Annotated in this window: 95 protein-coding genes, 2 tRNA genes and 1 pseudogene (1 of these 98 only partly in view); 52 read left to right on the top strand and 46 right to left on the bottom strand. The window is 60.8% G+C overall.

All coding sequences use genetic code 11. The annotated features are described in order from the left end of the window. The first annotated feature begins 225 nt into the window (after positions 1 to 225). The 5 genes from ACQ4WM_RS12135 to ACQ4WM_RS12115 all read left to right on the top strand — a co-directional run bounded on the left by ACQ4WM_RS12135 (position 226) and on the right by ACQ4WM_RS12115 (position 4,056). Positions 226 to 1,977, top strand: a complete 1,752-nt coding sequence (locus ACQ4WM_RS12135) for a methyl-accepting chemotaxis protein (RefSeq protein ID WP_436547039.1) — start codon at positions 226 to 228, stop codon at positions 1,975 to 1,977. 119 nt (positions 1,978 to 2,096) lie between these two features. Further along, the gene (locus tag ACQ4WM_RS12130; protein ID WP_436546920.1) at positions 2,097 to 2,432 is read left to right on the top strand and encodes an energy transducer TonB; all 336 of its coding nucleotides are present in this window, start codon (positions 2,097 to 2,099) and stop codon (positions 2,430 to 2,432) included. Positions 2,433 to 2,474: 42 nt separating this feature from the next. Further along, positions 2,475 to 2,810, top strand: coding sequence for an energy transducer TonB (locus ACQ4WM_RS12125; RefSeq protein WP_436547038.1), 336 nt, complete (start codon positions 2,475 to 2,477; stop codon positions 2,808 to 2,810). A 177-nt stretch (positions 2,811 to 2,987) separates the two neighbouring features. After that, entirely contained in the window at positions 2,988 to 3,548 is a 561-nt protein-coding gene (locus ACQ4WM_RS12120) for a hypothetical protein (RefSeq protein WP_436546919.1), read from the top strand. Positions 3,549 to 3,660: 112 nt separating this feature from the next. Then, a complete protein-coding gene (locus ACQ4WM_RS12115) occupies positions 3,661 to 4,056 on the top strand; it encodes a hypothetical protein (protein WP_436546918.1) in 396 nt (131 codons plus the stop codon). A 292-nt stretch (positions 4,057 to 4,348) separates the two neighbouring features. On the opposite strand, the gene ACQ4WM_RS12110 is transcribed toward ACQ4WM_RS12115, so the two are convergent. The 3 genes from ACQ4WM_RS12110 to ACQ4WM_RS12100 all read right to left on the bottom strand — a co-directional run bounded on the left by ACQ4WM_RS12110 (position 4,349) and on the right by ACQ4WM_RS12100 (position 5,391). Continuing rightward, positions 4,349 to 4,798, bottom strand: a complete 450-nt coding sequence (locus ACQ4WM_RS12110; RefSeq protein WP_436546917.1) for a hypothetical protein — start codon at positions 4,796 to 4,798, stop codon at positions 4,349 to 4,351. 168 nt (positions 4,799 to 4,966) lie between these two features. Further along, positions 4,967 to 5,260: a hypothetical protein gene (locus tag ACQ4WM_RS12105; RefSeq protein WP_436546916.1), complete on the bottom strand. Its 294-nt coding sequence runs from the start codon at positions 5,258 to 5,260 to the stop codon at positions 4,967 to 4,969. Further along, on the bottom strand, positions 5,257 to 5,391 hold the full coding sequence (locus tag ACQ4WM_RS12100) for a hypothetical protein (protein ID WP_436546915.1): 135 nt from the start codon (positions 5,389 to 5,391) through the stop codon (positions 5,257 to 5,259). The genes ACQ4WM_RS12105 and ACQ4WM_RS12100 overlap by 4 nt, the downstream gene beginning before the upstream one ends. A 164-nt stretch (positions 5,392 to 5,555) precedes the next feature. On the opposite strand from ACQ4WM_RS12100, the gene ACQ4WM_RS12095 reads away from it, so the two are divergent. The 4 genes from ACQ4WM_RS12095 (at position 5,556) to ACQ4WM_RS12080 (ending at position 8,823) form a co-directional block, all read left to right on the top strand. After that, positions 5,556 to 5,990, top strand: a complete 435-nt coding sequence (locus tag ACQ4WM_RS12095; protein ID WP_436546914.1) for a response regulator — start codon at positions 5,556 to 5,558, stop codon at positions 5,988 to 5,990. Positions 5,991 to 6,113: 123 nt separating this feature from the next. After that, positions 6,114 to 6,704 carry a GNAT family N-acetyltransferase gene (locus ACQ4WM_RS12090; protein ID WP_436546913.1) on the top strand — a complete coding sequence of 197 codons (591 nt, stop codon included), beginning with the start codon at positions 6,114 to 6,116 and terminating at the stop codon, positions 6,702 to 6,704. A 365-nt stretch (positions 6,705 to 7,069) separates the two neighbouring features. After that, positions 7,070 to 7,495, top strand: a complete 426-nt coding sequence (locus tag ACQ4WM_RS12085) for a helix-turn-helix transcriptional regulator (RefSeq protein WP_436546912.1) — start codon at positions 7,070 to 7,072, stop codon at positions 7,493 to 7,495. Beyond that, positions 7,492 to 8,823, top strand: coding sequence for a HipA domain-containing protein (locus tag ACQ4WM_RS12080; protein ID WP_436546911.1), 1,332 nt, complete (start codon positions 7,492 to 7,494; stop codon positions 8,821 to 8,823). The genes ACQ4WM_RS12085 and ACQ4WM_RS12080 overlap by 4 nt, the downstream gene beginning before the upstream one ends. A gap of 247 nt (positions 8,824 to 9,070) precedes the next feature. On the opposite strand, the gene ACQ4WM_RS12075 is transcribed toward ACQ4WM_RS12080, so the two are convergent. From ACQ4WM_RS12075 to ACQ4WM_RS12060, 4 genes are all read right to left on the bottom strand, one after another. After that, a tRNA-His gene (locus ACQ4WM_RS12075) sits at positions 9,071 to 9,146 on the bottom strand. A gap of 135 nt (positions 9,147 to 9,281) precedes the next feature. Further along, positions 9,282 to 10,082: a glutamate racemase gene (gene murI, locus ACQ4WM_RS12070; protein ID WP_436546910.1), complete on the bottom strand. Its 801-nt coding sequence runs from the start codon at positions 10,080 to 10,082 to the stop codon at positions 9,282 to 9,284. Between the two features lie 164 nt (positions 10,083 to 10,246). Then, positions 10,247 to 11,788 (bottom strand): fumarate hydratase, encoded by a 1,542-nt coding sequence (locus tag ACQ4WM_RS12065; RefSeq protein WP_436546909.1) that lies wholly within the window; start codon positions 11,786 to 11,788, stop codon positions 10,247 to 10,249. Positions 11,789 to 11,816: 28 nt separating this feature from the next. Next, positions 11,817 to 12,413, bottom strand: coding sequence for a TIGR00645 family protein (locus ACQ4WM_RS12060; protein WP_436546908.1), 597 nt, complete (start codon positions 12,411 to 12,413; stop codon positions 11,817 to 11,819). A gap of 212 nt (positions 12,414 to 12,625) precedes the next feature. Here ACQ4WM_RS12060 and acs point away from each other — a divergent pair, with 212 nt between their 5' ends. After that, entirely contained in the window at positions 12,626 to 14,614 is a 1,989-nt protein-coding gene (gene acs, locus ACQ4WM_RS12055; protein ID WP_436546907.1) for an acetate--CoA ligase, read from the top strand. Between the two features lie 128 nt (positions 14,615 to 14,742). Beyond that, positions 14,743 to 14,833 (top strand) — tRNA-Ser (locus ACQ4WM_RS12050). 280 nt (positions 14,834 to 15,113) lie between these two features. Here ACQ4WM_RS12050 and ACQ4WM_RS12045 read toward each other — a convergent pair. The 5 genes from ACQ4WM_RS12045 to ACQ4WM_RS12025 form a co-directional block, all read right to left on the bottom strand. Beyond that, positions 15,114 to 17,108 carry an AAA family ATPase gene (locus tag ACQ4WM_RS12045; protein ID WP_436546906.1) on the bottom strand — a complete coding sequence of 665 codons (1,995 nt, stop codon included), beginning with the start codon at positions 17,106 to 17,108 and terminating at the stop codon, positions 15,114 to 15,116. A gap of 154 nt (positions 17,109 to 17,262) precedes the next feature. After that, on the bottom strand, positions 17,263 to 17,565 hold the full coding sequence (locus ACQ4WM_RS12040) for a transposase (protein WP_436546905.1): 303 nt from the start codon (positions 17,563 to 17,565) through the stop codon (positions 17,263 to 17,265). Between the two features lie 603 nt (positions 17,566 to 18,168). Further along, positions 18,169 to 19,749 carry an isocitrate lyase gene (locus tag ACQ4WM_RS12035; protein WP_436546904.1) on the bottom strand — a complete coding sequence of 527 codons (1,581 nt, stop codon included), beginning with the start codon at positions 19,747 to 19,749 and terminating at the stop codon, positions 18,169 to 18,171. Between the two features lie 312 nt (positions 19,750 to 20,061). Continuing rightward, on the bottom strand, positions 20,062 to 21,552 hold the full coding sequence (locus tag ACQ4WM_RS12030; protein ID WP_436546903.1) for a sensor domain-containing diguanylate cyclase: 1,491 nt from the start codon (positions 21,550 to 21,552) through the stop codon (positions 20,062 to 20,064). A gap of 118 nt (positions 21,553 to 21,670) precedes the next feature. After that, positions 21,671 to 22,960 (bottom strand): MFS transporter, encoded by a 1,290-nt coding sequence (locus ACQ4WM_RS12025; RefSeq protein ID WP_436546902.1) that lies wholly within the window; start codon positions 22,958 to 22,960, stop codon positions 21,671 to 21,673. Between the two features lie 189 nt (positions 22,961 to 23,149). Between ACQ4WM_RS12025 and ACQ4WM_RS12020 the strand changes: the two genes are divergently transcribed. Further along, complete coding sequence (locus ACQ4WM_RS12020) at positions 23,150 to 23,587, top strand: hypothetical protein (RefSeq protein WP_436546901.1); 438 nt, start codon at positions 23,150 to 23,152, stop codon at positions 23,585 to 23,587. Continuing rightward, positions 23,584 to 23,931, top strand: a complete 348-nt coding sequence (locus tag ACQ4WM_RS12015) for a hypothetical protein (RefSeq protein ID WP_436546900.1) — start codon at positions 23,584 to 23,586, stop codon at positions 23,929 to 23,931. The genes ACQ4WM_RS12020 and ACQ4WM_RS12015 overlap by 4 nt, the downstream gene beginning before the upstream one ends. Before the next feature lie 2 nt (positions 23,932 to 23,933). Here ACQ4WM_RS12015 and ACQ4WM_RS12010 read toward each other — a convergent pair whose 3' ends face one another. Next, positions 23,934 to 24,923, bottom strand: a complete 990-nt coding sequence (locus ACQ4WM_RS12010) for a nucleoside hydrolase (protein ID WP_436546899.1) — start codon at positions 24,921 to 24,923, stop codon at positions 23,934 to 23,936. Positions 24,924 to 25,064: 141 nt separating this feature from the next. Here ACQ4WM_RS12010 and ACQ4WM_RS12005 point away from each other — a divergent pair, with 141 nt between their 5' ends. From ACQ4WM_RS12005 to ACQ4WM_RS11980, 6 genes are read left to right on the top strand one after another with little or no spacing between them, the layout of a single operon-like run. Beyond that, the gene (locus ACQ4WM_RS12005) at positions 25,065 to 27,878 is read left to right on the top strand and encodes a type VI secretion system Vgr family protein (RefSeq protein ID WP_436546898.1); all 2,814 of its coding nucleotides are present in this window, start codon (positions 25,065 to 25,067) and stop codon (positions 27,876 to 27,878) included. A gap of 4 nt (positions 27,879 to 27,882) precedes the next feature. Then, positions 27,883 to 30,144 (top strand): T6SS effector phospholipase Tle3 domain-containing protein, encoded by a 2,262-nt coding sequence (locus ACQ4WM_RS12000; protein WP_436546897.1) that lies wholly within the window; start codon positions 27,883 to 27,885, stop codon positions 30,142 to 30,144. Between the two features lie 43 nt (positions 30,145 to 30,187). Next, positions 30,188 to 31,804: a type VI lipase adapter Tla3 domain-containing protein gene (locus tag ACQ4WM_RS11995; protein ID WP_436546896.1), complete on the top strand. Its 1,617-nt coding sequence runs from the start codon at positions 30,188 to 30,190 to the stop codon at positions 31,802 to 31,804. Positions 31,805 to 31,814: 10 nt separating this feature from the next. After that, on the top strand, positions 31,815 to 32,081 hold the full coding sequence (locus ACQ4WM_RS11990) for a PAAR domain-containing protein (RefSeq protein WP_436546895.1): 267 nt from the start codon (positions 31,815 to 31,817) through the stop codon (positions 32,079 to 32,081). Positions 32,082 to 32,131: 50 nt separating this feature from the next. Next, the gene (locus tag ACQ4WM_RS11985) at positions 32,132 to 32,809 is read left to right on the top strand and encodes a hypothetical protein (RefSeq protein ID WP_436546894.1); all 678 of its coding nucleotides are present in this window, start codon (positions 32,132 to 32,134) and stop codon (positions 32,807 to 32,809) included. A gap of 37 nt (positions 32,810 to 32,846) precedes the next feature. After that, the gene (locus ACQ4WM_RS11980) at positions 32,847 to 33,284 is read left to right on the top strand and encodes a DUF695 domain-containing protein (protein WP_436546893.1); all 438 of its coding nucleotides are present in this window, start codon (positions 32,847 to 32,849) and stop codon (positions 33,282 to 33,284) included. Between the two features lie 118 nt (positions 33,285 to 33,402). On the opposite strand, the gene bla is transcribed toward ACQ4WM_RS11980, so the two are convergent. Next, positions 33,403 to 34,305: a class A beta-lactamase gene (gene bla / locus ACQ4WM_RS11975; RefSeq protein WP_436546892.1), complete on the bottom strand. Its 903-nt coding sequence runs from the start codon at positions 34,303 to 34,305 to the stop codon at positions 33,403 to 33,405. Beyond that, positions 34,298 to 37,312 carry a PAS domain S-box protein gene (locus tag ACQ4WM_RS11970; RefSeq protein ID WP_436546891.1) on the bottom strand — a complete coding sequence of 1,005 codons (3,015 nt, stop codon included), beginning with the start codon at positions 37,310 to 37,312 and terminating at the stop codon, positions 34,298 to 34,300. The genes bla and ACQ4WM_RS11970 overlap by 8 nt, the downstream gene beginning before the upstream one ends. A 506-nt stretch (positions 37,313 to 37,818) precedes the next feature. On the opposite strand from ACQ4WM_RS11970, the gene ACQ4WM_RS11965 reads away from it, so the two are divergent. Next, entirely contained in the window at positions 37,819 to 40,044 is a 2,226-nt protein-coding gene (locus tag ACQ4WM_RS11965) for a TonB-dependent receptor (RefSeq protein ID WP_436546890.1), read from the top strand. Between the two features lie 77 nt (positions 40,045 to 40,121). On the opposite strand, the gene gluQRS is transcribed toward ACQ4WM_RS11965, so the two are convergent. From gluQRS to ACQ4WM_RS11915, 10 genes are all read right to left on the bottom strand, one after another. After that, positions 40,122 to 41,033: a tRNA glutamyl-Q(34) synthetase GluQRS gene (gene gluQRS, locus ACQ4WM_RS11960; RefSeq protein WP_436546889.1), complete on the bottom strand. Its 912-nt coding sequence runs from the start codon at positions 41,031 to 41,033 to the stop codon at positions 40,122 to 40,124. 477 nt (positions 41,034 to 41,510) lie between these two features. Further along, positions 41,511 to 41,996 carry a hypothetical protein gene (locus ACQ4WM_RS11955; RefSeq protein WP_436546888.1) on the bottom strand — a complete coding sequence of 162 codons (486 nt, stop codon included), beginning with the start codon at positions 41,994 to 41,996 and terminating at the stop codon, positions 41,511 to 41,513. Positions 41,997 to 42,049: 53 nt separating this feature from the next. Then, on the bottom strand, positions 42,050 to 42,463 hold the full coding sequence (locus tag ACQ4WM_RS11950; RefSeq protein ID WP_436546887.1) for a VOC family protein: 414 nt from the start codon (positions 42,461 to 42,463) through the stop codon (positions 42,050 to 42,052). A gap of 46 nt (positions 42,464 to 42,509) precedes the next feature. Then, on the bottom strand, positions 42,510 to 42,929 hold the full coding sequence (locus ACQ4WM_RS11945; protein ID WP_436546886.1) for a hypothetical protein: 420 nt from the start codon (positions 42,927 to 42,929) through the stop codon (positions 42,510 to 42,512). A 3-nt stretch (positions 42,930 to 42,932) separates the two neighbouring features. Next, on the bottom strand, positions 42,933 to 47,924 hold the full coding sequence (locus ACQ4WM_RS11940) for an RHS repeat-associated core domain-containing protein (RefSeq protein ID WP_436546885.1): 4,992 nt from the start codon (positions 47,922 to 47,924) through the stop codon (positions 42,933 to 42,935). Further along, complete coding sequence (locus ACQ4WM_RS11935) at positions 47,921 to 49,198, bottom strand: DUF2169 family type VI secretion system accessory protein (protein ID WP_436546884.1); 1,278 nt, start codon at positions 49,196 to 49,198, stop codon at positions 47,921 to 47,923. Before ACQ4WM_RS11935 ends, ACQ4WM_RS11940 begins: the two co-directional genes overlap by 4 nt. Before the next feature lie 2 nt (positions 49,199 to 49,200). Then, the gene (locus ACQ4WM_RS11930) at positions 49,201 to 51,354 is read right to left on the bottom strand and encodes a type VI secretion system Vgr family protein (protein ID WP_436546883.1); all 2,154 of its coding nucleotides are present in this window, start codon (positions 51,352 to 51,354) and stop codon (positions 49,201 to 49,203) included. Beyond that, complete coding sequence (gene tssG / locus ACQ4WM_RS11925) at positions 51,351 to 52,412, bottom strand: type VI secretion system baseplate subunit TssG (RefSeq protein ID WP_436546882.1); 1,062 nt, start codon at positions 52,410 to 52,412, stop codon at positions 51,351 to 51,353. Before tssG ends, ACQ4WM_RS11930 begins: the two co-directional genes overlap by 4 nt. Further along, positions 52,376 to 54,205, bottom strand: coding sequence for a type VI secretion system baseplate subunit TssF (gene tssF / locus ACQ4WM_RS11920; RefSeq protein WP_436546881.1), 1,830 nt, complete (start codon positions 54,203 to 54,205; stop codon positions 52,376 to 52,378). The genes tssG and tssF overlap by 37 nt, the downstream gene beginning before the upstream one ends. Before the next feature lie 78 nt (positions 54,206 to 54,283). Further along, positions 54,284 to 55,096, bottom strand: a complete 813-nt coding sequence (locus tag ACQ4WM_RS11915; RefSeq protein ID WP_436547037.1) for an outer envelope protein — start codon at positions 55,094 to 55,096, stop codon at positions 54,284 to 54,286. Between the two features lie 474 nt (positions 55,097 to 55,570). Between ACQ4WM_RS11915 and ACQ4WM_RS11910 the strand changes: the two genes are divergently transcribed. From ACQ4WM_RS11910 to ACQ4WM_RS11885, 6 genes are all read left to right on the top strand, one after another. Further along, on the top strand, positions 55,571 to 57,091 hold the full coding sequence (locus ACQ4WM_RS11910) for an ABC transporter ATP-binding protein (RefSeq protein WP_436546880.1): 1,521 nt from the start codon (positions 55,571 to 55,573) through the stop codon (positions 57,089 to 57,091). Further along, the gene (locus ACQ4WM_RS11905; RefSeq protein WP_436546879.1) at positions 57,084 to 58,160 is read left to right on the top strand and encodes an ABC transporter permease; all 1,077 of its coding nucleotides are present in this window, start codon (positions 57,084 to 57,086) and stop codon (positions 58,158 to 58,160) included. Before ACQ4WM_RS11910 ends, ACQ4WM_RS11905 begins: the two co-directional genes overlap by 8 nt. Then, positions 58,160 to 59,089 (top strand): ABC transporter permease, encoded by a 930-nt coding sequence (locus ACQ4WM_RS11900; protein WP_436546878.1) that lies wholly within the window; start codon positions 58,160 to 58,162, stop codon positions 59,087 to 59,089. Before ACQ4WM_RS11905 ends, ACQ4WM_RS11900 begins: the two co-directional genes overlap by 1 nt. Before the next feature lie 30 nt (positions 59,090 to 59,119). Continuing rightward, positions 59,120 to 60,205, top strand: a complete 1,086-nt coding sequence (locus tag ACQ4WM_RS11895; RefSeq protein WP_436547036.1) for a BMP family ABC transporter substrate-binding protein — start codon at positions 59,120 to 59,122, stop codon at positions 60,203 to 60,205. A 70-nt stretch (positions 60,206 to 60,275) separates the two neighbouring features. Further along, positions 60,276 to 61,112, top strand: a complete 837-nt coding sequence (locus tag ACQ4WM_RS11890) for an HDOD domain-containing protein (RefSeq protein ID WP_436546877.1) — start codon at positions 60,276 to 60,278, stop codon at positions 61,110 to 61,112. 80 nt (positions 61,113 to 61,192) lie between these two features. After that, positions 61,193 to 62,839, top strand: coding sequence for a M28 family peptidase (locus ACQ4WM_RS11885; RefSeq protein ID WP_436546876.1), 1,647 nt, complete (start codon positions 61,193 to 61,195; stop codon positions 62,837 to 62,839). Positions 62,840 to 62,955: 116 nt separating this feature from the next. Here the strand turns inward: ACQ4WM_RS11885 and ACQ4WM_RS11880 are convergent, their stop codons facing one another. Continuing rightward, positions 62,956 to 63,954: an LLM class flavin-dependent oxidoreductase gene (locus tag ACQ4WM_RS11880; protein ID WP_436546875.1), complete on the bottom strand. Its 999-nt coding sequence runs from the start codon at positions 63,952 to 63,954 to the stop codon at positions 62,956 to 62,958. 249 nt (positions 63,955 to 64,203) lie between these two features. Between ACQ4WM_RS11880 and ACQ4WM_RS11875 the strand changes: the two genes are divergently transcribed. Both ACQ4WM_RS11875 and ACQ4WM_RS11870 read left to right on the top strand, forming a co-directional pair. Then, positions 64,204 to 66,024 (top strand): glycoside hydrolase family 2 protein, encoded by a 1,821-nt coding sequence (locus tag ACQ4WM_RS11875; protein ID WP_436546874.1) that lies wholly within the window; start codon positions 64,204 to 64,206, stop codon positions 66,022 to 66,024. A 79-nt stretch (positions 66,025 to 66,103) separates the two neighbouring features. Further along, positions 66,104 to 69,931 carry an NAD(P)-binding protein gene (locus ACQ4WM_RS11870; RefSeq protein ID WP_436546873.1) on the top strand — a complete coding sequence of 1,276 codons (3,828 nt, stop codon included), beginning with the start codon at positions 66,104 to 66,106 and terminating at the stop codon, positions 69,929 to 69,931. Positions 69,932 to 69,974: 43 nt separating this feature from the next. Here ACQ4WM_RS11870 and ACQ4WM_RS11865 read toward each other — a convergent pair whose 3' ends face one another. The 5 genes from ACQ4WM_RS11865 to ACQ4WM_RS11845 all read right to left on the bottom strand — a co-directional run bounded on the left by ACQ4WM_RS11865 (position 69,975) and on the right by ACQ4WM_RS11845 (position 73,593). Then, on the bottom strand, positions 69,975 to 70,466 hold the full coding sequence (locus ACQ4WM_RS11865; protein ID WP_436546872.1) for a VanZ family protein: 492 nt from the start codon (positions 70,464 to 70,466) through the stop codon (positions 69,975 to 69,977). Positions 70,467 to 70,859: 393 nt separating this feature from the next. Next, complete coding sequence (locus ACQ4WM_RS11860) at positions 70,860 to 71,624, bottom strand: SDR family NAD(P)-dependent oxidoreductase (protein ID WP_436546871.1); 765 nt, start codon at positions 71,622 to 71,624, stop codon at positions 70,860 to 70,862. A 9-nt stretch (positions 71,625 to 71,633) separates the two neighbouring features. Then, positions 71,634 to 72,155, bottom strand: coding sequence for a TPM domain-containing protein (locus ACQ4WM_RS11855; RefSeq protein WP_436546870.1), 522 nt, complete (start codon positions 72,153 to 72,155; stop codon positions 71,634 to 71,636). Continuing rightward, positions 72,155 to 72,976 carry a TPM domain-containing protein gene (locus ACQ4WM_RS11850; RefSeq protein WP_436546869.1) on the bottom strand — a complete coding sequence of 274 codons (822 nt, stop codon included), beginning with the start codon at positions 72,974 to 72,976 and terminating at the stop codon, positions 72,155 to 72,157. The genes ACQ4WM_RS11855 and ACQ4WM_RS11850 overlap by 1 nt, the downstream gene beginning before the upstream one ends. Before the next feature lie 2 nt (positions 72,977 to 72,978). Next, entirely contained in the window at positions 72,979 to 73,593 is a 615-nt protein-coding gene (locus ACQ4WM_RS11845; protein ID WP_436546868.1) for a LemA family protein, read from the bottom strand. Positions 73,594 to 73,783: 190 nt separating this feature from the next. On the opposite strand from ACQ4WM_RS11845, the gene ACQ4WM_RS11840 reads away from it, so the two are divergent. From ACQ4WM_RS11840 to pyrF, 3 genes are all read left to right on the top strand, one after another. After that, positions 73,784 to 75,610 carry a glycoside hydrolase family 28 protein gene (locus ACQ4WM_RS11840; protein WP_436546867.1) on the top strand — a complete coding sequence of 609 codons (1,827 nt, stop codon included), beginning with the start codon at positions 73,784 to 73,786 and terminating at the stop codon, positions 75,608 to 75,610. 74 nt (positions 75,611 to 75,684) lie between these two features. Then, positions 75,685 to 77,295, top strand: a complete 1,611-nt coding sequence (locus ACQ4WM_RS11835) for a pectinesterase family protein (RefSeq protein WP_436546866.1) — start codon at positions 75,685 to 75,687, stop codon at positions 77,293 to 77,295. A 100-nt stretch (positions 77,296 to 77,395) separates the two neighbouring features. After that, positions 77,396 to 78,220, top strand: coding sequence for an orotidine-5'-phosphate decarboxylase (gene pyrF / locus ACQ4WM_RS11830; protein WP_436546865.1), 825 nt, complete (start codon positions 77,396 to 77,398; stop codon positions 78,218 to 78,220). A gap of 94 nt (positions 78,221 to 78,314) precedes the next feature. Here the strand turns inward: pyrF and sbcB are convergent, their stop codons facing one another. Further along, complete coding sequence (gene sbcB / locus ACQ4WM_RS11825; protein WP_436546864.1) at positions 78,315 to 79,760, bottom strand: exodeoxyribonuclease I; 1,446 nt, start codon at positions 79,758 to 79,760, stop codon at positions 78,315 to 78,317. A 140-nt stretch (positions 79,761 to 79,900) separates the two neighbouring features. Between sbcB and ACQ4WM_RS11820 the strand changes: the two genes are divergently transcribed. Then, on the top strand, positions 79,901 to 80,500 hold the full coding sequence (locus ACQ4WM_RS11820) for a DUF5610 domain-containing protein (RefSeq protein WP_436546863.1): 600 nt from the start codon (positions 79,901 to 79,903) through the stop codon (positions 80,498 to 80,500). Here ACQ4WM_RS11820 and ACQ4WM_RS11815 read toward each other — a convergent pair. The 5 genes from ACQ4WM_RS11815 to ACQ4WM_RS11795 form a co-directional block, all read right to left on the bottom strand. Continuing rightward, complete coding sequence (locus ACQ4WM_RS11815) at positions 80,497 to 81,462, bottom strand: GGDEF domain-containing protein (RefSeq protein ID WP_436546862.1); 966 nt, start codon at positions 81,460 to 81,462, stop codon at positions 80,497 to 80,499. The genes ACQ4WM_RS11820 and ACQ4WM_RS11815 overlap by 4 nt on opposite strands. A gap of 187 nt (positions 81,463 to 81,649) precedes the next feature. Then, positions 81,650 to 82,027: an HPF/RaiA family ribosome-associated protein gene (locus ACQ4WM_RS11810; RefSeq protein ID WP_436546861.1), complete on the bottom strand. Its 378-nt coding sequence runs from the start codon at positions 82,025 to 82,027 to the stop codon at positions 81,650 to 81,652. A gap of 209 nt (positions 82,028 to 82,236) precedes the next feature. After that, positions 82,237 to 82,902, bottom strand: coding sequence for a DUF1345 domain-containing protein (locus ACQ4WM_RS11805; protein ID WP_436546860.1), 666 nt, complete (start codon positions 82,900 to 82,902; stop codon positions 82,237 to 82,239). A gap of 40 nt (positions 82,903 to 82,942) precedes the next feature. Further along, positions 82,943 to 84,214 (bottom strand): MFS transporter, encoded by a 1,272-nt coding sequence (locus ACQ4WM_RS11800; protein ID WP_436546859.1) that lies wholly within the window; start codon positions 84,212 to 84,214, stop codon positions 82,943 to 82,945. Positions 84,215 to 84,297: 83 nt separating this feature from the next. Continuing rightward, on the bottom strand, positions 84,298 to 85,323 hold the full coding sequence (locus tag ACQ4WM_RS11795; protein WP_436546858.1) for a CDP-6-deoxy-delta-3,4-glucoseen reductase: 1,026 nt from the start codon (positions 85,321 to 85,323) through the stop codon (positions 84,298 to 84,300). 12 nt (positions 85,324 to 85,335) lie between these two features. On the opposite strand from ACQ4WM_RS11795, the gene ACQ4WM_RS11790 reads away from it, so the two are divergent. The 3 genes from ACQ4WM_RS11790 to ACQ4WM_RS11780 all read left to right on the top strand — a co-directional run bounded on the left by ACQ4WM_RS11790 (position 85,336) and on the right by ACQ4WM_RS11780 (position 87,237). After that, positions 85,336 to 86,256 (top strand): sugar nucleotide-binding protein, encoded by a 921-nt coding sequence (locus ACQ4WM_RS11790; protein ID WP_436546857.1) that lies wholly within the window; start codon positions 85,336 to 85,338, stop codon positions 86,254 to 86,256. An 87-nt stretch (positions 86,257 to 86,343) separates the two neighbouring features. After that, positions 86,344 to 86,604 (top strand): hypothetical protein, encoded by a 261-nt coding sequence (locus ACQ4WM_RS11785; RefSeq protein ID WP_436546856.1) that lies wholly within the window; start codon positions 86,344 to 86,346, stop codon positions 86,602 to 86,604. Positions 86,605 to 86,997: 393 nt separating this feature from the next. Further along, on the top strand, positions 86,998 to 87,237 hold the full coding sequence (locus ACQ4WM_RS11780; RefSeq protein WP_029496207.1) for a hypothetical protein: 240 nt from the start codon (positions 86,998 to 87,000) through the stop codon (positions 87,235 to 87,237). A gap of 89 nt (positions 87,238 to 87,326) precedes the next feature. On the opposite strand, the gene ACQ4WM_RS11775 is transcribed toward ACQ4WM_RS11780, so the two are convergent. From ACQ4WM_RS11775 to ACQ4WM_RS11765, 3 genes are all read right to left on the bottom strand, one after another. After that, positions 87,327 to 88,004 (bottom strand): glycine-rich domain-containing protein, encoded by a 678-nt coding sequence (locus ACQ4WM_RS11775; protein ID WP_436546855.1) that lies wholly within the window; start codon positions 88,002 to 88,004, stop codon positions 87,327 to 87,329. A 189-nt stretch (positions 88,005 to 88,193) separates the two neighbouring features. Beyond that, positions 88,194 to 90,023: a CHASE domain-containing protein gene (locus ACQ4WM_RS11770; RefSeq protein WP_436546854.1), complete on the bottom strand. Its 1,830-nt coding sequence runs from the start codon at positions 90,021 to 90,023 to the stop codon at positions 88,194 to 88,196. 207 nt (positions 90,024 to 90,230) lie between these two features. Continuing rightward, positions 90,231 to 91,997 carry a glutamine--tRNA ligase/YqeY domain fusion protein gene (locus ACQ4WM_RS11765; protein ID WP_436546853.1) on the bottom strand — a complete coding sequence of 589 codons (1,767 nt, stop codon included), beginning with the start codon at positions 91,995 to 91,997 and terminating at the stop codon, positions 90,231 to 90,233. A gap of 161 nt (positions 91,998 to 92,158) precedes the next feature. On the opposite strand from ACQ4WM_RS11765, the gene ACQ4WM_RS11760 reads away from it, so the two are divergent. The 4 genes from ACQ4WM_RS11760 (at position 92,159) to ACQ4WM_RS11745 (ending at position 94,752) form a co-directional block, all read left to right on the top strand. After that, positions 92,159 to 92,452, top strand: coding sequence for a DnaJ domain-containing protein (locus ACQ4WM_RS11760; protein WP_436546852.1), 294 nt, complete (start codon positions 92,159 to 92,161; stop codon positions 92,450 to 92,452). A gap of 96 nt (positions 92,453 to 92,548) precedes the next feature. Continuing rightward, positions 92,549 to 93,061 carry a hypothetical protein gene (locus ACQ4WM_RS11755; protein WP_436546851.1) on the top strand — a complete coding sequence of 171 codons (513 nt, stop codon included), beginning with the start codon at positions 92,549 to 92,551 and terminating at the stop codon, positions 93,059 to 93,061. Further along, complete coding sequence (locus ACQ4WM_RS11750; RefSeq protein ID WP_436546850.1) at positions 93,051 to 93,851, top strand: hypothetical protein; 801 nt, start codon at positions 93,051 to 93,053, stop codon at positions 93,849 to 93,851. Before ACQ4WM_RS11755 ends, ACQ4WM_RS11750 begins: the two co-directional genes overlap by 11 nt. Positions 93,852 to 93,879: 28 nt before the next feature. Continuing rightward, positions 93,880 to 94,752: a DUF6178 family protein gene (locus ACQ4WM_RS11745; RefSeq protein ID WP_436546849.1), complete on the top strand. Its 873-nt coding sequence runs from the start codon at positions 93,880 to 93,882 to the stop codon at positions 94,750 to 94,752. A gap of 110 nt (positions 94,753 to 94,862) precedes the next feature. On the opposite strand, the gene ACQ4WM_RS11740 is transcribed toward ACQ4WM_RS11745, so the two are convergent. Continuing rightward, the gene (locus ACQ4WM_RS11740; RefSeq protein WP_436546848.1) at positions 94,863 to 95,162 is read right to left on the bottom strand and encodes a YciI family protein; all 300 of its coding nucleotides are present in this window, start codon (positions 95,160 to 95,162) and stop codon (positions 94,863 to 94,865) included. Between the two features lie 42 nt (positions 95,163 to 95,204). Between ACQ4WM_RS11740 and ACQ4WM_RS11735 the strand changes: the two genes are divergently transcribed. The 4 genes from ACQ4WM_RS11735 to ACQ4WM_RS11720 are packed head-to-tail and all read left to right on the top strand — an operon-like array spanning position 95,205 to position 99,898. Further along, entirely contained in the window at positions 95,205 to 96,803 is a 1,599-nt protein-coding gene (locus ACQ4WM_RS11735) for an ABC transporter substrate-binding protein (RefSeq protein ID WP_436546847.1), read from the top strand. Continuing rightward, the gene (locus tag ACQ4WM_RS11730; protein WP_436546846.1) at positions 96,800 to 97,732 is read left to right on the top strand and encodes an ABC transporter permease; all 933 of its coding nucleotides are present in this window, start codon (positions 96,800 to 96,802) and stop codon (positions 97,730 to 97,732) included. The genes ACQ4WM_RS11735 and ACQ4WM_RS11730 overlap by 4 nt, the downstream gene beginning before the upstream one ends. After that, positions 97,729 to 98,496 carry an ABC transporter permease gene (locus ACQ4WM_RS11725; RefSeq protein WP_436546845.1) on the top strand — a complete coding sequence of 256 codons (768 nt, stop codon included), beginning with the start codon at positions 97,729 to 97,731 and terminating at the stop codon, positions 98,494 to 98,496. Before ACQ4WM_RS11730 ends, ACQ4WM_RS11725 begins: the two co-directional genes overlap by 4 nt. After that, positions 98,489 to 99,898, top strand: coding sequence for an ABC transporter ATP-binding protein (locus ACQ4WM_RS11720; RefSeq protein WP_436546844.1), 1,410 nt, complete (start codon positions 98,489 to 98,491; stop codon positions 99,896 to 99,898). Before ACQ4WM_RS11725 ends, ACQ4WM_RS11720 begins: the two co-directional genes overlap by 8 nt. Positions 99,899 to 100,010: 112 nt before the next feature. Here ACQ4WM_RS11720 and ACQ4WM_RS11715 read toward each other — a convergent pair whose 3' ends face one another. Beyond that, positions 100,011 to 100,337 (bottom strand): AtuA-related protein, encoded by a 327-nt coding sequence (locus ACQ4WM_RS11715; RefSeq protein ID WP_436546843.1) that lies wholly within the window; start codon positions 100,335 to 100,337, stop codon positions 100,011 to 100,013. Positions 100,338 to 100,449: 112 nt separating this feature from the next. Between ACQ4WM_RS11715 and ACQ4WM_RS11710 the strand changes: the two are divergent. Further along, positions 100,450 to 100,629, top strand: a pseudogene (locus tag ACQ4WM_RS11710) (LysR family transcriptional regulator); the annotation flags it as partial. A 14-nt stretch (positions 100,630 to 100,643) separates the two neighbouring features. Here ACQ4WM_RS11710 and ACQ4WM_RS11705 read toward each other — a convergent pair. Further along, entirely contained in the window at positions 100,644 to 101,558 is a 915-nt protein-coding gene (locus ACQ4WM_RS11705) for a LysR substrate-binding domain-containing protein (RefSeq protein ID WP_436546842.1), read from the bottom strand. A gap of 107 nt (positions 101,559 to 101,665) precedes the next feature. On the opposite strand from ACQ4WM_RS11705, the gene ACQ4WM_RS11700 reads away from it, so the two are divergent. Beyond that, positions 101,666 to 102,928, top strand: coding sequence for an MFS transporter (locus tag ACQ4WM_RS11700; RefSeq protein WP_436546841.1), 1,263 nt, complete (start codon positions 101,666 to 101,668; stop codon positions 102,926 to 102,928). Positions 102,929 to 102,939: 11 nt separating this feature from the next. Here the strand turns inward: ACQ4WM_RS11700 and ACQ4WM_RS11695 are convergent, their stop codons facing one another. Both ACQ4WM_RS11695 and ACQ4WM_RS11690 read right to left on the bottom strand, forming a co-directional pair. Then, complete coding sequence (locus ACQ4WM_RS11695; protein ID WP_436546840.1) at positions 102,940 to 103,776, bottom strand: LytR/AlgR family response regulator transcription factor; 837 nt, start codon at positions 103,774 to 103,776, stop codon at positions 102,940 to 102,942. Beyond that, complete coding sequence (locus ACQ4WM_RS11690) at positions 103,773 to 104,876, bottom strand: sensor histidine kinase (protein WP_436546839.1); 1,104 nt, start codon at positions 104,874 to 104,876, stop codon at positions 103,773 to 103,775. Before ACQ4WM_RS11690 ends, ACQ4WM_RS11695 begins: the two co-directional genes overlap by 4 nt. Before the next feature lie 169 nt (positions 104,877 to 105,045). Here ACQ4WM_RS11690 and ugpQ point away from each other — a divergent pair, with 169 nt between their 5' ends. Next, a complete protein-coding gene (gene ugpQ, locus ACQ4WM_RS11685; RefSeq protein WP_436546838.1) occupies positions 105,046 to 105,813 on the top strand; it encodes a glycerophosphodiester phosphodiesterase in 768 nt (255 codons plus the stop codon). A gap of 38 nt (positions 105,814 to 105,851) precedes the next feature. Here ugpQ and ACQ4WM_RS11680 read toward each other — a convergent pair whose 3' ends face one another. Next, complete coding sequence (locus ACQ4WM_RS11680) at positions 105,852 to 107,930, bottom strand: TonB-dependent receptor domain-containing protein (RefSeq protein ID WP_436546837.1); 2,079 nt, start codon at positions 107,928 to 107,930, stop codon at positions 105,852 to 105,854. A 135-nt stretch (positions 107,931 to 108,065) separates the two neighbouring features. On the opposite strand from ACQ4WM_RS11680, the gene ACQ4WM_RS11675 reads away from it, so the two are divergent. The 6 genes from ACQ4WM_RS11675 to ACQ4WM_RS11650 all read left to right on the top strand — a co-directional run. Further along, a complete protein-coding gene (locus ACQ4WM_RS11675; protein WP_436546836.1) occupies positions 108,066 to 108,449 on the top strand; it encodes a Fur family transcriptional regulator in 384 nt (127 codons plus the stop codon). 84 nt (positions 108,450 to 108,533) lie between these two features. Beyond that, on the top strand, positions 108,534 to 111,146 hold the full coding sequence (alaS, locus tag ACQ4WM_RS11670) for an alanine--tRNA ligase (protein ID WP_436546835.1): 2,613 nt from the start codon (positions 108,534 to 108,536) through the stop codon (positions 111,144 to 111,146). A 204-nt stretch (positions 111,147 to 111,350) separates the two neighbouring features. After that, the gene (locus ACQ4WM_RS11665; protein WP_225317265.1) at positions 111,351 to 111,608 is read left to right on the top strand and encodes a sulfurtransferase TusA family protein; all 258 of its coding nucleotides are present in this window, start codon (positions 111,351 to 111,353) and stop codon (positions 111,606 to 111,608) included. 241 nt (positions 111,609 to 111,849) lie between these two features. Next, a complete protein-coding gene (locus tag ACQ4WM_RS11660; RefSeq protein ID WP_436546834.1) occupies positions 111,850 to 112,599 on the top strand; it encodes an electron transfer flavoprotein subunit beta/FixA family protein in 750 nt (249 codons plus the stop codon). A 39-nt stretch (positions 112,600 to 112,638) separates the two neighbouring features. Beyond that, positions 112,639 to 113,571: an electron transfer flavoprotein subunit alpha/FixB family protein gene (locus ACQ4WM_RS11655; RefSeq protein WP_436546833.1), complete on the top strand. Its 933-nt coding sequence runs from the start codon at positions 112,639 to 112,641 to the stop codon at positions 113,569 to 113,571. Positions 113,572 to 113,662: 91 nt separating this feature from the next. Next, positions 113,663 to 115,343 carry the 5' portion of an acyl-CoA dehydrogenase gene (locus ACQ4WM_RS11650; protein WP_436546832.1) on the top strand. 110 nt of this gene lie beyond the right edge of the window, so 1,681 of the gene's 1,791 nt are visible here — the first part of the coding sequence; it begins with the start codon at positions 113,663 to 113,665; its stop codon lies off the right edge, out of view.

Raw genomic sequence — 115,343 nt, 5'->3', positions numbered from 1 at the left:
CGTAAGTAAAATGCAATATGAGAGGCAAATTTGCATGCGCAGTCACTGTGTTCAAACAGCGCTGCCAGGGGCAGGAACCACACCGTGTTGCGCGCAACCGGTAACGCTGAGGCGCTGACCAGGCCCTTGGCGAATATTGGCGTTGCGCAGCGTTCGTCTTGTCGTGCCGGGCAAAATTCTTATCAATAGTTTCATTTACGAAGAGCCGAAATGAATTTAGCAAAAATGAAGGTTGGTACACGCCTGGGCCTGGGGTTCGCCCTGGTACTGGTTCTGCTGGTGGCTGTCACGATACTGGGCATTGCGCGCATGGCGCAGATCCAGGAACGTCTCGATCACGTCATCAATGTCAATAATGTGGTCACCCGTCTGGTGATCGATATGCGTGGCAATGTCAGCGACCGCATCACCTCGCTGCGCATCCTGACCCTGATGACGGATTCGGGCGACATGGAACCGGAAATGGCGCGCATCAAGGCGCAGACCGCGACCTACCAGGAAACGCAGAAAAAGCTGGAAGCCAAGTTCGCCGTTGAATCGACGGCCGAAGAAAAAACCTTGCTCGCTTCCATCAAGGAATATGAAGCGGCCGCCATGCCGGCGATTGGCAAGGCGTCGGCGCTGTGGATGGCCAACGATGCCGAAGCTGCAACGCGCGTGATGATCAAGGAAATCCGTCCGGTCCAGAAAAAATGGATCGATGCGCTGGAGCAGCTGGCCACCCTGGAAGACAAGCTCAACGAAGACATGCAAGCGGACGCCCGCAAGGCGTTCGACAGCGCACGCCTGTTCATGATCGTGCTCGGTGCGCTGGCCGTGGCCATCGGCATCGCGGCGGCACTGGTGATTACCCGTGGCCTGCTCAAGCAGCTTGGTGGCGAACCCGACTACACTGCCTCGATCGCCGGCAGCATCGCCAAGGGCGACCTGTCGATCGGCATCGACACGCAAGGCTCGGACAATACCAGCCTGCTGGCGGAAATGAAGGAAATGCGCAACAGCCTGGTTGGCATCGTTGGCCAGGTACGCGTTGGTACCGAAGCGATCGGTACTGCCTCGCGTGAAATTGCGGACGGCAATCTGGATCTGTCGTCGCGCACGGAAATGCAGGCCAGCGCACTGGAAAAAACTGCCTCGGCCATGGAAGAACTGACCTCGACCGTGAAGCAGAACGCCGACAATGCCCGCGAAGCCAACAAGCTGGCTGCAACGGCATCGGATGTGGCGATCAAGGGTGGCTCGGTGGTATCGCAAGTGGTTGACACCATGAGCTCGATCAACGAGTCGGCCAAGAAAATTGTCGACATCATCGGCGTGATTGATGGCATCGCCTTCCAGACCAATATCCTGGCCTTGAATGCGGCCGTGGAAGCGGCGCGTGCCGGCGAACAGGGCCGCGGCTTTGCCGTGGTGGCTTCGGAAGTGCGCAACCTGGCCCAGCGTTCCGCTGGCGCCGCCAAGGAAATCAAGATACTGATCGACGATTCGGCCGAGAAGACCGAGCGCGGTACGCGCCTGGTCGGCCAGGCCGGCGTGACGATGGGCGAAGTGGTCGACAGCGTACGCCGCGTAACCGACATCATGAGCGAGATCGCCAGCGCCAGTGCCGAGCAGAGCGCCGGCATCGAACAGGTCAACCTGTCGATCATCGAAATGGACGGCATGACGCAGCAAAATGCGGCGCTGGTCGAGCAATCGGCTGCTGCTGCGCAAAGCCTGCAGGATCAGGCGGCAGAGCTGTCGCATGTGGTCAGCATTTTCAAGCTGGTCGAGGGTGAAGAGCGCGTCACGGCCCCGGTGCCGGCGCCAGCGAAAGTGACCGCTTCCGCACCGGTGGTGGCACGCAAGCCGGCTGCGCCTTTGCGTCCGGTCAAGTCGCTGACACGCAAGACCGAAATGACGGCTCCTGCGGCACCCAAGGCCAGCAAGCGTGCCGCTGCCGCCAGCACCAGCAATGATGAGTGGGAAGAGTTTTAAATTGTAGCAAGCAGCATCCAGTAGCAGCAGTGCCATGGTGGCAGTAGAGTCCTGGGCTGCGCGGCCAATCGCGCAGCCAGTTTTACGAATTTGTCTAACGTTGTTGAAAAAGTTTAATTATGAACAAGCGTAGTGTTATCGCAGCTGTACTTCTCTCCGGCGTGAGCGCCACCGTCCTGGCCAGCGAAGTGCCAGCGACCTTCGATGCAAAAACCTGCAAGGCGGAATATCCGAAAGCCTCGCTCGTCAATGAAGAGCAGGGCGACGTGACGATGTCCTTCCTGGTCTCGGCCGACGGCAAGGTAGTCGACTCGAAAGTCGACAAAAGCAGTGGCTTCAAGAATCTGGACAAAGCCGCCGTCAAGGCCATTACTGCCTGCAAGTTCAAGCCAGGCACCAAGGATGGCAGCGTGGCCCAGACCTGGACCAAGGTCGATTATTCCTGGAAGCTGTAATCACTCTGTTTGATTTTATTGGGGAAGCAAATGTCTAAAAGTATGCGTCATATCGGTGTTGCAGCAGCATTGCTGTTTTCTGTCTTGTCCGCCAGCTTTGCGGCAGAGGTGCCCGCATCCTTCGATGCCAAGAGCTGCAAGGTCGATTATCCGAAAGCATCGCTGCTGAACGAGGAGCAGGGCACAGTATCGATGTCTTTCCTGGTCAACGCCGACGGTAGTGTTGCTGACTCAAAAGTCGAGAAAAGCAGCGGCTTCAAGAACCTGGACAAGGCGGCCATCAAGGGATTGTCCGCGTGCAAGTTCAAGCCTGGCACCAAGGATGGCGCTGCAGCGCAGACCTGGACCAAGGTCGATTACGCCTGGAAGCTGGACTGATCGCCGCCGGCCCGCTTGCCGCTGGCCGCATCGATGTTTGCTGCCCCTGACGGGCGGTGCCGGAATTGCGGTACCGCCCGTTGTCATGTGCGCCACGCCACGGCGCACCGTATCTGTTACGCTCGGCACTACACTGCCGTGTTTCTTTCATGCCCAGAGGCCATCATGCATTCCATCTTGAAACTATCCCTTGTCGCCGCCACTGTTGTTTCCCTGTCGGCCTGCGCCGGTTTCAGCACCCCGCCCGGACTGGAATCTGGCCAGACGGTGGCGCTGGTCAATAGCCTGAGCTGGGTCAATCCCATGAGCGGCAAACGCGATGGCGTGCGTACCAGCTGGCCCATCAAGCATGGCAAGGTGGCCGCCGAGTATTTTCCGCTGGCGCAGCTCAAGCGCTGCGATGCGCAGGACAAGCAGTGCGCCTGGGGCGTCATGCTGGCCCAGCGCAGCGCACCGTCGTTCGCGTATGCCGACGGTGGCGTCAACATGACCTTTGCGCTGGCGATCGACGTGGCGCGGCGCCAGGAAGCTCGCCAGAGTGAAGTACAGACGGCGATGGCGATCCCGAAAGACGTCGCGGCGCTGGCCGGCAAGCAGCAAGTACAACACACGATCGGTTTGAAGTATGGCAAGGTGGAGCAGATCGAACTCGATTTTGGCGTGCGCTACCAGGTGTGTGCGCAGCGCCACGATGCGTCCGGCAAGGCAATCGACAAGTGCGACATTCCGTTCATCTGAGGCCGCTGGCACGCGCTCATGTTGCACTCTGCATCGGCGTGTAACATTCGGTAAATCCGCAGCAGGGGGGCGCTTTATTTCTTACACTACCAGCTTGGAAAAGGAGTGTGCGATGAAAACCTTGTTGGCAGTAATCTCAATGGCCGCCCTCGGTGGTTGCGCGGTGGCGCCCCCTGGCCCGGCCTACTATGGCACGCGTGCGCCGCAGGCGGCCTACAATCCCTATGAGTGGCATACGGTCTCGTCCGAGCCGGTGCAGTCGTCGCGTGTGGTCAGTGAACCGCGAGTGGAATATACGAGTGAGCCGGTGTACGTACAGCAGCAGCCTGTGTATGTGCAGCAACCTGTCTATGTGCCGGCGCCAGTGTATGCGCCGCAGCCTTACTATTACAATCCGCCGGTATCGATCGGGCTCGACTTCATGTTCGGTTTTGGCCGTTCAGGCTACCGTGGTCCGCGTGGCGGATGGGGTGGCTATGGCCGCTATCACGGCGGCCGCCGCTGGTAAGGCCGGGAAGGGCGCCAGGCCTCTTAATGGAAGTAGACAGAGGCTTGGTGCAACACGTCCGCCGAGCACAGGATGTACATCGCCGCGCCAGCCAGACTGATTTGGAAGGCACCAAAGCTGAAGGGGATAAGGCGGGACATGATGGACTCCTGAGGGTGGCGGTTGAGCGCTTCAGCGCTGACGGTATGACTCCATCATAGTTTTATTTAATTCCTACAGGCATCAGATGAATGTCCGTCACCATGTAGGACAAATGCTCGCAAACCCAGCTATAGCTTGCTGAAAGCCCATTTCAGCGATTTTTCCAGCGCACCACCGGCTCTTCCGGCGCCGTATCCGACAGGTCCGATACGGCCAGCCACTGCGTCAGCCGTTCCGGGTGCTTCAGGTTGATACCCATGCCATCAATAACGCCGACCTGCTCCAGGAAACGCGCATCGAACTTTCCTTTTGACACAGTCGGTGCACCCATCACCATGCGGTCATACGCTTTGCGCGCCTTGTTTTCCCATTTGTGCAGGTTGCTTTCATCGAAACGGTTCGATTCGAAATAAACGGTCAGCGTGCCATCGTGATTGCCGAAGCCGACGATGCCGGCCCCCTTGCGAAAAGTGGTGCTGTTGTTGATGTCAAACTCTTCCGTCGGCACGAAGACGCCGGCGCGGCCATCGATATCAGGCCTGCCCACGGGGGTGTCCTTGCCGTAGGAACTCGTTTCAGTAATCGGTTTTTCTTCAGCCATGGTCGTTGCTGATGGCGATCGCCATCGTGATATAAAAAATTGGGTGATCAGGGTGCTGTGGCGGCACTAGCCTGACAATGCACACTTGGCATTGTTTGACATAAGTAAAGTATTGTAGCCTTAATCTAATTCTATGGGGAAACAAGGACAGGCTTTGATGTGACCCTATCATGAAAAAAGCCACCGGGCATTGCTGCCGGGTGGCTCGTTGAACGGACTGATCGATTCAACACGCGGTACGGTCGCCGCACCAAAAGCGCTGACGGTCTGGCTGAAGCTTTGCCAGGTTGGCGTGATGATTTGCGAAATCGAGGTCAGGCGGTAGGTGTTCAATTCCAGGTATTGCACGCCCGTCGCAGCGGTTGGCATGAAACCGCTCTCGACGCCCTGCGTCGCGCCCTTTTGCATTTCAAACGCAGAGTTGCCGCTGGCCGGCGATGTCCAGCCGGTCACTGCACTCACGGCTGCTCATGGCGAGGTGATGGCCAGGTGATGGCATTGCCTTCGAAACTGCCATTGACCACCAGTTCGGGTGTCGCCGCACTGGCGGCGCCGGCCGGCAGCAGGCTGGCCAGGACGGTGATGTTGAACATGGTGGCAGGCAGTTTGGAAACATTCGTCAGACCGTCGCATCGATAGCAGGGTTGCCGTGCTGGCGATCAAGCAACTTTCCCTGGCCCAGGCTGCCTTGCGTGCGGTCGCCAAACCGCGCTTCTTGTATACTGCCGTTTTTGCAGAAGCCAGAAAATACACCGACATGAGCCAAACAATTGAAAACCAGTCCCCGGAACGCCGCCAGCATGGCGACATGACGGCACCGCCGCGCAAGCTCAATTTGCTGGTAGTGGACGACAACCAGGAAGTCGGCGAATCGCTGGCCATGCTGCTCGAAACGTTTGGCCATAACGTGGTGGTGGTGCGCAACTGGCAAATGGCGGTCGAGCAAGTCAAGCAGTGCGTGCCCGACGCCGTCTACCTTGACATCGAAATGCCCGGCATCAGCGGCATCGAAATTGGCCGTCGCCTGCGCAACAATCCCGACACCGCCAACGCCGTGCTGGTCGCCGTCACCGGCCACAGCCTGCCGATGTATATGGACGATGCGCTGACGGTCGGCTTTCGCCATTTCCTGGTCAAGCCGGTACGCATGGAAGACCTGGCAACGACGGTGCAGTCGGTGCTGGCGGGCTGATGGTCTTCCTGCATGGATTCAGGTAACTTTGGCGAGCACCTGCCCGTTGTACAGAGTCACTTGTTGATGAGCGAGCGGCCGCAAACAATATCAGAACAAACCTGTTAACAGAACCGATATCGCATGGATGCCCCAGATTTGCCTGTCGCCCGCTTCGATCTGGGCGATTACATTTTGCGCAGAATCGAGGCCCGGGATATTGGCCAGATATTCGCCGGCCTGTCGCACCCGGACGTCATTGCTCATTATGGTGTGTCATACGACAGCCTGGATGCGACGACGGAGCAAATGCTCTGGTACGAGCAGCTTCTGGCAGAAGGCACGGGCATCTGGTGGGGCATTGCAAGGCGCGAGGACGATGCGCTGATCGGTGCATGCGGCCTGAACGATTGGCTGCCAGCCCATCGCCGCATAGACCTGGGCTACTGGCTGCTGCCCCAGTACTGGGGGCGAGGAATCATGCGAACGGCACTACCGCCGATACTGCAGCATGCATTCATGCGCATGAACATCCATCGCGTGCATGCCGACGTGGAGCCCGACAATCTGGCCAGTGCCAATTTGCTGCGCACACTGGGATTCGTCCACGAAGGAACACTGCGCGACGTCGAGTGCAAGAATGGCGGCCATGTCAGCCTCCACCAGTTCAGCCTGCTTGCAACGGACCCGGCTGCCATGAACCTCGGAAAAAATATGGCGGCGAAGTACCGATAGTGTCCGGGTTCGCGTGACCAGCAAAATCATAAGCGTCAACGTTGCCCTGACCGAACTTGGCCGTGATGGCGGTAGGCAGGTCAGCCTTTTACGCGGCAGCGTGCTGGCGAGTCGGTAGCATGCAAAGCAAGCATTCATCTGGAAGGCAGAATTCGGCGCCAGCCATCAAGCGCATCAATTCAGCGTCGGGCAATTTGCTGCCCACCGCCTACGAACGGGAAATGGCAGCACTTGAACCTATCGCTGTGTCCGAAATTACCTGATCACCACAATGACTACGAGTGTAGTCAAATCTCATTACAGATGAGTTTTTCAAACGAAATAACTACGATCGTAGTTATTTTGTTGTGCGCGACCTGTTTTTCATGGATTATGCTCACGAGCGTGCTCATTTTCTTGCCCCTTTCTGGTGTATCGTCATAATCGCTACGAGCGTAGTCAAAAACCCATTTGAAAGGCTTATTGTGAAGCATCCCATTCACTCAACCGAAGACCTCGGGCTGGCTATTCGTGCGGTGCGCAAAAGCTCTCAGGTTCGGCAAGATGACCTGGCCGGAGCGGTTGGTGTCAGCCGCCGCTTCACTGCTGAGGTGGAACGGGGGAAGCCCACCGTACAGTTTGGCCGGGTTCTTCGCTTGCTTGAGGAACTGGGCATTACCGTGAGCGTCGACATTCCGGACGACGCATCGCGCGTGCTGGCTATTCTCAAATCTCGACAGCCCAGCACTCGCCTCAAGAAAAATGCGGGCGAGCCGGCCGGCGCCGAAGAGTCGAAGAAGAGTGATGCATGAGTAGCCTCAACGTCTATATCGACACCGTATTGGTAGGTGTTCTGCGTGAACAGGAAGACCTCTGGCAATTCGAATATGACGCAAAGTGGATAACGGCGACGCAGGGGTATGACCTGGCTCCTGGCCTGTCACGCGCCCAAGGCAAACACATCGACGGCAGTACGACGCGCCCCGTGCAGTGGTATTTCGATAATTTGCTTCCGGAAGAAATGCTGCGGCAGGCAATCGAGAAAGAAGCAGGGGTCAAAGGGGCAGATGCATTTGCACTCCTCGAGTACCTCGGTGCGGAGTCCGCAGGCTCCCTGACGTTACTCCCACCGGACACACTCCCGGGCGGCAAGCCCAGCATTCGCGAACTGTCGGACCAAACGCTTAGCCAGCGCATCGCTGACCTGCCAATTAGGACGTTGGCCGCGAGGGCACCCAAACGGATGTCTCTTGCCGGTGCGCAGCACAAGCTGCTCGTGGTATATCAGGATGGCAGGCTGTACGAACCTGAAGGCGCCACGGCTTCGACGCATATCCTGAAGCCAAACCATCCAGACAAGCGTGCATATCCTGCGTCAGTCTCTAACGAGTATCTGGCCATGCGTTTGGCACGCGCAGCGGGACTACCAACGCCCAATGTCCATATGCGCTACGTGCCCCAGCCGGTTTATATCGTTAACCGGTTTGACCGGGTGGTTGCGCAGTTAGGGAGTGAGGCGAACGGGCTTCCTCAAATTGACGTCAAACGCTTGCACATCATCGACGCCTGCCAGTTGTTGAACCGTTCTCGGGTGTTCAAGTACAACGGCGCTTCACTGGAGGCACTAAACGAAATCATCAACAAGACAACCAACAAACTGCAAACCAGGACCCGGTTGTTTCGCTGGCTTGTTTTTAACGTCCTGGTGGCAAACGACGACTGCCATCTCAAAAACCTGTCTTTTTTCGTGGCAGCGGACGGCGTCAGGCTGACTGAGCACTACGACCTTTTGAGCACGGGAGCTTATTACACGAAGGCTATCGCACAAGATAATGCGAGCTGGCCGAACGTGCGCATGGCCATTGCGCTACCAGGTGCAGACTCGTTTGGGAGCGTGACCAAAGAGAGCATCCTGGCCGCCGGCGAAGAGTTGGGTGTGCCGCGTCCGGCCGCACAACGAATTCTGGCTGAGGTGGTTAGCCGGGTACCGTCCGCATTGAAGAAAGAGCGTGACGCGCTGGAAAAGCGCCACGCTGCACTCGCTGCCGAGGCCAAGTTGTTTGCGGGAATGGAAGTGCGTCTCCTGAGTGTGCTGGAAAATATCATTGTCAAGGACATGCTAGCCAATCTTGCGCGCTAATCCTGCTATATCGGAGAGCAGGAGTTCAAGAGCGATAACATGGGATTCGATGGCGGCGGTTATGAGGAAAACTGTTGTGGCAGGTATCTCAGAAGCGCGCCAGCTGAAGCGGGGCTCAGAAGAAAAGAAGCTTTTGGGGCTTTAGATGGTGCAGGGTGGGCGTTGGAAAATCAGAAATACCGTTGGGAAATACAAAAAAGGGTCACAAGCCGAAGCATGTAACCCTTTGATTTTCCTGCATATTCTGTGGGGTGGCTGATGGGGCTCGAACCCACGACAACAGGAATCACAATCCTGGACTCTACCAACTGAGCTACAGCCACCACTGTCTTACTGCTAGTTCAGCGAGTGTTTTGCTGAACAGGTGCCGAATTATACAAAGAACTCGGCGAAGTGGCAAATCTAAATGCAGTCTTTTTTAATTTTTCGAAAGATTGCCTGAGAACGCCTGGTTTCGTCTAGACGGCGATGTGTTGCACAGGCGGATGCAGGTCCAGCAAACCGGCAAACGCTGTCGTCAATGCCTCGACCCCGGCGGTGGTGTAGCCGTGCAGTTGCGGCGCCTGGTTCAGGTCGCGGCGCAGGCTGGCTGCGTCGAGCAGGCGGGTCAGCTGGCGCGCCACGGCGTCACCGGTATCGATCAGGGCTACCTGCTGCTGGGTATGCGCGCGCACCGTGCGGGTGATGGCGTCTTGCACGAAGGGGTAGTGGGTGCAGCCGAGCACCAGGGTGTCGACCCCTTGCGCCAGCAGCGGGGCGATATAGCGTTCCAGCATGGTACTGGTGGCGTCGCCCGGCTCATTGCCCATCGCACATTGCTCGATGCGTTCGACCAGGCCTATGCAGGGCTGCAAAATGAAGGTCGCGCCGGTGGCGGTGCTGACCTGTTCGCGCAGGGCCAGCAGTTTTTCGCCGCGCAAGGTGCGCTCGGTGGCCAGCACGCCGATCTTGCCGTTGTGGCTGGCGGCGGCCGCCGGTTTCAGGCCAGGCTCGACGCCGACGATCGGCAGCTCGGGGTAGCGCGCGCGCAGCGCCTTGATGGCGGCGATGGTGGCCGTGTTGCAGGCCACCACCAGCGCCTTGATGCCTTGCTGCACCAGCCAGGCGGCCACGGCCAGCGAGCGGTCGATCACCTGCTGCTCGGTCTTGTCGCCATACGGCGCGTAGCCGGAATCGGCCACGTAGATCAGGTCTTCGTGCGGCAGTTGCGCGCGGATATGGCGCAGCACCGACAGGCCGCCGACGCCGGAGTCGAACACGCCGATTGGGGATATTCCACTGGCTATATTTAATGCCGGGGTCAGACCCGACGGGTCTGACCCCAGATTTGCGCTATTACTTAAGGTAAAAGTCATATAAAAGCCGATGGAAATGAAAACGCCGCGCTGGCAATATGCCGCGCGGCGTTCATGGTAGTGCCTGTTTAAGCAACCGTCACAGGAATCTTGCTGACGCTATTCATCTGCTCGATCTTGGCCTGCCATTCCTTCGGCCCGGTGTTGTGCACCGAGGTGCCTTTCGAGTCCACTGCTACCGTCACCGGCATGTCGACCACGTCGAACTCGTAGATCGCTTCCATGCCCATGTCGGCAAAGCCCAGCACTTTCGCGCCCTTGATGGCTTTCGACACCAGGTAGGCCGAACCGCCGACGGCCATCAGGTAGGCCGACTGGTGTTTCTGGATAGCTTCGATGGCGGCCGGGCCGCGCTCGGCCTTGCCGATCATGGCGATCAGGCCGGTTTTTTCCAGCATCATGTCGGTGAATTTGTCCATGCGGGTGGCGGTCGTCGGGCCAGCCGGGCCAACCACTTCGTCGCGCACCGGATCGACCGGGCCGACGTAGTAGATAACGCGGTTCTTGAAGTCCACCGGCAACTCTTCGCCCTTGGCCAGCATGTCCTGGATGCGCTTGTGCGCGGCGTCGCGGCCGGTCAGCATCTTGCCGTTCAGCAGCAAGGTCTGGCCTGGTGTCCACGAAGCGACTTCTTCCTTGCTCAAAGTGTTCAGGTCGACGCGTTTCGATTTTTCCGTGTCCGGCGCCCACGATACGTCAGGCCAGGTCGACATTGGCGGCGGCGTCATGTAGGCCGGGCCGGAGCCGTCCAGCACGAAGTGGCCGTGGCGGGTGGCGGCGCAGTTCGGGATCATGGCGACTGGCTTCGAGGCGGCGTGCGTCGGGTGCATCATGATCTTCACGTCCAGCACGGTGGTCAATCCACCCAGGCCTTGCGCGCCGATGCCCAGCGAGTTGATCTTGTCGCACAGTTCGATGCGCAGTTCTTCCAGCTTGTTTTGCGGGCCGCGCTGTTTCAGTTCGAACATGTCGATGTCTTCCATCAACACTTCCTTGGCCATCAGCATGGCTTTTTCCGCCGTGCCGCCAATGCCGATGCCCAGCATGCCCGGCGGGCACCAGCCGGCGCCCATGGTCGGCACCGTCTTCATGACCCAGTCCACCAGCGAGTCGGACGGGTTCATCATGATCATCTTCGACTTGTTTTCCGAGCCGCCACCCTTGGCCGCCACTTTCACGTCGACGGTATTGCCTTCGACCAGCTCCATGTGCACCACGGCTGGCGTGTTGTCCTTGGTGTTCTTGCGGTCAAAATGCGGGTCGGCCACGATCGAGGCGCGCAGCTTGTTGTCGTCGAAGTTGTACGCGCGGCGCACGCCTTCGTTGACGGCGTCGGTGACGGTGCCGCTGAAACCTTCAAAGCGCACGCCCATGCCGATTTTCAGGAAGACGTTGACGATACCCGTGTCCTGGCAGATCGGACGCTTGCCTTCCGCGCACATGCGCGAATTGGTCAGGATTTGCGCGATCGCATCTTTTGCGGCCGGGCTTTGCTCGGCCTCGTAGGCGCGCGCCAGGTGCTCGATGTAATCGGCAGGGTGGTAGTAGCTAATGTACTGCAACGCTGCGGCGACGGATTCGATCAGGTCTTCTTGCTTTATGACAGTCATGGTGTTCTCGCGGTTGGAAGAGGAAAGCTTAGTGGGTTTTTGAATCGTTGTGGGTCATCGTCGTCAGGCGGTCGGTGTAGGCGATGGCCATGGCCGAGAGCAGGAACGCGATGTGGATCGTCGTTTGCGCCATCAGTACTTTTTCCGAATAGGCGTCGGCGTTGATGAAAGTCTTCAGCAGATGGATCGACGAGATGCCGATAATGGCCATGGCGAGCTTGGTCTTGAGCACCGACGCGTTCACGTGCGAGAGCCACTCCGGCTGGTCTGGATGCGTTTCCAGGTTCATGCGCGAGACGAAGGTTTCATAGCCGCCGATGATGACCATCACCAACAGGTTCGAGATCATGACCACGTCGATCAGGCCGAGCACAACCAGCATGATGGTGGTTTCATTGAGTTTTTCCGGCACCGCCGCACCCTTGACCGCGACCGCGGTGAAGATGTGCTGCAGCGCCGCCTCGTTGCCCAGGGCGGCGCCGATCAGATCTTTCAGTTCCACCCAGAAGTGGAACACATAGACGCACTGCGCCAGGATCAAGCCCAGATACAGTGGCAACTGTAGCCAGCGCGACATAAAGATAAACGCTGGCAAGGGACGCAGCTTCGGTTTAGGATCGGACATTCGGGCGGTACTCCTGAAATTGAGGCAGACTGGATAAAGGTTGCCGACATTTTACACGTGCCGCTGAGCTACCGCACCGGCATGTTGCGGCGCACCGTTGTAGAATTAGCTGTGGAAAGATTGACCAAATGGCACCATGCCAGCAGTCTGTAAGGGCTAAGTAAGCGACAAAGTTTATGTTGGAGCGAAACACTACAACAATGGAGACACATATGAGCAGCACTACCACGCAACAAGGTCCAGAGGAATCGCGCATCTTCACTCCATCAGCGGCGTTCACCTCGCAGGCTACGGTGGCCGGCATGGATGCCTACAACGCGCTGTGCGCCGAAGCCGAGGCCGACTACGAAGGGTTCTGGTCGCGCCTGGCGAAAGAACACCTGGTCTGGAAAAAGCCGTTTACCCGCACCCTGAACGAAGACGACGCACCGTTCTACAAATGGTTCGAAGACGGCCTGCTGAACGTTTCGTACAACTGCCTGGATCGCAATATCGAAAACGGCCTGGGCGACAAGACCGCCATCATTTTTGAAGCGGACGACGGCACGGTGACCAAGGCCACCTACACGCAACTGCACGAAAAAGTCTGCAAGTTCGCCAACGGCCTGAAAGCCAAGGGCATCGCCAAGGGCGACCGCGTGATCATCTATATGTCGATGTCGGTCGAAGGCGTGGCCGCCATGCAGGCGTGCGCGCGCATCGGCGCCACCCATTCGGTGGTGTTCGGCGGTTTCTCGGCGAAATCCTTGCAGGAACGCATCATCGACGCCGGCGCCGTGGCCGTGATCACGGGCGACGAACAACTGCGCGGCGGCAAGAAACTGCCATTGAAATCCATCGTCGACGAAGCGCTGGCGCTGGGTGGCTGCGAGTCGGTGAAAAACGTGATCGTCTACCAGCGCACCGGCAGCGACCTGAACATGGTCGAGGGCCGCGACACCTGGCTGCACGAGCTGGTCGAAGGCCAGAGCGCCGAGTGTGAGCCGGAATGGGTCGATGCCGAGCATCCCCTGTTTATCTTGTACACCTCCGGTTCCACCGGCACCCCGAAAGGCGTGCAGCATTCGAGCGGCGGCTACCTGCTGTGGGCCGCGCTGACCATGAAGTGGAGCTTTGACATCAAGCCCGACGACGTGTTCTGGTGCACCGCCGACATCGGCTGGGTGACGGGCCACAGCTATATCGCCTATGGTCCGATGGCCGTCGGCGCCACGCAAGTGGTGTTCGAAGGCATCCCGACCTACCCGAACGCAGGCCGCTTCTGGGAAACCATCAAGAAACACAACGTCAGCATTTTCTACACGGCGCCCACCGCCATCCGTTCGCTGATCAAGGCGGCCGACGTGGACCCGAAAGTCCATCCGCAGCACTACGACCTGTCCAGCCTGCGCCTGCTGGGCACGGTCGGCGAGCCGATCAACCCGGAAGCGTGGATGTGGTACTACAAAAACATCGGCGGCGAAAAATGCCCGATCGTCGACACCTTCTGGCAAACCGAAACCGGCGGCCACATGATCACCCCGTTGCCGGGTGCCACGCCGATGGTGCCGGGTTCGTGCACCTTGCCATTGCCAGGCATTATGGCGGCGATTGTCGACGAAGCAGGCCAGGACGTGCCGAACGGGCAGGGCGGCATTCTGGTCGTGAAACGCCCATGGCCTTCGATGATACGCACCATCTGGAACAACCCCGATCGCTTCAAGTCCAGCTACTTCCCGGAAGAACTGGGCGGCAAGATGTACCTGGCCGGCGACGGCGCCATCCGCAACAAGGACACCGGCTACTTCACCATCACCGGCCGCATCGACGACGTGCTGAATGTTTCCGGCCACCGCATGGGCACGATGGAAATCGAATCGGCCCTGGTCGCCAACCCGCTGGTGGCCGAAGCGGCGGTAGTGGGCCGCCCCGACGACACCACCGGCGAATCGATCTGCGCCTTCGTGGTGCTGAAACAGGCGCGCCCGACCGGCGAGGAAGCGAAAAAGCTGGCGCTGGAGCTGCGCAACTGGGTCGGCAAGGAAATCGGCCCGATTGCCAAACCGAAAGAGATCCGCTTCGGCGACAACCTGCCCAAAACCCGCTCCGGCAAAATCATGCGCCGCCTGCTGCGCGTGCTGGCCAAGGGCGAAACGATTACGCAAGACGTGTCGACGCTGGAAAACCCGGCCATCCTGGATCAGCTGAAAGAGACGTCGTAAGACGGGCGAACCACTTTTACTGCCAGGGGTAAATATCTTTGGCAGTTTGGTGATTCCTTGCTATAATCTGCGGCTTCGCGACAAGCGGAGCCAGTAGCAATGCAAGTAATACGCCAGCATTGCATGCAGGAGAGATGGCTGAGCGGCTGAAGGCGCACGCCTGGAAAGCGTGTATAGGGTAATACTCTATCGGGGGTTCGAATCCCCCTCTCTCCGCCAAAGACGAAAAAAAAGAAAGCTACCCTCGGGTAGCTTTTTTTTCGTCTGCCGGCGGAGAGAAGTACGCCCCCTGCGGGGCGTACGCGGGGGATTCGAAGGGTCGGGCCTACCGGCCCGGCCCTCTCCGAATCTACCAACTGCTGCCGCTGCGCGGCAGCCTCGCGCACCTGCGGCGCGCGTTCGTGGTTCTAATTAGGTTTTCGGCTGAGCATGCTTTTAGGGCGGCCAATGCATAAGTCCGAGTCTGAATGGCGGACCTTACCCGGCATCCCTTGCTGCACTATTTACCTTTTCGTGGCTTCCGAGGTCTGAAGTAATCTGCAACCTCTGTCACCCATAGAGGTATGCCGACAGAATTTCTAGCAACATATTGTCGGGCAAATTTGACTTTGTTGTCATCCTTATCGAAATACTCTTCCATCATCTTTTTGGTAGCTAACGGTCCCAAATCTAGATGTCCGAAAACGGATGCAGAATTGCTATTTATATTGGCCGAAGCTACAATTTCCTTGATCACGGAGTTTTGTCCTAAATTATCTAATTGTGAAACTGTATCTACAAAATGAGTTGCGTTTAAAGCCTGTTCTATTTCTGTTGCAGGTGAGCTTCTCTGATCATCTACATTCACTAATACACAATCATCGACTAGGGGTTCGTAAATAATCCTGCTAAATTGAATAGATGCACTTTTAGCCTTCAAAACAACGGCTTCAAGCCGGGCATCAGTATCAATAAGGCATAGAACTTTTCCTGTGGTTCGATAAGCAGGATCATTTAGCGGTTGCCAAAGATAATCATAGGTCCGTCTCACCTCTTTGTAGCCACCCAAAGGAATAATTCTCAAGTTTTCCTTTTCTATAAATTCTGCCAAATAATATTCCAGATATATTTTGTCTGATAGGCCTTCACACAAAATCCAATTGTATGGGCTAGGTCTGATTGCTGAGGAAACAATTGACTGAATCATGTCATTGTAACTTTTTAGCTCAACATCGATGGCAATAGGCGTTGTTGAATTTCTTAACGTATGCTTTATTTGCTCTCGAAAGTTATACAAATCGAAAGAGTAGAATGTGTTTCTTTCATTTTCGTGACTAATGGCGTGAGCTACACCATTTTGAACGATTGGTAAAAAACCATACCAATGTGTTGTGACTAAAACTTGCGTAGGCGGAGAAGTGATATCTGGAATTTCAGCCAGCTTGGCGAATTGATCATGGCATGCAGACGTATGCAAGGAAGCGTCAGGTTCATCAATAGCTAATATGACTGTATGGCTTCTGGTCGCACTCCTTGCAAGCAACGAGTATGAAAGGTCAATCAACGCCCGTCTCTTCTCACCGGCGCTCATTTCTCGAACTGGGAGAGAGTGGCCTTTTTGCTTTCCATGTAATATTTTTATGGAAAAATAGGCCTCAAAAACTTTTTCCACTAAGTCATTCATTGTTAATTTATTTTTATATGAGCCTTTATATTCATAATTTTTTAAGCTACTTCCGATCTCGTTGACAAACTGCTGTAGCGAGGTATTAATGGATGATACTGTTGATGAGCCAATAGCTTTTTGGATTTTTTCCTTGATGTCTTCATCTAATAGTTTTTGAACATGACGAGATTCTATCGCTGAAAATAAACTGGCGTCGGCTTCAACGGGGATGTAAAAATATGCGTATAGGCTTAAAACTTCGGAAAGTAAGTGATTTATTTCAGATTCCGTTATTTGTAGCTCTTCAAATATTCTAATAAGCGTGGGATCTTTTCCGAATGAGGCTATGTGCCCATTACTCTTTCCATGCTGCTTTCCAAGAGGGAGTAGATAGTGTGACGTATTACTATAACCATTAGCAATAAGACTTAACCGTACATCATAAAAATCGTTGTGCGCGTCTACTGTTCGATAATTTGTGGTCCACAAATACGAACTTAAAGCATCCGCCGCTGGAACATTTTTTATCTTCTCTCTTGGTACGAGAAATATTGGCATTATAAATGGCGATTTTTCGTCCCCAGATATGCCTCCTTCAGATTTCGCCTGTGCGTTTATACTCCACTCACCGCCATTGAAAAATTTATCCAGAGCGTCTAGGATGGAGCTTTTGCCGCTACCATTTGCTCCCAAATACGCAGAAAAACCTGCTCCAGAACTGATTGGGATAAAATTAATAGCACGGTAAATTTTATAGTGGCGTAAAAAGACTCCAACTAGCATTTTTTTCTCCGAACGAAATATTTTGGGTAATTTATTGTAAAGCAAATTTATTTCAAAATCTACCATATATTTCCTCTTTGGAATTAATGGTAAAAATGAAAGTGAGAGAGGAATAAACCTGCAGGCAATAAGGAGTGCCCGGGTCAGATACCATAGCGACCTTGCAATACATGTCCGACAAGCTTGTGGCACCGATTGAAATACTGGATATACAAGCCGTTCAGTTGGCGCATGCCTGCGACAGATTTGCCTTGAGCGTTTCAACGAGCAGATGATAATGATTGCCCATTTGGCAAAAGCCATGCACACCAAAATGGTGTCGCTCACATACCAGGGCAAGCACTTTTAGCGATGTAAGGCGATCGGTATCGCCCCGGTAAACGGTGCCACCCCGGTCGCCGCGCGAAGTAACGTGGTAGAGCGCACCAGCTAACTCAAGTCGTAGTGGTCGCATCATGCGGTAGACGGTACCTGAGCCATGCGCATTATCTCTAAGATTGCGCAGAGGTTTCCATGCCAGCATGGCTCAGGTCGTGTCGTAGTGGCGGACCTGACCCCGTCTCCTTTTACGGCACCCATGCATGAGTCCGTGTCCGAATGGCGGACCTGACACCGGTACTGTGCGAATGGCGGACCTGACACCGGTACTGCCGGTACTGTGACACCGGTACTGCGATATTGTCGACAATAACCGTACGGTCAAAGGCGGCATTGTTGGCGCGCCAGACCACATTGGCCCCAGCATCGGTCAGCACTTCCGGGCGACCCACTTGATCATTGTGGCTGGCGTAAAACTGGCCAGCGCGCGATGCCCATTAGTTGGCCGGTCAGCCAGACGAAGCTGGTGGTTTGATCGCCGATTTCGAAAGCAGAAAGGATCAGATCGGCCATTCAGACATGAACTGTTGCGTAGAGCCTGGTAGAACCCCGAAAGCCGAGCAGAGAATATAGAACGAATCCCACCGCCACGCCGCCCACTGAAATGATACCTGCGCGCCCGCCTTGGCTGGTCGATCGGCATAGCATGTCGGGTTACGCTGCGCTAACCCGACCTACGGCTTGCATTGCCGCTGGCCAAAAAAAGCCCGCCGAAGCGGGCTTTCCCATTCAAAACCAGCCTTAAAAATCAGAACTGATTCATCGTATTATCTTTCCCCGCCGCCTTCAACGCCGCCTCCCCACTGAAATAATCCTTGTGATCATCGCCGATGTCCGAACCCGACATGTTCTGGTGCTTGACGCAGGCGATGCCCTGGCGGATCTCCTTGCGCTGCACGCCGGCCACGTAGCCCAGCATGCCCTGGTCGCCGAAGTATTCCTTGGCCAGATTGTCGGTCGACAGCGCCGCCGTGTGGTAGGTCGGCAGCGTGATCAGATGGTGGAAAATACCGGCTTCGCGGGCGGCGTCGGCCTGGAAGGTGCGGATTTTCTCGTCGGCCGTGGCAGCCAGTTCGGTCTCGTCGTATTCCACGCTCATCAGCTGGCCGCGTTCGTAGGCGGACACGTCGCGGCCCTCGGCCTTCATGGCGTCATACACCTGCTGGCGGAAGTTCAGGGTCCAGTTGAACGACGGGCTGTTGTTGTACACCAGTTTGGCGTTCGGGATGACTTTGCGAATTTCGCTGACCATGCCGCCGATTTGCGATATATGCGGTTTTTCCGTTTCGATCCACAGCAGGTCGGCGCCGTTTTGCAGCGAGGTGATGCAATCGAGTACGCAGCGCTCTTCGCCGGTGCCGGCGCGGAACTGAAACAGGTTGCTGGGCAGGCGTTTCGGGCGCAGCAGCTTGCCTTCGCGCTTGATGATCACGTCGCCATTGCCCAGCGCGTCGGCCGATACTTCTTCGCAGTCGAGGAATGAATTGTATTGGTCGCCCAGGTCGCCCGGCGTGGCGGTGACGGCGATCTGCTTGGTCAGGCCGGCGCCCAGCGAATCGGTGCGGGCAACGATGATGCCGTCGTCCACGCCCAGTTCCAGAAAGGCGTAGCGGATGGCGCGGATCTTGGCCAGGAAGTCTTCGTGCGGCACCGTCACTTTGCCGTCCTGGTGGCCGCATTGTTTTTCATCCGACACTTGGTTCTCGATCTGGATGCAGCAGGCGCCCGCTTCGATGAATTGCTTGGCCAGCAGATAGGTCGCTTCGGCATTGCCGAAACCGGCGTCGATATCGGCGATGATGGGCACCACGTGGGTGACGTGGTCGTCGATCTTGGCCTGGATGGCGGCCTTGGCGTCGCCTTGGGCAGCGTCAAGCTGGCGGAACAGGCCGCCGAGTTCACGTGCATCGGCCTGGCGCAGGAAGGTGTAGAGCTCGCGGATCAGGCTGGTGACGGCGGTTTTTTCATGCATGGACTGGTCTGGCAGCGGGCCGAACTCGGAGCGCAGCGCGGCCACCATCCAGCCGGACAGGTAGAGGTAGCGGCGGTCGGTGCTGTTGAAGTGCTTCTTGATCGAGATCATCTTCTGCTGACCGATGAAACCGTGCCAGCAGCCCAGCGACTGGGTGTATTTCGACGGGTCGGCGTCATACGCGGCCATATCGTTGCGCATGATTTTCGCTGTGTACCTGGCAATGTCCAGGCCCGTCTTGAATTTGTTCTGGGCGCGCATGCGGGCGGCGGACTCGGGATTGATGGCGTTCCAGGCGCTGCCTTGTTGCTCTTTCAAACCTGCAACTGCCTTGATGTCGTCTTGATATTGGGACATGTGAATCTCCTGAAAAAAAGCGAAGTAAGAAAATCGTCGAGTGTGCCGCCGCGTCTTGTTGAAGCAAACTGCATGACTAAATAGTAGGCCATTTTTATGAAGTTCATCAAGTCTTATATAAGACATATAACTTAAATTTTATCCTTGTTTTTCAATGACTTGATTATAAAATTTCGGGATGTGGAATGAATTTTCAAAAAGCGAGACGCTTGAGGCAGGCGCTGCACCAGCGCTATTTCGCAATGTGAAATAGGGTTTCGGATTTTGGTGCACTGCAGCGATTATGCAGCAACCAGGCGGGCAATTGTATGGTCAAGCGCTGGCCCGGTTGCGCCCGGCGCTCTTCGAGCGATACAGCAGGGCGTCAGCGCGCTGCAGCAATTGCGTTGAACTGGCATCGTGATAGTCACCATCGCTGGTGGTGGCCACGCCGAGGCTGACCGTTACCAGGCCGATCGGGCTGCCGGCGTGCACGATGCCCAGCGCCAATACCGTCTGGCGCACGGCTTCGGCCACCAGCGCGGCGCCGGCGCTGTCGGTGCCGGGCAGGATAACCGCAAACTCTTCGCCGCCATAACGGGCGACCAGGTCTTCGCCACGGGCGGCGCTGCTGGCTACTGCCCTGGCGATGGTCTGCAGGCAGTCGTCGCCGGCCACATGGCCGTAGGCATCGTTGAATTTCTTGAAGTAATCGACGTCCAGGAGTATCAGCGACAAGGGCTGCCCGTCGCGTCGGGCGCGCCGGCTTTCGCGTTCCAGCTTGCCGTCGAATGCGCGGCGATTGGCCAAGCCGGTCAGGCCGTCTTTCCAGGCCATGGTTTTCAGATCGGCATTGGCTTGTTCCAGTTCCTGGCTGGCCGCGCGCAATTGCATTTCAACCTGGTCGCGCATCGTGGCCTGGCGCATCAGCTTGCGGAAGAACCATATCAGCGTGGCGATGGCGCACAGGGCGGCGCCCAGGATCTGCGCGCTGGCCAGTCTCCACGGCCAAAAAATGTCCTGCTTCGACAGCGCCGCCGACACGATAATCGGGTAGCTGTCCAGGCGCCGGTAGCTGTACAGGCGCTCGATGCCGTCAATTTTCGCCACCAGCATCAGCGTGCCGGTCTGGCTCTTTTCGCGGTAGCTGCGCATCACCGCGCCTGACGATAAATCGGTGCCGATCAGTTTTTCCTGGAACGGGCGCCGATAGATCAGGGTGCCGTTTTCCAGCGCAAAGAACACGGTGCCCGAGCGGCCCAGGTCCAGGCTGTCGAACACGCGCTCGAACGAGTCCAGCCGCAAGGTGGCCAGCGCCACGCCGGCAAAGCTGCCGTCGGCATGGTCTATCCTGCGCGAGACCGGAATGATCCAGTGGCCGGTCGAGCGGCTGCGCACGGGCGCGCTGATCAGGGTGGCGCTGTGCGGATGGGTTTTGTGAAAAATAAAATAGTTGCGGTCTGAATTGTCGCCCTTGAAGGGCACGCCCAGCGAGGTGGCTTTCCATGCACCGGTCTCGTCATACAGGAACAGGCCATGGATTTCAGGCACTCTTTCGGTCAGATGCACCATGTGTGCGCCAAGGCGCTGGGCGGCCTGGCCACTGCTGCCGTCGCGCTCGGAACGTTCGACGATGTCATCGAGCATTACGTCGGCAATCTTGATGGCGGTATTGGCCTGTGAGGCAAGCGTGCGCGCCATGTTTTCGGTGGCGATGCCAGCTTCGCGCAGGCGGGTCTGGTAAGACGACCAGACGATCCAGGCGGTTGCCGCCATCAAGGCCACGCAGATGCAGGCCAGCGCCATGCTCATCAGCGTGCGCATGGAGCGTTGCTGCTTGCGCAATAGGGACGGTGGTTGTTTGCTATGCTGCATGACGCCACCTGTGTAAGTAAGCTGGTCGGCAGGCGAGCCTGTCACGACCAGCCTGGGTGATGGACGGTCAATGGTGTGTCTGCTTGCCGTTTTTAATGAACAGGGCCGTCAGCATGCCGATCACGCATACGCCAATCACATAATAGGCCGGGCCCAGCACATTGTTCTTAAGCATCAGGGTTACGACGACCGGTGTCAGACCGCCAAAAATCGCATACGAGATGTTGTATGAAAACGACAATCCCGAAAAGCGTACCTGCGCCGGGAAAGCCTGTACCAGCACGCAAGGCACGGCGCCAACCACACCCACGCACAGGCCCGTGATCGCGTACAGCGGCAGCAGCAGGTCGGGGCGGCTGCCGACGGTGGTGTAAAAGATGTAGGTCGCGATGGCCAGCAGCAGCGAGCCGGCCAGGAGCACCGGTTTGGGCCCCAGGCGGTCTGCCAGCCAGCCAGCAAGCACGCAGCCGAATGCCAGGCACAAGGTGGCGCAAGTATTGGCCACCAGGGTGGTGCGCGCATCGATATGGTGGATTTTTTGCAGCAGGGCCGGCGTCATCAAGATCACCACCACGATGCCGGCCGACAGCATCCAGGTCAGCAAAACGGACACCGCAACGGCGCCGCGATGGCTGCGCAGCACGGATTTCAAGGGCATTTCGGTGGCCAGCGCCTTGCGCTGCTGCATTTCTGCAAATACCGGCGTTTCATGCAGCCAGCGGCGCAGATACATGGCGCCAAAGCCGAACACGCCGCCCAGCAGGAAGGGGTAGCGCCAGGCGCCGTCCAGCACTTCGGCCGGGGTATATACAGTGTTTAAGCCGGTTGCCACCAGCGAACCGAGCAAGATGCCGACCGTCAGGCCTGCCGTCAGAATGCCGCAGGCCAGCCCCGTGTAGCGGCTCGGCACGTGTTCCGACACAAACACCCAGGCGCCCGGCACTTCGCCACCGACGGCGGCGCCCTGCAATATGCGCATCAGCAACAGCAGCAGCGGCGCGGCCAGGCCGATCACGGCGTAGGTCGGCAGCAGGCCGATCAGCAGGGTCGGCACGGCCATCAACAGGATCGACAGGGTAAACATGCGCTTGCGGCCCAGCAAGTCGCCAAAGTGGGCCATCACGATGCCGCCCAGCGGACGCACCACGTAACCGGCGGCAAAGATGCCGAAGGTTTGCAGCAGGCGCAGCCAGTCCGGCATTTCCGCTGGAAAGAACAACTGGCCAATCGCGTTGGCGAAGAAGACGAAGATGATGAAATCGTAGAATTCCAGCGCACCGCCCAGGGCGGCCAGCGACAGTGTTTTGTAGTCCTGTTGGGTCAGGGGGCGTGCGGACGCAATATCAGTGGAAGCCATGTGTCTCTTTTATGTATTTTATGGGAGGAACTGCCATCCGTAGCATACGCATTTCCCACCCTTGAGTAAACGTTAAGTCCGGATCGTGGCCGGCGGTGTCGCTTGCGCGTGCTTTGTACCGTGTTCGCCTGAGCAAAAGGTCAACGATACAATGCCTGTGCCATCATGATTCAATCAGTGTGAGTGACTATGCTAAACCAAAAATTGACCGACTTTTTCAGGCAGCAAGGCTGGTGGTATGACGAGGCCAGCGCCGACTATGCGATTGAATTGCAGCGCCTCGGTGTGGACGCCGGCTCGGCATTCGGGCAGTTTTGCCTGCACGTGGAGGACGGCCCGACGTTTATCCGGCAGGGCAAGGAACTGTACCAGGTCTGCTGGTTTGCCAAAAACACCGACTATGCACTGGCCATCAAAAGCTGCCACGAGACCCTGGGGCTGCCGCAGCAGTATTTGCCGCTCGACAGTTTTGAAGGCGGCAGTGGTTACTTTTATCATCGCGGCACGGGCCAGGTGCTGGGCGTGTCGCTGGGCACCGAATTGCAGGATTTCAGGGAAGGTCGATTGGCGCCGCAGTGGCCGACCTTCAATGATTTTTTGCACCATTATTTCGCGCTGCCTGCATGATCGCCACCTTTGACAACGTCGTGCGCGCCATCCGCGCCAGCCAGTCGCTACGCGAGCATGTCATGATCACCGGCGCCACCGTGCTCGAAGATGACCTGGGCATTACCGGCGATGATGGCTGCGACCTGCTGGCAGACCTGGAGCAGGCGTTTGATGTTTCGTTTGCGGGCAGCGATGGCACGCTGCGCGAGGCCTTCGGGCTGGAACTGGATCAATTCCTGTTTCATGGCGAAGGCTGGAATCCGCTGGCGCTGTTTCGCAAGGAAAAGGTCATGGCCTTGACAGTGGGGCAACTACATCAGGTGATCGCGGCGCGCCAGGACCGAAGTGGCGAACCTGGCTGACATTATTTCAGCAGCCGCTGCATGACAATGTCGAAAAAGCGCGGCTGGCTTGACGCCAGGCAGACCTGGGCGTTGGGCTGGCCTGCCACTTCGCGCGTAAAGCCGTCGTCGGTGACAGCAATGCGAAGCGGGGTGGTGGGGCAGCTGGCCGGATCGATCAGCCAGGTAACGGGCACCACGTCGAACAGCGACGGCATATTGCTCGACCAGGGCTGGTAGCTGTCTATCCATTGATGGTAGAGCAGGGTGACGGCGTCGGTCAGCGGCGAGCCGTGGCCGAAGATGGCGTTGCGCTCGACTTCGTCAAGGCGGATCTGGGTCGAGTCGAGCGGCATCATGACGATCGGCACGCCAGTGTTGAACAGCGCCTGCGCACCGGCAATATCGGAGACGATGTTGTATTCCTTGTCGGCCGGGCGCACCGGCACATATTGCGACTTGCGGTAGCCGGCCCGCACCGAGCCGCCCATCATCACCACCTGTTTCACTTTGCCAAACGCGGCCTTGTCGCGGGCGATGGCGGCGCCTATATTCGTCAACGGCCCCAGTGCCAGCAAGGTGACCTGGCCCGGCTGGCGCGCCACTTCGCGCACAATAAAACTGGCGGCGTCTTCCGGCGCCTTCGCTGGCGCCTGCCCGCGCAGCGCATAGCGCGCCTGGGTAAATGGCGTAGGGTTGGCGGTGGCCGCGCCTTGCGCCACGGGTATGCCCGCATGGCCTGTTTCACGCAGAAAACGCTCCAGCAAGTGCGTGCGCAAGGCCGTGTCGCCCCAGGCCGTGGTGATGCCGATAATCTCGATATCGGGACTTTGCAGCAGCAGGGCCAGGGCAAAGGCGTCGTCGATATCGTCGCCGATATCCATGTCGACGATGACTTTATGGGGTGCCGGCAGCGCGGCTGGTGCGGCGCTGGCGGGACCGGCCAACAGCGAGCCGGCCAGGAAAACCGGTAGCACGGCCATGCGGCGCAGCAGCGAGGAATAACAAGACATGGCGAACCTGGAAGAGTAGAGGAACAGCGGCGATTTTAGCAGCGTGCCGGGGCCGGTGCGTGATCAGTTGCTAAGAATCAAGAATTGCCTGTGCCTTCCATGGCATTGTCGTTTTCTCTGAGGCGTGAACGGGAGGCGGCGATGGATGGCGATGATGACTTTTCTGCGGATTGGCAGCCGGATCACTTATCGGGCGAACACCGCCCCCTGCATTTGCGCCTGGCGTCCACGCCCGGGCTGCCGGCGGGTGCGTTGATACCGCAGACCGTGTTTGGCCGGCAAGCCATATGCGGCGGCATCGCGTATCGCATGCTCTGCGTGTCGCACCATGGCGGCTTGCCGCTGGCCAGCCTGGTGGGGCTGCCCGCCGCGCTCGATATCGTTACCGATCGCGGTGAGCTGTGCAGTGTGTGCGGCATCGTCACCGAGGCCAGTGCCGGCGACAGCGACGGTGGCCTGGCCAGTTATCAGCTGGTATTCACCGATGTATTTTCCGTCATGGAAAAGCGCATCAATACGCGCGTGTTTCGCCGCCAGAGCGATATCGAGATCGTCCAGCTGCTGCTGGACGAATGGATACGCAGCAACAGCGTCCTGGCCCATGCCTTCCAGTATGTGTATGCGGATTTCTTTGAAGCGGAAAGCTATCCGCAGCGCGAATTCGTGATGCAGCATAACGAGTCCGATGCGGCCTTTGTGCGCCGCTTGCTGGCGCGCAGCGGAGTGGGCTGGTTTTTTCGCGCCGGCAACCCAGGCCCGGTTCATGCGCCGGTGGCGCCGTCGCATACCCTGGTGCTGTTCAACCATGCCGATGGCCTGCGGCAGAGTGCGGCGGGCAGCGTGCGCTACCATGCAGAACGCGCCACCGAAGAGCGCGATACCCTGAGTGCCTGGAGCGAAGTGCACACCTTGCAAGCGGAAAAGGTTACCCGTCACCGCTGGAACGAGGAACATCCGCGCTCACGTGCCTTCATGTCGGCCGAGCTGACGGCCGGCATGCACGGCAATGCACTGGCCGCCACCCTCGACGATTACCTGGTATTGCCCCCGCGCACGGCGCAAACGGGCGCCTCGGACCATGAAGCACTGTGTCATCTGGGCATGCTGGCGATGCAGCGTCACGATTACGCCAGCCATTGTTTCCATGCCGAAGGCAGCGTGCGCGACCTGTGTGCGGGCGAATATTTTACCTTGCTGTGCCATCCCGATATCGACCGCTTGCCCGCGCTTGAACGCGACTTTGTCGTCACCTCGCTGCAAGTGGCGGCACAGAACAATCTGCCGAAGGCGCTGGCCGCGCGCGTGCGGCGCTTGTTTGAGCGCAACCGCTGGCTGCAAGAGGGCGATGCGCAGCTGCAACGCGATGCCGACGCCATGGTGGCGCAAGGCCCCATGCGCATGCATGTCGCCTTGACGGCGGTGCGGCGTGGCGTGCCCATCGTGCCGGCCTATGATCCCCGTACCGACCTGCCGCCGCTGCCCATGCAAAGCGCGGTTGTGGTGGGGCCGGCGAAGGAAGAGGTCCATTGCGATGCGCATGGCCGCGTCAAGGTGCGTTTTCCTGCCACTCGCCTGATTGACCATCAACATGCGCGGGGCACTGGCGCGGGCGATACCGATGCCGATTCGGCCTGGGTGCGGGTGGCGTCCAGCTGGGCCGGCAATGGACCGGGCAGCGGCCGCCAGTGCGGTTTCCTCGGTTTGCCGCGGGTGGGCAGCGAAGTCTTGCTGGCGTTTCCAGGCGGCGACCCGGACCTGCCCGTCATCGTTGGCCAACTGTATAACCATGATGCGCAGCCGATTGCCTTGAGCCAGTCGGGTGAACTGCCTGGCAACCGCTATTTGTCGGGCATGAAAAGCCGCGAGATCAAGGGCGCTCGCGGGAATCGCCTGCGCTTTGATGACATGCCTGGGCAGATCAGTGCCCAGCTTGCCAGTGATCATGGCGCTTCCCAACTCAACCTGGGCTGGCTGACGCAGGAGCGGGGCAAAGTCAGCACTGCGGCGCGCGGTGAAGGAGCGGAACTACGCACCGACGAGCAACTGGCGCTGCGCGCCGGCAAGGGCATGTTGTTGTCGGCCTGGCAGCGGCTTGATGGCGAAGGCGGACAGATGGCGCGCAGCGAAACGCTGGCGCTGATGGAAAACTGTTTGCAGTTGTTCCGCTCGCTGGGCAAGTATGCCGCCAGCCATGACGGCGGCCAGCCTGAAGAGCAGGCGCAGCAAGAGTTGCAGCAGGATCTGAAAAGCTGGGAAGGCGCCAGCAACACCGAGCCGCGCACGCCGCCCGGTGGCGCACCTTTGATCGCCGTCAGCGCGCCGGCCGGCATCAGCTTTGCCAGCTCCAAAGCCATTATCAGCTATGCCGCCAGCAATATCGATACGGTAGCGCAGCAGCATCTGCAATGGGTGGCCGGGCAACGTTGCAGCGTCAACGCGGGCAAGGGTATTTCCCTGTTTGCCCATGCCGACGGCCTGCGCGCGATCGCCCACCATGGCAAGTTGCTGCTGCAGAGCCAGCACGACGATACCGACATCAATGCTGGCAAGAACCTGAAGCTGACGGCCAGCGAGGGCAAGATCACCGCCATGGCCGATGAGATCGTGTTGATCTCCAGGCACGGTGCCTTTATCCGCATCGCCGACGGCATTACGCTGGGCAGCGACTCGCCACTGAAGTTCAACGCGCCCAGTTTTGCGTTCGGCGAAGCGCAGAGCATGGAAGCGCAATTGCCGGGCTTTACGGAGGGCAAGGCTGATCAGCAGTTCGTGTTTGAGTATGAAGCTGACGATAACCAGCACGAGCCGCAACTGGCACCGCAATCGCCGTTTGAAATCAAATTGGGTGATGGCTCGGCGCTTGACGGACACAGTGATGCCGAGGGCAAGAGCGATCTGCTGGAACGCGACGCCATGCACCTGGCTGGTGTTGAAGTATTCAATCAAAAGGACTGACGCCATGAGCCTGTATCCGAAAATACCGTACGTGGTGGGCAAGGACGTCACGCTGTTGCAATGCGAGCGCAAGGCCTGCAAGAAAGTCAGCATACGCCGCAATTTGCCGGGCAATATCATCGTCATCCATGGCGTCAATGACCTGGGCATCAGCTACCAGGCGGTCGAGCAGGGCCTGTGCGAGGGCTTGAAGGACAGGCTGGGGCGCGGCTTCACGCCAGCCTCGTATCGCATGCCGGTGGCGGCCGACAAGGACAAGCTGGAAGAAGATCCTGACGCCGTGTTTTTCAAGCGCAATTTCACCGAAGACACCAACAGCCCCGTGATTCCGTTTTACTGGGGCTACCGCGAGGTCAAGGGCAAAGCTGGCACCATGCATGGACAATATGTCGACCGCTACGGCAATAGGCTGGACAAGGACCTGTCGAAAGAAGGCGGCCCCTTCGGCAACGCCACCAGCAGCCTGCCCGACATGTGGCGCCGCGGCATCAAGGCGCCGCTCGATCCGGTAAATGACGCCCTGCGGCCTTTGCGCACAGCGCCTGGCCGCATGTATATGGTGCTGGCGGCGCAGCGCCTGGCCGCGCTGATTTCCATGATCCGCGATTACGATGCCCAAGAGACCGTCAGCATCGTGGCGCATAGCCAGGGCTGTTTGCTGTCGCTGCTGGCGCAGGCGATGCTGATGGAAAAAGGACTGGCGCCGGCCGACACGCTGATCTTGATGCATCCGCCGTATAGCCTGGTCGATGAAATCCCCACGCTGATGAAAATACTCAGTTCGTTCGATGGTGGCGGGGATACGGCCATGCGCCCGTATTATCACTTGCTTGACGGGATGCAGACGCTGTCTGCGCGTTTGAAAACACTGGTCAATATCGTGGCCGGCGTGGCAAAGGGCAGCGGCAAGGCGAACGCTCCTGCGTTTGCAGATTTGAAAGAAGACCAGCATGGGGGCATGGTTGGCAGCGGCTGGAAAGCGGAGGCCGACCGCGACAATCGCGGCAAGGTATATCTGTATTTTTGCCCGGAAGATATGACGGTGGCGCTCGACAATATCCAGGGTATCGGCTGGGATGGCGTGGCTGACGTTGCCACCGGTAGCGAGGTTGCGATAGAAGAAAGAGCCACTCTGGAGCACGGCAAGAGAGGCGTTCTCAGGATTCCATTTTTGCGTAATCTTGCCTGCAAGCCGCTGGAGGAACTGGGCCAGCGCTTTTACCAGCGCGTATTCAGCAACAAGCAGCGGCTGGACCCTGCGACAGGAAAGAGCGCACTGTCGTTGGTAGGCAAGGCTCCGCCGTTCGATTTCCCTCTACGTTTGGCGACGGAAACGGAGCAGTCGCATGTGGAAGCTTCCTTGCGTAGCAACCGCGCTTCCCATAAAGCAGTGGCGTGGCCTGTCGATACCAAGCTCAGCAAAACAGAACAGCGCAATGGCATCCGCACCATCACGGGCGAAGCATTGCACAAGCCCGTGCCGGCCGATCTGCGCGGTACGTCGCAAATTGATCCGGTCAACATTCCGGCCACATCGATGATGAAAAAACGCTCACCCAAGGATCAGGGTCCTGCAGAAGAGGTTGATCCCTGCGAAGCGACGATTGCAGTCACGAGCGCGAGCGGCATGCTGGAGCACAAGGAATATCGTCCTGATCCCGGCGGCGATCAGGAGCCTCCTGACAAAGTGCAATTTCTTACTGATCAAGAACGTGCACTGATGACAGCTGGCTACAACAAGGAAATGGGGCTGGACAAAAAACCCGAATCCGACAGGCGCACCATTGTCCGCGCGCAACGCTACCCCGATGGCAATGTGGTGGCTGACATACAGGAAAGCCCGAACGAAGCGCGCCTGCGCTGGCAACGGGAAGTGAGCGCCAAATCGTTTCATAGCTCGATTATCGGCAGCGCCAAAAACCATCGCCAGGTGACGGCGTATGACGTGGCCATTGGCAGCGGCAAGGCCAGTTCGGATCCGAAGTTTTATGCGTATTTGTGTGCGGTGGCGGATTGGAGGATCAGAAAACCGAAGTCTAACGATAAACCAAGAAAGGGGATGCTTTTGGAGGAACTATTTCGTGATTCGTATTCTGTTTATTTAAATGTGGAGCCCCCATGGAGAGCTGCAATTATTAATGGAACTATTGACTATTACAACAACGGTGTCTTGCCTGCAGGACTGCCATTGCTGTCAGGGGGCTTGTGGAAAATCGTCATCTCGCAAACAAAGGCGTTGAAGACAGTGACTGAAAATCCGACATAAACAGCAATATTGATCAGTTCAATGTTACACAAGGGTGATAATCATGATGGTCCGTCTATTTTGGGTCTTATCGGTATTGCTGGTGTTGATTGCTGGCTTGTTGTGGATAGGTGCTGCTGCAAAGAATGATACCCGTCGCCAAATATCGCAGAAGCTGTCGACAGAAGCGAATCCCACGTCCGGTGAGCATGCGCAACACGAGTATGTACTGGAAGTGATAGGACTGGGTGTCACGCTGGACAAGTACCGACAAGGGAAGCTTTGGGATGCCTTGCAAAAGGGAAATCCTTTTACAACTATCCGCGAGCAGGACGCGAAGAAATATCCGTGGACTGCATCAGACAAGGATGGGACAGGCGGTACCCGAGCCTATGACGCACTGGAAAATGGTATCAATTTCACGCCCATCTGCTGGGGAATGCCATCGTTTTATGCCGGCACGCCCATACTTGATCCTTCTAAACAGCCTAGTCCGGCTGATCCGATGGCAGGACTGGTCGCCGGTGCTGCAACTGGTGGCATGCCTATGCATCTGTTTTCGATTGCATCGTGGAAGCTGGATGAGCATCCCGATGATCTGCTCAATGAAGTATTTGCTTTTTTCGATGCTAATCCGGATGTACCGTTTGTTGCATTACATTCCGAAGACAGCGTGGGCACCCGCGATGGGAGTCGAAAACCTGGCGAATCCAGGAAGCTGCATGATGGTTATTACGTTCCCGAGATGCCCGACGCCACTGCAGTCTTTATACTGGCGCGCAGGGAGAGAGTTGCATCCATGCAGCCGTATATATGGGACGATCCTGAGAATAAATTCGTCAATGGGCAGTTCAGGGCCATGTATTTTGAATTAATGAACTCCCTGGCCACCCCGCCAGACAATATTTCGTCCTATGTGCCTCAGACTCGCCAACCCACCGTTCCCGAATGGCTGGCCGCTACCGCCAAATTCGCCCAGCGTCCCGATGTCCGCGGCCAGGGCGTGTACCAGTTCAATGCCATCAACCCGTGGATCAACCGGCCGCCACAGACCTGGAAGCCGACACCGTGGTTTCCGATTCCGTGGAACCGCGAGCAGATGGCAACCTTTGACCGCCTGCCTTCGTACGGCTTTGTACACCGTCCCGTATTTATCAAATTGACCGACGAAAACGGCAAGCCTGTAACGCGCCGCGATGAGCGGCAGAAGATATTCAATGCCGGTTGGCAGGAGGCGCTGCAGACCTTGCCGCAAGCCGAACGCAGCAAAGGGGCGGCGCGCATTGTTGCCGCCACCGGCAAGCAGCCGGCGCAGCAACTGATGTTGGAGGGCATGCTGCACGATTATGCGGCGCACGGTGGGCCGGAGATTGACAGCAGCAAGACGTCGCAGTTTATCAATACCGATCAGCGGCTGGGCAATACCGGTGCGGCGACTTTTTTCGTGCAGATGGCAATCGGCGTGATGGGCAGTTACCTTGAGGGCGGCGCCAGTGCGGCCATCAACCTGCGCGACCGTAATCGGGCAAGCATCATTTTTATTACTCCGCCATCAAGCGCCGTGCGCGAAGAACAGGCGGGGCGCGAGATTTTTCGCAGCCGCGTCACGCCCGCCGTCGATCCGGCCAATTATGGGGCGCCATCGGTGGAGTCGCTGCTGGAACGCCCGGCGACGAAATAGGAGAGCATCCATGCGCAAAATCATTCGTCTGGGCGATACCACCTCGCATGGCGGCAAGGTGCTGTCGTGTGCGGCCACGCATGTCACGGTCGGCGGCATCGCGGTGGCCTGTGTTGGCGACCTGTGCAGTTGCCCGCTCAAGGGCCACAACGGCTGCACCATTGCCAGCGGTTCCGCTCGCCATGCGATCAATGGCCTGGCGGTGGCGTTCGAAGGGGATCGCACCAGTTGCGGCGCGACGCTGATGGCAGGTGGCGCCACATACCGTACCAGCTGAGAGATTGTCCTGTCCTCTATAATTGCCTGCTCAACTCCTCAAGGAATGGCATGCAATTTACTTCCCTGCGCCCGCTGGCGCTGCTGGCCCTGTTGGCTTGTTGCCTGCCCGCCAGCGCGGCAGAGCGTGCTGCGCCGCAGACGCGCGCGGCGACAACTGAGGAACGCCAGTCGTTCGAACAATTTTATTCGCAGGCGCATCCCGGCGACAAAGCCGCGCGCACGCTGTTTGACGTGCGGCGCGAGGTGGGCAGCCGCGGCTGGACAGTCAGCGCCACGATGGAAGCGGCACCGCACCGGGGGCAGGGTGCCTTGTGCCGCACGCATCGCAGCAACTATGTGCTGAAGGGGGCGGGCAAGCAGGCGCGCTGGGAAGAGCGCGGCGTCGATTATTACGCCTGGCTGGACCGTGGCGCCTGCCGGCCCGTGGCCGAGCCGGTGCGCTTGCTGCAGCGTGTGCCAGACACGGAACTGGAAGGCGTATTGCTGTACCAGAAGCCGCTGCTGGCGCGGGCGCGGTTGCTGATGGCCGGTAACACCGAATGCGCCCCGCTGCGGGCCTTGAATTTCAGCCTGGCGGCCGTCGACGTGGGGGCCTCGCGGCCCCAGGCGCAAGAGCAGTATGCGCTGGTGTTCAGAAGCGACCGCAACACTTACGCCCGCGTCTGGCTGCGCAAGAGCGGCCAGCAGTATGACGGCTGGTCGGTGACTTGTCCGCCGGTGCGGTAAACTGCGCGTCTCGTTTTCTACCCTGTGAATCTACGCCATGAACCCGAATTCCACTTCCGCCCGCAGCTGGGGCACCATTGTTACGCATAGCGACGAGATGGCCATCATCTATCGCTATGTCGACACCTTCCATGACGACTGGGATTTGTCGTCGCAGCCAGACCGCATCATCATTGCCTGGCGCTACGAAAACGAGACCGGCATGCCGTCACCGAACGAGCGCGAGCACATGGAAGAGCTGGAAGCGGCACTCGAGCCGGTAGTCGAGCAAGACGGCTTTGCCACGCTGGCGCTGGTATCGACCGGCGAGAACCTGCGCGAATGGATTTATTACACGCAGTCGGGCGAGGAGTTTTTCAACCGACTCAATACGGCGCTGGCGTCACAGCCAAGATTTCCGATTGAAATTCGCAGCGCGGCCGACCCGGCCTGGTCGACTTATGCCGGCTTCATGGCCGCCCTGCCGCAAACGTGATCAAACCTGCTGCGCGTCGTGATTTGCCGCCTGCGATGCTCACTGTGCTCAAGCACAGTTCCGCTTCTCGGCGACAACTCCCTTCCGCTCGCGACGGTTTTATCAGCGTTTGGCGTAATCAGCCCAGCGCCGCCACCACGATGCGCGTGGCAGCCGTGATGATGTCCTGGTTGGTCGGTGCGTTTTTCTGTTCGCGCGTGTAGTAGATGGCGATCACCAGCGGTGCTGTCGCGTCGCCGGACGGGTAGGCCACGCCAATATCGTTGACGCTGCCATAAGCGCCCGAACCGGTCTTGTCGGCCACGCGCCAGTCAGCGGGCACGCCGGCGCGGATGCGCTGGTCGCCGGTGGTGTTGCCGCGCATCCAGGTGTCGAGCTGCTGGCGCTGCGACGCGGGCAAGCTGGTACCCAGCAGCAGGCCGTTCAGGCTGTGCACGGTGGCCGCAGGGCTGGTGGTGTCGCGCACTTCGTCGGGGATGGCACTATTGAGTTCGGTTTCCCAGCGTTCCAGCTGGAATACCTCATTGCCGATGCTGCGCGCATAGGCCGTCACTGCCTGCGGGCCACCCAATATTTTCATCAGGAAGTTTGCTGCGCTGTTATCGCTGTATTGCAAGGTGGCGGCGCACAGCTCTGCCACGCGCATGCCGGTGGCCACATGTTTTTCCGTGATCGGTGAATATGTCACCAGCTCCTTTGCCTCGTAACGCACCAGCTTGTTCATCAGATGCGGGTCGCTGGTACTGCGCGCCAGCACCGCCGCCGCCAGCATGAATTTGAACGTACTGCACATGGGGAAGCGTTCGTCGGCGCGGTGGGCGATACGTTCGCCGCTGCCGGTGTGCAGGGCAGATACGCCCAGGCGCCCGCCGGCGGCCAGTTCCAGCGCGGCCAGTTGCGCCTGTGCTTCGAGCGCCGTGGTGGCTTTGGGCGCCGCATGCAATAGCGCACTTGGGCACAGCAGGGCTGCGCCGGCCAGTATCAACAGGTGGCGGCGGGTGAGGTTCAGGTCTTCAGTCATGGGCGGTTTTCTGATGATGGGTCGAGATGGTGGCCAGCAACTCGCCGATGGCGTGCAGATTGGCCGGCTTGGTCAGGTGATGGTCGAAGCCGGCCGCGCTGGACTGGCTGCGGTCTTCCTCGGCGCCCCAGCCCGTCAGGGCGATCAGCACGGTGTGGACGCCGGCCGGCGTCTGGCGCAGGGCGCGCGCCACGTCGTAGCCGTTCATGCCAGGCAGGCCGATGTCGAGAAACACCACCTGCGGCAAAAATTCCGGCGTCACGGCCAGCGCCTGGGCGCCATCGTGTACTACCTGCGTTGTGTGGCCCATGATGCCCAGCACGGCAGCGAGGGTGTCGGCGGCGTCGACATTGTCGTCTACCACCAGCACGCGAAACGGCACGGCCGCTGTTGGCAATGGGTGCGGCGTGCCGTTCTCGCTGGCTGCCGGTGCTTGCGCTGCCAGCGGCAGGCGTACGGTAAAAGTGCTGCCCATGCCGGCGCCGGCACTGGCCGCGCTGACACTGCCGCCGTGCAACTCGGCCAGGCGCCGCACCAGCGACAAGCCTATGCCCAACCCGCCTTGCGCGCGGCCCATGTTCTGGCCCACCTGGGTGAACATCTCGAAGACGGTGGGCAAGTCTGCGGTGGGTATGCCCATGCCGCTGTCGCGCACTTCGACCACCGCCTCGTCGCCATTGCCGCGCGCCGTCAGCACGATCTGGCCCTGGGCCGGTGTGTACTTGGCGGCATTGTTGAGCAGATTGCCCAGCACCTGCGCCAGGCGCGTCGGGTCGGCATCGAGCGGTAGTGGCTGTTGCTCCACATTCACCTGCAAGTGGTGCTGGTTCGCTTCGATCAGCGGCATGCTCGTTTCCACGGCGCTGGCAATAATGGTTTTCAAGTCCGTGCGTTCAAGCTTGAGTTCTATCTGGCCGCGCGTGATGCGGGCCACGTCCAGCAGGTCATTGACCAGGTGCACCATCTGGTTGACCTGCCGCTCCATCACGTCGCGCACGCGCTCCACCGTAGCCGGCTGGTCGGCCGCCATGCGCATGATCTGCAAGCCATTGCGGATCGGTGCCAGCGGATTGCGCAATTCGTGCGCCAGGGTAGCCAGGAATTCGGTTTTGCGCCGGTCCATTTCCGACAGGTCGTCGGCCAGCTGGCGCAGTTGTTTCTCGGCGCGCTTGCGTTCGCTGATATCGGTAAACAAGACCGTCAGCCTGGTGCTGCCCGGGCCGCCCAGGCGCGCCGCAAACACTTCAAACCAGCGCTCCATGGCGTGCGCTTCGTTTTCGTAGTGCATCGGGTGGCCGCTTTTCAGCACCTGGTCGTAGATGTCGAACCAGTATTGGTCATGGTCGGGCACGATGCTGCGGATGGTCTTGCCGATGGCGTTCTCCAGGCCCGACTGCTTGACGAAGGCGGGGTTGGCTTCCAGGAAACGGAAATCGACTGGCTTGCCGTCATCGTCGTACAGCATCTCGATCACGCAAAAGGCCTGGTCCATCAGTTCGATCAAGGTGCTGTAGCGCTCTTCGCTGCTCGACAGCGCGTCTTCCACCTGGCTCTGGCGCGTGATGTCGAGGATGACGCCCGGAAAATGCAAGGGCGTGCCGTCGGCGCCATATTCGGCGCGGCCGCGCGCCAGCACCGAATGATACTGGCCGTCGATCGCGCGCACGCGGTAGCGCGACTCGAACGGCTGTTGCGATTGCAGTGCCTGTTCGATCTGCCTGCCGACCCGCTCGCGATCGTCGGGATGGATCACTTCCATATAGCGCGCCAGCGGCGCCGGACCCGAGCTGCTGGTATCGACCGGGAACAGGCGCGCCATATTGCTGTCGACCATCACCTTGTCGGCCACGATGTCCCAGTTCCAGGTGGCGACATCGCCGGCGGCCAGGGTCAGGCGCAAGGCTTCCTCATTGTGCTTGCTGGTGGTGATGTCGAGCGAAATGCCGGCCAGGCCGATGACCTTGCCCGCTGCGTCGCGGGTGCAGGTGCCGCGCATATGTGTCCAGTGCAAGGAACCGTCATGCCAGCGCACGCGCAACTCGGTTTCGAAGTCGCCGGCGCTGGCAATAGCTTCATGCACTAGCGCATGCCAGCGCTGGCGGTCCGGTTCGAGCATGGCTGCGCTCAGCCGTTGGTAATCCACCAGGCTGTCTTCGGCAAAGCCGAAGCTGGCCCTGCAGGTGGAAGAGCAGTCCATGCTGCCACTGCCCAGGTCGATATCCCAGGTGCCCATGCGGCCACCCTGCATCGCCAGCCGCAAGCGCTGTTCCGCCTGGCGCGTGGCCGTGACGTCGGTATGCGAGCCGACCCAGGCTTTGACGGCGCCGTCGCTGCCATACACCGGCAGGATGCGGGCGACGACATTACGATAGCCGCCATCGGCGTGGCGCAGGCGGTATTCTGTGGTGCGCATGTCCGACGGGTGCGGATACGAAGCGCTGGCGATGGCGCGGTCGTCGGGGTGAACGGCGTTCAGCCAGCCCTGGCCCATCATCTCGGTCGTGCTCTGGCCCGTGTAGGTGCGCCAGGCGGGCTGGTCGGCGTCAAAATGGCCGGCCAGGCCGGTGCTCCAGGCGATGTCGCAATGGGCGCCAAGCAGGATGCGCGCGCGCAGGGCGTTGTCGGTCAGCTGGCGCGCCGCTTCCAGGCGCGCGCTGATGTCGCGACAGATGGCCAGCACTTGCTGCCTGCATCCTTCATCAGCAGGCAGGCGGTGCAGCATGACTTGCCAGCCATTGCCGGTGGCACCGCCGAGCAGGGTGGCTTCGCATTGCGCCTGGCCTTCGCTGCGCGCTGTCTGCAGCGCAGTCTGCGCGCCGATATTGTCGCTGGGTATCCACAGCCGGTCCCAGCTGTTGCCATGCAGCAGACGCTGCGCACTGGGGTTCAGGCCGCTCAGGGTGCCGTCGGCGCCGATGCTGAAGACCAGGTCCGGCGTCAGGTCGAACAGGGTCGGTGCCACATGGTGGACGGTGCTGGCAGGCGGGGTCGGGCGGGGTTCGGGCATGGACACGGTCGGCTATGGTAAGCGGGCTGCGGCTGCACCGGTATGGGGCAGGGCAGGGTTGGCAATGATTGCGATATTACATGCATTTGCGGGGCCGGGCGTTTCCGCTTGTAGCGGCGCCGCGTTTTTTTTGTGGCTCTTTTGAGAAGTATAAAAAACACCATGAAAGCCGCATCACACGGGGCTTTGTGGCTGAATAACCACTATCGAGGCGCTACTTCGAGTGAATGATTGTGCGCAGCAACAATATTCTTGCGGCCAAAGACGCGCTTGAATTAAATTGGCGCCTTGTTTTTAAAGTTGGCGTCTGCGAGACATCCAGACGATGCGGCCATGACCGCTGCCGGCAATGGGGCAGCAGGGACGGAGCCAGCGACGCCAGGAGCGGAGGGACATCCGCTCGCGCTGCCGCACCAGAAAGGTGCAGGCGACTGCACAGCGCCGCAAGAAGAAATACCGGGGACAACCATTCTTCGCATTACTTTTTAACTTCTGGGGAACTCTTCATGATCAAAATGTCCAAGATGCACAAGCGTCTGTGCGCCAAAAGCGCCGCCATGCTTGCCCTTTCCGCAGCCCTGCCGATCGGCACGGCTTACGCTGACGAGGCCGCTGCAGATGCAACGCCTGCCGCCAGCCAGCTTGAAACCGTGACCGTCACGGCCCAGCGCCGCAAGGAAAACATCCGCGACGTGCCCGTTTCCGTATCGATGCTGACCGCCCAAAAGCTGGACGTCATCGTCTCGGGCGGCCAGGATATCCGCATGCTGGCCGGCAAAGTGCCGAGCCTGAACGTGGAGTCGTCGAACGGCCGTACTTTCCCGCGCTTCTACATCCGTGGCTACGGCAATACCGACTTCAATATCTTCGCATCGCAGCCTGTGTCCCTGATCTACGACGATGTCGTGCAAGAAAACCCCATCCTCAAGGGTTACCCGATCTTCGACGTGGCCAACGTGGAAGTGCTGCGCGGCCCGCAAGGCACCCTGTTCGGCCGCAATACCCCGGCCGGCGTGGTCAAGTTCGAATCGGCCAAGCCGAGCCTGGAGAAGGTCGAAGGCTATTACAGCGGCTCGGTCGCCACCCACAACACCATCAACGCCGAAGGCGCCGTCAACGTACCGCTGAGCAAGGAATGGGCGCTGCGCTTCTCGACCCTGCGCCAGCACCGCGACGACTACGTCGACAATACCTTTACTGGCCAGAAAGACTCGCTGGACGGCTACAACGAACATGCCGAACGCGTGCAGTTGATGTATGCACCGAACACCACCTTCAATGCCCTGTTCAATGTACACCAGCGCAATACCACCGGCAGCGCACGCATTTTCTACGCCAACGCCATCCGTCCTGGCAGCAATGACCTGGTCGACGGCTTCGATCCGAACAAATCGTTCACCAACGCACCGAACTTCCAGAACCTGCGTACCAATGGCGCCAGCGCCCGCCTGAGCTGGGACCTGGACGGCGTGAAACTGTATTCGATTACAGGTTTCGAACATGTCGGCAGCTATCTGTCGCACGGCGATATCGACGGCGGCGCACCTGGCATGACACCAGCAATTCCATTCAACGTGGAAACGGCCGGCGGCATCAGCAGCGTGAAACAGTACTCGCAGGAATTCCGCGCCGAATCGAAAAATGCCGGTCCGCTGAACTGGCAGGCTGGTGTGTACTACTTTAACGAAGACGCCAACGGTTTCTCGGACACCTACACCACCGACACCCACGTGCTCGCTTCGCACCTGGCCAGCCGCCAGAAAAACACCGCGTGGGCGACCTTCGGTTCGGTCAACTACGCTGTCAACGACGCCTTCATGCTGCGCGCCGGCCTGCGCTACACGAAGGACAAGAAAGATTTCGACACCGTGGTGGCCGACCGCGTGGTACAGGTCAACCCGACCAGCGCCGATGTCAGCAAATCGAAGGTCAACTGGGACCTGAGCGGCACCTATAAATACACCAAGGACGTCAGCTTCTACGGCCGCGTGGCGACCGGTTTCCGTGCGCCAAGTATTGCCCCGGCCAGCACCAGCGTGCCGGTTACCGTGGCCGATGCCGAAACCATTACCTCGTATGAAGCCGGTGTAAAAGCCGACCTGTTCGACCGTCGCGCCCGCGTTGCTTTCAGCGTCTATGACTACCAGGTCAAGAACCAGCAGCTGACGGTGGTGGGCGGTAACTCGAACGTCACGCGCCTGATCAACGCCGCCAAGACCAATGGCCGCGGCGCCGAGCTGGAGCTGGAAGGTTTTGTCACGCCTAGCCTGAAAATGTCGCTTGGCGGCAGCTATAACTTTACGGAAATCGACGACCCGACCCTGTCGGTGGCCACCTGCCGCAGCTGCATCGTGACCGATCCGCGCAATGCGGCCGGCAACGCCATTATCAACGGCAACGCACTGCCGCAAGCGCCGAAATGGACCGTGACCGCCACCGGCCGCTATTCGATTCCGATGGAAAACGGCGAGTTCTATGTCTACACCGACTGGTCGTACCGCAGCAAGATCAACTTCTTCCTGTATGAGTCCACCGAATTCACCGGCAAGGCTCTGCTCGAAGGCGGCCTGCGTGCAGGTTACATCTTCCAGGACGGCAAGTATGAAGTGGCTGCCTTCGGCCGCAACATCACCGACACCAAGCGCGTCACCGGCGCCATCGACTTCAACAACCTGACCGGCTTTATCAACGAGCCACGCCAGTTTGGTGTTCAGTTCAAAGGCAACTTCTAATTGCCGATTTCAGGCGCCAGCCCTTGCGGCTGGTGTCTGCTTTGAACCCGTTACGGTTTGCGCCGTCGCGGGTTTTTTTATGGCTGCCTGGAAAGCCGCTGTGCCCAGGCCGGTATTGCCCGCCGCCAGAAGTCGTCAAGGCTGCCGGCTTGTAGGTCAAGACCCAGGAAGCGCGCCGCCGGCAGCAGGGCCGAGGCCAGCAACTCGGCTGGGGAAGTGCCGGTATCGAAGGCCAGCGCCCCGGTCTGTTTCGACAGTTTTTCACCGAACGCGTTATTGACCACCGGCACATGCAGATAGCCGGGATGGGGCAAGCCCAGCACATCCTGCAGATACAGCTGGCGCGGCGTCGAATCGAGCAAGTCGGCCCCGCGCACCACCTGCGTGATGCCCTGGTCGGCATCATCGACCACCACCGCCAGCTGATAGGCCCAATAGCCGTCGCCGCGCAGTACGATGAAGTCGCCCACCTCGCTGGCCAGATCCTGCCTCACCTCGCCATGCCAGCGGTCGACAAAGCCGTACACGGCCGCAGCGCCCTCAGGCACCCGTAGCCGCAGCGCCCGCGCCGCCTTGCCGTGCGCCAGCCCATGGCGGCAAGTACCCGGATACACGGCCGCACCATTTTTCGCCAGACCCGCCTGCAGCACCGAGTCCTGTATCTCCTTGCGCGAACAGCCGCAGGCATACACCAGCCCGTCATCCTGCAAGCGCCTGAGCGCCGCCTGATACAGCGGCAGCCGCCGGCTCTGCCACGTCGCCTCGCCATCCCACGCCATGCCGCAGCGCAGCAAGCTGGCCAGGATGGCCGCATCGGCACCGTCCACATTGCGATCGTAATCAAGATCCTCAATGCGCAGCAGCCACGCGCCCTGATGCACCTTGGCATCGAGATAGCTGGCCATGGCAGCCACCAGTGAGCCCATGTGTAGCGGACCTGAGGGGGATGGGGCGAAGCGGCCGATGTAGGGGACGGTGGAGGAGGGCATGGTGGTGACAGTTGCTGGTGCTGTGTTGCTGAGGGTGGGAGCTTGGCGACAGCGGCAAGTATCGGGCAGGGCGGTGGGCAAGTCAAATTTTGAGCTGTCCTTGATGTGGACTAATTGATAATCAGATGTGTGACATTATCTTCAATATATGAAATTTCCTCTCTGCAATAATACGGATCATTCAATTCTCTGAAATGTAGATCCTTGTCGAATTCGGTTATTCTGAACTTGTTACTCAGGAGCGCTACAATGCTCCCCTGTTCTGGCCAGTCTGAGTAATTCAATCTTGTCAATGAATTTCCCAAGGAAGTTTCATGCAGAAGACATATTTTTAATTTTTCGGGTAGTTTCTTCAATAAAATCAGCCATCCTATCTCACTTGACTTTGGAAAGAAACAATCACTATTTTTTATGAATTCTATTATTCTTTTTTGTACCTCGATGGATTTATCGATATTGATCAATGGTTTTGAAGTATCATTTTTTCTCGACATGATGAGTTGATCCTCTGAGTATTTTGTATTGCAAAATTATGCATGATGAAGACACTTTTACATCATGCTGTACGATAATGCTTTCCCATGGGAATTGGAATACTATCTCTGATAGTCCTTTTGTTTTGCCGGGAATGCCACTCTTCTTTTGAATTTTTTTGACGAGCGATGATTCAATGATGCCGTTGCCGACAGAATTATTTTCAAAATAGTATATCGTGACATAATCTATTTTTGAGAAGGTTTCTTTTAAAGAAATCATCTCAACGACATGTTCGTCTACCCATCCGTTGATATCAAAAATAAAAATTCCAGGCTCAGGTGTGCTGGGTTTGATAAGGAATTTATTGATAATTCTGTTCGCGACATCGTTTGCTGAGGTTTTGTTCGATAATGCAATATCTCCATTTATGCGCAATAATCCATCGATAAAATCAAAAGCATAACTTGGAATTTTAAATTTTTTCATTTTTATTATGCGTAATTTTTATTGATGTATTTTCATGTAACTATTGCATTGCTTCAGCACGGTTCGTAAAGAAAAATATTGTTCCCCATAGGATCTTCCAAGTTTAAAAAACTTGCGTAGGGCACCTCTACATAATCGATGAAAAAAGCAGTTTTTTCCAGTCGTTCCTTGAGTGCGTCAATGTTTCTTGCTGGCAAGGTGAATAGATTGATGGTCCCACCTTTCGCACCTATGCGAGTTGCCTGCTCAGTGCTTGACGGATGCATGAATTCTATCGAGAATTTTTTGTTGTAGTTGTGCGCCATTGTTAGCCGGCGACTGGGTCCTGAATCAAACTGAGTAATGCTATCCATCGTGACAAAAAATCCAAGATTATTAATGTAGAATTTTTTCGCTTCATCAAAATTCAGGCAAAGTATTTGAATATTTATTGATCCTAGAATGTGAGCATTTTTATTATTTTCCATTGTCTTAAATTTTTAAGGACTATTTTTTCTTATTGTTAATGGAGAACTAGTTGTACCTGCAAATTATTGATGTGGTTAAATTGTGAGGATCATAAAAAGCATCTATTTCTCCCCATGAATGCTTTTGAGGGAGAGATATTTTAAATTTATTCAGGAACCATAGTCTCATCTTTTTTGTATATTTTCCTTCAGGCTTTGATTGAAATCCATTCATGCAGTTTTCAGGTCCTAAATCCCAAAATTTTATAAGCCCATCATCTTTTTCAAAGTAGCAAATTATTATTATATTGATTCTATCTATTTCATTTTCTTTGAGTGTTATTTTGTATGCCATTATTTCTTCTTCATTTTTAATCCATCCATTCCAGTTTTGATTTTTTGAAACCAAGTCATTCCTTCTCATTTTATTGAATAATGTAATTGAATTGGATATTTTTAGTGTTCCGTTTTCTGTATTTAAGTTCATATTTTATTTCATTCTTATTTTTGGGCCAATTTTGACAATCTTTGTTTTAAAGTCGGATAGAAAAAATTGTTGGCCTCCACCTTGCCCAAAAATTTTGGTATCCTGAGCTGATGCGATACTTGTTGCTACGCAAGTGTCTTTTTTAACTCTGTAAGCTTGGACATCCGGGCGATAGCCAAATTGTCGATGTGGTAATATTTGCAATAGTTCACCTAGTTTTGATTTGCTATTTGCTGATTTTTGTAAGGTACTATCATCAAAGTAAAAGCCTGACTGACCTGGGAGCCCTCCATAAATTATTGTATTGGCTTTTAGAACGGTATTTGTCCAAGTATCTCTACCTTTATATATACCATGTCCTTGCCATTGTCTTGCCCAAGCAGCAGGATTTTTTCCAATACATGGATCGCAGCTTGTATTTTTACTACATTTTTTTGATAATCCAAGAGGGTCTACCCAGTCGACTGGATTTGTGGCATATCTATAAGTATTTAATCCACCTAGTAAGCCAATTGGGTCTTTTGTAAGATATCGCCCAATATGTGCGTCGTAATAGCGATATCGATTGTATGCAAGCCCTGTTTCGTCATCTTCATATTGACCTTGAAAACGTATAGCTTGATGAGAATTTTCGATGTCAGTGGCGTGTAGAATACCCCATGCCTTGTAACGTGCGCTCCATACCACCTTGCCGAGCGCATCTGTCATTTCCCGAGGAGTACCCAATTGATCACAGTTATAGCGATCAATCCAATTTTGTTTGCTTAAGTCTGTGGCATCCGACTGAATTTTTTGCCAACTCGTTTGATACAGAGCACAGTCTTTAGCCTGTATTTTCGCTATTAATTTCTGCTTATCGAAATTCTTTATTGTGATTGGGAAATCCCAAGCATTAACATTCGAAAGATGTATTGATTGCCCATCCTTCATGTCGATGCCTTCAGAGCGTATCCTCGCCAGCGGCACAAAACTCTCCGGCTCATACAGATATGTGACCGTCTCGTCCTGCCCAAGTTCCTGCGCCAGTGTGTCGCCATCCCACACAAACAGCGTCGTGGTACTGCTGGTTTGTACGGGCTGATCGGTGGCGATATCCTGCTGATTGCCCCATTGCTCCAACTCAACGCGTTTGGCGATACGGCGGCTGAAGGCGTCGTAGAAGTATTGCGCGCGATGTCGCGTCTGGCGCTGCGTGCGCGTGGCGTGGCTGATGCGGTTTTCGGCGTCGTATTCCAGCTTCAGGTCGCTCCAGGTCGACTCTCTGCCGGGTGGATGGAAGTGCTTGCGCGTGGTGTTGCCCTGTTCGTCGTAGTCGTAGCTGAAGTCGCCGTAGGTGCGCAGCAGGTTGCCGGTGATGGCCGGGAGCTGGGCGCCGGCGGCTGGGGTGGCGTCGATCATATTGCCGGCGGGGTCGAAGGCGAAGCGTTCCACCAGGCCAGGCTGTACGGCGGACAGCAATTGCCCTAGCGGGTCGTAGGTGTACTGCAGGTTGCCCAGTGGTCCGTTGGCCGTCTGTCCGGTCTGGGCGATGGTCGTCAGGTTGCCCGATGCGTCGTAGTGAAAGCGGCGTTCGCGCAAGGGGGAAGGGTTATCCATGCCGCGCGCCAGGGTCATTTGCGTGAGCCGCGATTGGGCGTCGTACTGGCGCGTGGCGATCAGGCCGCTGTTGCCCAGGGTGCGCTGTTTTTCGCGGTGCAGGCTGTCGCGCTCCACATCGACCACGGTCTGGCCCTGCCACAGCACGCCGTGCCAGTGGCCGGAACCGTAGCGCAGGGTGTCGATGCGGCGGCCGTTCGGCAGAATGGTCTGGATGCGGTTGCCCAGCTCGTCATAAGCGTGTGTCATGACAAAGCTGGCGTCCGGTGTGCGCGGGGCGTTGGGCAGCCTGCCGATGTCGGGTAGCGATTGCAGGTAATACGCGCTGCGTTCCTCGGTCAGCTGGCCCAGCGCGTCGTGGAAGAAACGCTGCTCCGCTTGCGGCGAGGACACGGCGACCAGGCGGCCGAGCGCATTGTAGGCGTAGCGCACCACGCCCTCCGCCGTGGTTTTTGCCTGGAGCAAGCCCAGCGCATTGCGCAACAGTTCGGTGCGCTGCGTTCCGCTTTGAAAGGCCGTCAGGTTGCCGGCGCGGTCATAAATGTACTCGGTGTGCTTGCCATCGAAACCGGTCTCCGTTTCCAGCCAGCCTTCGGCGTGGTAGCTCAAGCGGTAGCTTTCTCCCTTGGAGTTGATCAATTCGGTCAGTTGCAGCGCGTCGTCATAACGGTAGCGCAGGGCCTGGCCCATGGCGTCCTTGCGTTCGATGGGCAGGCCTTGGCCGTTGTAGCGGTAGCGCGTCTGGTGGCCGGCGGCGTCCGTGTGTAGCACCAGGTTGCCGTCCGCATCGTAGCGGTATTGCTCGGCTGCGCCGCCGGGCGACGCCAGCCGTATCAATCGGCCCAAGGCGTCATAGTCATAGGTGGTCGCGTGGCCCATCGCGTCATTCGTGGAGATCAGCCGTCCTTGCTTGTCGTAGGCGTAGTCACTGGTATGGCCCGAGCAGTCGGTAAAGCTTGTCAGCAAGCCTTGCCGGTTGTAGCGAAACTGCTTGCTGCCGCCTTTGGCATCGATCAATTCGCTGACCTGGCCGCGCTGGTTGTAGCGGTATTGCGTGACATGGCCCAGTGCATCGCTAATGCTGACAGAGCGGCCGGCATCGTCGTATTCGCGCCGGGTGATATTGCCAAGGGCATCGGTAAAGAGCACCGGCTGATTGCTCTCGTCGTAGGCAATTGTGCTGCGATTGCCCAGTGCGTCGGTGCTGCTGAGCAGGTTGCCCGCGGCATCGTAGGCATAGCGCGTGGCCGCGCCGTTGGCGTCGATGTCGGCCAGCAGCATGCCGTCACGATCCCACTCGCGCCGGCCCAGCGTCACCGCCTGGCCATGGTCGATGCGGCGCACTTCGGTGATCAGCCAGTTGGCGTCAAATACGTAGTCGTGCGTGCTGCCGTTTTCCGTGACGCGGCTGGTGTCGTTATCGAGGTAAGCAATTTGCGTAAGCTCGCTGCCATCGCCGGCCCGCGTGGCGGTGGCACGGGCCTGGTAGCTGTTGCCGGCCGTGATGGGATAAGCTTCCAGCAACTCACGGTCGCTCAAGTGGCTGCCGCCCCAGCGTGCGCGCAGGGCGTCCAGGCTGATCCATTCCAGTTCGTGGGCAAAACCCGCATAGCTGCTGCAGGCTCTCAGCAGGTGGTGGCGATAGGTGTAATGGCGTGCGTCGCCCAGGGCATTTTCCTGGCTGGCCAGATCGAAATGTGTTGCTGCTTCGTTCGCGCCGGCGGCATAGCGGTAGCGCACATGGCGGACGCGGCTGCCGTCACGGAGCACTTCCTCAATGCTGCCGATACGGGCAGGTACGCTGTCGTCCAGACGCAGGGCCTCGACCATGGTTTCGTCATCGGTACACAGGCGCAGCAGCACGGCGCCCGCTTTGGCCGCACGAAAGTGTTCGATGCTGACGCCACGGCCGTCGCGCCCTTCGCTACGGACCAGTTCAAAACGTTCTGTCTTGAGCGGTGCCGATGGCGCCAGCATGGCGTTGACGCCGTTGTAGCCATGTGGCAGCCAGCCGTCAGCGCCACGCGTGAAGCGGTCGAGGCTGCCATTGCGCCATAGCAAAGTAAAAGTGTCGGCGCCGTCGCGCGCCAGGACAAAGCCTTCCTTGCGGCTGTCGTATTGCTGGCCGACTGCCAGTAGCGGCAGGCGCAGCGCGCGGCCGCTGTCGTCGTGGTAGACGATGCCGGCGTCGCACAGCGACAGCGCGGTGGTGTACGGAGTGGCCCAGCGCGCACCCAGCGGGCCCCAGTCCTCACATTCGGCACCCGAGCGGTAGCAGCGGGTCCAGACGATGGGAATGGCACCTTCCAGCGCGAAATCGGTCTGGTACATGATTTCCTGGCCGGTGCCGAAATGCACCGGCTTGCGGCTCTTGGCCGGCTTGTTGCCCGGGCCGCTATTTTTCGGACAGCAATCGGACGGCGCCTCGGATTTGGGTTCTTTCTTGCCGCGACTTTTGCCGTCGTCGCCGCCGTTTTTCGGTGGGGGCTTGTCGAGCTTGGGTGGTTGCTTGACAGGTTTTTTTCCAGCCAGTTTTTCCTTGATTGTCTTGTTCGCAGACGACACCTTCTTGCCAAAGAACTTGCCCAATAGACTTCCGCCAGGAATTCTGTTCAGCATGGCCTTCAGCACCAGCGTCTCTGCAGTATTGGTGGCGATGTTGACTGCGGTATTGACCACGTCCGGCGTCTTGCCGGTCAAGACATAGTCAGCAGCCTGGTCCAGCACCGTGGCTGATGCCTCGACGGCGGTGCCGCCAGCGACCGTTGCGCCACCGACGACCGCGCCGGTGGCCGCCGCCGTTTCCATTGCAGCGGCGGCTGGCAGTCCAACACCGGTTGCCGCCACCGTCGCGCCTGCCACACCCACCACTGCGCTGCCGGTCAAGATGGTGCCGCCCACCTCCACCATGTCGTCTGCCGCGCCATGCATTTTTTTCGAGCCATGATCTTTGTAGTCTTGCGCCAGCTCTTGCACCTTCTGGCTCAAGGCAGTCAATACCGGCCGCGCCGCCTCCCCACCGCGCTCATAAATCTTGCCCACCGTATTGCGCGCATTCATCCACACTTCGCGCCCCACCTGTACCAGGTCGGCACCGTTGGCGTGATGGATGGGGCTGGCCACTTTGGTATCGACCTGCTTGCCGACCGTGCCGCTCTTGATGCCGCCGGCCTTGCCCGGCGCGTCGCCGGTGACGCTGGGGATAATGCTGCGCTGGTGCAGGATCACCGGTTCGCTGTGCGACTTGACATTTGGCGAGGCATTTTGTGCGCCAGAAAATTCGCCGATGATGGTGTAGGGCAGTGGTGGCGTGCTGGAGCCGACCGGGGTCTTGCAGATGTCCGGTGTCAGGCTGACGCAATAGAAGCGCGCGGATTTGGTGACGGTTTCATTCGTCATGGGGCTGCCTCGGCCAGCGCTTCCTGGGCCTGCTCCAGCAGCGCGATCCTGGCGATCTGTCCGGGTTCGCTCACATGCATCAGGCGTGCCGCCACCTGGCCCGCATCGGCCGGCACAATGGCGCGCCAGACCAGTTCCACCGTACTAGCATCGGTATCGATCAGCACCGTATCGATCTTCAGGCGCAGTACCAATAATTGATCGTGCGCGTCGGCAAGCAGCAGGAACAGCACTTGTTGCGGCACGGTAAAGCGCAGCACGGTATTGCCGATGCGGTCGGCGCGGGCGGATGGATGGTCATGGCGGCACAGATTGGTGAGGGTAAATTGCTCCAGCCCGGCCAGATGCACGCATTGCTGGTCGGCCGGCGCGCAGTTCCAGTACGCAAAATCGAAGTCTTCCGGCAGCATCGGCACCTCGTCCTCGTCCCATTGCTCTTTTTCCTTGATGCTGCCGGCCAAACTGCGGCGTGGCAGCCAGCCACGGCCAATCTGCGCCAGCCCGGCCGGCGGCGGCAGGTCCTTGCCGGCCGCGCCCTGCCAGAATTGTTCGGCGGTGCACGGTTGCTTCGGATAGCAAATCCGTGGCGCTGGCACCGTGACGATCTGTTGCGCATCCAGATACCAATGCCGCGCAAAGCCGCGCCCAAGCGGATTGGTGTCGCAAGACTCATGTTGCTTGCCGTCCTTGATATCGAGCCGGCATTGGCCGCCGTAGGCATACGCATAGTGCAGCGGCAACTGCACGAATTTTTCCGGTGCGCTCAAGCGCCAGGGATTCGGGCGCAGCAAGCCCAGGGTGGCGGCGCGGGCGCAGCCTTGCGCCAGGCGCTTGAGCACCGCTTTCTTGTGAAAAACGCGTTCGCCGCAGACGGTCAAGGTCTTGTCGATCACCGTTTTTCCGGCCGCCGCCAGCCGGAGGTTGACGGCGAACTTTTCCATCGCCAGGCCCAGCGGCACATGGGCCGCGCCATTGACGATCACGTCGCAGTGCGGCTTGTACGGTGCAAAATCGCTTTCCTGTACGGTACCGGACCCGGTGTCGTCGCCAAGGTGGCGGTCTTCCGTGAGCAGTGGCGCCGGCCGGGAGAAGGGCTGCAGCGGGGCCACGCCATCGGCGCCGCAAGGGCCAAGCGTGTAGGCCATGCGCGCCACCACCACATGGAAGCCCATTCCAAACTGGTCGACCATGTCGAACTGGCTGGCGGCAAGCGCCGTGCGGTTGTCGAAGACCAGGTTGGGAAGATTGAAATGTGGCGTGCCCGGTGCGCTCATGGTCAATCCGGGTTGTTGTCGATATCGTCGCCGTGCAGTTGCACCTTGCTGCGGCCACGGATGATGATTTCATCAGCGGTCAGCTCGATGCGCCCCGGCGTAATCGTGATGGTGGAGGTGCCCACGGTGACGGTATGCGATTCGCCGGCGGTCAGCATGCTGGCAGAGCCCACATCCACGCTCTTCGCCAAGCCCACCTGTTCCGTTTGCGCCAGCGCCACTGTGGTATTCATGGCGCCCAGTACCGTGGTCTGGTAGGCCGCGCCGATGCTTAAAGTCTTGGCCAGGCCGATGGTTTCTTCCTTGGCCAGCTTGACCCGCTCCGAGCGGAAGCCGTCGATCTGCACCTGTTCATTGCCGTGCACATGTTCGCGGCGATTGCGGCCGATGTCGATATGCTCGTCGCGGTCGACTTTTTCCTTGCGGTTGTTATGCACGGTAATCGTCTCATCGCGCCCCACCGTCTCGGTTCGGTCGCGCTTGACCTGCACGGTTTCATCGCGGTCGACGCTCTTGCGGCGGTCGTTGCCGACCCAGTGCGATTCATCGTGTTCGACCTCGATGCGCTGGTCTTTTTCGGCGTGCAGCCAGAGTTCTTCCGCGCCTTTGCGGTCTTCGAAGCGCAGCGCATTGGCGTGCGAGCTAGTGCCGCTTTTTGACGAGCGGCTCAGCATGCCGCTCTGGGTTTTGTTGGCGGGCAAGTTCCAGGGCGGCATATTGCGCTCGTTGTAGACGCAGCCGATGATGATGGGCATGGACACATTGCCGTCCAAAAATTGCACCACCACTTCCATGCCGACCCGGGGCAGGCTGATGTGGCCGAAGTTGGCGCCGGCCCAGCTCGAGACGACCCGTATCCACGGCGAGCTCTTGTCGTCGAAGGTGCCCAGGCGGTCCCAGTGAAATTGCACCTTGACCCGGCCATAGCCGTCGGTATGGATTTCCTCGCCGGGCGGGCCGACCACGGTGGCCGTTTGCACGCCGGCTATGCGCACCTCGTGGCTGTGAAAATGGCGGCCAGGGCGCCAGGGTGTGTCGCGTGGCAGGCAGGTAAAACTGTTGCTGTAGTGCGAGCTGGCGTTGCTGCCTTGCTGGTAGTTATTGCTGGCGTGATGGCGCACGGAAATGATCAGGTATTCGGTGTCCGCTTTGCCTGCGCCGCCATCGAAATGGCCGCTGAGGGTGAACCAGCGGCCCGGCTGGGCCGTACGGTCGTTGCCTTGCGCCTGAAACAACTGGCCCTGGGCGTCGATCTCTTCCATGCGCCGTCTGGCAAGCAGCTCGCCGTCGTCGATATTCCTGAACCCGTAACTGCCCGTGTTTTCATACACTTCCAGCTGCGGCACGGCGCCTTGCCGGTTCAGCGAGTCGCCGCTGGCGCGGGCGCTGCGCGGGTTCTTGAAGTTGAAACTGGCGACCGTCATCTTGCCCGGCGCCATGCGCCGCACGCAGCTCCAGTCATGCACGCCATCGTCTTCCAGGCTGCCGGCCTGGTGCTGGAAGGGCATGCTGCTGATCTCGCCATCGATGGGCTGGCCGCCGGTAGTATCGTCGGACAGCCACAGCGTATGGCCGTCGTGCCGGTGTTCATAGCGGTAGTGCCAGCCCAGCTGCTCCCAGTGGCGGTGCAGCAGGTTATGGTCGCTTTCGCGGTACTGGCAGATATACGTGATGAGCGGGTCGGGGCCGCCGGCGGCCAGCTTGTAGTCGCGCATCAGGTAGTCGTTGAAAACCAGTTCCGTCAGGTCCGCCACCGTCTTGCCATGGAAGGCCACGTTGTTGTGGCGCAGGCGCAAATGGCTGAGCCAGGGTTCCAGCACCATCTCGTAAAAGGCGAAGCCGCCGTCGGTGCGCAGGAAGCGGAACTCGAATACATGGCCATTGAAGTAGCGCAAGCTGCCGTCTTCGCGGACCAGTTCGACGCTGACCATCTTGCCCATCAGCGCAGTGAGCGGAATGGCGGCGTTATCGGACAGCACTTCCACCACAAAGGAAAAATCGCGCGACAGGCTTTCGCTGGCGTCGAGTGCATTGGCCAGCAGCAAGGTGTCGTTCGGTGCGTCGCCTTGCGGAAAGCGCAGCCGCAGCAGGCGGTCGCCCTGCATGTCGCCGAGCAGCGCTGTCAGGCGTTCAGCCGCGTCCTGGAACAAATTCATGCTTGCCTCTTGATAGATGGATATGGAGACCGGAGCGGTGCTATCAGATGCAGCCGGTAATGCATGTCATCGCGATGCGTGCCGGGCTTGCAATGACCGAGAAAACTGTCGCAGCCCAGGCCCGCCTGCGCGCCACCCAAGGTCACGCCATGCACCGCATCGGCGTGCAGCAGCAGGACTATGTCGTAGTGCAATAACGGCTGGCCGAACAGCCTGAGCATGGCTTGCAGCCGCACGCTGGCGGTGGCGCCCGGCAAAAAGCTGGCGTACTGCGCCGCGCTCAAGGGACCGATGCGCAGGCGCAGCGCCAGGTCCGGCCGATGGCAGCGCTCGCCCAGCATGGCGCGCTGCCCCAGCACTGCGTTGGCGCCACCGAGCGCCGTCTGTTCGCGCGGCGCCAGCGGCTCCATCGTTCCGGTGTTTTCCGCGATGTCGAAGGGCACGCCGAAGTGATCGCCGAGAATGCGCGCCATTACCAGCGACGACACATTGTTTTGCTGCAGCAGGCCGCTGTACAGGCCGATGACGTCGGCCGGCATGCCGATGGCGTCGTGCGATGCGCCCGCCAGCGCCAGCAGGCAGGGCAGCAAGGTCGTGTGCACGGGGGCATGCTCGATCCGGTATTTTTCCCAGGCCTGGTAAAACAGGGCCACGGCGCGGCTGGAGAACATGGCGAGAAAGGCGCGCGTACCAGCATCGGCTTCGCCGGCGATCCGTTCCGAATAATGGTTGGGCAGGCTGCCGTGCATGCCCAGGAAACCCATGAAGGTGGGCGTCAGGTGTATCTTCGGCGCGTCGCCAGAGAGCAGCGCTTGCAGCAACTGTTGCGCGTCATGCAGGCCGGCCGCCGACAGCGATTCGATCTGGCCGGCCGGAAACGTCATCGACACGCTGTTGTCGAAGCGCACCAGCCTGACCAGCGCGTCGGCTGGCGGCACGCCGTGTGCGTGCAGCCAGCCCAGCAGCAGGCGCAGCGCCTGGCAGCAGTCGAAACGCTGCGGCGCGTCCAGCAATTGCTGGATCACGCTGGCGTACTGTCGGCGTAGCGGGCTGGGCATCGTACGAGTTCCTCGCCACTGCGCTGCGACACCAGCGACAGGCGGCTGAAGCAGTTGAGCTGGCTGTTCATGGCGAAATAGCGCTGGATGACCTGGGCGAACACGTGCAGGCTGCTGCCGACAAAGGCCTGCTCATCGATCCCCAGGCGTATCGCCACGCCGGGCATCAGGGTGGGGAAGGGCTGCGTGTCGATCCAGTCGCGCGTGCTGCCGTGCTCCAGGCTGGTGATGCCGTCGATCAGCCGCTGCGTGGCGGGTGAGCGCGGCAGGTCGTACAGGCTGAGCATTTTCTGGAACGGCGCCAGGCCCGCTTGCGTCAGGGCCGAGTAATTCAGGGACAGGTGCGCGATCAGGCGCCAGTGCGCGCTGTTGCCGGTGTCAAATCGGTGGCTGGCAGTGGGTTTGCGCAGGAAGTGGATTGGCATGCCGTCAGGAACTTCTTCGGCTTTCAGGTCGCCGCCCGGCAAGCCGCAGGGCAAGCGGCTGGGCAGGTCGCGGTTGCTGCACAGCAGCTCGGTCGAGACGGTGGCAAACGCGGCTGACTCGGCCGAGAACTGTGGATCGATCAGGGTCAGCCGTACTTCATGGCCGGGGCTGACGGCCGCCACGGTCTCGTCGCGACGCGTCAGCCAGTAGTGGCCCAGGTCGCCGCTGCGGGCGTCATGCAGGGGCAGGAAAGAGCTCAGCCGCTCGCCGGCGGCGTCCTTGCGCAACATGGTGACGCTGGCGATGCTGTAGATATCGTAGCTGCCGGCGTGGGTGGCGTCGGCCAGCAGGGCCGCATCGGCTTCGGTATGCGTGAGGCGGATCGGCACGCCCGGCTTGGCGAACAGATTGACTACCGGCGTGCAGCCGAGCAGCAGGTTGCCAGCATGCACGCCGGCCAGCAGGCGCGCCGCATGGCTGTCGCTGCGCAGGTTTTTGAGCGGCAAGTGCAGGGTGAACTGGTGCGTGTTTTTGGGCAACAGTGCCGCCAGCAGCGGCCAGGCGATATCGACAAAATGGAACTTGTCGGGAAAGGCAAAATATTCGGTCAGCAGGCGCTGCGCCGGATGCGCGCGGGGCGAGCACGGGATCAAGGCATCCTGATCGGTATAGCCGGCCGGCAGCAAGACGTCACCGTCGACCGCCAGCCAGGGACCATGCTGGTCCAGCGCCACATACGCGCCGGCGCCGCGCAGGAACAGCGCGTCGAGCAGGGCCGCGCGCAAGGACGCTTCGCCGTCGACAAACACACGCAGCTGCTGCAAGCCCGTTTGCTGCAGATCAAAATGTTCGCTGGTGCTGGCAAACACGATGCTGAGCAGGGCGCTGGCGCCCTCGTGCAGGCGCACGCCTGGCGGCGCATCGATAATCGCTGAAAAGCGCAACTGCGTGATGGCCAGCGGCGCGATGGTCACGTCGAAGCTGGTGCTGAATTTGCAGGCCACACTCTGCACTGGCAGCGAGCGCAGCACGGTGCCGCGCGCGATGGTGGCGACCTGGCTTGCCGCTTGCGCTTCGTTCTGGGCGATGCGGACGATGGCGCACGAGGGAAATGGCCGCAAGTAATGCGGGTACAGCGTTTCCAGCAAGGACTCGGTGAACTGCGGATAGTCGTCGTCGAGGCGCTTGGCGATGCGCGCCGTGAGCAGGGCGAAGGACTGTACCAGCCGTTCGACATGCGGGTCTTCGCAGCTGTCGCCGGCAATCAGCAAGCGGCCGGCGGCACGCGGAAAACGGCTGGAAAATTCACGCGTGTACTGGCGAAACAAGCCCAGTTCGCGTTCGTAATACGGCAGTAGCTGTTCCATGATCGCCTTCTTTGCCAGCTGGAAAACTCCATGCTGGCATCAGAGGCGATCACCGATATTGACTTATGGCAATGTAGCTTAGAAATGGTACTCGGCGCGTACCATCGGCGTCTTCGCCGTCTGGCCCTGGTTGCCGGTGGTGGCCGCCGAGTTGCCGAACTTGTTCTTCCAGTACTGGTACTCGACGCCGACGCGGAAAGTGTTCTTGGCATTGCCCATTGCCGCGCCCACGTCGAACATCACCTGCATGTCGATATTCGTTTCCGCCGCCGTGTCACGCCCCACTTCATCCTTGCCTTTGGAATCGATCAGGTTGAAAAAACCTTCGAACGAGAACAGCGGCGACAGCGGAATGCCCCAGGCGCCGGCCAGCATGGCGTGCGTTTTATAGGTGTAGCGGCCGGTCACCAGCGAGATCGGCGGGAAGGCGCCGCTGGGGGCATTGCTTTCGCGCAGCAGCAGCAAGCTGGTGTTGAAGAAGCCGGGCACGTCCCACATCAGGGTCGGGCCGGCCACCAGCATGCGCTTGCGCGAGTTGTAGCCGACGTCGTTCTTGGTGTTGACGTCGAAGCCCAGCGTCACGCCCACGCCGCGCACGGGGCCGAATTTGATGTCGCTGCCGCGCACTTTGCCCAGATCGATGGTGTTGCGATAGACCAGATAAGCTTCCTGCGCGCCGGAAGTCTTGCCCAGGGCGCCAGGGTCCTTGCTGTCGGACATCAGGAAGTCGAGGTTGACGAAATTGCTGCCGTATTTGTAGCCGCTGGCATGGGTGATGGCAAAGATGTTTTTTTTGATGTCATCGGGGTTGAACGGCTCGCGATAATCATTGCCGGCGCGCCAGCTCAGCGCCGTGTCGCTCCAGTCGGCGGCGTGGGCGGTGGGGCCCAGTGCGAAGGTGGCGGCGAGGCACAGGCATGGCAACAGATACGATCTAAGTTTGGACAATTTTGACTCCTGGTAGCGATGTTGAAAAATGGTCGTAATACGGTAAAGCGGGTGGCTGGCTGCACAAGGCATGCGATAGGGCGCAATGTCGGCAATATGCGCTCCGTTCAATCCATGATGCGAGAAGCGCCATCTGCGGCGATATGTGTTATCGAGATAATGATTATTGGTTCCTGCATATAATCATCGCATCAACGCGGCGCTCCCGGGCGCGGGGCTCTAGTACCGGGGGCGATATTTTTTCAAAAACGCAGACTGGTGTTGTTTTTTTGTGGAAACGTCAAGTTCCCCCCGTAAAGCTGTCCACATCAAGCGCGCAGATGCCGATACGATAGATGGCAATGGCGGCATCGCGATGCGATGCGCCTGCCATCCGATCAACGTCAGGCAAGCGCCTGCAGCAGGCAGAAAACACAGATGACGGCACGTTTGGAACTCATCAATATCAGCAAGCGCTACCCGTCCGTGGTGGCCAACGACGGTATACACCTGACCGTCGAACCAGGCCAGATCCACGCCGTGCTCGGTGAAAACGGCGCCGGCAAATCAACCCTGATGAAAATCATTTACGGCGCCGTGAAACCCGATGGTGGCCAGATGGCATGGAATGGCCGCGAGGTCGAGATCGCCAACCCGTCGGCCGCCCGCGCACTGGGCATCGCCATGGTGTTCCAGCATTTTTCGCTGTTCGATACGCTCACGGTCGCGGAAAACATCGCGCTCGGCTTGCCTGCCAATACCGACCTGGCGGAACTGGCACTGCGCATCGAGGAAACCGCGCGCGCATATGGGTTGGACCTGGAACCGCAGCGCCACGTGCATACCTTGTCGGTCGGCGAATGCCAGCGGGTGGAAATCGTGCGCGCGCTGCTGGCCAAACCGCAGTTGCTGATTCTCGACGAACCGACTTCCGTGCTGACGCCGGCGGCGGTCGAAAAACTGTTCGACACCCTGCGCCTGCTGGCCGCGCAAGGCTGCAGCATTCTGTACATCAGCCACAAGCTCGATGAAATCCGCGCGCTGTGCCATACCTGCACGGTGGTGCGCGCTGGCAAGAACGTCGGCCTCTGCGATCCGTCGCAGGAGACCTCGGCCAGCCTGTCGCGCATGATGATAGGTGCCGAGCCACCGGCCTTCACGCGCCGGGCCAGTGCTCCGGGTGCGGCCATGCTGAGCGTGAAGAAGTTGAATTTGCCCAAAAGCCACCCATTCGCCACCGAGCTGCGCGACATCGGTTTCGAGGTGCGCGCCGGCGAGATCGTCGGCATCGCCGGCGTGTCCGGCAATGGCCAGCAGGAGTTATTGGCAGCGCTGTCGGGCGAGGACATGCGTGCGCTGCCGACCGCCATCCGCCTTGGCGATGTGCCGGCCGGCCGCCTGCCGCCGGGCAAGCGCCGTGAGCTCGGTTTCGGTTTCGTGCCGGAAGAGCGGCTGGGCCGCGGCGCCGTGCCCGACATGTCGCTGGCCGACAATATTTTGCTGAGCCTGCAGACGCCGGCCACCATCCGCCATGGCTTCTTGCGGCGCAATGCCATCGTGCAGCGGGCGACGGAGATTATCGCGCGTTTCCAGGTGAAAGCGGGCGGGCCGCAGGCGCTGGCGCGCAGCCTGTCAGGCGGCAACTTGCAGAAATACATCGTCGGACGCGAAGTGCTGCGCCAGCCCACGGTGCTGGTGGTAGCGCAGCCGACCTGGGGCGTCGACGTGGGCGCCGCCGCGCAAATTCGCGCCGAATTGCTGGCGCTGCGCGACGCCGGCTGTGCTGTTTTGGTGGTCTCCGAGGAGCTGGACGAATTGTTTGAAATCAGTGACCGTTTATTGGTAATGGCGAAAGGGAAATTGTCGCCGTCGCTGGCAGTCAAGGACGCCAGCGTGACCCTGGTAGGGGAATGGATGAGCGGCCTGTGGCCGCAGGCCGAGGAGGCGGCGCATGGTTAAGCTGGCTTTTTGCCTGGAAGCTCGGCCGGCGCCGTCGCGGCTGATGTCGTGGCTGTCGCCGGTGCTGGCGGTGCTGCTGACCGTCATCAGCGGCGCGCTGCTGTTCATGGCGCTCGGCAAGGATCCGCTGGCGGGCCTGGCGGTGTTTTTTGTCGAACCGCTGCGCGACCTGCATGGCTGGTCGGAGCTCGGCATCAAGGTCGCGCCGCTGCTGTTGATTGCGGTCGGCCTGGCGATGTGCTTTCGCGCCAATGTCTACAATATCGGCGCCGAAGGACAGCTGACCCTGGGCGCCATCTGTGGCGGCGCGGCCGCGCTGTATCTCGATATGGGCGACGCTGGCAATGGCGCCGGCATGATTGCCATTTCCCTGCTGGCCGGCATGGCTGGCGGCATGGCGTGGGCCGCTCTGACGGCCTGGTTGCGCGACCGCTACAACGCCAGCGAAATCCTGGTGTCGCTGATGCTGGTGTATATCGCGCAATTGCTGCTCAGCTACCTGGTGTATGGCGTGCTGCGCGACCCGGAAGGCTTCAACTTTCCACAATCGAAGTTATTGTCCGACGGCTTGCTGCTGCCGGCCATCATGATGGACATGCGCTTGCATATCGGCATCGTGTTCGCCTTGCTGGCCTCGCTGGGCGGCTGGCTGTTCCTGTCGAAAAGCATCTTGGGTTTTCGCCTGCGGGTGGGTGGCATGGCGCCGGCCGCAGCGCGCTATGCGGGCTTTTCTTCGCGCAAGGCACTGTGGTCGTCAATGCTGATCTGCGGCGCGTTGTCTGGCCTGGCCGGCGTGTGTGAAGTGCTGGGGCCGATGGGGCAGCTGACGCCGACCGTCTCGCCCGGTTACGGCTTTGCCGCCATTATCGTCGCCTTTGTCGGCCGCCTGCATCCGGTAGGCGTGATTTTTTCCAGCTTTGTCATGGCCCTGTTCTATATCGGCGGCGAACTGGCGCAATCGCGCCTGGGCCTGCCCAGTGCGATCACCGGCGTCTTCCAGGGCATCTTGCTGTTTGCCTTGCTGGCCTGTGACGTGCTGATTCAATACAAACTGCGCTGGAGGAAATAATGGACAACCTGGCTCTCACCCTGGCGCCCTTGCTTGCCGCCAGCATCAATGCCGGCACGCCGCTGATGCTGGCCGCGCTCGGCTTGCTGGTCAATGAAAAAGCGGGCGTCGTCAACCTGGGTGCCGAAGGCATGATGCTGGTGTCGGCGATTACCGGCTTTGCCGTGGCTGTCAATACGGGTAGCACCAGCCTGGGTTTCCTGGCCGGTGCGATCGCCAGCATGGTGCTGTCGGGCTTTTTCGCCTGGCTGACGGTGTGGCTCGGCACCAATCAGTATGCGACGGGGCTGGCCCTGTCGCTGTTCGGCGCCGGTGCCTCGACTTATATCGGCCTGAACTACGTGGCCCACAGCCTGCAGAACGGCCGCTTCGGCATTCCCCTCCTGGAAGATATTCCTTTCCTGGGGCCGGCCCTGTTTCGCCAGCATCCAATGGTGTACCTGTCGCTGCTGCTGTGCGCGGCCATCGCCTGGTTTTTGTACCGCACGCGCGCCGGCCTGGTGCTGCGCGCGGTGGGCGAGTCGCCGGCCTCGGCCCATGCGCTTGGTTATCCGGTGCGCCGCATCCGCCTGGCGGCCGTGCTGTTCGGCGGCGCCTGCTGCGGCCTGGCCGGCGCCTTTTTGTCGCTGGTGTATACGCCGCTGTGGGTCGAAGGCATGGTGGCCGGGCGCGGCTGGATCGCGCTGGCGCTGACCACCTTTGCCACCTGGCGCCCGGCGCGCGTGGTCGGTGGCGCCTACCTGTTTGGCGGCATTACGATTTTGACCTTCCATGCGCAGGCGATCGGCGTGCCGGTAGCGTCGCAGCTGCTGTCGATGCTGCCCTACCTGGCGGCCATCGTGGTGCTGGTGCTCATTTCCAGCAATGCCAACTATATCAAGCTCAATATGCCTGCATCACTGGGCAAGAATTTCAATCCCGGAAATTAATCACTCACCACAAGGAAACCCATGTCCATCATGTTCCGAAAAATGTTGCGTGCCGCACTGAGCGGTGTCGTACTGATGCCGGCCGTTGCCATGGCCGCTGCCGCGCCTGCTGCGGCTCCGCTGAACGTCGGCTTCGTGTATATCAGCCCCATCGGCGACGCCGGCTGGACCACCCAGCACGACCAGGCGCGCAAGGAAATGGAAAAGGCGCTGGGCAGCAAGATCACCACCAGATATGTGGAAAACGTGCCCGAAAGCGCCGATGCGGAACGGGTCATCCGCGATCTGGCGCAAACCGGCAGCAAGCTGGTCATCACTACCTCGTTCGGCTACATGAATCCGACCTTGAAAGTGGCCAAGCAGTTTCCGAACGTCAAATTCATCCATCTGACCGGTTACAAGACTGCCGTCAACGTGGCCAATGCCAATGCGCGCTTCTATGAAGGGCGCTACCTGGCCGGCGTGCTGGCGGCGAAAATGAGCAAGTCGCATGTGGCCGGCTACGTGGCGGCGTTTCCGATTCCGGAAGTGTTGCAGGGCGTGAACGCATTCACGCGCGGCATGCGCAGCGTCGATCCGAAAGCGGAAGTCAAGGTGGTCTGGGTGAACAGCTGGTTCGATCCGGGCAAGGAGCGCGACGCCGCCATCACCCTGATCGGCCAGGGCGCCGACGTGATCACGCATCACACGGACTCGACCGCCGTGGTGCAGGCTGCCGAAGAGAAGGGCAAGTATGCGATCGCCTACCATTCCGACATGAAGAAATACGGTCCGAAAGCGCAGCTGGCCGCCGTCACCCACCACTGGGGCGCGTACTACACGAAACAGGCACAGGCCGTGCTCGACGGCAGCTGGAAGACCAGCAGCACCTGGGGCGGCATCAAGGACGGCATGGTCAAGCTCGAAGGCATCAACACCAGCGTGCCGGCCGACGTGAAGCAATTCGTGGCTGCGCGCGAGAAAGAACTGGTGGCCGGCACGCTCAATCCATTCACCGGGCCGATCAAGGATAACGACGGCAAGGTACGCCTGGAGAAGGGCGTGCTGGACGATGCTGCCTTGTCGAAGATGGATTATTTTGTCGAGGGCGTGGCTGGAAAGGTTTCCGGCAAGTAACACAAACTTGATGTAGTATTGCCGGTACGATCCACGCAGCAGAGCCCGCAGGGCCGTACCGGAGACATACATGGACAGACTCGAAGTATTCAAGATCATTGCGCAGCAGGCCGCCAAGGGCGAACTGACCTTTCCCGCCAACGTCAAGGCGACCCTCAAGCTGCAAAAGGCGCTGGACGACCCCGATTCCCATATTGAAACGGCGGCCCATATGGTGATGGCCGAGCCGCTGCTGTCGGCGCGCGTGGTGGCGCTGGCCAATTCTGCCGCCTACAACCGTTCCGGCAATGAAATTGCGAATGTGCGCGCGGCCGTGTCACGGCTGGGTTTTGCCACCCTGAGATCGATGGTGGCTTCCGTCATCGTGCGCCAGTTGGGCAGCCAGATTACCGATCCGCAATTGCGCGCCAAGGCGGCGAAACTGTGGGAGCACACGGCCCATGTGGCTGCGTTGAGCCAGGTGATGGCCAAGAAGGTCACCCATGTCGACCCGGAAACGGCCATGTTTGCCGCCATCGTGCATGAAGTGGGCGGTTTTTATCTGCTGTCGCGCGCCGAAGAGTATCCGGGCCTGCTGGACAACAATACCGAAGACTGGCTCGAATACGGCGAAAAGCTGATCGGCCGCGGCGTGCTGCGCCAGCTTGAAGTGCCGGACCAGGTACTGCAGGCAGTGGAAGGCTTGTGGCATGGCGGCGGCCCATTCCCGCCGCGTACCCTGGGCGCCACCCTGGTACTGGCCAACGACCTCGCACCCGTCGCTTCGCCCCTGCATCCGCCGGAAGAAGCCGAGCGGCGCCGCACCGCTGCCATGATCGATTTCGGCATCGGCGGCTCGACCCTGCACACCATCCTTGCCGAATCGGCTGAAGAGATCGAATCGCTGGCTGCTGCTTTGCTGGTGTAAATTTTTCCCTGTATTACATGCAATCGCCGGCGCGGCTATCCGCCGCCCGGTTTTTTTTCGTCCTCTATCCGAAGGATCTCATGCAGAAACTGTTTTCATCGCTGGCCGCCACCAGCCTCGCTGCCAGCCTGGCGCTGGCGCTTCCGGTTCAGGCTGCCAGCAACTTGCCTGTCGTGCAGGAAGCGCCACTGCGCGCCCACCTGGCCTTCCTGTCCGATGACTTGCTCGAAGGCCGGGGTACCGGCCAGCGCGGCGCCGACCTGACGGTGGCTTACCTGGAAAGCCAGGCACGGCTGATCGGTCTGCAGCCGCTACGTGGCAACAGTTTTCGCCAGAGCGTGCAGATTGCCGGCGTGAAGTCGCAGCCTGAAAACAGTTCGCTGCAGGTCGTGGCCAGCGATGGCAAGGCCGTGCCGCTGGCGTTTGGCCCGGACTGGGTGTGGGCCACGGGTGACTCGGTGCCGGCACACGCCTTTGACGCGCCGCTGGTGTTCGCCGGCTATGGCGTGACGGCGCCGGAAGAGGGCTGGAACGATTTCAAGGGTGTGGACGTGAAAGGTAAGATCATCGTGGTGATGGTCAACGACCCGCAACCGACCGAGGCCGAAGCAAACCGTTTTGCCGGCAAGGCGCTGACGTATTATGGCCGCTGGACCTACAAGTTCGAGGAAGCCAAGCGCCAGGGCGCCGCCGGCGTCTTGCTGATTCATACCAAGCCGTCGGCGTCTTACGACTGGAGCGTGGTGCAGAGCAGCTGGAGCGGCAGCGAGCGTTTTCAATTGGCTGACCGCACCGCAGGCACGCCCTTGCAAGGGTGGATCACGGACGATGCGGCGCGCCGGCTGTTTGCGGCCGGCGGCCAGGACCTCGATGCACTGCGCGCGAAAGCGGAAAGCAAGGACTTCCGGGTCGTCGCCCTGAACCTTAAATTGACGGGTGAAATGAAGTCCGGCGTGCGCAAGGTGGAGCAATTTAATATCGCCGGCATGGTGCCGGGCACGGATGCAAAGCTCAAGCACGAGGCCGTGATCTACAGCGGCCACTGGGATCACCTGGGCAAGCAGGGCAAGGATGACGAAAAAGCTGGCGACACCATCTACAACGGCGCCGTCGACAATGCCTCGGGCACGGCGGGCCTGCTGGCGATGGCGCAGGAAGCGGTCAAAAAACCGGCAAAGCGCACGCAGATTTTCCTGTGGGTGGCGGCCGAAGAGCAGGGTTTGCTGGGCAGCGCCGCGTATGCGGCCGACCCCTTGTGGCCCTTGAACAAGACGGCCGCCGCGCTGAACCTGGACAGCCTCAATTTTGTCGGCGCCACGCGCGACATGGGCGCCCAAGGGAGCGAGCGCACGGAACTGGGTGCGATCGCCGCCACGGTGGCAAAAGCCATGGGCTTGCAGATCGCGGCGGCACGGCCCGACCTGGCCGGTGGTTATTTCCGCAGCGACCATTTCAGCTTTGCCAAGGCCGGTGTGCCGGCGTTTTCCATCAATGGCGGGCGCGACTACATCAAGGACCCCGGAGCATCGAAAGCCAAGGCTGCCGCGTATGGCCCGCGCTATCATCAGGTGACCGATGAATACGACGGCAGCTGGGACTTGTCGGGCATGACGCAGCAGGCGCAGTTCACGCTGAACCTGGGGCAGGCGGTGGCAAACGCAGCAAAGATGCCGGCATGGAAGGCGGGCGACGCGTTTGGCAAGGTGCGCGAGGCGGCTGCAAAATAATTGCTGCGCTTTTTTTCCTGCCGACCGGGCATGAAAATCATATCAAAAAAATCCCGGCGGTCCTTGATGGACGGTCGGGAAAGGGGTAAGGCCAGGGAATATACGGGAAAGTGCGGTTACGGCCGTGCTGCCAGCTGCGCATGCACTTGCGCCGTGATTTCATACGAGCGCAAGCGGTGCTGGTGCTCGAAAATCTGCGAGGTGATCATCAGTTCATCGGCACCGGTTTCGGCGATAAAGGCCGCCATTTTGGCTTTTACCGTCTCGGGCGAGCCGATTGCGGTGCATGACAAGACCGAGTCGAGCATGGCGCGTTCCTGTGGCCCCAGTTGTTCCAGGTAGCCTGGCACGGGTGGCTGCAGGCGCGACGGACGGCCCGTGCGCAGATTCACAAAAGCCTGCTGCATCGAGGTGGCGCGCACATGCGCTTCGGCGTCGGTGTCGGCGGCGAACACGTTATAGCCGAGCATCACATACGGCTTGGCCAGCTGCTTCGACGGCTTGAAATGCTCGCGGTAATAGGCCACCGCCTGCATCATCATTTGCGGTGCGAAATGCGAGGCAAACGCATACGGCAAGCCCAGGTGGGCCGCCAGTTGCGCACCGAACAGGCTCGAACCGAGGATCCAGACCGGCACTTTGGCGCCCTTGCCGGGCACGGCCAGTACACGCTGGCGCGGCTCGTCCGACATGTAATCGATCAATTCCAGCACATCCTGCGGGAACTGGTCGGCATCGGACTGCAGGTCACGGCGCAGCGCGCGCGCCGTGGTCTGGTCGGAGCCGGGCGCGCGACCCAGGCCCAGGTCGATGCGGCCCGGGTGCAGCGCTTCGAGGGTGCCGAACTGTTCGGCGATCACCAGCGGAGAGTGATTCGGCAGCATCACGCCGCCGGCGCCGACGCGGATGGTTTTGGTGCCGGCTGCTACATGGGCGATTACCACCGCCGTGGCGGCGCTGGCGATGCCGGGCATGCCGTGGTGTTCTGCCAGCCAGTAACGGTTGTAGCCCCAGCGCTCGCCATGCTGGGCGAGATCCAGGGTGTTCTGGAAAGAAATGGAAGCGTTGCTGCCTTCGGCGATCGGCGCCAGGTCGAGTATGGAAAATGGGATCATGAAAGAGATATCGGGTCAGGTTGGGAAATCACAATGGATGATTTGTCTATCCCCTGATGGCAGCAGGGTTGTGGCAAATATCAGCAATCAGCAGGCAACCATCATAAGACGATTCTGTTTTTGGCGTACGGTGACCACATCGTCGCCTGCCGGTTCCTTGAAAGTTGGTATGGCTTGATGTGGCTCAAACCTTGATGGACCGGTCTTGTTGTCGTGGAACCAAGGCCGTGTTCGCCGCCTCAAACCATCATGCACAATCTCCATGACACCTATACTGCGTCAACAGGCAATGGCGCTGCGCCCTGGGACTTCGCTTACCCGCGGCCGCAACTGGTGCGTGCACAATGGCAATCACTGAACGGACCCTGGCGTTTCACGTTCGACAATGAGCGGCGCTACCGCCTGCCCAGTGACGTGATTGCCTGGATACACGACATCATCGTGCCGTTTCCACCCGAATCGCAGGCCAGCGGCATCGGCGACCGCGGTTTTCACCGCACTTGCTGGTACCAGCGCGAATTCCTGCTGCAGCCGGGCGGGCCATGCGTGCTGCTGCATTTCGGCGCCGTCGACTACCAGGCCACGGTGTGGCTGAACGGCCATGTGGTGGCCAGGCATGAAGGCGGCCATACGCCATTCGTCGCCAATATCAGCGATGTGCTGCTGGCCGAGGGGCCACAAGTGCTGACCCTGCTGGTCGAGGACGATCCGCACGACCTGGCCAAGCCGCGCGGCAAGCAGGACTGGCAGCTGGAACCGCACTCGATCTGGTATCCGCGCACCACCGGCATCTGGCAAAGCGTGTGGATCGAGCGCGTGGCAGCGACCTATATCGGCAAGCTGCGCTGGACCCCGGTATTCGAAGGCTACGAGATCGGCTGCGAGATCTTTGCCGCCGGCGACAGCTGCACCGACCTGACGGTAGGCGTGCGCATCTGGCATGGCAGCAACCTGCTGGCCGATGACCAGTACAAGCTGATCGAACACGAAGCGAGCCGCAAGATCGCCTTGTCCGACCCCGGCATCGACGACTCGCGCAATGAACTGCTGTGGAGTCCGGAACGCCCCATCCTGCTCGACGCCGAGGTAACCCTGCACCATGGCGACACCGTGCTCGACAGCATACAGTCGTACACGGCGCTGCGCTCGGTGGCGATCAACCGCGACCGCTTCATGCTCAACGGCCGCCCGTATCCGCTGCGCCTGGTGCTCGACCAGGGCTACTGGCCCGACACGCTGCTGACGGCGCCATCGGACGACGCCTTGCGGCGCGACGTGGAACTGGCCAAGGCACTCGGTTTCAACGGCGTGCGCAAGCACCAGAAGATCGAGGATCCGCGCTACCTGTACTGGGCTGACCGGCTCGGTTTGCTGGTATGGGAAGAAATGCCGTCCACTTACCGTTTTTCCACCAAGGCCATCACCCGCATGGTCAGCGAATGGACCGACGTCATCGAACGCGACTACAGCCACCCGTGCATTCTGGTCTGGGTGCCGTTCAATGAATCGTGGGGCGTACCCAACCTGACGTCTATCCAGGCCCACCGCAATGCCGTCGAAGCGCTGTACCACCTGACGCGCACCCTGGACTCGACGCGGCCCGTGATCGGCAACGACGGCTGGGAAGCGTCGGCCACCGACATCCTCGGCATCCATGACTATGACTGCGATCCGGAACGGTTGCAGGCGCGCTATGCGATATCCGAGGCGGGGCGCACGGCCCTGTTCGACCAGCGCCGCCCGGGCGGACGCATCCTGACGCTGGACGGTTTTCCGCACCGTGGCCAGCCCATCGTGCTGACCGAATTTGGCGGCATAGCCTTTGACATCGAGCAGCCCGACGAGTCCGCGACCTGGGGCTATGCGCGGGTCGGCAACGAGGCAGCTTTTCTCGACCTGTACCAGCGCCTGATGACGGTGGTCAACACGGCGCAGATGTTCAGCGGTTTTTGCTACACCCAATTCGCCGACACCTTCCAGGAGGCGAACGGCTTGCTGACGGCAGACCGAACGCCGAAGGCCGCGCTGGAATTGCTCAGCGCGGCCACCCGCAACATCCGTCTCAACTGAGCACTATCCCGGCCTGGCCTGGCCTTGCCTGGCGAAGGCCGGGAGGTCCTGTATTTCCACACACGAGCCAGAGGCAAGCATGGCAAGCAGCGATGGCGCAGCCGCGCCATTCCACACGTATTGGCAGGCGGGCTACGAGGGCGCCGACCATGTCACGCATGGCGGCCAGGCGCTGGACATGAACCGCGCCAGCGGCCACCTGGACCGGGTGCGTGAAGATTATCTGCTGCTGCGCCAGTTCGGCATCCGCAGCGTGCGCGAAAGCATAGGCTGGCGCCTGGCCGAGCACGGCGGCCAGTACGATTTTTCGTTGATACGTGAAAGAGCGGCGGTGGCGCAGGAGCTGGGACTGCAGATCAACTGGACCTTCTGCCATTACGGCTGGCCCGAGGACCTCGACCTGTTTTCGCCCGAGTTCGTGCCCCGCTTCGCGCGTTTTTGCGTGGCGGTGGCGCGCTTCCTTGCGCCGTACGCGGTGGGCAGGCCGATATTTTCACCGATCAACGAAATCTCGTTTACCAGCTGGGGTTTGTCTGTGCATATGTTTCATGGCCTGAACATGCAGCGGCCGGATGCCGGCCAGGAAGGCAAGCGGCAACTGGTGCGCGCCACCATCGCTGGCTGCGAGGCGATCTGGAGCGTCGATCCGCGTGCGCGCTTCCTGCAATGCGACCCGCTGATCCATGTGAGCGCCCCGGCCGGCCATGCCGACTGGATCGCGCAGGCGGCCGCCTGGCGCGAATCGCAATTCGACGCCTGGGACATGCTGTGCGGTCGCCGCGAACCTGCGCTGGGCGGCGCGCCGCGCTACCTGGACCTGATCGGCCTGAACTATTACCACAGCAACCAGTGGGAATGCGGCAGCAACCTGCGCCTGTGGTGGCACCTGGGCGAACCGCGCCGCATGTCGCTGCACCAGTTGCTGCTGGAAGTGGGGCGGCGTTACCGGCGGCCGATGCTGCTGGCCGAAACCAGCCATGTCGGCAGCGGCCGCGGCGCCTGGATACGCGACATCGCCGCCGAGGCCATGCTGGCCCTGCAGCACGGTGCGCAACTGCATGGCATCTGCATTTATCCCGTCATCGACCGCCCGGACTGGGAGGATCCGGCGCACTGGCATCGCAGCGGCTTGTGGGAGGTCGATACCGAGGCGAAAGCAGCGCCCGGCGCGCCGCCACTGCCACGCGTGCTGTCGCTACCTTACGCGAGCGCCGTGCGCCAGGCGCAACACCTGACGGGCCACCTGTGTACTATTTTTGCCCTCGGGAGGCGGAAAGGAACTGGCATGCGTACCATCATCGTCTTTTCACACCTGCGCTGGAATTTTGTCTATCAGCGGCCGCAGCAATTGCTGGCGCGCCTGGCGCAGTTCTACCACGTGGTATTCCTCGAAGAACCTGTCTGGGAAGACGGCGCCAACCGGCTCGAGCTGGCCACTCCGGCGCCCAACGTGACCGTCTGCCAGCCGCGCACGGCGGTACACGCGCCCGGCTTTCATGACGACCAACTGGCCGTGTTGCAGCCGCTGATGAGCCAGGTCACGCCGGCCGACGACCCCATCGTCTGGTTTTATACGCCGATGGCGCTGCCGCTGCTGCCGGCCCTGCATGCCAGCCTGGTGGTCTATGACTGCATGGACGAGCTCGCTGCTTTCAAGCATGCGCCCAAGCAGTTGCTGCAGCGCGAAACAGCCTTGCTGGCGCGCGCCGACCTGGTCTTTGCAGGTGGCCCCAGCCTGTTCGAGGCCAAGCGCCAGCGCCATCCGAATGTGCATTGTTTCGCCAGCAGCGTCGACACCGTGCACTTCGAGCAGGCGCTGGACCGCCACAACGACCACCCCGCGCAAAGCGAGATCGGCCGGCCGCGGCTCGGCTACTACGGCGTGATCGACGAGCGTTTTGACGCCTCGCTGGTGGCGGCGCTGGCCGATGCCCATGCGCACTGGCAGATCGTGCTGGTGGGGCCGATTGTCAAGATCGACCCTGCCAGCCTGCCGCAGCGGCAGAACATTCACTACCTGGGCCAGCAGCCTTACCAGGCGTTGCCGCATTTCCTGGCCGGCTGGGATGTCTGCCTGCTGCCGTTTGCCCGCAATGAGGCCACCCGCTATATCAGCCCGACCAAGGTGCTCGAATATATGGCGGCTGAACTGCCCATCGTCAGCACCTCGATCACCGACGTGGCCGTGCCGTATGGCGAGATGGTGGCCATCGCCGATACGCCCGAGGCTTTCGCCGCCGCCTGCGCCGAGGCCCTGGCAAAGACGCCGCAGCAGCGCGCCGACCTTGCCGCCAGGATGCGTGCGGTGGTCGCCACTACCTCATGGGGCAGCACCGTCGAACAAATGCATCAACTGCTGGAAAGCACGCCGCCCGGGCTGGGCGTGCGCCAGGCGCCGCCGGACGACACGCCCGGCACCGGCATCAATCCGCTGCGCGGACCCGGCTCGCCGCAGGCCGTATCTTGCGCCATTATCGGCGCCGGCCCGACCGGCCTTTCCGCCGCCTATCACTTGGGTGCCGACAGCTTGCTGCTCGATAAAAACGCCGTCGTGGGCGGCTGGTGCCGCTCCATCGAGGAGCATGGTTTCACGTTTGACCATGCCGGCCACATCATGTTTTCCAATGACCCGTATGTGCTCGAGATGTACCGCACCTTGCTGGGCGCCAATTTGCACTGGCAGAACCGCGAAGCCTGGGTGTACAGCAAGCAGGTCTATACGCGCTATCCGTTCCAGGGCGCGCTGTATGGTTTGCCGCCGGCTGTCATCAGGGAGTGCATCGTCGGTGCCATCGAAGCACGCCATGGCAAGCCCGTCGCCGCGAATGGCGATGAGGCAGACCCGGTCCCGGTCCCGGCCCCGGTAGTGGAAGATTGTTGCGCCGATGGCGGGGTCGACCTGGCGCACGCCGACGGCGCTGCCGCGGCGGGCGTTGCAGCGCCCGCGCCACCCAATTTCGAGCAATTCATTTACCAGGTGTGGGGCAGCGGCATCGCGCGCCATTTCGCGATTCCCTATAACAAGAAACTCTGGACCGTGCCCTTGAGCGAGATGGAAACCTCGTGGCTGGGCGGGCGCGTGCCGCTGCCGAACCTCGAAGAAATCATCGAAGGGGCGCTGGAACCGGTGGCCAGGCCGATGGGGCCGAATGCCCGTTTTGGCTATCCTTTGCGCGGTGGTTTCCAGGCGCTGATGTCGGGTTTTTTGCCGCACCTGAAAGGCCAGCTGGAACTGGGCGCCGATGTGGTGCAGGTCTTGCCGCAGCAGCACATCATCGCGCTGGGCGATGGCCGCCGCTATCGTTACGAACATTTGCTCAGCACCATGCCGCTGCCGGAACTGGTGCGCCTGATCGGCAAACAGGCGCCGCCGCAGGTGCAGGCGGCAGCGCGTGCGCTGCGGCATATCTCGGTACGCTGCGTCAACCTGGGCGTGGCCCGCCCTCATCTCAGCGAGAAGCACTGGATCTATTATCCCGAGCAAACCATTTTTCACCGCATTTTTTTACAAGGCAATGCCAGCCCCCATTGCAATGCGCCGGGCGGCTTTGGCCTGACCTGTGAAATCAGCTATTCGCCCTGGAAACCGCTGCCGCTCGACGGCCAGGCGCTGATCGATAGCTGCGTGGCCGACTGCATCGCCGTCGGCCTGCTGCGCACAGACGACCGCCTGCTGGCCGCCAACCAGGTCGATATGCCGTATGCCTATGTGGTCTACGACCACGCGCGCGCGGCCAATGTGGCGCTGGTAAAAGCCTGGCTGGCGACGCAGGACATCATGCTGGCGGGGCGCTACAGCGAGTGGGAATACTATAACTCCGACCATGCTTTCCTCGCTGGCAAGAAAGCGGCCCAGGCGATTGCTCAACTGTCGGCCAGCGAGCGCAAGATGGGGACGGTGGTCTGATCTGGCTTGCAGGACCCATACCGACGATGCGTGATGATGCTGCCTACGACGCCGCCTGTTTCAGCCAGGCCGTTACCATGCGCGGCCACAGGAAATACAGGGCAATCGCGACGATGGCGGCAGCCGTGATGTCGACCAGCCAGTCCGAGACGGCGCCGCGGCGGTAGGGCAGGAAGCTCTGGATGAATTCGTCGAGTGCGCCCATCGTCGCCACCATCAGCACCGACAACACGGCCCGGCGGCCCATGCCGCCGGCAATGCCGCTGAACAGCAGCAAGGCCAGTACGCCGTAGCCGAAGGAATGCAGCACCACGCCCGAGGCGTATTCGCCCACATCGGCGCGCGCACCGGGAATGTCGCCAATGATGATGACCAGCGCATACAGAAACAGCGCGGTACGAAAGCGCAGGCGCTCATGGCGTTCGGCGAAACAAAGCTGGGGCAGGGTGGCTGGCATGATCGTGTGGGCGAGAAAAGTGGCAACAATAGCATGCAGGCCGGCATCGGCACCATGTGGCTGCACCAGTAAAGGCAAAAAAAAGCCCGCTGTTGAGCGGGCTGAAAACCCAAAAGGGTCAAGAGTGAGCAGTGATGGCCAAGTCGCGGTACGGCGGCGCGCCCTGGTGAAAATGGGGAGTGGTGCGCCATTGAAGGCACACCTGTCTGCCGTCGCGCATATCGGTTGCGTGTACTGCAGATGAAGCTAGTATAAGCAGCGAAAATGACCGGCTGATGACAGTTTCAATTTTTTTGAAAAAAGCCGAGGCGCATACAGGATAAAAAAAAGCCCGCTGGTGAAAGCGGGCTTAAAACTATTTTCTTGGAGGAGAATAGTGGAGACAGGTGCATTATGCTGCGCCGCACGATATATGTCTAATGGTCTTTTCAGATATCGATTATCGTTTTTTTATATAACTGACGAGGCCGGCTATTCCTGTACCGCCACCGTATAGTTGAGCGCCATGCGGCCACCGTCGGCATAAATCGTCTGGCCCGTCATGTAGCTGGCGTCGTCGCTGGCCAGGAAGGCGGCGATGCCGGCTACTTCTTCCGGTTCGCCACAGCGCCCCAGCGGCGTGCGCGACAAAATGGTGTGGCGTGCCTGGGGGCTGGACAATACCGCCTGTTTCGCCAGTTCGGTCAGGATGGTGCCGGGGCCGATGCCGTTGACGCGCACGCCGTACGGCGCCAGGTTCAGCGCCATCACGCGGGTCAGCTGGTTGATCGCCCCTTTCGACACCACATATGGCACCTGGTTGGGGATCGCCAGCTCGGCATTCACGCTCGACATATTGATGATCACGCCGCTGTTGCGCTTGACCATTTCGCGCGCCACGGCTTGGCCGCACAGGAACATCGATTTCAGGTTGATGCGCATGATGCGGTCGAAATCGTCCTCGGTCACGTCGAGGAAATCGGCGGCGTGGGTCACACCGGCATTGTTGATCAGGATGTCGACCTGGCCGAAACGGGCCAGGGTGGCCGTCATCATGGCGTCGACATCGGCTTTCTGGCTGACGTCGGCACAGAAGAAGTGCGCGTGTGGCCCCAGCGCGGTGGCCGCTTCAGCGCCGGCCGCCTTGATATCGACCAGCATCACCTGCGCCCCTTCGGCGATCAGACGGCTGGCGCAGGCCAGGCCGATACCTTGCGTGGCGCCCGTGACGATGGCGGTTTTATTGCTTAGTTTCATATTATTGTGTCAGAGAAGAATGGCTTCGTTCGGTAGTTGGTTGCTGCGCTCGCCCGTGGCCGGGAAGTGATGCTGCAGCAAGCTGTTCAGTTCGTTCAGCGCCTGCAAGGTGCTGTCGTGGTAGTTGCCACTGGTAAAACCGGCCGTCATGGTACGGCAGATGGCCTGCCACTGCTCGGGCGTGATGCGGCGCCCCACATGGCGGTCGGCCACGATGTCGACCTGGTGTTCGGCCAGGTTGATGTAGATCAGCACGCCGCAGTTGTCTTCCGTATCCCACACACCGTAGTGGGCAAACAGTTCACGCGCCCGTTCGCGGTTCGTTACGCCCTGGTAGGCCATGCCTGGAGTAAGGGCCGCTTCGACGATCAGGCGCACTTCTGCGCGATGAATCTTTTCGCCATCGGCAATCGCCGTTTCGATCGCTTTCAGGGTGGTTCCAGGGAATGCCGTCCTGGCCGTGGCCGGCGTGCCACGCCAGTGTTTCAGCGCGCGTCCGCAGCGCTGGCCAAATGTCAGTTCTTGAGTCATTACCAGTCTCCCGAGGCGCCGCCGCCGTCAAAGCCGCCACCACCACCGCCAAAGCCACCGCCACCACCGAAACCGCCACCGCCACCAAAGCCACCACCGCTGCGGTTGTTCATGGCCTGGCTGAGGATGCTGCCCAGTACCACGCCGGTGGCGCCGCTGGTCCAATTGCTGCCGCGCTGCAAGCGATTCGACCCGCCGCGCGAACGGAACATGGTCAACACTACCAGGAAGCCGAAGAACAGCAGCGGCAGCCAGAAGCCCAGGCCGCCTTCAGTGGCAGCCGCCGGCGCTGCCTGTTTCACTGGTGCCGGGAATTGCTCCTGGTTCAGCAAGGTGGCAATCGCACCGACGCCGGCCACCAGGCCGCCATAATAATCCTGCTGCTTGAAGTGGGGCGCGATCACATCCTGCAAGATGCGTTTCGATTGCGCATCGGTCAGCACGCCCTGCACGCCACGGCCCGCTTCGATGCGCAAGCGGCGCAGCGACGAAGGATTGTCTTTCGCCACCAGCAGCAGCACGCCGTCATCAACGCCCTTGCGGCCGAGCTTCCAGGCGTCCGTCACGCGGATGCTGTACTGCTCGATTGCTTCCGGCTCGGTCGACTTGACCAGCAGCACGGCGATCTGGCTGCCAGTACGCGTTTCATAGTCGGCCAGCACGGCTTCCAGCGACGCTTTCTGTTTGTCGTCCAGCATGGCGGCCTGGTCGGTCACGCGCGCCGCCAGCGCCGGCACCGCCGTCAGCTGGGCGCTGGCCGGCAATGCCATCGCACACAGCAGCGCCGTGACGAATGCCGCAAAATAGGCCTTGATGCCCATGCTTATTTGCCGAAGTTGACGGTTGGTGCGGTCGAAATGGCTTTTTCATTTTCCACCGTGAACGATGGCTTGACCTTGTAGCCGAACATCATCGCCGTCAGGTTGTTCGGGAAGCTGCGCGCGTGCACGTTGTAGTCCTGCACCGCCACGATATAGCGCTGGCGCGCCACGGCGATGCGGTTTTCCGTGCCTTCCAGCTGCGACTGCAGGTCGCGGAAGTTGGTATTGGCTTTCAGGTCAGGGTATTTCTCGGACACGACCATCAGGCGCGACAGGGCCGACGACAACTGGCCCTGCACCTGCTGGAATTTTTCGAATGCGGCCGGGTCATTGAGCACTTCGGGCGTGATCTGGAAGCTGGTGGCCGCCGAGCGGGCGCGGGTTACCGCTTCCAGCGTTTCGCGTTCGTGGCTGGCATAGCCCTTGACGGTATTGACCAGGTTGGGAATCAGGTCGGCGCGACGCTGGTACTGGTTGACCACTTCGCCCCAGGCGGCCTTGGTCGCTTCGTCCTTGCTCTGGAAATCGTTGTAGCCGCAGCCGGTCAGCACGCCTGCGAGGACAGTGACGGACAGGGCCAGGCGCAGCCATTTGGTGAATTGTTGGGTGATTTGCATGATGGTTTCCGTACGTGAGAGTAGAGACAAAGGGCCAAATATACCTGAATCCTCTCAGCATGCTGGTTTATTAAGACGAGCACTTTTCATGTTTGCAGTGTTGTAAATAATTGATATATCAGATATCCCTGTGTGATATATTACAAAAAACAGCAAGTCCATCTCCCTGCTCAAAAACAAAGATCCGGCCATGAAAAAATCGCTGCCACGTACGGTTGGTGCCCTCGTTTATTTGCCCATGCTGGCAGCAACGGGTGCGGTGCTGGTCGCTTGCGGTGGCAGTTCTGCCGCCGAAGCACCGGCCGCCGGGTCGCCGGCAGTCGTGGTACCACCACCGGTTGCCGTTCCAGTCACCGTCACACCGGCAGCCCCGGCCCCGGTCCCGGCCCCGGTCCCGGCGGCCATGCCGGCGCCCGCCATGCTGTGGCCAGCCGCGGCGCGCGACGATGCGGCGCTTGCCGGTGTCGAGCCTGCCATGCCTGCCACCGTGTGCGCCAGCTTGCCCGCCGCCCTGGCCCGTAACACCGTGGGCCTGCTCGATGCCAGGCTCGATGAGGCAGGCAGTGCCTCGCAGCCGGACGCCATGCGCATTCAGGCCGCGCTCGATGCCTGTCCTGCCGGCCAGGCGGTCAGGCTGGTGGCCGGCAGCCAGGGGCAAAATGCCTTCCTGTCCGGCCCTTTGACCTTGCCGGGCAAGGTCAGCCTGTGGATAGACGGTGGCGTAACGCTGTTTGCCTCGCGCCGTCCGGCCGATTATCAGATTGCCGGAAAGAATGCCTGTGGTGAGGCGTCGGCCAGTGACAACGGTTGCCTGGCCCTGATCACCACCACGCCCAATGGCAACGGCTTGTATGGCGACGGCGTGATCGATGGCCGTGGCGGCGCCGTGCTGACTTCGGGCGCCTATGCCGGCCGGCTCAGTTGGTGGGACGTGGGTGCGCTGACCAAGACCGGCGGCAACGCCATGAGCAGCCAGAACAATCCGCGCCTGGTGCAGGTCAACAATGGCTTCAGCTTTACCTTCTACCGCCTGACCTTGCAAAACGCGCCGAAATTCCACCTGGTGTCGAGCGGCGTCGATGGCGTTACCGTATGGGGCGCCAGACTGCTGTCGCCATCGCTGGAGTATTCGGTGGCCGGCTACCGTTGCGCCGCCGGCAGCACGCCGGTGGTTTCGGGCGCGCCCAACGTCGAGCGGCCCAGCACCTGTTTCACGCCCGAGACGGTGAAGAATACCGATGGCATCGATCCTGGCCAGTCGAGAAACGTGCTGATCACCTACAGCCATATCAGCGTTGGAGACGACGGCATCGCCGTCAAATCGCACGGCAGCAAGAACGGCCCGACCGGCAGTGTGCGGATCTGGCACAACCGCATGTACTTTACCCACGGCATGTCGATCGGCAGCGAAACGGACAGCGGCGTCGACGGCGTCAGCATCCGCGACCTGGCCATCGACGGCTACGACATGGGGGCCACCAGCGGCTTGCGCATCAAGAGCGATGACAGCCGTGGCGGCGAAGTGAAGAACGTGGTGGCCGATGGCGTGTGCGTGCGCCGGGTACAGCAGCCGATCGCCATCGACAGCTATTACGGTGATGCGGCCGATGCGAAAAATGGCTTGCTGCCCGACCTGCACGACATCACGGTACGCAATTTCCGCTATCTCGACATGGCCGGCTCCCGCTACAACGGCAACAAGGCCTTGCTGCTGCTGCGCGGCTACCGGTCGGCCAGCACCAGCAAGCCGCTCTACAACCTCCGTTTCGATAACGTGGTGTTTGACAGCTTGCCGGGCTGGGCCGTCACAAAAATCAGCCAGGCCGTGCCGTCCAGCGCCACCATCAGCATGGGGCCGGGCCCTGTTTCGTTTGCCAGCGTGTTGACGGCCGCCGCCGGCAGCAATCAGTTCAGCGTGACGGACCAGCGCAGCGCGCCGCTGGCGGCCTACGACTGCGGCGCCGCCTTTGTCGATTTTCCGGCCGCCAATGCACCGATGTCCCTAGCCGGAAAATAAGCAGTCCTGTTTCAATCACGGCGCGCAGACGCCGCATCTTGCAGCACCACCATAAAAAATAAAGAGGAGACCCCATGTTTGTCGAAGTGAAGAAAATGCGGCGTGCCGCCAGCCTGTCGGCCTTGCCTGCCGTGCTGGCCCTGTGCGCCTGCGGCGGCGATTATCCTGCGGCCGCGCCGGTGGCAGCGCCAGCCGCCGTCAGCGTCAGCCAGGCGGTGGACCGCACCATGGCATCGGTCGGTGACCGTATTACCTGGACCCTGACGGCCAGCAATCAGGGAGCGGGCAGCACCAGCGGCACTGTCACCCTGCTGGCCAGCGTGCCGGCCAATCTGGGCGGCCTGCAAGTGACGGCCAAGGGGGCCGACTGCGGCCCGGTCGTCAGCACGCTGACCTGCACCATCCCCGCCGGCCTGGCTGCCGGGGCCAGCGCCACGGTGCTGTTGTCTGCCACCGCCGCCAGTGCATCCACCCTGGTCAGCAGCGTTTCGGCCAGCGGCGTCGATGCGTCAACCTGCACCGCCTGCAGCACCAGCACGGTCGTGGCCGTGCCCGTCGTTGCCTCCACGGCCACGCGGCCGCAGTTCGATGCGGCGACGGCGGCCGGCCTGACCCCGCTGCGCTACCTGGCGCAGGGCGGCAAGAGCTTGCCGTCTGCGACCTTGCCGGTCGATAACTGGGACCCGACGGCCGGCGTCGGCGATGTCGCCACGTTCACGCCGCAATTCACGATCGATGCGGCCGGCAAGAGCGACGCCAGCAACTTCGTCACGGTCCAGGCGGCCATGGACGCGGCCGTCGCCCTGGGCAGCAAGGCGGCTCCCGTGTATATCCGCATCAAGCCGGGCACCTACCGCGAAACGGTGTGCCTGCCTGCCACCGGGGCGCCGGCGATTCGCTTGTACAGTCTCGACAGCGATGCCTCGCACACGGTGATCGTATTTAATAACGCCAATCCGACCGTCGATCCGTCCAGGACGCTCGGCAACAAATGCGGCGGCTCGCCGGCCAGTCCCGTCGGCACCAGCGGCAGCGCCACCTTTGCCGTGACCGCCGCCGACTTCCAGGTCAAAAATCTGACCATCGCCAATGATTACGTCAAAGGCAGCTTTGCGGGCAACAACCAGTCGGCCGTGGCGCTGATGACCCAGGGCGACAGAATCGTGCTGGAGAACGTACGCCTGCTGGGCCACCAGGATACGTTCTACATGAAGAGCGCCAATGTGGACCAGGTAGCACGCGTGTACGTGAAGAACAGCTATATCGAAGGCGACGTGGATTTCATCTTCGGTCGTGCCACGGCGGTGCTGGACAATTGCACCATTCACACCCTGAACACGGGCAATGGCACCGGCTATGTCACGGCGGCCAGTACCGATTACCGCAACAACTACGGCTTTTTGATCACCAACAGCCGCTTGACGGCGGAAACGGGTACGCCGGACGGCCAGATTTACCTGGGCCGTGCGTGGGATGAAAGCGTGGCTAGCCTGGCTGCGTATGGCGCCACGTCACCGAACGGACAGGTGCTGATCCGCAACTCGGTGCTGGGCGCGCATATCCGCAAGCTCGATCCGTGGGGCACCTCGACCGCCAGCCGTCCTTACAGTTCGGTGCCGTCGGGCGCCGTGCCTGCCAACCGGCTGTTTGAGTACGGCAATACCGGGCCGGGCAACGGTCAATAAGCCTGCCCCGGTTGCATCCGGAACTGCGCCGTACCGGCCTTGAGGGCGGTGCGGCGCGTTACAATACGGGGTTTGCAACTGAATACAGAAAAGGTGTGCCGTGAATTTCATCGATAAATTAAGCGCCGCGTGGACGGCCAATCATTCCCTGCTGTGCGTGGGACTGGACCCGGACCTGGCGAAATTGCCGGCCGAATTGCGCGACACGCCTGATGGCATCACCACCTTTTGTACGCGCATTATCGATGCCACGGCCGACCTGGCCTGCGCCTTCAAGCCGCAGATCGCTTATTTTGCCGCGCTGGGCGCGGAAAAGCAGCTCGAAGACATCTGCCGCTACCTGCGTGAACACTACCCGCACATTCCGCTGATCCTCGACGCCAAGCGCGGCGACATCGGCGCCACCGCCACCCAGTATGCGCGCGAAGCGTTCGAGCGCTATGGCGCCGACGCCGTCACCGTCAACCCCTACATGGGCGAGGATTCGCTCGACCCTTACCTGGCGTGGCCGGATCGCGGCGTGATCATCCTGTGCCGCACCTCGAATCCGGGCGGCTCGGACCTGCAGTTCCTCAATACGGACGGCGTGCCGCTGTACCAGCGCGTGGCGCGCCTTGCGGCCGAAAAATGGAACAAGAATGGCCAGTGCGCGCTGGTGGTGGGCGCCACCTTCCCTGAAGAACTGGCGCAGGTACGCGCCATCGTCGGCGACATGCCGCTGCTGGTGCCCGGCATCGGCGCCCAGGGCGGCGATATTGCCGCTACCGTTGGCTCCGGCCAGACGGCAAACGGCATGGGCATGATGATCAGTTCTTCGCGGGCCATCATTTACGCCAGGCCGCAAGACGGAGAAGACTGGGCCGACGCGGCAAGGCGCGTGGCGATCGAGACGCGCGATGCGATCAATGCGCATCGTGCAAGCTGAAAACAAACCCAACGTCTGAACTGCCGGGGTCAGACCCTCAATGCCGCAAACTCAGAGGCTTGCGCCAGCGGGCGAGGGGGTCTGACCCCGGCCTTCAATCGCGCTGCGGGGCGACGATCTCGGCGTAGTCGTACAACTCGCCCAGAATTTCTTCCCCCCGTTCATCCACCGAATCCGACAAGGTGTCGATTTCCGTAAACAGCATCTCGATGGTGCGGGCACCCGCTTCGCCGTCGAACAGGCGCGCGGCGCGGTGCTCTTCCCAGCGCACGCTTTCCGCTTCGCTCAGGGTCTGCGGGAAATTGCGGGCGCGGTAGCGGAACAGCAATTCCTGCAAGCGCTCGTCACTGAACGAAGGGCGGGCGCTGGCCAGTTTGGCCGGCGTTTCGCGGCGCAAGGAATCGAGCACACGGCGGTCGTCATTGCTGACAAAGCCGTTGTACAGGTCTTCATCGACATCGGCGCGTCCTTCGGCAGGGCGTTTGAACACCTCGGCCCAGATCGCGTCCATATTCGGTCCGGCGGCGGCCAGGCGGCCGTTTTCCAGCGCGGCGGCCATATCGATGCCCCATTGCGCGGCCATGGCCGGCGACAGGGTTTTCAAGTTGCCTACCAGCATGGGCGACTTGTTCAGGTGCACGCTTTTCACGGGCAGGCGCGTCATGCCTTCGGGCATGGCGTCGGTGCGCGTAAATAAACGCGTGCGGATGGTGTCGGCGTCGAGGGTGAACAGCTCGCGCGGATCGTACTGGCAATCCCACACAAGGACTTCATTTTTGTTGCTTGGGTGCGTGGCCAGCGGCCAGACCACGCCGATGCAGCCCCGTTCGGCCGGGAACATGCCCGACACATGCAGGAAAGGCTGGCGCTGGGCGGCGGCCAGGTGCATGCCCATTTCGCTGGCGACCTTGTCTTTCTTGTGCAGTGCCAGGCAGAAGTCGAACAGTTTCGGCTGTTGTTGCCTGATCAGGCGGGCCAGTGCAATCGTGGCGCGCACATCGGACAGTGCATCGTGCGCCGCTTCATGCAGCAAGCCATTCGCCTTGCTCAGATGTTCCAGCTTGAAACTGGTCTGGCCATCGTCGCGCTTCGGCCATTGGATGCCTTCCGGGCGCAGCGCATGTGTCATGCGCACCACGTCAAGCAGATCCCAACGGCCGCAATGGTTTTTCCATTCGCGCGCATACGGATCGATCAGGTTGCGCCAGAACAGGAAGCGCGTCACTTCATCGTCGAAACGGATGGTGTTGTAGCCCACGCCGATGGTGCCGGGCTCCGAAAAGGCCGCTTCGATGGTGACGGCGAACTGGTGTTCGGGCACGCCCAGGGCCAGGCATTGCTGGGGCGTGATGCCGGTGATCAGGCACGATTGCGGATCGGGCAGGAAATCATTGGCGGGCTGGCAATACAGCATGATGGGCTCGCCGATTTCGTTCAGCTCGGCGTCGGTGCGGATGGCGGCGAACTGGGCCGGCCGGTCGCGGCGTGGCTGGACGCCGAAGGTTTCGTAGTCGTGCCAAAGAAAAGTCTGGTTTGTCATTGGTGGTGCTTGCATGGTGTGCGGCGAAAAAAGTCGCCACTTCAGTTTTCGGAATTCTTGCCGATATTACCAAAGAGAGGATCGGCGATACTGCGCATTCTCGCATGGAGTCAATCAATGTCCGTCCAAGGAGGCTTATCGTGTCAATTCCCATCGCCGCAAGCGGCAATTCCGCCAGTTCCGTCAGCAATACCGCCACCACCAGTGGTGTTGCCGGCAAGGACGACAAAGTCAAGCAGGCCGAAGGCAGTACCGCCCAGATGAGCGTCAACGACCGCTCGAAATTGCAGTTGAACGCCGCCATTTTGCAGGCGTCCATGAATGTGTCGATCAGCTCGCAGAACGATCCGCTGGCGCTGGTCTACAAATCGGCCATCACCAGCATCAATGAAGCATTGAAAGCCGATTTTGGCGATGATGCCGTGCAAAACGCGGCATCGCAGGACAATAGCGCCGAAGCCACGGCGAATCGCATTGTATCGCTGTCGACCGGCTTTTTCGATGCGTTCAAGAAGCAGAACCCCGGCATGGATAATGATGCCGCTTTGGCAAAATTCATGGGCACCATCAGCGGTGGCATGGAAAAAGGTTTTTCGGAAGCACGCGATATCCTGAAAGGCTTGAATGTGCTGCAAGGCGATATTGCCGGCAATATCGACAAGACCTATGAGCTGGTGCAGAAAGGCTATGCCGATTTCATCGCCGCCAACAGCAGCAAGAAAACAGACGCAGCCGCTTAAACTGCAATCCGGTTGCGGCCGGCGTCCTTGGCGCGGTATAGCGCCGCATCGGCCGTGGCGATCAGGCCGTGCTCGTCCTGGCGCAGGGCCAGGCTGGCCACGCCGAACGAGCCCGTGATATGCGGCAGGGGACAGCGCAAGTCTTCGAAGATGACGGCCTGGCGCAGGCGTTCGCACAGGCGTTCGGCCACCAGCAGGGCCAGGTGTTCATTGGTATCAGGCAAGATGACCATCAATTCCTCGCCGCCATAACGCACGGCAAAATCGGTGGGGCGCAGGGCCGCGCCCACGACCTGGGCGGCGATGCGCAGCGCCTGGTCGCCGGCCTGGTGGCCGTGCTGGTCGTTGAAACGCTTGAAATGGTCGAGGTCTATCATCAGCAGCGACAGCGGCGCGCCGCTCTCGTGTGCAGTGCTGATCATGTTCGGCAATAAATCGTTGAGCCAGGCACGGTTGTACAGGCCGGTCAGGCTGTCGACCATCGACAGCTGGCGGTAGAACTCGCCCAGTTTCTGTCGCCGGCGCAGCAAGGCGTTGGCGGCGCGGATGCGAAACGACATCAAGCGCAGCAGGTTGCGCGCCAGGCCGTTCGACTGTTCGATCAATTCCCATACCAGCACGGCGTCGATCACCAGCACGTCGCTTTCTTCCAGCGCGGAAATGGCGGTCAGGTTGCTCGCTTCATCGAGCACCGATTGCTCGCCCACGCTTTCGCCGGGCAAGACCTTGCTGACCGTGCCGTCATCCATGCCGGTATAGGTATCGGCTGCCACCGCCAGCGAGCCGCGCAGCACGATATACAGGCAGGCGCCGCTGTTGTCGCTGAGGGCTTCTCCCGCTTCCAGCCGCAGTACCGCGCAGGGTGCCAGCATGGCCGCCGTACGCTCGTCCACGGCATCGGAAAATAGTTGCAAATCGCCGATATTGAAGCCCGAAGCGCTAAAGTTGCCGATTTTTTCCACGATATGTTTTCCAGGAGCGACCCCACGCCAGCGGCGGGATGTGAGCACCATGATAACGTAAAGAGTTCTTGGGAGTAATAACTATGGCTGATTTGAAAGCACAACTTGCTGCTTTGATGTCACTATGTCGCACAAATACAAAGGCAGCCTTGTATGGCTGCCCGGGTCTGATGGAGAGGCGTATGGATTATTCGGCAGCTTCTTCAGCATCCACCGTGTCGGTCACGGCATGCTTGCCGGTGGCGTGGCGCTTGCTGTCTTGCAGGCGGCCCAGCGCGCTGTCGATGGCGCGTTTCAGTTTGTCGGTGGCGCCGCTGACGGACTGATGTACCGAGGCGTTCTGTTCGGTAACGGCGATCGGCTGGTAGCCTGCCACGCGCGCTTCCATTACGCAGCGGATATCGTCTGCGCCGCCTTTCGGGCCGTTGCTGTCGCTGAGGTGGACTTCAATGCGGGTAATATTGTCGCGGAAGCGGCTGAGCGCCGCTTCGAGTACGGATTGCACATGTTCGTTCAGTCCAGCGTTGTTGGCGATGGTGCTGTCGGTTTGAATATTGATTTGCATATGCTATCTCCTGTCAATTCGAAAAAAATCCAACCCGGGCGACAGCGTGGTGCACGGTCATTGCGCCCGGTTACTGCTGATCCAGATGACCGCTGTATGACTTCGCTGTATGAAATGTATCTTACTCCTGTTTGCGCGATTTCAAGGGCGCCGCACAATTAAGTGGAGCTTAACGGTTCAGCCAGGTCAAGTATCCAGTTGCTGATCATCTAGTTGTTGATCAGGCCGGCTGCGATATTGATCGACAGGCCCAGCACTACCAGATTGAAGAAAAAGCTCAGTATCGACTGGCCCAGCACGATCTGGCGCATCATGCGCGTCTGCACCGTGACGTCCGAGGTCTGCACCGCCACCGCCAGGGTGAAAGAGAAATACAGGAAGTCCCAATAGTCGGGATCCTGCTCGTCGTCGGGAAATTTCAATGGCCTTTGACCGGCATCGGCGCGGTAATACAGGTGGGCGTAGTGAAAACAGAACAAGGTGCCTACCAAAAACCATGAGCCGACCAGGGTCAATATCGTCAGTGCGTAGTGCAGGCTGCGCTGCTCCTCGTCCATGCCCTTGATCGACGACAACTGGGAAAAGATGGCAATCAAACTCATCACGGACGCCACCGACAGTGCGCACAGTACCATCGCCGCTCGCTCGTCCTGGCGCTTGGCGATCTGTTTCACCTTGTGATGATTGGCGCGCATCATCATCGCGCCCATGGTGAACAGATACAGCCAGACGGCGATATTCCACGTCGTCAGCACGCGTGTCATCGCGGCCCAGCCGGACGGCAGCAGCACGCCGGCCGCGATGCCGATCACGATGGCCAGGCTCAGGTGCGGGCGGCTGCGGACAAAGCCATGGAAGGGCAGGGAAAGTTTCATGATGCAAGTTGGTGTAGTGAAAGATCGCACATGGTAGTCCTTAAGCGGACTTGCCGGCGGCCGTTTTGGCGGCCTCTTCCTGTTCGTGGTGGGGGAAGCGGTCCATGCGCGACAAGACCGGGAACAGCACGGCCCAGATGCCAGTCACGGCCAGGGTGGCGGCGCCGCCGAACAGCACCGCCCGCACCAGGCCGAACCAGCCGGCCGTGACGCCTGACTCGAATTCGCCCAGTTCGTTCGAGGCGCCGATAAACACGGAATTGACGGCGCTGACCCGGCCGCGGATTTCGTCCGGCGTTTCATACTGCACCAGCAGGTGGCGAATGTAGACGCTGACCATGTCGCCGATGCCCATCAGGAACAGCGCCACCAGCGCCACCATGAAGGTGCCGGTCGAACCGAGCACGATGGTGCCCAGGCCGAACACGCCCACGCCGCCGAACATCCAGGCGCCGACCCGGCGCGTGATCGGGTGAAAGGCCAGCGCGATCGAGCAGACGGCCGCGCCCACGCCGGGCGCCGTGCGCAGCAAGCCCAGGCCGGTCGGGCCGATATGCAGCACATCGTGCGCCAGCGCCGGCAAGAGGGCGGTGGCGCCGCCGAACAGCACCGCGAACAGGTCGAGCGAAATGGCGCCCAGCATGATGGGGCGCGACCAGACGAAGCGCAGGCCCTCGAGCAAGGTCGACCAGCTGACCGGCTCGCGCTTGACGATTTGCGGCGCCGGTGTGGTGGCGCGCATCAGGATCACCGACAGCACCAGCAGCGCCGAGGCGATCAGATACACCACCTTGGGGCCGAAGATATACAGCAGGCCGCCCAGCGTCGGCCCCAGGATGATGGCGATATGCGAACTCGACGAGCTGAGGGCCAGCGCGCGGCTGAAGCTTTCCTTGGGCACCATGTTGACCAGCACGGCTTGCGTGGCCGGCATCATGAAGGCACGCGCGCTGCCGAACAGCACCAGCACGGCAAACACGGGCCAGACCACGGCCAGGCCCGTCAGGGTGAACGCCAGCAGCGCCAGCGCGCAAGCCAGTTGCGCCGTCAAACACCAGGCGATGATATTGCGGCGGTTATAGCGGTCGGCGATATGGCCGGCCGGCAAAATCAACAGCAGGAAGGGAGCGAACTGCGCCAGGCCGATCAGGCCCAGGTCGAACAGGCTGCCCGTCAGCTGGTACACCTGCCAGCCGACCGCCACGCTTTGCATCTGCACAGCCAGGGTGCCCAGCACGCGGGCGGACAGGTAAAACGCGAAATTGCGGTGGCGCAGGACACTGAAGCCGTTGCCGGATATTGCTGTGGACATGAAAGCTTTCCGGGGGAACGCGAAAGGGCAGAGACAGGTGCCATGCGGAGCACCAGCAGCGCTGCCCCGCAGCCTGGAAGATGTTACTTCGCCAGGTCAGCCTCGGTGGTAAACGCGTCGGCGTAGAACTCTTCGGCCGGCAAATTGCACAGCTTGACGAAATCGCGGTTTGCCGACTCGACCACGATCGGCGCGCCGCAGGCATACACCTGGAAGGCGGCCATGTCGGGCAGGTCCGTCATCACGGCCTGGTGCACGAAACCGGTGCGGCCTTGCCACTGGTCTTCGTCCAGCGCGTTCGACACCACCGGCACATAGGTGAATTGCGGCAGGTCGGCCGCCCACTGGCGGCACAGGCCATCCATGTACAGGTCGTGCGGACGGCGCGCGCCCCAGTACAGGGTGATCGGACGCGTCGACTTCTCGTTGATCATGTGCTCGATGATGGCTTTCAGGGGAGCGAAGCCGGTACCCGAGGCTAGCAGCAGCACCGGCTTGTCGGAGTCTTCGCGCAGGAAAAAGGTGCCCATCGGTCCTTCGAAGCGCAAGATGTCGCGCTCTTTCATGGTGCCAAACACCTGGTCGGTGAACAGGCCACCCGGCATATGGCGGATATGCAAGCTGACCGGGCCGCCTTCGACAGGAGCGCTGGCCATGCTGTAGCTGCGGCGTTTGTTATCGCGCAACATGATTTCGATATACTGTCCGGCGCGGTAATGCAGGCGCTCGCTGGCCGGCAGTTGCAGGGTCAATACCAGCACGTCGGGCGCTACCTTTTCGATGGTGGTCACGCGCGACGGCATTTTCTTGATCGGATAGTCGCTGCTGCCGGCCACTTCGCGCGCCTGTACCACCAGGTCGCCTTGGGGTATCGCGCAGCACAGCAGGGAAAAGCCTTGCGCCGCTTCCTCGTCCGTCAGCGAGCGCGATTGATAGGCCTTGTGCTTGACGCTGCCGGAAACAACCTTGCCCTTGCAGGAGCTGCAAGCGCCGCTTTTGCAGCTGTACGGCAAGCCTACACCAGCGCGGATGGCGGCCGATAATACGGTTTCGTCCGCTTCGCAGCTGAATTGGTGGCCACTGGGCTCAACAGTAATTTGAAAAGTCATACAATCCTTGAGATGAAAAACATATTTATTGAACCATTGCGCAAACCGTTGGGCCTGCCGCGCCTGCTGATACTGGGCTGTGGCGATGTCGGCATGCGGCTCTTGCCATTGCTGCGCGTACGCTTTCGCGTGTTTGCCGTCACCAGCCAGCCTGGCCGTTGCGCCGAACTGCGCGCCGCCGGCGCCGTGCCGATCGTGGCTGACCTTGACGACCGCGCCAGCCTGCGCCGGCTGGCCGGGCTGGCGCCGTGGATCGTGCATCTGGCGCCGCCCCAATCGAGCGGCCTGCTGGACCGGCGCACGCGCAATCTGGCCGCCATTTTACCTGAGCATGCGCGCCTGGTGTACGTCAGTACCAGCGGCGTGTATGGCGATTGCGGCGGCGAGCGCATCGACGAAACGCGCACGCCGGCGCCGTCAAACGCGCGCGCGCGGCGGCGCCTGGACGCCGAGACCGTGCTGCGTGCCTGGGGCGCGCGGCGCGCGGCGCGGCTGGCGATTTTGCGCGTGCCCGGCATTTATGCGGCCGACCGCCTGCCGCTGAAACGCTTGCGCGAAGGCACGCCGGCGCTGGCCGAGCTTGACGACGTGTACACCAATCACATCCATGCCGACGACCTGGCAAACATTGTGCTGCACGCGCTGTGGCGCATGCGGGCGGGTGGGCGTGTCTACCATGCCAGCGATGACAGCGAGATGAAAATGGCGGCGTATTTCGATGCGGTGGCCGACGCTTTCGGCCTGCCGCGTCCGCCGCGCCTGCCGCGCGAAGAGCTGAAAGAAGTGGTCACGCCGATGCTGCTGTCGTTCATGTCCGAATCGCGGCGCCTGGACAATCGGCGCTTGAAGCGCGAACTCGGTGTGCGCCTGCGCCATGCGCGCGTGGCCGATGCCTTGCAGTTACTGACAGACGGCAAGGCCGGCATCAGTTAAAATGCGCGGTTGTTTCCGCACTTTTCACAGGCCGGGGAACTTGCCGAGCCTGTCTGCCGCGCGCCTGATCAACCAAGGATTACACCGATGACTACCCTGACCTACGAAGCATTCCTGGACGAAGTGACCACCGTACTGACGGAATTGTATGACCTCGATGACGAGGCCGCCATCAAGCTCGTCATGGCGGCGCAGGACGCCGAATTTTTCGTGCCGCACGACGACCACGAAGCGATGCGTACGATGGAGCAGGCCAAAAAAGACGCCGTCACCTTGTACGAGCGCAAGCAGAACCGGCAGCAAACGCAGGAAAAACAACAGCAGCGCGTGCGCCAGAAAAACAAGTAAGTTGTCCCGGCGCCCCTGCGCCTGTGCCGGCCTTCCTGCGCCGGCGATGTTCCCGCTTCCCGAAAGTCGCCACGCTGGCAGCAGCATGCCGTTGCACGCCTTGCTGCTGGCCAGGTATCGCAAGGCCGCCTCCATGTTTCTGAAAAATGGACGACTTGCAGCAAAGTATATTGTTTTGAGTTATCCTCTAGCACATTCCAGGTGCGCCAATTCTCTTCAATTGTCACATTTTTGCTTCAAGTTAAGCAAAAATCAACAAATAAGTGTATTATATTGCCTGTCGGTTAAAAGCCGCACAAGCAATGGCGCTTTTTAGTGTGTTGACCCTGAATTAGCGCAAAAGCGACGACCAGTCTTTTTTTGCCTTAATACAACAAGTACGGATTTCTCACCATGTCTCTCAAACAAATTACCTCTCTGCCTACCTATAACCCTAACCGCGTGCTCGATGCCATCATCGACAAGCTGCAACTGAAAAACGACGCGGCCCTGTCGCGTGCGCTGGAAGTGGCACCACCGGTGATCAGCAAGATTCGTCATAACACCTTGCCGATCGGCGCCACGATTCTGATACGCATGCATGAAATCAGCGATTTCAGCATTCGCGAACTGCGCGAACTGATGGCTGCCTGAGTGTGGCCAGGCAGACGGCAAACTGAGAGCTGCCGTCTGGGTTGTAAACAGGCTTGCCGCGTGCGGCAGCCAGGATGGTGAATCCGCAATCAACTTTTATGCGTTGTCCTGGTGTCCTGGCGCAAGACCGGCCTGTCGACATAGAAACGCTTGACGTCCCCATCGGCAAACGATGCGGTGGACGTGGCGACCAGCGCCGCGCTGAGCGAGGCTGGTGCGCTGGAAAACGCCGTCACCGCCCCTGTAGCCCGTCCTGAATACGCTGCCTGCACCGTGCGGCCCGAGTAAGCGGCCGCCTGCACGGCGCGTCCCGAATACGCCGCTTGTACTGCCCGTCCCGAATAGGCAGCCTGCACCGCTCTTCCCGAATACGCTGTTTCAGCACGCACATAGGCCTCGCCGAAGGTTTGCTCGTACAACTGTTTCATGCGCTCGCCCACGCGCTGGTGCGCCGCTTCGTCGTCTTCGCCGCGCAGGCCGATATACGGAAAGTGGTGCAGGAAGTAGCCGAATACCTGTTCGCAGTCGGCCGCATATTTCAGGGTGTCAAGGATATGGTAGTGCCAGAAGGTATCGACATCCATCAGTGGTGCCGTTTCCTCTTCCGGGAATTGTTTCATCAGGATCAGGAAGCGGCGGTATTCGAATTCCACTGCATTGGCCTTTTCCAGGCTCCAGCCTTCGCCGGATTCCCGGTGCATCAGTTTGACTTTGATTGCGTCCAGGTTCAGATCGGCAATCGCCTTGAAATCGAGGTTCGTATCCATGAATATCCTTTAAGAGTGTCACCGGAAAAACTGCGCAAGGGGGTGGCGTGGGTGCTGGCTGGTCGCGTGGACTCCTGGAAAAGTCAGTTAAGAAACCATTAATATTGCATCGAATCGAACGCCGCGCAAGCATATGCCACCGCTGCGCCCGGCACGGCGACTTGCATCTTGATAGTGACCGCTGTTGTTTTACTGATGGGAGAAGTCTTGCATGCTGGCGTCCAGTGGCACGCTCACCTGGACGCTCATGCCCGCGCCGGGGCTGCTGTCGATCAGGCAAGTGCCGCCCAGCAGCTTGATGCGCTCCTCGATGCCGACCAGACCGAACGAGCCGTGCTTGTTGCGCCCGTCGGTGCCGGCGCCGACGCCGTTGTCGCTGACGGTGAGCCAGACGTTGCCGTGGTATTTCTCCAGCTTGATCTGCACCCTGCTGGCGCTGGCGTGCTGCGAAATATTGCTCAACGATTCCTGCAGGATGCGGAACAGGGCGGTGGCGCACTGGTCGCTGACGCTGATGTCTCCATGGCTTTCACTGACCTCGCAAGCGATGCCGGTGCGCGCACGGAACTGCGCCGCCTGCCATTCCACGGCGGCGTTGACGCCCAGGTCCAGCACGGTAGGGCGCAAGTCGTTGATGATCTGGCGCACGCTCTTGATGGTGGCGTCGATCTGGCGCAGGGTAGCGCGCGCCCGGGCATGCAAGCGCGGGTGCTGCTGCTGCGTGCGCGACGCCAGCATGTCGGCTTCGATGCGCAATACCAGCAGGTTTTGCCCCAGGTCATCGTGGATTTCACGCGCGATCCGTTTGCGTTCTTCTTCCTTGATATGGTCGGCGTGGGCCGCCAGGCGGCGCAGCTTCTGGTGCGATTGCTGCAGGCGCAATTGGCTGGCGCGCAATTCGTCGGTCATTGCGGTGGCCATCCGGATGGCGCGCAGGCGCGACGAGGCCAGCGTGTGGAGCACGGTGTACAACAGCATGCTGCCGGTAAAGCCCACCAGCAGCGCCAGCCAGGGCAGATACGTTTCGAATGGCGTGTACAGGTCGCTCTTGCGCACGCTGAACAGCGCTTGCCAGACACGGCCGTTATAGTCGATCAGCATCGTGCTGCTCAGGTATTTGCGCGAACCGCCCGGCTGCCACCACGGTAGCGGCCCGCCGGCCGCCGCGCTGTCGAACAGGGGGCGGGTGTCGTGCGCCAGCGGCTGCGGTTCGGTGGTCTGCGTGCCGATGTCGAACAGTGTCAGACGAACATTGCGCACCGGCATCGCGGCCAGCACGCCGTGCACCATCAGCGCCAGGTCGTAGCCTAGCCCCACCGAACCCTGGTAGGCGGCGCGGCGTTGCTGCACCGTGCCGACCGGCATGCCGTTGCGGTAGACCGGCAAGCGCATGGCCATGCCCTCCAGATGGGGGCGGCCGGGCATGGGGACTTGCAGGCCGGAATTGCTGACCTCTCCAGAGTCGCGCGATTGCAACAATACCCTGGCGACGGGCGGGCGCACGGCGATGTCATGGCCATATTTTTCCGGCGCGCTGCTGATCGGTTCGATATACACCAGGACGGAATACCAGTCGCGCGGCTCCGGCGGGTCGATGGCAAAAGCAGGGTAGCCGTCGCGCCCGGCAGGGTAGTCGCGCTGCATGGCCGCTTCGAAAGCCGCACGGCCGGCGTGGTCGAGCGCCTTGCAGTAGTTGAGGTTCATCACGCCGGGAAAGTTTTTTTGCAGGTCCAGATTGCTGACGTAGGCATGGAATTGCTCGCGAGTGACCTGGTCGCTGACGCGGAACAGGCTGGCCGCGCCGCGCAGCAAATCGCTGTAAGACTTGATGCGCATATCGATACTTTGCTTGGTGGAATGTGCCAGGCTGTCGAACAGCATGCGTGCATCGTGGTCGATCGACATGGCTGCTGCCATATGGAACAGCAGGCCGACGCACAGCGACAGTACGCAACTGAGCAGCCAGAGCGGCCTTTTTTCACATGTCAGCAGGCTCTCGCCATTGGCATCAGCAGCCATTGCAATCCGCATCAGAGGTGGAATCGGGTGGCGCTGCCTTCCGCGGTACGCCAGTGTCGAAACAATTGCAAATTACTTAATCTTCCCCATCATATATAAAAAGTCTCACGTTATGGCCGGTATGGAATATTTTTTCTCAACTAAACCACGCTTGGAACGAAAAAAAACCGCCGCAGCGGTTTTTTGGTCTGGTGCGCAGCAGGCAGCTTACTTCGTCGCTTGCCAGCTGTCTTTCAGCGTCACGATACGGTTGAACACCGGCTTGCCCGGCTGGCTGTCGACCCTGTCGGCCGCAAAATAGCCGTGGCGTTCGAACTGGAAGCGATCTTCCGGCTGGGCCAGTTCGGCGCCTGGTTCCAGCCACGCCTGCACTACTTCCTTGGCCAGCGGATTCAAGGCCAGCTTGAAATCCTTGCCGCCTGCGTCTGGCTGCGGATCGGTAAACAGGCGGTCGTACAAACGCACTTCGGCAGCGATTGCCGTCGGTGCGCTGACCCAGTGCATATTGCCCTTGACCTTGTAGGTGGAGCTGCCTTCGGTGCCCGATTTGCTGTCTTCAAAGTAGTTGCAATGCACGGCGATGACTTTGCCGTTTTCATCCTTGTCGTAGCCGGTGCACTCGATCACATAGCCGTAACGCAGGCGCACGCGGCTGCCCGGCTTGTCGTCGATCGGCGGATACAGGCGGAAGTAACCCTTGTTCGGCACTTCCATGAAGTCGTCTTCTTCGATCCACAGCTCGCGCGAGATCGGGAAGGTGCGCAGGCCACGCTCGGGGAAGTGTGGGTGCACGGGCGCCGTGCATTCCACGCTTGTGCCTTCAGGGAAATTGTCGATGATCAGTTTCAGCGGACGCAGCACGGCCACCGTGCGCGGCGCTTTCGGATCGAGGTCTTCGCGCAAACAGCCTTCGAGCACGCTGTAGTCGATCCAGCCGTCGGACTTGGTCACGCCCGTGCGTTCACACATCAATTGAATCGCTTCCGGCGTGTAGCCGCGGCGGCGCATGCCCACCAGGGTCGGCATGCGCGGGTCGTCCCAGCCGTCGACGATTTTTTCTTCCACCAGCTGGCGCAGCTTGCGCTTGCTGGTGACGATATACGTCAGGTTCAGGCGCGAGAATTCATACTGGTGCGGTACCGGGCGGGCGAAAAAGCCGCCTTTGGACAAGGTGTCGAGCAGCCAGTCGTAGAACGGGCGGTGATCCTGGAATTCCAGCGTGCAGATCGAATGGGTGATGTTTTCCAGCGCGTCCGAGATCGGATGCGTGTAGTCGTACATCGGATAAATGCACCAGGCGTCGCCCGTGCGGTGGTGGTGCGCATGGCGGATGCGGTAGATGGCCGGGTCGCGCAAGTTCATGTTCGGCGAGCTCATGGCGTCTTCGCTCACTTTCGCGCGCAGGATGTGCTCGCCATCCTTGAACTGGCCTGCCTTCATGGCGCGGAACAGCGCCAGCGATTCTTCGGCAGGGCGGTTGCGAAACGGCGAATTCTTGCCGGCCTGGCCGAAATTGCCGCGGTTGGCGGCCATGTCTTCGGCGCTCTGGCTGTCGACATAGGCAAAGCCGGCCGTGATCAGATACTCGGCCATGGCATACAACTGGTCGAAATAATCGCTGGCGTAGTGCAGGTGGCTCTGGCCATCGGCTTGTTTCGGTTCCCAGTCAAAGCCCAGCCATTTCACGCTGTCCATGATGGTGTCGACGTATTCCTGCTCTTCCTTGGCCGGGTTGGTGTCGTCGAAGCGCAGGTTGCACTGGCCGGCATAGTCGCGCGCCAGGCCAAAGTTGACGCAGATGGACTTGGCGTGGCCCACGTGCAGGTAGCCGTTCGGCTCGGGCGGAAAACGCGTGATCACCTGCGGCATGCCGGGACGCACGTGCGTGCCTGCAGACAGGTCGGCTTCGATGATGTTACGCAAAAAATTGGGCGCCAGCGCCGGTGCTGCAGTATTCGGTTTATCGTTGCTCATTGATCAATGCGGGTAGAGTGACAGTGAAGAGCATTTTACCGTACCGCCGCTTCTTTTTCCGGGGCAATTTTCAGCCGGAAAGCAGCGTGGCAGCGACGCGCAAGCCGTTCTATAGGATAATCGTACTTTAATTTGCAAAAAACGTGCCTCCGGAGCCTGCCATGGAAAATTTATACAACGTCCTCGGTGTCGCCCCCAATGCCAGCGATGACGAGATCAAGAAGGTTTACCGTTCGCTGGCGATGCGCTTCCACCCCGACCGCAACCAGGCGCCCGGCGCCGAAGCGCGCTTCAAGAGCGTGACCCGCGCATACGAAATTCTGGCTGATCCGGCCAAGCGCGCCGAATACGACCAGAGCGTCAACCACCGCATCATCATCGACCCGGAAGCGGAAGCCTATGCCTTGTGGAGCGGCGTGTTCCGCCTGCATGGCACCGTCCTGCCGGCAGACTGAAGCCGCCTGGCCGGCGACGGCTGGCGGCAATGACCCGAAAAACAACAACAACGGCGCCTCCACCCTGGCGCCGCGCAGCATATTGGAAAGCAGACAATGAGAAGAGTACACCCCGAATTCGCCTATCAGTCGCGTGAACTGGAAGGCCAGATCGAAGGCATCCTCGGCGATCCGCCGAATCGCAAGAACTATAAAAGCATGGTCGACGCACTGGTTGGCGAATACGCCAGCGGCGGTGGCATCGAAGACGTGAACATGCTGGCCTTCGCGCTGGTCGACCACATCACCTTCAGCGACCCGAAAGGCCTCTTGGCCGAAAGCGAAGACTACGAATTCGGCGACAACGCCAGCGTGTTTGCGATGGCCTCCTGCGCCGCGCCCGAGGCGGCGAAAATGTACGCCGCAATTGAAGAGAGCTTCCCGGACCTGGCGCGCCAGGCCATCATCACGGCCTTCCTGCACAAGAATCCGCGCCTGTGGGACGACGACGACCAGTCGCTCGACCAGCTGGCCGCCAATGACGACGGCGACGACGATCATGACGACGACCAGGCGACCGACGATTTCGCCCAGATGTTTGACCAGGATGGAGACGACCATGGCCGATAATGTTGAAAAAAATGCTGAACAAAAGAGCAATCTTCCCGCGCTGACGAAACAGGTTACCGAGCTGGTGCTGTCCGGTTCGCTGGGCCACGCCGAGCAGGCGTTTGCCGATGCGGCCGACCAGTATGGCGACCTTGCCGTGGTCGAAGTGCTGAACGCAATTCCACCGCAAGTAACCGCCCTGCACCTGGCTGGTTTCGACGGCGGCAAGATGTCGCTGGCGACCCTGCTGGTGCCGCCCAAGGCCTGGGCCGACAGCCTGGCCTTTATCGCCGCCACCTGGAGCGACGACCAGATCGAGGACGATCCCGAGCGCATCGCCGAGTCGCTGTTTGCGCATGTCCACGGCGTGGTGTTTTCCACCGATGATCTTGAGCGCCGCCGCGAACTGCTGCTGGAAGCCTCGGCCACTGACTGGGGTGCCACTGCGTTTGCCATCCTGTTCTCGATGGCACCTAAGGAAATCCTGGAAGTGGCGGGCGAGATCGTCATCAAGGGGCCGTACGTGACGGGCGTGACGTCGTCCGACAACGACGTCGTGCCGCTGGCGATCGAACTGGCGCAAGCCAACGAAGATGGCTGGGACCGCGCGCTGTTCGAACTGTTCCCCGAGTTTCGCCACAGTGCCGACCTGGCCGATGCCGAATATACGGACGACCCGGACGAAGAGCCGACGATGCTGCAGCGCAGTACCAAGGAACTGCTGTACCGCCTGCGCAAGCAAGTGCCGAGCACGCGCAGCGCGCCACGCGCCGGCGCGCGCCGCAGCCTGGGTACCGGCATCTTCTCGTGATGAACATCAGTAAAGCAAGGAATCATTGATGCTGCCAGCAATAGTTGTAGAGAACCTGCCGCGCCTGGTGCGCGCCATCAAGCTGCTGCCGGGTGACCCGCGCGACGACGCGGCCTTGAGCCTGGCCGATGAACTGACGGGTATCACGGCCATGGTGGCCGAGAAGTTCACCAACGAGCGCACGGCCGACGGTATCCAGAAGGCCCTGTACCTGACAGTGGGCTGCGTTTCGCTGGGCCTGGAAAACGCGCTGCACCTGGAAAATGACCAGGCCGCGCTCGACTTCCTGGTCGAGCATGGCGCCGAACATGCGTTCCAGGTGGGCTTTCGCCTGATCAAGGAATTGTCGCAGTTGCCCGAAGACGCGCTGGTGGGCGAGTACGACCAGGACCCGGTCTACCTGCAGCGGCGCCTGCGCGAGCTGTTCGTCGATATCTGCCAGGCCGACCCGAACCAGAACTGGTCCGGTGCCGAAAAATATGCGCTGCAACTGCAGCAGCGCAAGGAAGTGCAGGCCGTGGTGCGCCTGGCCAACTGGCTGCGCCGCCACCATGACCATGGCCCCGTCAGCGACAGCGATTTGAATGCCGAAGGCGTGATCGCGCTGGCCATCATCTTCGCCATCGAAGGCGGCGGGCGCATCATGGCGCGCACGGGCCAGAAAGAATTCGAGCGTTTCGTGCGCTCGGTGCGCAAGAACAAGCCGGACTTCGAAGAGGGCTGGGCGGCGCTGGTGGCCAAGGTGCCGGTGCAGCATCATCCGGTGCTGCTCGAGCGCATCGCCTCGTATCGCCGCAGCTGCACCGTGGTGCAAAAGATCCTCACGCGCGCCAGCATGAAAAGCCTGTTCGAGGACCTGGAAAATTATGCAGGGTCGGAGCTGGATGCGGATTATTCGTAATTGAAATCTGGGGTCAGACCCCCTCGCCCGTCAGCAATGAACTCTGCGTTTGCGGCCTTGAGGGACCAGGCGTCCCCGCCTGACCCCTACAGTTTTCATGCGCCGTCGTGTCAGGCCGGAAACCCCACCTTCTGCGGCCACAGATTATTAAAAGCGTGGATGCTCACCGCGCCATATAGTCCTGCCTTGGTAAACGGCTCGTTGGCCAGCCAGCTTTCGGCTGCCGCGCGGTCGGCGAAATCGATGGCCAGCAGGCTGCCGATCATGGTCGCGCCGTCGTCGCTGGTCAGGGGGCCGGCAAAGGCCATGCGTTCGGCCTGCAGGCCCAGGTAGGCCTTGTGTTCGGGCAGAGCTTTGGTGCGGATATGGCCGCTATCGGGCTTGTAGGTCAGGTGAAAAACAAAGATCATGCAATCGCTCCAGTCTGTATCTACTATCAGGGACTTCATTCTATGACAGAACACGACAGGCGAAAAGCGCTGCTGCGCTTGTCAGGACTGCTGGCGGCCGGCACCGCCCTGGTGCTGCCGCAGGCACGCGCGCATGACGGCCCGCTGAGCGAACACGCGGCCATCGTCCCGGCCAGCAAGGATACCCTGACCGTGGTCGGTCCATGGGAGCTGACAGGGCTGGAGCCATCGCGTGGCGGCTATATGTTCAGCCGCATGGAGGTGGTGCAGACCCTGCTCGACGCCGACGACCAGGGGCGTTTGCTGCCGGCGGTGGCCAGCGAGTGGGAAGTGTCGAACGACGGGCTGGAATGGCGCTTCTTTATCGAACAGGGCCGGCTGTTCCATGACGGCTCGCCTTTGATCGCCGGCACCGTGCTGGCGTCGCTCAGGCGCGCCCTTGCCGCGCCGGGCGTATTGCGCCTGGCCCGCATACGCAGCATGACGGTGTCGCGCGGCGCCATCGTGGTGCGCCTGGCGCAGCCGTATGCGCCGCTGCCGTATTTATTCACCCATTCGGGCACGCAGATCCTGGCGCCGTCGTCGTATGGCGCGGATGGCCGCGTGCTGCGCATCGTCGGCAGCGGTCCCTACAAAATCACCGCCATCTCGCTGCCGCAGCAATTCGACGTGGCGTTTTTTGCGCAGTGGCGCGGCGCGCCGCCGGCAGTGCGGCGCGCCCGCTATATCAGCGTGTCGCGCGCCGAAACGCGCACGCTGATGGTACAAAGCGGCCAGGCCGACCTTGCCTTCTCGCTGGACCCGCCCAGCATCCGCCGGCTGCAGGGCCGGCGCGAGGTGCAACTGGTAGCCGCGCCGCTGCCGCGCACCACGTTTTTGAAATTGAACGCCGGCCATCCGCTGCTGGCAGACGTGCGCGTGCGCCGCGCCATCAGCCTGGCGCTGGACCGGCCAGGCATTGCGCGCGCGCTGCTGCGCGACGATGACCTGGGCGCCAGCCAGCTGTTTCCGCCGGTGATGGCGCAATGGCACCAGCCGGCGCTGGCGCCATTGCGCGGCGACCCGGCGGCAGCGCGCGCGCTGCTGCGCCGGGCCGGTTTCTTGCCAGGCGCCGATGGCATCGTGCGGCGCGATGGCCGGCGCTTCGAGATCACCCTGACCACCTTTGTCGACCGTCCCGAGCTGCCCTTGATCGCCACCGCGGTGCAGGAAGAACTGCGTCAGGTCGGCATCGCCGTGAAAGTCGTGGTGGGAAATTCCAGCGATATTCCGGCCGGCCATCGCAGCGGCGCGCTGCAAATCGGCCTGGTGGCGCGCAATTTCGGTAGCCTGCCCGATCCGGTCGCCACCCTGGCCGACGATTACGGCATGCAGGGTGGCGACTGGGGCGCCATGGGCTGGCACAGCGCACCGTTGAGCGATGCGCTGGCGCGCCTGTCGAACGGCGGCGTGCTGGCTGGCAGTACCCAGGCCGTCAGGCTGCGCGCCGACGTGGCGCGTGAACTGCAGCAGGGCCTGCCCGTGATTCCCATCGTGTGGTACCGCCAGACCATGGCCGTCTCGCGCCGCGTGGCCGGCGCCAGCATCGACCCGTTCGAGCGCAGCTACCGTATTTCGGCATTGACCTGGAAAGCCACATGAAGACGATATTCAAAGCCCTGGTGCAGGCGCTGCTGGTGGCGCTGCTGGTCGGCACCCTGTGCTTTTTCATGACGCGCATGCTGCCCGGCGACACCGCCTATCGCATCGCCGCCGGCCGCTATGGCTACGAGATGGTCGATGCAGCCGCCGCGCAGGCCGTGCGTATCGAGCTGGGGCTGGACCGCGCGCCGCTGGCCGCGCTGGCCGACTGGTGGGGCAGGCTGCTGCGCTTCGACCTGGGCGTGTCGCTGGTCACGGCGCAACCGGTGTTTGAAGAAATCCGCATGCAGCTGGGCCAGACACTGCGCCTGTCGCTGATGGCGGTGCTGCTGTCGCTGCCGCTGGGGCCTTTGCCGGGCGTGCTGGCCGGCTTGCGTCCCGGCGGCTGGTTCGATCGTGTCAACCTGGCGCTGTCGGTGCTGCTGCGCGCCATGCCGCCGTTCGTGCTGGCGCTGTTGCTGGTGCTGGTGTTTGCAGTGCAGATGCGCTCGCTGCCGGCCGCCGGCCATGCCGATCAGGACAGCCTGCTGCTGCCGGCATTGACCCTGGCGCTGGGCCTGGCAGCCGTGTCGTCGCGGGTGGCGCGCGACGCCATGAAAGAGGTGCGCGGCTCCGCCTATTATGCGTTCGCCTTGAGCAAAGGCCTGCGTGCCGGCGACGCGCTGCTGCGCCATGGTGTGCGCAATGTCGCCACGCCGGTGGTGGCCTACACGGCCGTGCAATTGGTGTACCTGGTCGAAGGCGTGGTGCTGGTAGAGACCATTTTCGCCTGGCCCGGCATCGGCCACGCGCTGGTGCACGCCATCTTCGCGCGCGATGTCACCATGATCCAGGGCACGGCGCTGGTGCTGGGCTTGCTGTTCGTGCTGTTCAACTGCGTGGTCGACCTGGCCTGCGCGGCGCTCGATCCGCGCGCGCGGCAGGCATGAAGCGCGTCGGGACTGTGCTGCTGCTGGCGATCACCGGCTTTGCCTTGTTTGGCCCGGCGCTGGTCGGCATCGATCCGGCCAGCCAAATTCTTCCACGCTTCCTCGAAGCGCCCAGTCTGGCCCACCCATTGGGCCTCGATCACCTGGGCCGCAGCATGCTGGCGCGCCTGGCCCATGGCGCGCAACTGTCGCTGGCGATGGCGGTGGTGAGTGTATTGAGCGCGGCCGTGCCGGGCACCGTGCTGGGCGTGCTGGCGGCCTGGCGCGGCGGCTGGTTCGAGCGTGGCCTGAGCGCGCTGGCCGACGCGGTGCTGGCCTTGCCCGGGCTGTTGCTGGTGCTGCTGCTGGCCGCGTTTGCGCCGGGCCAGTTCTGGCCTTTGTATGTGGGTATTTCGCTGGCGCTGTGGGTCGAGTATTTTCGCGTCACGCGCAGCGCCAGCGCGCTGCTCCTTAGCGGGCCGCAGGTGGAAGCGTCACGCTTGCTGGGCTTTGGCCCGTTGTACATCGTGCGCCGCCACCTGGCGCCGGTGCTGCTGCCGCGCCTGGCCACCCTGATGCGCTTCGGGCTTGGCGGCGCGGTGCTGGCGATGGCGGCACTGGGTTTTATCGGCGTCGGCCTGCAGCCCCCCACGCCGGAACTGGGCGTGATGATGATCGAACTGCTGCCGTACTACAGCGAAGCGCCGTGGCTGGTGGGCGCGCCGGTGGCGCTGTTGTTTTTCACGATGCTGGGGTTGATGCTGATCGGGGACAGCCATGAGTGAGTTTCTCTTGGATGTATCGGATCTGCGCGTGTTTGACGCCGCCAGCGGCAAGGCGATTGTCGATGGCGTCAGCCTGCGCGTGGCGTCCGGCGGCGTGCTGACTCTGCTGGGCGAGAGCGGCTCGGGAAAATCGCTGCTGGCGCAAGCCATCATGGGCACGCTTGCCGGTGGGCTACGGGCCGAAGGCGCCCTTACCATCGATGGCCAGCACTTCGATGCGGCCGACCAGCATGCGCGCCAGCGCCTGTGGGGCAGGGCGGTGGCGCTGCTGCCGCAGGAACCGTGGCTGGCGCTGGATCCGACCATGCGCGTGCTCAATCAGGTCGCGGAAACCCATGAACTGGTGGCAGGCAAGAGCGCGGGCCAGGCGCGCCAGGCGGCGCTGCGCGACCTGCAGCAATTGGGCCTGCAGGATGCGGCGCACTTGTATCCGCACCAGATATCGGGCGGCATGGCGCAGCGCGTCGCCTTTCTGGCCACCCACGCAGCTGGTGCACGCCTGTTGATCGTTGACGAACCGACCAAGGGCCTCGACAGCGGCAAGCGCGGCGAGATGCTGTCCATGCTGCGCGCCGCGCAAGCAGACGGTATGGCGGTGCTGTGCATTACCCACGACGTCTGGCTGGCGCGCGCGCTCGGTGGCGAAGTCGCCGTGATGTTTGAGGGTGCCGTGATTGAGCAGGGGCGTGCCGGACAACTGCTGGCGCAGCCCGCGCATGCGTATGTGCGCGCGCTGCTGGCGGCCGATCCGGCGGCCTGGCCGCTACGGCCAGCGCTGCGCACACCGGGTGAGGTCGTCGCGCGCGTGGACAATGTCGGCAAATCGTTTGGCAAGCATTGCCTGTTTTCCGGCATCAGCCTTGAACTGCGCCGTGGCGAAATGGTGGCCATTACCGGCGAGAGCGGCGCCGGCAAGACGACCTTCGGCAATCTGCTGCTGGGACTGTTGCGGCCCGATGCGGGCACGGTCACGCGCGCGGCAGGCCTCCCGCGCACGGCATTTCAAAAGCTGTACCAGGATCCGGCGGCGGCCTTTGCCCCCACGCTGACATTGCGTACAGCGCTGGCCGATGTGCTGGCGCTGCATGGCTTGCAATGGGCTGCGTTAGCGCCTTTGCTGGCGCGCTTGCGGCTCGGGGAACATCTGCTGGACCGCCTGCCGTCACAGGTATCCGGTGGCGAACTGCAGCGCTTTGCGCTGGCGCGCGTGCTGCTGTTGAAACCGGCCCTGATTTTTGCCGACGAGCCGACCTCGCGACTCGACCCCATCACCCAGCAGGAGACCTTGAACCTGCTGCTGGAAGTGGCCGGCGACAGCGGCTGCGCGGTGCTGCTGGTAACGCACGACTGCGAGATTGCGCGGGCGGTGGCGCAGCGGCGGATTGAGCTGCAAAGCAGGTGAATGGTCACGAGTGCTTGTTTAACCCAACGGCGGAAAGCTGGGGTCAGACCCGCCGGGTCTGACCCCTGAATTTGCTTCTGTTGTGAAGATGAAGCTAACGTACGGCATCCACTCAAGGCACCACGCTCTCCATCGCCAGCAACGCCGCCCCCAAACACTTCCCATGCGCGTCCAAGGCCAGCGAGCGCGTCACGCCGCCGCCCAGTGCCTGCTGCATCACGAAGTTCAGCGCGCCCAGTTGCGGCAGTTCGTAGCGGGTGACGCTACCGTGAACCACGCCCTCGAAATGCTTGCGCACGCGCTCGGGCGTCACCTCGCGCAGCAGCAGTGCATAGTCTTTGCGGTGACAGGCGGTCAAGGACAGGTTCGAAATATCGCCGTTGTCGCCGGCGCGCGCATGCGCCAGTTCGCGCAGCGCGAGGGTTTTGGCAATCGTCATTCAATTCTCCCCGAAGTGGATGGTGGCTGTTACCAGCGTTTCGGCGAGCAGGGTAGCGCGCACGGCCACCACAGCGCTCGCCTGCTGGACCAGCGCGATGGTGCGCTGGCCGGCCCGCAAGCGCCGCGTGCAGCTGGTCGACCTGGCTGGTTGTGAACTGATCCACCGGGCGAAATCGACCAGCGTACGCCAGCATGTGGAACGCTTGATGCAAGGCGTGGCGGTACGCGACAGCGGCCTGGAAGTGGAACACCTGGCCACTGTCGCCGGGCTGATCGAGCATGGCCTGGGCAGTGGATCGAGTGCTTAAGTGCCGCCTTCCGGCGCGGCTGCCAGCGCCGCCGCTTTGGCCAGCTTGACGAACGCCGCCACCAGCGGCGAGGTCTCTTCCTCGCGCTGCGCCAGCAGCAAGCTGGTGGTCGCTTGCGGGTCGGCGATGGGCCGGTAGCACACGCCGTCCATGCGGATGCGATCAAACGAGGCTGGCAGCACCGAGATGCCGCAGCCGGCCGCCACCAGGCCGATAATGGTCGACGCTTCGCCTGCTTCCTGGACCACTTTCGGCACGAAACCGGCTGCCTTGCACAGTCTGAAAATATGCGGATGGATGCCGGTACCGGCATCCTTGGGGTACATCACGAAACCTTCGCCGGCCATGTTGGCAATTGCAATCGAGGACTTGGCCGCCAGCCGGTGCGCCACCGGCAGGACCAGCAACAGCGGGTCCTGGCGCAGTTCCGTCAGGCTGACATTGCCCGGATAGGCCGTCTCGGGCGGGCGCACGAAGCCGAGATCCATGGTGCGCGCGGAAATCGCTTCCAGCTGATGCAGGGTCGCCATCTCGTGCAGGGTCAAGGTCACGTGCGGGAACAGCTGCCGGTAGCGGTTGATGACGGTGGCGAAATACGGCGTGAACGGCGTTGAAAAAGTAAAGCCGATGCGCAGTTCGCCCGCTTCGCCGCGCTGGGCCCGGCGTGCCGTTACGCCAGCCTGTTCGGACAGCGCCAGGATGCGGCGCGCATCGTCCAGGAACAATCTGCCCGCTTGCGTCAGCCGCACCGAGCGCTTGTTGCGCTCGAACAGCTGCGCGCCCACGTCCGCTTCCAGCGCCTGGATCTGCTGGCTCAGTGGCGGCTGGCCGATATGCAGGCGTTCGGCCGCGCGCGTGAAGTGCAATTCTTCGGCAACGGCGACAAAGTAACGCAGGTGGCGCAGTTCCATAGTGGTTTCAGTAATCGTTTTAAAGTATGAGTTAGGCCTTGAATATATATTGGACGATATGAGTTGGCAAATCCTATCATGGAGGCTCCCTCTCTCCGGACACCGTCATGTCTGACTCATCGCTAGTTTTTTCCACCACGTCCACCATCGTTTGCCCTGCGCCACGCATGGCGATTGCCAAGGGCACGGCCGAATTCAGGCGCAGCAACCGCGCGCTGTTCTTCGGCGGCTTTTCCACTTTCAGCTTGCTGTACTGCATACAGCCGCTGTTTCCGCTGCTGTCGCAGCAGTTTCACCTGACGCCGGCGCAAAGCAGCTGGTCGCTGTCGGTATCGAGCGGCTTGCTGGCCATCTCGCTGCTGCTGCTGAGCGCCGTTTCGGACCGCGTCGGGCGCAAGCCGCTGATGGTGGCGTCGATGTTTTCTGCTGCCATATTGACTGTCTTGTCGGCGTTTGCGCAGGATTATGCGCAACTGCTGGCGATCCGTGCCGCGCTGGGGATCGCGCTGGGCGGCATGCCGGCCGTGGCCATGGCCTATCTGGGCGAGGAAATCGAAGGCCCGTCGCTGGGCCTGTCAATGGGCCTGTATATCGCCGGCAGCGCGTTTGGCGGCATGTCGGGGCGCTTGATCGCCTCGCTGCTGAGCGACTTTCTGTCGTGGCGCTGGGCGCTCGGTGTGTTGGGTGTGGCCGGCTTGCTGGCAGCGGCGGAGTTCTGGCGCAGCCTGCCGGCCTCGAAAAACTTCGTGCCCTCGACACGCGGCTGGCAGGCGCTGCCGCATGCCGTCAAACAGCATTTTTCGGACCAGGGCCTGCCTTGGCTGTTCTGCCTGGCGTTCCTGCTGATGGGCTGCTTTGTCAGCCTGTACAACTATATCGGCTACCGCCTGCTGGCCGCGCCGTTCGGCTTGCGCCAGAGTACGGTCGGCCTGCTGGCATTCCTGTACTTGATCGGGATTTTCAGCTCGGTATGGGCCGGCCGCCTGGTGGACCGCCTGGGCCGGCGCGGCGTGCTGTGGATTATGCTGTCAATCATGCTGACCGGTATCGTCCTGACCCTGTTCGATTATCTGCCGCTGATCGTGACCGGCATGGCACTGGCCACCTTCGGCTTCTTTGCCTCGCACTCGATTGCCAGCAGCTGGGTCAGCCGCCGCGCCCGCGCGCCGCAGGCGCTGGCCTCGGCGTTCTACCTGCTGTTCTACTACCTCGGGTCCAGCCTGCTCGGTTCGGCCTCGGGCATGATGTGGGGCTTCGACGGCTGGACCGGCGTGGTCGCCATGCTGAGCCTCTGCCTGGGCGGTGGCGTGCTGATTGCCATGAAGCTGCGCCAGCTGCAGTCGCTGGGCGCGCGCGTCGCGGCAGGCTGAAGCGCCTGGTGCTACATCTGCCGGAACAGGTGGGCGTACAGCGGACTGACGCGCAGCTGCGTCGGATGCTGGCGCAAAGTCAGTGACAGCTTGCCGGCCTCGTCGCGCACGGCGCTGGCAATCGCGCCGGCGTTGACGATGGTGCCGCGGTGGATTTGCCAGAATTGCTGCGGGTCCAGCTGCGGCAGCAATTCCTTCAGGCTGGTGCGTATCAGCGCTTCGCCGTCGCGGCACACCACGTTGATATATTTGTCCAGCGCCTCGAAGTAGACCACGTCGGCCAAAGGGATCATGCGTACGCTGTTGCCGACCGCCGCCCGTATCATTTGCAGGCGCGGCGCCGCTGGCGTCATCGCCTGTAACTGGGTCAGCAGGCGGGCCAGGTTGTCGTCGGCAGGCGCGGGCGCGGTGGCCGTGGCTGCCGGCTTTGCCGCCTGCAGCCGCTGCTGCAAACGCTCCACCGTCTTGCCCAGCCGCGCGTCGTTGACGGGTTTCAATACATAATCGGCGGCGGCCTGCTCGAAGGCAGCCAGCGCGTAGTCGTCATAGGCGGTGACGAACACGATCTGTGGAAACGGCGTGCCGTCTGGTCCGTCCTGCCACTGCTCGGCCAGTTCTTCGGCCGCTTCCAGGCCCGTCTTGCCCGGCATCTTGATATCCAAAAACAAGATATCGGGGCGCAGGGCCAGGCCTTGCAGCAAGGCTTCCACGCCATTGGCGCAGCTGGCGACGATCTCGAGCGCCGGCCACAGGCGGCGCAGGGCGTGGGCGAGGGCGGCCGCCAGTATCGGTTCGTCTTCGGCGATCAGGGCGCGGATGGGGGCAGAGGCGTGGGGTGAATCGGTCATGGTGTGGTGGTGGTCGTTGAGGGTTGAAATGGCAAGGTCAAACGGGCGGTCACGCCGCCGGCATCGTTGGGGTTCAAAGTCAGGCGGGCGCTGTCGCCATGCATGACCTGCAGCCGTTCGCGGATATTCGTCACGCCCAGCTGGGTACCCTTGGTCTGGCCCGGATGATCGAGGCCCAGGCCGTCATCCATCACTGTCAGGGTCAGCTGGCCGCCGTCAACGCTGGCCTGCACGGTGATATGGCCGCCTTCGATCTTCGGTTCCAGGCCGTGCTGGATGGCGTTTTCCACCAATGGCTGCAGTAGCATGGGCGGCAGGCGTGCGCTGCGCAAGTCGTCGGGCAGGTCCAGCGTGTAGTTCAGGCGTGCGCCCATGCGCACGACCATCAGGCCCAGGTAGGCTTGCATCAGCTTGAATTCCTGTTCCAGGGTGGTCGCCTCCATGCGCGAGGAACTGAGGGTGGCGCGCAGGTACTGGATCAGCTGGTCGAGCAGCAGCTGGGCGCGGTCCGGGTCAAAGCTGATCAGGCCCTGCAGGTTGGCCAGGGTGTTGAACAGCATATGCGGTTCGATCTGCGCCTGCAGCAGCTGCAGCTGTGCCTGCATGGCCTGGCGCGCCACCGATTCGGCGCGCGCTTTTTCTTGCGCAGCTTCTGTTTGAAGGCGCGTAATCCTTTCCCGGCTGCTAAAGAACAGGAAGGCCGCACTTGCCGCCGCCAGCGTGAAAACCGTCATGCCGACATTGCGCGGCGACATGGCGATGGGCGCGGGAACGTCGATATTTGCCAGCCAGCCAAACATCATGGTGCCTGTCACTTGTGCCACGATGCCGCTGACGATGATCACGGCAATGAAGGGCAGCAATGGTGCACGCCGCTGTTCACCCCACCATGCCAGACGGATGCCGTCGATCAGCAGAAAGGCGATGCCGCCGATGCACATCGACGCAAGCAAGTTGAGCAAGAAGCTTTGTCCACCACTCAACACGTAAGTGACGAAGAGCGCGCACAGGACGTTGAGCAGCAGCGCATAGCGCGCATCGGCCAGCAGTCGCTGGTAGGGAAAGCCCTGCTTGCGGGGGACGGTGTCGATGGTGGGCATGCGAAGCTTTCTGGTTGGCTGTACGGCAATTGTCGGTGCACACGGTGAGCCGCGCAAGGGGGCTGCGACGAAACGGGCCGTACATGGCGCCAAACGCACCAGGCCGTCCTCCTTTACAAGCCGGCTGTTGCACGCGATGATGGCTGGATCATCATCACGAGGACATATTATGTGGCCCTACCCACGCACTGTGGCGCACCGCGGCGGCGGCACGCTGGCGCCTGAAAACACGATTGCCGCCCTGCGCTGCGGCCTGGCTTATGGCTACCGCGCGGTTGAATTCGACGTCATGCTGGCAAAAGACGGCGTACCGGTCGTGGTGCACGACGTGGACCTGGGCCGCACGGTGGCCGGCAGCGGCGCGATTCCCGACTACACGGCGGCGCAGCTGGCGGCAATGGATGCGGGCAGCTGGTTTGGCCCGCAGTTTGCAGGTGAAGGCGTGCCGACGTTCGAGGCAGTGGTCGCTTATTGCAAGCAGCAGGGCATCTGGATGAATATCGAAATCAAGCCGGCGCCGGGCTTCGAGGTAGAGACGGGTGAGGTGGTGGCGCGGCTGACGCGCCAGTATTTTGCCGCTGGTGGATCGTTGCCCTTGCTGTCGTCGTTCAGCACCGCTGCGCTGGAAGCGGCCCGCGCGGCGGCGCCGGAACTGGCGCGCGGCTGGCTGGTTGACGAACTGCCAGATGACTGGCTGGCGCAGGCGAGAACGCTGGGCGTGGTGGCCATGCATTGCGATCACAATATACTGACACGGCAGCAGGTGCAGGCGGTCAAGGCAGAGGGATACGGGGTATTTTGCTATACCGTCAATACGGTGGAGCGGGCGGATGAGTTGCTGGGGTGGGGCGTGGATGGGTTTTGTACGGACAGGATAGATGCCATTGAATATATGGAAGACGCAACAGAAATCCGGGGTCAGACCCGTCGGGTCTGACCCCAGTCCTTGCGTTTTGGGCTTAAAGGTCAAACAGCTTAAAACGTGACCCTGACCCCCGCCGTCAGATTACGCCCCATCAACGGCGCCGCATTCTTGATAAACGAAGTGTGGCTGTACGCCAGTTCGTTCGTCAGGTTGTTCGCCTTCAGGTAGAACAGGGTCGGCGTACCGGCTATGCGGGCGTGGTAGCTGGCCGACAGGTTCAGCATATTGTAGCCAGGCGTGGCTGTCTCGAAGGCGGCGACCTTGTCTTGCTTGCCGACCCTGTAGAACTCGGCCACGCCATTCCAGGCCTGCCAGTTGGCGTCGAATTTCACGCCCAGGCGCCGGGCCGGGATACGCGGCAGATTGCCGCCGTCATCGGCCAGCTTTGCCCGCACATCATCACCGAATACGCTGGCGCCGAAGATCGGGTTCAGTTGCTGGTGGATCTGGCCTTCGATACCGGTGAAGGTGGCGTCGCGCTGGGCGTATTCGATCAGCTGGAAGCCTTCATGGCTGTCCAGGGTGGAGCCGAAAATATAGTTGTCTATCTTGTTGCGGTAGGCGCCCAGCGAAAACGTGGTGGCGCCTGCGTATTTGCGCAAGGTCACATCGATATTGTTCGAAATTTCCTTGCCCAGGTTTTCATTGCCCAGCTCATAGGTGGCGGTGGCCATGTGCACGCCGTTGGCGTACAGCTCTTCGGCGCTGGGCAGGCGATGCGTGCGCGAGATGGTCGAGCCGAGCGAATACTGGGGCGCGAACTTCCACACGGCGCCCAGCGAAACCGAAGTACCTTTGGTGCTGTGATCTTTCAGCGTGGCGCTGTCGACGGCGATATCCTGCCACTCATGGCGCAAGCCCGCTTCGAAGCGCCATTGTGACAGCTTGTATTCTTCGACCAGAAAAGCCGCGTGCTTTCTGGTCAGGGTGGGCGCCACATACGCTTCTTCGCCCAGGGCGGAAAAATCGCGCCTGGTCGTTTGCAGGCCGACCACGCCGCGCCAGCCTCCCAGCGGCATATGTTCCATTTCCAGCCGCGCGTCGTGGCCCTTGTTTTTAAAGGTGGTGGCCACTTCCGTGCCTTCGATCTCGTCGTGCTTGTAATCGGTAACCGCGGCGCGCAGGCGCAAGCGGGTAAAGCCGGGCAGCGGGTCGCGCAGTTCGCCGCGCACGTCCCAGCGTGCGCTTTTCAGTTTTACGTACGGGACGGCGCCTTCTTCTTCATGCTCATGATCGTGCTCCTCGCCTTCCTCGTGTTCATGGTCGTCGTGGCCGCCGCAGTGCAGGTGGGTGCCGTGCGGGTGGCAGCTTTCGAATTCATGGTTGTGGCCGGGCAGGCCGTATTCGGCGCGCTGGCTGGTAAACGCCAGGCCCAGGAAACCGCGCGACCCCACCCACGAAGCGCCAACGCTGCCGGTGTCGGTTTCGTTGTAGCTGCCAGCCACGGTCGAGCCGCCTTCCCAGCCGCTGCCGACCTTGTATTGTTTCGCATCGCGTTTCACACCTTCCGCGTGGAAGGCAAAATTGCCCGAGCCGCCGGTCACTTCAAAGGCGCCGGCCTTTTCGCGGGCGGCCGAGTTGGCGCGCAGTTCCGCGCTGCCTTCGACACCCTTGGCCGGCACGCGGGTGGGTATTTTATTGTCGATCACATTGACCACGCCGCCGACGGCGCCGCCGCCATACGCCAGCGCCGATGGGCCGCGCAGTACTTCGACCTGTTCGGCCAGCATCGGTTCGGATGCCACCGCATGGTCGGGGCTGATGGTCGATGCATCCTGCACTTCGGCACCATCGGACAGCACTTTCACGCGCGGGCCGTCCATGCCGCGAATAATGGGGCGGCTGGCGCCGGCGCCGAAATGGCTGGAGTGAATGCCGGGCTGGCCGGCCAGCGTTTCGCCCAGGGTGGCCTCGCGTGCACGCACCAGTTCATCGCCTTCGAGCACGGTGACGGGCGTGCTCATGTCGTCGCTGCCCAGCGACAGCGCGCTGGCCGACACGGTCACGGCCGGCAAGGTGGGTGCTTGCTGGGCCAGCGCGGTGGCGGGAGCGGCAAAGGCCAGCATCAGGGCCAGGCGCAATGGGGTGGGGCGGTGGAGCGGGGTGGGTGCGTGTTGGGTTGCGGTCATCTATCAATTCCTTGTCGTAAGGCGGTGTTTGCAGGGTCTGGGCAAGCAATGTTTTGATAATGATATCCCATTATCATTAGTGTGTGAACCTGCTGGCACTATATTGATCGCGAGTGGATGGTGTATTCTGTTGCCATGGAACGCACAACACGTCAAAAAACCGCTATACAAGCCGCCATCGAGTCGGCCCGGCGCCCGCTGTCGGCGCAGGAAATCCTTGAAGAAGCCAGCCTGCAAGTGACGCAGCTGGGCATCGCCACGGTGTACCGCAACCTGAAATCGCTGGTATCGGAAGAAAAAGTCCACGTGGTGACACTGCCTGGCGAAAACCCGCGCTATGAGTCGAATGCAATCGCCAACCATCACCACCACCACTTCCAGTGCACCAGCTGTCAGCGCGTGTTCGACGTGCATGACTGCCCGGGCGACCTGAAGCGCATGGCGCCACAGGGCTTCGTGGTTGAACGCCACGAGCTGACCCTGTACGGTCGCTGCGCCGACTGCAACGCCAGCGCCTGATCCGTGCCGCCTGCCGTAATTGCAGGCAGCCATATCACGTATAATCCATCCTTTCAAGCTGCCGCTACCTTTTGCCAAAAAAACATGAAATCATCTGAAATCCGCGACAAGTTCCTCAAGTTTTTCGAGTCCAAGGGCCATTCCATCGTCCGTTCCAGTTCCTTGGTGCCCGGCAATGATCCAACTTTGCTGCTCACTAACAGCGGCATGGTGCAATTCAAGGACGTGTTTACGGGCACGGACAGCCGCCCGTACACCCGCGCCACCTCGGTGCAGCGCTGCGTGCGCGCCGGCGGCAAGCACAATGACCTGGAAAACGTCGGCTACACGGCGCGCCACCACACCTTCTTTGAAATGCTGGGCAACTTCAGCTTTGGCGACTATTTCAAGCGCGATGCCATCCACTTCGCCTGGGAACTGCTGACCCGTGTTTACGGCCTGCCGGTCGAGAAGCTGACGGTCACGGTGTATATCGAAGATGACGAAGCGTATGACATCTGGGCGAAAGAAATCGGCGTACCGGTCGAACGCATCATCCGCATCGGCGACAACAAGGGCGCGCGCTACGCGTCGGACAATTTCTGGCAGATGGCCGACACCGGCCCATGCGGCCCTTGCACCGAGATCTTCTACGACCACGGAGCCGACATTCCAGGTGGCCCACCGGGCTCGCCCGACGAAGACGGCGACCGCTTCATCGAAATCTGGAACCTGGTGTTCATGCAGTTCAACCGCGACGAAGCGGGCGTGATGCACAAGCTGCCAAAGCCATGCGTCGACACCGGCATGGGCATGGAGCGTCTGGCCGCCGTGCTGCAGCACGTGCATTCGAACTACGAGATCGACCTGTTCCAGCATCTGATCAAGGCAGCTGCCCGCGAAACCGGCGCGCTTGATTTGGAAAACAAGTCGCTGCGCGTGATCGCCGACCATATCCGCGCCGTCGCCTTCATGATTGTCGATGGCGTGATTCCGGGCAGCGAAGGCCGCGCCTATGTGCTGCGCCGTATCATCCGCCGCGCGCTGCGCCACGGCCACAAGCTGGGCCAGACGAAACCGTTCTTCTACAAGCTGGTCGAGGATCTGGCTATCGAGATGGGCGCCGCCTACCCGGAGCTGGAAGAAGCCAAGGTCAACGTCGCCAGCATGCTCAAGGCCGAAGAAGAGCGTTTTGGCGAAACCCTGGAAACCGGCATGAAAGTGCTGGAAGCCCAGCTGGCCAAGGATGCCACCGGCATCGACGGCGCGACCGCCTTTACCCTGTACGAAACCTATGGCTTCCCGCCGGACCTGACGGCCGATATCTGCCGCGAACGCAATATCAGTTTCGACCAGGAAGGCTACGATGCGGCCCTGAAGGAAAGCCAGGAACTGTCGCGCAAGGGCGGCAAGTCGCACAAGGACAGCAAGGTCGAGTACGCGGGCGAGAAAAACAAATTCGTCGGCTATGAAAGCCTGAGCTTCGGCAGCAAGGTCGTCGCCCTGTACGCGGCCGGCACGCAAGTGCAGCAGCTGGCTGCCGGCCAGGCCGGCATCGTGGTGCTCGACACCACGCCGTTCTACGCCGAATCGGGCGGCCAGGTCGGAGACCAGGGCGTGATCACGGCTGGCGACGCCGCCTTCAAGGTTGATGACACGCTGAAAATCCAGGCCGACGTGTTCGGTCACCATGGCGTGCTGGAAAACGGCACCCTGAAGGTCGGCGATACGGTCTCGGCCGACGTTGACACGGGCAAGCGCGGCCGCACTATCCGCAACCACTCGGCCACCCATCTGATGCACAAGGCCTTGCGCGAAGTGCTGGGCAGCCATGTTGCGCAAAAAGGTTCGCTGGTCGACCCAGACAAAACCCGTTTCGACTTCAGCCACAACGCACCGATGACGGCGGAGCAGATCGCGGCGGTGGAAACCATCGTCAACAAGGAGATCCTGGAAAACCACGCGGTGCAGTCGCACCACATGTCGTTTGACGATGCGGTGAAACATGGCGCGATGGCGCTGTTCGGCGAGAAATACGGCGACGAAGTGCGCGTGCTCGATATCGGTACCTCGAAAGAGCTGTGTGGTGGCGTGCACGTGCAGCGCACGGGCGACATCGGCCTGTTCAAGATCATCGCCGAAAGCGGCGTGGCAGCTGGTATTCGCCGCGTCGAAGCGGTGACGGGCGAGGGTGCGCTGGCGCTGGTGCAAACCATGAATCGCCGGCTGCTCGACGCTGCTGCGGCGCTCAAGTCGAATCCCGAAGAGTTGACCGTGCGTATCGGCCAGGTGCAGGATCATGTCAAGGCGCTGGAAAAAGAACTGGCAGCGCTGAAATCGAAACTGGCTTCTGGCCAGGGCGATGAACTGGTGACCCAGGCGGTCGACGTGAACGGCATCAAGGTACTGGCGGCAGTGCTCGAAGGCGCCGACGTGGCGCGCTTGCGCGAGACGATGGACAAGCTGAAAGACAAGCTGAAGACGGCCGCCATCGTGCTGGCCAGCGTGACGGACGGCAAAGTCAGCCTGATCGCCGGCGTGACGGCCGACGCCACGTCGCGCGTAAAAGCGGGCGAGCTGGTGAACTTCGTTGCACAGCAAGTGGGCGGCAAAGGCGGCGGACGCCCCGATATGGCGCAGGCCGGCGGTACCGACGCCAGCGGTTTGCCGACTGCCCTGGCCGGCGTGCCGGCCTGGGTCGGCGACAAGGTGAAATAAGGCGCAAGCCACAGTGCATGCGGGGCAGGTGCCTCGCAGCCTGGTTCGGACGGCCCGCAAACCTGGTTTGCGGGCCGTCTTGCTTTGAAGCATCTCGTTGTGGCTCCACAACAGCGACTGAACTATTTTGGTGCAGCGCGTCAATCACCGTGAATTAGAGTAGTATGTCGAAAATCAGTACAACAAAACAATGGCGGGATATTGATGAGCGACACACTACTTGATACCGAGATTATGGAATTTCACAAAGAACTCGACGCGCGCGGCTTGAACTGCCCGTTGCCGATTCTGAAAGCAAAAAAAGCGTTGTCAGAGCTGCAAAGCGGTGAAGTGCTGCGCATCATGGCAACCGATCCCGGTTCCGTGCGCGACTTCCAGGCCTTTGCCAAACAGACCGGCAATGCCCTGCTGTCGCATGTACAGACGGGCACCGAGTTTGTCTTCCTGATGCAGCGCAAGTAAGTTTCACCGGCTCGGCCGCTACAGGCCGGCCGCACGGCGCCTGGGTGCGGCAGTTTTGCTGCCCTGCAGCGTAGCGCCAGACTCCCTCGTTCGACCTCACCGCAAACAATTTAGATGGTTTGTTCTAACTAAAAATCGCACGATCGTGCTTAAATTCGGTTCGAGATTCAAATTTCTCTTATAATCGACCTCACAATCAGCACTTGATCCGTCATCTTTATAATTTCCCAAAGGCATAGCTATGAAAGTCTTGGTACCCGTCAAACGCGTGGTCGACTACAACGTCAAAGTACGCGTCAAGAGTGACGGCACTGGCGTCGATACCGCCAACGTCAAAATGTCGATGAATCCTTTCGATGAGATCGCGCTCGAAGAAGCCATGCGCCTGAAAGAAGCCGGCAAGGTCACCGAAGTGGTCGCCATCTCCTGCGGCGTGACCCAGTGCCAGGAAACCCTGCGCACGGCAATGGCCATCGGCGCCGACCGCGGCATCCTGGTTGAAACCACCACCGAACTCGAACCGCTGGCCGTGGCCAAGCTGGTCAAGGCACTGGCCGAAAAAGAACAGCCACAACTGATTATCCTGGGCAAGCAGGCAATCGACGACGACAGCAACCAGACCGGCCAGATGCTGGCGGCGCTGCTGGGTTGGCCACAAGCCACCTTCGCCTCGAAGGTCGTGCTGGAAGACGGTAAAGTCACCGTCACGCGCGAAGTCGATGGCGGCCTGGAAACCCTGGCCTTGACCCTGCCGGCCATCGTCACCACCGATTTGCGCCTGAACGAGCCGCGCTACGTGACCCTGCCGAACATCATGAAGGCCAAGAAAAAGCCGCTGGAAACCGTCAAGCCGGAAGACCTGGGCGTCGACGTCACCCCGCGCCTGAAAACGCTGAAGGTAGCGGAACCGGCCAAGCGCTCGGCCGGCATCAAGGTGCCGGACGTGGCGACACTGGTCGCCAAGCTGCGCACCGAAGCCAAAGTCATCTAAGCGGCTTAGCCGTCATCCAGAACAATTACAGGACATATCATGGTCGCATTAGTTATTGCTGAACACGACAACGCTACCTTGAAGGGTAGTACCCACCACACCGTCACGGCGGCTGCCCAGTGCGGCGGCGACGTGCACGTGCTGATCGCCGGTTCGAACGCGTCGGCTGCCGCTGCTGCTGCCGCGCAAATCGCCGGCGTGGCCAAAGTCATCGTCGCCGACGCGGCGTACTTTGCCGACGGCCTGGCCGAAAACGTGGCCGAGCAGGTGCTGGCCATCGCCGGCAACTACAGCCATATCCTGGCGCCAGCCACCGCCTACGGCAAGAATATCCTGCCACGCGTGGCCGCCAAGCTGGACGTGGCCCAGATTTCGGAAATCACCAAGGTCGATGCACCTGACACCTTCGAGCGCCCGATCTACGCCGGTAACGCGATTGCCACCGTGCAGTCCGGCGACAAGATCAAGGTCATCACCGTGCGCACCACCGGTTTCGATTCGGCCCCCGCCACTGGCGGTTCGGCTGCGACCGAAACCATCACGGCCGTAGCCGACAGCGGCAAGTCCGCTTTTGTGGGCCGCGAGCTGGCCAAGTCCGACCGCCCCGAACTGACCGCTGCAAAAATCATCGTTTCCGGTGGCCGTGGCATGGGTTCGGCGGAAAACTTCCACATCCTCGAGCCGCTGGCCGACAAGCTGGGCGCCGCCATGGGTGCTTCGCGCGCTGCGGTTGACGCCGGTTTCGTGCCGAACGACTGGCAAGTTGGCCAGACCGGCAAGATCGTCGCGCCATCGCTGTATATCGCGGTCGGTATTTCCGGCGCGATCCAGCATCTGGCCGGCATGAAGGACTCGAAGACCATCGTCGCCATCAACAAGGATCCGGAAGCACCGATCTTTGCCGTGGCCGACTACGGCATCGTCGGCGATCTGTTCGAGATCGTGCCGCAACTGGTCAAGGAACTCGGTTAAGTCCTGAATTAAAACGGTTTTGTGATTTACGAAGCCACGCCGGCCCGCCCCACACGGCGAGCCGCGTGGCTTTTTTCTTGGAGATAAGAAGATGAGCTATCAAGCCCCGCTGAAAGACATGTTGTTCGTCATGAACGAACTGGCCGGCCTGGCCGACATCCATACCTTGCCTGGCTGCGAAGACGCCACGCCCGATACAGCCGAGGCTGTGCTGGAAGAAAACGCCAAGTTCTGCAGCGGCGTGGTGGCGCCGCTGAACTGGCCCAGCGACAAAGATCCCAGCTTCTGGCACGACGGCCAGGTGACGACCTCGAAGGGTTTCAAGGAAGCCTTCAAGGCGTATGGCGAAGCGGGCTGGCAGGGCGTGCAGCATCCCACCGAATTTGGCGGCCAGGGCTTGCCCAAGCTGCTGGCCACGCCGTGCATCGAAATGCTCAATTCGGCCAGCATCTCGTTCGCGCTGGTGGCCTTGCTGTCCGACGGCGCCATCGAAGCGCTGCTGACGGCCGGCAGCGACGAGCAGAAAGCTACCTACCTGGAAAATCTGGTGTCGGGCCAGTGGACCGGCACCATGAATCTGACCGAGCCGCAAGCAGGCTCCGACCTGGCCGCCGTGCGCACGCGCGCCGTGCCGCAGGCCGATGGTACTTATAAAGTGTTCGGCACCAAAATTTACATTACCTATGGCGAGCACGACCTGGCGGAAAATATTGTCCACCTGGTGCTGGCCCGCACCCCTGATGCGCCTGCTGGCGTGAAAGGCATCTCGCTGTTTATCGTGCCCAAGTTTCTCGTCAATGCGGACGGCAGCCTCGGTGAGCGCAACGACGCGCACTGCGTGTCGATCGAGCACAAGCTGGGCATCAAGGCCAGCCCGACGGCGGTGCTGCAGTTCGGCGACCATGGCGGCGCCATCGGCACGCTGGTGGGCGAGGAAAACCGTGGTCTCGAATATATGTTCATCATGATGAATGCGGCCCGCTTCGGCGTGGGCTTGCAGGGCATCGGCCTGGCCGAGCGTGCCTACCAGCAGGCGGTGGCGTTCGCGAAAGACCGTGTGCAGTCGCGCGACCTGGCCGGTTCACCGGGTCCGGTGTCCATCATCCACCATCCGGACGTGCGCCGCATGCTGATGTCCATGCGTTCGCAGACCGAGGCGGCGCGCGCGCTGGCCTATGTGGGCGCAGCCATCAGCGATGTCGCCCATCACCACCCGGACGCGCAGGTGCGCTCGGAAAGCCTGGCCACCTATGAATATCTGGTGCCGATTATCAAGGGCTGGTCGACGGAAATGTCGCAGGATGTGGCGCGCGATGGCGTGCAGGTGCACGGCGGCATGGGCTTTATCGAAGAAACGGGCGCCGCCCAGCATTACCGCGACGCGAAAATCCTCACCATCTACGAAGGCACGACAGCGATCCAGGCCAACGACCTGGTGGGTCGCAAGACGGTGCGCGACGGTGGTGCGGTGGCGAAAGCGATCATTGCCCAGGTGCGCGCCACCGAAGCCCAGTTGGGCGAACTGAGCGGTGCCGACTTCCAGGCCATGCAGCGGCACCTGTCCGAAGGCAGCGCGGCTTTGGAGGCCGTGGTGGACTATGTGGTGGCGAACATAAAGACGGATATCAAGGCCGTGTTTGCCGGCAGCGTGCCGTATCTGAAACTGGCCGGCATCGTGCTGGGTGGCTGGCAGATGGCGCGCGCGGCGGTGGTGGCGCAGCAGAAACTGGGCGAGGGCAGCGGCGACGCGGCCTTCTACAAGGCCAAGATTT

Origin of the sequence: Janthinobacterium longum (assembly GCF_051380735.1) — a bacterium.
Taxonomy (GTDB): Bacteria; Pseudomonadota; Gammaproteobacteria; order Burkholderiales; family Burkholderiaceae_D; genus Janthinobacterium.
The sequence above is the reverse complement of the archived record's forward strand: the minus strand, read 5'-3'. Positions and strand labels throughout refer to the sequence as shown.

Coding starts and splice junctions, on each gene's coding strand:
- ACQ4WM_RS12135 (WP_436547039.1), top strand. CDS start 226: ATGAAGGTTGGTACACGCCTGGGCCTGGGGTTCGCCCTGGTACTGGTT.
- ACQ4WM_RS11755 (WP_436546851.1), top strand. CDS start 92,549: ATGAGAAGAGTACACCCCGAATTCGCCTATCAGTCGCGTGAACTGGAA.
- ACQ4WM_RS11775 (WP_436546855.1), bottom strand. CDS start 88,004: ATGGATACGAACCTCGATTTCAAGGCGATTGCCGATCTGAACCTGGAC.
- ACQ4WM_RS11850 (WP_436546869.1), bottom strand. CDS start 72,976: ATGGGCATCAAGGCCTATTTTGCGGCATTCGTCACGGCGCTGCTGTGT.
- ACQ4WM_RS11980 (WP_436546893.1), top strand. CDS start 32,847: ATGAACCCGAATTCCACTTCCGCCCGCAGCTGGGGCACCATTGTTACG.
- ACQ4WM_RS11940 (WP_436546885.1), bottom strand. CDS start 47,924: ATGACGAATGAAACCGTCACCAAATCCGCGCGCTTCTATTGCGTCAGC.
- ACQ4WM_RS11655 (WP_436546833.1), top strand. CDS start 112,639: ATGGTCGCATTAGTTATTGCTGAACACGACAACGCTACCTTGAAGGGT.
- ACQ4WM_RS11800 (WP_436546859.1), bottom strand. CDS start 84,214: ATGTCCACAGCAATATCCGGCAACGGCTTCAGTGTCCTGCGCCACCGC.
- ACQ4WM_RS11735 (WP_436546847.1), top strand. CDS start 95,205: ATGACAGAACACGACAGGCGAAAAGCGCTGCTGCGCTTGTCAGGACTG.
- ACQ4WM_RS12100 (WP_436546915.1), bottom strand. CDS start 5,391: ATGTTCAACATCACCGTCCTGGCCAGCCTGCTGCCGGCCGGCGCCGCC.
- ACQ4WM_RS11805 (WP_436546860.1), bottom strand. CDS start 82,902: ATGAAACTTTCCCTGCCCTTCCATGGCTTTGTCCGCAGCCGCCCGCAC.
- ACQ4WM_RS12015 (WP_436546900.1), top strand. CDS start 23,584: ATGATCGCCACCTTTGACAACGTCGTGCGCGCCATCCGCGCCAGCCAG.
- ACQ4WM_RS11840 (WP_436546867.1), top strand. CDS start 73,784: ATGAAAAAATCGCTGCCACGTACGGTTGGTGCCCTCGTTTATTTGCCC.
- ACQ4WM_RS11740 (WP_436546848.1), bottom strand. CDS start 95,162: ATGATCTTTGTTTTTCACCTGACCTACAAGCCCGATAGCGGCCATATC.
- ACQ4WM_RS12040 (WP_436546905.1), bottom strand. CDS start 17,565: ATGCTGGCATGGAAACCTCTGCGCAATCTTAGAGATAATGCGCATGGC.
- ACQ4WM_RS11790 (WP_436546857.1), top strand. CDS start 85,336: ATGAAAAACATATTTATTGAACCATTGCGCAAACCGTTGGGCCTGCCG.
- ACQ4WM_RS12035 (WP_436546904.1), bottom strand. CDS start 19,749: ATGTCCCAATATCAAGACGACATCAAGGCAGTTGCAGGTTTGAAAGAG.
- ACQ4WM_RS11885 (WP_436546876.1), top strand. CDS start 61,193: ATGCAGAAACTGTTTTCATCGCTGGCCGCCACCAGCCTCGCTGCCAGC.
- ugpQ (WP_436546838.1), top strand. CDS start 105,046: ATGTGGCCCTACCCACGCACTGTGGCGCACCGCGGCGGCGGCACGCTG.
- ACQ4WM_RS11950 (WP_436546887.1), bottom strand. CDS start 42,463: ATGGAAAATAATAAAAATGCTCACATTCTAGGATCAATAAATATTCAA.
- ACQ4WM_RS12125 (WP_436547038.1), top strand. CDS start 2,475: ATGCGTCATATCGGTGTTGCAGCAGCATTGCTGTTTTCTGTCTTGTCC.
- ACQ4WM_RS11665 (WP_225317265.1), top strand. CDS start 111,351: ATGAGCGACACACTACTTGATACCGAGATTATGGAATTTCACAAAGAA.
- ACQ4WM_RS11745 (WP_436546849.1), top strand. CDS start 93,880: ATGCTGCCAGCAATAGTTGTAGAGAACCTGCCGCGCCTGGTGCGCGCC.
- ACQ4WM_RS12010 (WP_436546899.1), bottom strand. CDS start 24,923: ATGTCTTGTTATTCCTCGCTGCTGCGCCGCATGGCCGTGCTACCGGTT.
- ACQ4WM_RS11870 (WP_436546873.1), top strand. CDS start 66,104: ATGGCAAGCAGCGATGGCGCAGCCGCGCCATTCCACACGTATTGGCAG.
- ACQ4WM_RS11905 (WP_436546879.1), top strand. CDS start 57,084: ATGGTTAAGCTGGCTTTTTGCCTGGAAGCTCGGCCGGCGCCGTCGCGG.
- ACQ4WM_RS12085 (WP_436546912.1), top strand. CDS start 7,070: ATGGATTATGCTCACGAGCGTGCTCATTTTCTTGCCCCTTTCTGGTGT.
- ACQ4WM_RS12000 (WP_436546897.1), top strand. CDS start 27,883: ATGAGCCTGTATCCGAAAATACCGTACGTGGTGGGCAAGGACGTCACG.
- ACQ4WM_RS11720 (WP_436546844.1), top strand. CDS start 98,489: ATGAGTGAGTTTCTCTTGGATGTATCGGATCTGCGCGTGTTTGACGCC.
- ACQ4WM_RS11890 (WP_436546877.1), top strand. CDS start 60,276: ATGGACAGACTCGAAGTATTCAAGATCATTGCGCAGCAGGCCGCCAAG.
- ACQ4WM_RS11690 (WP_436546839.1), bottom strand. CDS start 104,876: ATGCCCACCATCGACACCGTCCCCCGCAAGCAGGGCTTTCCCTACCAG.
- alaS (WP_436546835.1), top strand. CDS start 108,534: ATGAAATCATCTGAAATCCGCGACAAGTTCCTCAAGTTTTTCGAGTCC.
- ACQ4WM_RS11730 (WP_436546846.1), top strand. CDS start 96,800: ATGAAGACGATATTCAAAGCCCTGGTGCAGGCGCTGCTGGTGGCGCTG.
- ACQ4WM_RS11855 (WP_436546870.1), bottom strand. CDS start 72,155: ATGACTCAAGAACTGACATTTGGCCAGCGCTGCGGACGCGCGCTGAAA.
- ACQ4WM_RS11725 (WP_436546845.1), top strand. CDS start 97,729: ATGAAGCGCGTCGGGACTGTGCTGCTGCTGGCGATCACCGGCTTTGCC.
- ACQ4WM_RS11880 (WP_436546875.1), bottom strand. CDS start 63,954: ATGATCCCATTTTCCATACTCGACCTGGCGCCGATCGCCGAAGGCAGC.
- ACQ4WM_RS12065 (WP_436546909.1), bottom strand. CDS start 11,788: ATGACTGTCATAAAGCAAGAAGACCTGATCGAATCCGTCGCCGCAGCG.
- ACQ4WM_RS11970 (WP_436546891.1), bottom strand. CDS start 37,312: ATGCCCGAACCCCGCCCGACCCCGCCTGCCAGCACCGTCCACCATGTG.
- ACQ4WM_RS11715 (WP_436546843.1), bottom strand. CDS start 100,337: ATGACGATTGCCAAAACCCTCGCGCTGCGCGAACTGGCGCATGCGCGC.
- ACQ4WM_RS11770 (WP_436546854.1), bottom strand. CDS start 90,023: ATGGCTGCTGATGCCAATGGCGAGAGCCTGCTGACATGTGAAAAAAGG.
- ACQ4WM_RS11965 (WP_436546890.1), top strand. CDS start 37,819: ATGATCAAAATGTCCAAGATGCACAAGCGTCTGTGCGCCAAAAGCGCC.
- ACQ4WM_RS11750 (WP_436546850.1), top strand. CDS start 93,051: ATGGCCGATAATGTTGAAAAAAATGCTGAACAAAAGAGCAATCTTCCC.
- tssG (WP_436546882.1), bottom strand. CDS start 52,412: ATGCCCAGCCCGCTACGCCGACAGTACGCCAGCGTGATCCAGCAATTG.
- tssF (WP_436546881.1), bottom strand. CDS start 54,205: ATGGAACAGCTACTGCCGTATTACGAACGCGAACTGGGCTTGTTTCGC.
- ACQ4WM_RS11680 (WP_436546837.1), bottom strand. CDS start 107,930: ATGACCGCAACCCAACACGCACCCACCCCGCTCCACCGCCCCACCCCA.
- ACQ4WM_RS11875 (WP_436546874.1), top strand. CDS start 64,204: ATGCACAATCTCCATGACACCTATACTGCGTCAACAGGCAATGGCGCT.
- ACQ4WM_RS11945 (WP_436546886.1), bottom strand. CDS start 42,929: ATGAACTTAAATACAGAAAACGGAACACTAAAAATATCCAATTCAATT.
- bla (WP_436546892.1), bottom strand. CDS start 34,305: ATGACTGAAGACCTGAACCTCACCCGCCGCCACCTGTTGATACTGGCC.
- ACQ4WM_RS11995 (WP_436546896.1), top strand. CDS start 30,188: ATGATGGTCCGTCTATTTTGGGTCTTATCGGTATTGCTGGTGTTGATT.
- ACQ4WM_RS11695 (WP_436546840.1), bottom strand. CDS start 103,776: ATGACCGATTCACCCCACGCCTCTGCCCCCATCCGCGCCCTGATCGCC.
- ACQ4WM_RS11990 (WP_436546895.1), top strand. CDS start 31,815: ATGCGCAAAATCATTCGTCTGGGCGATACCACCTCGCATGGCGGCAAG.
- ACQ4WM_RS12005 (WP_436546898.1), top strand. CDS start 25,065: ATGGATGGCGATGATGACTTTTCTGCGGATTGGCAGCCGGATCACTTA.
- ACQ4WM_RS12095 (WP_436546914.1), top strand. CDS start 5,556: ATGAGCCAAACAATTGAAAACCAGTCCCCGGAACGCCGCCAGCATGGC.
- ACQ4WM_RS11860 (WP_436546871.1), bottom strand. CDS start 71,624: ATGAAACTAAGCAATAAAACCGCCATCGTCACGGGCGCCACGCAAGGT.
- ACQ4WM_RS12130 (WP_436546920.1), top strand. CDS start 2,097: ATGAACAAGCGTAGTGTTATCGCAGCTGTACTTCTCTCCGGCGTGAGC.
- ACQ4WM_RS11705 (WP_436546842.1), bottom strand. CDS start 101,558: ATGGAACTGCGCCACCTGCGTTACTTTGTCGCCGTTGCCGAAGAATTG.
- ACQ4WM_RS12060 (WP_436546908.1), bottom strand. CDS start 12,413: ATGTCCGATCCTAAACCGAAGCTGCGTCCCTTGCCAGCGTTTATCTTT.
- ACQ4WM_RS11795 (WP_436546858.1), bottom strand. CDS start 85,323: ATGACTTTTCAAATTACTGTTGAGCCCAGTGGCCACCAATTCAGCTGC.
- ACQ4WM_RS11900 (WP_436546878.1), top strand. CDS start 58,160: ATGGACAACCTGGCTCTCACCCTGGCGCCCTTGCTTGCCGCCAGCATC.
- ACQ4WM_RS12115 (WP_436546918.1), top strand. CDS start 3,661: ATGAAAACCTTGTTGGCAGTAATCTCAATGGCCGCCCTCGGTGGTTGC.
- ACQ4WM_RS11760 (WP_436546852.1), top strand. CDS start 92,159: ATGGAAAATTTATACAACGTCCTCGGTGTCGCCCCCAATGCCAGCGAT.
- ACQ4WM_RS11845 (WP_436546868.1), bottom strand. CDS start 73,593: ATGCAAATCACCCAACAATTCACCAAATGGCTGCGCCTGGCCCTGTCC.
- ACQ4WM_RS11955 (WP_436546888.1), bottom strand. CDS start 41,996: ATGAAAAAATTTAAAATTCCAAGTTATGCTTTTGATTTTATCGATGGA.
- ACQ4WM_RS12090 (WP_436546913.1), top strand. CDS start 6,114: ATGGATGCCCCAGATTTGCCTGTCGCCCGCTTCGATCTGGGCGATTAC.
- ACQ4WM_RS11910 (WP_436546880.1), top strand. CDS start 55,571: ATGACGGCACGTTTGGAACTCATCAATATCAGCAAGCGCTACCCGTCC.
- ACQ4WM_RS12080 (WP_436546911.1), top strand. CDS start 7,492: ATGAGTAGCCTCAACGTCTATATCGACACCGTATTGGTAGGTGTTCTG.
- ACQ4WM_RS11935 (WP_436546884.1), bottom strand. CDS start 49,198: ATGAGCGCACCGGGCACGCCACATTTCAATCTTCCCAACCTGGTCTTC.
- ACQ4WM_RS12045 (WP_436546906.1), bottom strand. CDS start 17,108: ATGGTAGATTTTGAAATAAATTTGCTTTACAATAAATTACCCAAAATA.
- ACQ4WM_RS11930 (WP_436546883.1), bottom strand. CDS start 51,354: ATGAATTTGTTCCAGGACGCGGCTGAACGCCTGACAGCGCTGCTCGGC.
- ACQ4WM_RS11895 (WP_436547036.1), top strand. CDS start 59,120: ATGTTCCGAAAAATGTTGCGTGCCGCACTGAGCGGTGTCGTACTGATG.
- ACQ4WM_RS11835 (WP_436546866.1), top strand. CDS start 75,685: ATGTTTGTCGAAGTGAAGAAAATGCGGCGTGCCGCCAGCCTGTCGGCC.
- ACQ4WM_RS12110 (WP_436546917.1), bottom strand. CDS start 4,798: ATGGCTGAAGAAAAACCGATTACTGAAACGAGTTCCTACGGCAAGGAC.
- acs (WP_436546907.1), top strand. CDS start 12,626: ATGAGCAGCACTACCACGCAACAAGGTCCAGAGGAATCGCGCATCTTC.
- gluQRS (WP_436546889.1), bottom strand. CDS start 41,033: ATGCCCTCCTCCACCGTCCCCTACATCGGCCGCTTCGCCCCATCCCCC.
- ACQ4WM_RS12030 (WP_436546903.1), bottom strand. CDS start 21,552: ATGCGCACGCTGATGAGCATGGCGCTGGCCTGCATCTGCGTGGCCTTG.
- ACQ4WM_RS11785 (WP_436546856.1), top strand. CDS start 86,344: ATGACTACCCTGACCTACGAAGCATTCCTGGACGAAGTGACCACCGTA.
- ACQ4WM_RS11780 (WP_029496207.1), top strand. CDS start 86,998: ATGTCTCTCAAACAAATTACCTCTCTGCCTACCTATAACCCTAACCGC.
- ACQ4WM_RS11700 (WP_436546841.1), top strand. CDS start 101,666: ATGTCTGACTCATCGCTAGTTTTTTCCACCACGTCCACCATCGTTTGC.
- ACQ4WM_RS11675 (WP_436546836.1), top strand. CDS start 108,066: ATGGAACGCACAACACGTCAAAAAACCGCTATACAAGCCGCCATCGAG.
- ACQ4WM_RS11660 (WP_436546834.1), top strand. CDS start 111,850: ATGAAAGTCTTGGTACCCGTCAAACGCGTGGTCGACTACAACGTCAAA.
- ACQ4WM_RS12020 (WP_436546901.1), top strand. CDS start 23,150: ATGCTAAACCAAAAATTGACCGACTTTTTCAGGCAGCAAGGCTGGTGG.
- ACQ4WM_RS11765 (WP_436546853.1), bottom strand. CDS start 91,997: ATGAGCAACGATAAACCGAATACTGCAGCACCGGCGCTGGCGCCCAAT.
- sbcB (WP_436546864.1), bottom strand. CDS start 79,760: ATGACAAACCAGACTTTTCTTTGGCACGACTACGAAACCTTCGGCGTC.
- ACQ4WM_RS11810 (WP_436546861.1), bottom strand. CDS start 82,027: ATGCAAATCAATATTCAAACCGACAGCACCATCGCCAACAACGCTGGA.
- ACQ4WM_RS12025 (WP_436546902.1), bottom strand. CDS start 22,960: ATGGCTTCCACTGATATTGCGTCCGCACGCCCCCTGACCCAACAGGAC.
- ACQ4WM_RS11985 (WP_436546894.1), top strand. CDS start 32,132: ATGCAATTTACTTCCCTGCGCCCGCTGGCGCTGCTGGCCCTGTTGGCT.